Consider the following 114,375-nt stretch of genomic DNA (forward strand, 5'->3'; position numbering starts at 1 on the left):
TGCAGAGGCAGAGGCGAACTACTATCGGCAACTTATCCGTCAGCCTTCCGCGGTGGAGGTCTGACTTAACCCAGCGGGCCTCCGCAAAACCCGGGGCGATTCACTGGCACGGGTTCGTCTTCACTGCCGGACAGGCAGCTCAGAAAGCCAGCGCGGCATTGACGGCGGTGGAGAGGGTCTTCACTGCCGGACAGGCAGCTCAGAAATTGTCGCCCGGGTATTCGGCGAGCTGGTCCTCCTTCACTGCCGGACAGGCAGCTCAGAAAATCCAAAGCGATCTGTGGGCGCTGCTCGGCGGCTTCACTGCCGGACAGGCAGCTCAGAAACTGCCGCACCAGCAGGTCGAGGATGTTGCGCAGCTTCACTGCCGGACAGGCAGCTCAGAAACTCCGCAGCAATGCTTCATGCGATTTCGAGGTCTTCACTGCCGGACAGGCAGCTCAGAAAGTGTCGATGACGTCGGGCAGCACGAGCGACAGCTTCACTGCCGGACAGGCAGCTCAGAAAACCTGCGCGCATAGGGCTCACGCTCAAGCGTGCTTCACTGCCGGACAGGCAGCTCAGAAAAGCCCTCGACAGCGCGTGGCCATTTGCTCGTGCTTCACTGCCGGACAGGCAGCTCAGAAACTGCTGATCAATGCGATGAGCGAGGCCGCCTGCTTCACTGCCGGACAGGCAGCTCAGAAATCGACGGCATCGACCACGCCGGTGTCGTCGCGCTTCACTGCCGGACAGGCAGCTCAGAAATTCCATGCCCTGGCACAGCGTCTTGACGTGCGCTTCACTGCCGGACAGGCAGCTCAGAAACTACAGCCCGGGCAGCTTCACCGAGGCGGCGTCTTCACTGCCGGACAGGCAGCTCAGAAAAAGATCGTGTTGGAGCGCGGCCGGCAGGGCATCTTCACTGCCGGACAGGCAGCTCAGAAAGACATCGTGACGGGGTCTGCGCCGCCTTGAAACTTCACTGCCGGACAGGCAGCTCAGAAATGCAGCTGCACCAGCGTGTTGAAGATCTCGCTCTTCACTGCCGGACAGGCAGCTCAGAAAGAAGCGGCGGCGCGCTTGTTCCGTAACCACGCGCTTCACTGCCGGACAGGCAGCTCAGAAAATCGACTCAAGGCGGCCTATCGGCGCGAACGGCTTCACTGCCGGACAGGCAGCTCAGAAATGATCGTGCAGCGGCTGCTGCCGATCTGGCACCTTCACTGCCGGACAGGCAGCTCAGAAATTGAGCGCTGACCAGATTAGTCGCATGACAAACTTCACTGCCGGACAGGCAGCTCAGAAAGCAGGGCAGAGTCGGCGGTGGTGACTGCGGTCCTTCACTGCCGGACAGGCAGCTCAGAAAACATCTCGAATTCATCGCGGCGCACGGTATCCCTTCACTGCCGGACAGGCAGCTCAGAAACTAAAGAAACGTCAAAGGTGGAGCCCGGTCATCTTCACTGCCGGACAGGCAGCTCAGAAAAGATATCGGAGTCTGAAGCGCAAGCGAATAGACTTCACTGCCGGACAGGCAGCTCAGAAAAATCTGCCGCACATACTCTTGCTGGTCCCACGCTTCACTGCCGGACAGGCAGCTCAGAAAATTCGGTCGACTCGGTGTCGAGGTCGGTATCGCTTCACTGCCGGACAGGCAGCTCAGAAATGGCTGGGTGATGTGGCTGGCGCTCGGTGCGCCTTCACTGCCGAACAGGCAGCTCAGAAATGAGCGCGTGGGAAGGGCCGGACCTGATCGGCCTTCACTGCCGGACAGGCAGCTCAGAAATACTCGTGGTCGAGCGGTGAAGCCACAGTGATCTTCACTGCCGGACAGGCAGCTCAGAAAGCCTTCGATCAGATCGGCCTCGGTGAAGCCTTCTTCACTGCCGGACAGGCAGCTCAGAAAAGGTTACGCACCGAGGCGCTGACCCCGTCGTACTTCACTGCCGGACAGGCAGCTCAGAAACTGGGCCGCGAGCAGATCCAGCTCGCGGGCGTCTTCACTGCCGGACAGGCAGCTCAGAAAGACCAGGTGCGCGAGCAGTGTGCCGACCTACACTTCACTGCCGGACAGGCAGCTCAGAAATGCCGCATCTATGCCGAGTGGACGCACACCGTCTTCACTGCCGGACAGGCAGCTCAGAAATGCAACGGCACCGTCGACACGGGCTCAACGCCCTTCACTGCCGGACAGGCAGCTCAGAAAGATCATGAATAGCGGCGACAGGGCGCATTACTCTTCACTGCCGGACAGGCAGCTCAGAAAATCGAGAGCTGCCCGGGGTTACGCCTGCAGGCCTTCACTGCCGGACAGGCAGCTCAGAAAATCGTGCCGTCGTAGAGAATCACGCCGGAAGACTTCACTGCCGGACAGGCAGCTCAGAAATGGTCGCGACGGCCGCGCAGACGGTGATCCTGCTTCACTGCCGGACAGGCAGCTCAGAAAGACAACCGTGCGGCCGGTGCAGTAAAGATGATCTTCACTGCCGGACAGGCAGCTCAGAAAGTTGCCCACACGCTCCACGATTACCGCGTCGTCTTCACTGCCGGACAGGCAGCTCAGAAATGCCACGGAGCAGTGCCGTTGCACATACTGATCTTCACTGCCGGACAGGCAGCTCAGAAAACTCCGGCATGCGGTACAGCACGTCGTGCGGCCTTCACTGCCGGACAGGCAGCTCAGAAAAACCCTTCTCCTGCGGTGTGAAGGTAACTGATCTTCACTGCCGGACAGGCAGCTCAGAAAAACCGCGCTCCCTGACGCCCGGGGCCGGGCAACTTCACTGCCGGACAGGCAGCTCAGAAATCTCCGCCGCCAGACAGCGCGTGCTTCTCCACCTTCACTGCCGGACAGGCAGCTCAGAAAACCGCGCACGGGCGTTGTGAAAGCATCTGCAGCTTCACTGCCGGACAGGCAGCTCAGAAATTCGGGCTGTGGTTGAGCGTGCGTCCGAAGTCCTTCACTGCCGGACAGGCAGCTCAGAAAAGAAATGGCACACGCCACCCCGGTCATCTGGACTTCACTGCCGGACAGGCAGCTCAGAAAACCGCGCCTCGGGATCAGGGGCAGGAGATTGACTTCACTGCCGGACAGGCAGCTCAGAAACCGGTGATCGCGACCAGCCCGTCACAGTCACCCTTCACTGCCGGACAGGCAGCTCAGAAAAAGCGCCAGCCACATGACCCAGCCGGGCAGCGCTTCACTGCCGGACAGGCAGCTCAGAAAAATAGTCACACGATTGCTGTTCTTTTTTCATTCTTCACTGCCGGACAGGCAGCTCAGAAAGAAGAGCTCGACCGCGTCACGGCAGTGGTCGACTTCACTGCCGGACAGGCAGCTCAGAAAAGTGCCGACATCAACGCGATCGCCGAAGAGATCTTCACTGCCGGACAGGCAGCTCAGAAAACGACGGTCGATTCGGACACGCCCACGCAGGGCTTCACTGCCGGACAGGCAGCTCAGAAAACCAGCGTAACGATGGCCGGAAGAAATTCGAACTTCACTGCCGGACAGGCAGCTCAGAAAAGATCGCAGGCGGCATCCGTGGCCGTGACATGCTTCACTGCCGGACAGGCAGCTCAGAAAAAAGACCTCATCGGCCAGCCCTGGCGTCTCGCCTTCACTGCCGGACAGGCAGCTCAGAAATGCGCGAATCGCGTATCCAGCGCCGTCGTGTACTTCACTGCCGGACAGGCAGCTCAGAAAATGCCGATGTGCAGCGTCTCACCCGGCTTGTGCTTCACTGCCGGACAGGCAGCTCAGAAAGTCGAGCAGGCGGCCGGCGGCTTTCTTGCCGACTTCACTGCCGGACAGGCAGCTCAGAAAAGTTCGCGGACGCCGAACGCACCTACGGTTACCTTCACTGCCGGACAGGCAGCTCAGAAATGAAGAGATCGAGCGGGCAGCGTGTTGATCAGGCCGAAGTCGATGGACAGCATGTCCGGCGTGCTGAAACTCGTGTCTACGGTGTTGCCGTTGGCTTCGACGACGTCGAGTGTGTAGGCTTGGGCGGCCGGGGCAAGTGCGAAGGCGCACAGCGCGGCGGCGAGGGTCTGGCGGATGTTCATGTGATGGCTCCCGGATCGATGCTCAAAGATTGCCCTTGGCCCACGGGCCGGTGATGGCCACGGTGATGCCCGGCGTCTGCATGTTCACGAACAGCACGCGGCCGGTCGGATCGAAGCAGGCGCCGCAGAATTCGAAGCCGCGATAGTCCGCGGCGGCGAACTTGCCTGCGCTCGCGATCTGGTCGGCGGACAGCGTCACGTTGTTCTTGCAGAAGATGCAGGGCTCGCCGGCCGGGTTCAGGCCGAGCGGGTGGTTGCCGCTGCCGCGGGGCGTCGGTCACATCGCCGCCGTCCTCGCACAGCAGCACACCGCCGCGCATGCTGACGGCGACGTTGTCGGGGTTGTTGCCGACAGTCTGGTTGCCACTGACGAAGGTGGCGCGTCGCGCACACCGCCGCCACCGAGGTTGTCGACTTTTCTTACAGCAGATCCAATTTACAGTCGATAACATTCTCAACCATATGAATAAAAAACGTTTTCATTGTTTTTCTTGCATGGGCTCCAAATTTTCTTTCGTGCTCCGGGCCAAACGATTCCGGAGGAACCCATCATGAAAAACGCTTTGCTGCTCATGGTCTTGCTGGCCGGCACCACCGGTTCGGCCCAGGCCGAAAACTACGACTTCCGGACGTTTGTCGAGTCGAGCTGGGATTACGTCACCCCCCAGGCGCCCGGCGCCCTCTGGGCCGCCCATTACGGCGACCAGGATGGCTCCTTGCTGCCGCCGATGTCCGCCGCAACGTACGGTTACCCCTGCGGTACGTGTACGCAAACCGGCCAGCTGGTGAATATCGGCGATGCCGCATTTGGCGGGGCAGCGGGCCTGCCGACTTTCGACGGCGTGTTCCTGCATCCCGGGCCTTCGGATGCCAGCAGCGTCGCCATCGTGTTCACCGTACCCGAAGACATCACGCTGAACGGCGTGACCGTGCACGCGGAAATGGTGATCAACGGCCTGAGCGGCAACGGCGTCGATGTAACGGTCAGTCATACCCGCGGTGGCGTGACGACCTCGGTCGGCAGCTTCGTGGTCAGTGGCGCCGATTACACGCCGCAGGCTTTCAGCTTCGGGTCTGCACCGCTGCAGTTCCTGTCCGGCGACCGCATCACCGTGGATGTCGGCCCCAACGGCAGCTATCTCTACGACCATCTGAACATCAACGTGGTGACCATGGCCGCCGCCGTACCCGAACCCGGAACGTATGCGCTGATGCTGGCCGGTCTGGGTCTGGTCGGCTTTGCCGCACGCCGGCGGTCGAGCTGATCGTCCGGTTTGAGCAGAGAACGTTTTCGACGCTGTCCTTCACCGGAAATATTCATGAAACATGCCCTTTCCCTGATCTCGCTGGCCCTGCTGGCGCCGTTCGCCCAGGTTCACGCCGCGACCGTGGTCGCCGATTTCAACGAAATCCCGATGACCGCCAGCGCGACGACGAGCCTGGGACCGAACGGCTGGGCGGTTGAGCTGATTCCTTGCTGCACCTATGTGGAAGACGGGTTCCAGTTCAACACCGCGTGGTCCCCCACCAAGTACGCCATGCAGATCGGCGCGATTACCGATACCAACCCCTATTACTGGACAGGCTCCCAGGGGCTGTTTCATTCCTATGGTGGCTCCGCGCAGTACACGAACAGTTTCGAGGTCACACGGGTGGAGGGTGGTGTTTTTGACCTGGTCAGCCTGGACGTCGCTGCCTTCAACAATTCCCAGCGCTTCTTCGCGGTCTACGGTTACCAGGCGGGCGGGGGGTTCGTTCAGAAGTCCTTCCCCCTGCTCGACGACTCCTACAACACGCTGGAAACCCTGACATTCGGCGATGACTTCAAGAACCTCACCAGCGTCTCTTTCAGTGCCTACGGCCAGCAGATCGACAACATCACCTTCGGCATCGCCGCCGTGCCCGAACCCGAAGCCTGGGCACTGATGCTGACCGGCCTCACGCTTGTGGGCATTGCGGGCCGCACGCGCAAGGTCTGATCAAGAAACCGCAGCAGGCCAGTGCCACCTGCTGCCGGTGCCTGACTGCGCGCCGGCCCTCTCTGCGCCCGGCGAGCTTTCGAACGAACGCGTACCGACGCCTTGAACCTCAGGCCACGAACCGCCCGCAGGACCGCACGCATGCCTGGAGATGAACGGATTTGCTGACGCAGGATCCGGAATCGCTGTCCGACGCCTGCCGGGTGTGCCGCTCGGCCCGGCTCCACCGCAGCGGTGGAGCCGGGCACGATGGCCTGCGATCAGGCCGATCGTCGTTCAGGCGAACTTGAAGCCGCTGTAGCCGCTGGCTGCGACGTCTGCACACTTCTGACGGTAGGTTCCGACGCCGCCGATGTAGGACAGCAGGCGACGCGGCTTGCCGCTCACGTTGGAGCCCATGTACCAGGAGTCGGTCTTCACCACGAGCGTCTTGTTGGCGATCTCGTCGTGATGGGCAACCCACTGATCCTGACTCTCCCTTGACGCTTCGATGACCTTCAAACCCTTTTCCCGCATGTCGCGGATACAGTCGGATATCCAGCCGACCTGCTGCTGCAGGCAGGTTGTCATGTTGCACAGCGCAGCCGATGGCGCAAGCGGAGCACCGGTCGTGAAGAGGTTCGGGTAGCCATGCACCTGCAGACCCATCGCGGTGCGGATTTCCTGGCCCCACTCTTCCTTCAACGAGCGGCCGTCGCGGCCCCGGATGTCGATTCGGGTCAGCGCGCCGGAGCCGGCATTGAAGCCGGTGGCGAGTACCAGGATGTCGAGTTCGTGCACCGTGCCATCGGCGGTCATCACGCCTTCGGGCACGATGCGCACGATGGGTGATGCCTTGACGTCGACGATTTCGACGTTGGGCTGGTGGAACACCTCCAGATAGTTGCTTTCCAGCGGTACGCGATGCGTGCCGAAGCCGTAGCTGGTCGGAATGAGCTTCGCGCACAGGTCCGGGTCCTTGATGCGCGCGCGCATCTTCTCGCGCACGAATTCGGACACCACGTCATTCACCTTTTCGTCGAAGAACATTTCGGCGAAAGAGGAGAGCCACAGCGCCAGCGAACCGTCCGCCCACAGGCGTTCCAGCACTTCGGTGCGCTGCGCCGGCGTGAGGTCGGCCCAGACGCCGTTGTCGAAGTCGTATTCGAAGCCCGAGAAGGTACCCTGCACGCGGTCACGGATTTCGCTGAATCGCTTGCCCTGCTGCGCCCAGTCCGCCGGGGTGTACTTCGGGTTGCGCATCGGGATGATGTACTGCGGCGTTCGGAGGAACACCTTCATATGCCCGACCTGCGGCGCGATCGTCTGGATGACCTGGATGCCGGTGGCGCCCGTACCCACGACGCCCACGCGCTTGCCGACGAATTCGACCCGTTCCTTCGGCCAGCGTGCCGTGTGGAAAATCTGGCCCTTGAAGCTGTCCTGGCCCTCGAAAATGTTGCTGAGCGGCGCCGACAGCATGCCGGTGCAGCAGATCAGGAAGCGCGCGGTGACCGTGTCGCCGCGATCGGTTTCAACCCGCCACTGCTGTCCCGCTTCGTCATAGTGCGCAGCGGTCACGCGCGTGTCGAAACTGTAGTACTTGCGCAGATCAGTGCGGTCAGCCACGTAATTCAGCCAGCGCTCGGTTTCCGGCTGGGCCGGAAAGCGTTCCGTCGGTTGCCAGTTCTTGAACATGGCCTCGTCGAACCAGTACTGGTAGATCTCCGCTTCCGAATCGAAGCGCGCACCGGGGTAGCGGTTCCAGTACCAGGTGCCGCCCACGCCGGAGCCGGCTTCGATGCCAAGGACCGACATTCCCATCTCGCGCAGGCGATAAACCTGATAGAGCCCCGCCACGCCCGCCCCGATCACGACTGCGTCATACGTCGTTGCGCTACCGGTCGCCCCCGCCGGCTTCGCAGCCACAGATGCTTCGCTCATTTTCTTCCTCCGTTGTCTTGCCTGAATGGATCCACCAGCGTCCCCGTCTCGCAGCAGCACACATGGCATGGCGACCGACGGCAGCACACGGGCGAGACTCTAGGGAAGCGGGGAAACGGAGGCTTGAAAGAACAGGGCGATCTTTTGTACGAACCGGGCGCGTGAAAGCCGTATCCGGCGAGCACGCGACAATCCTGCAGCAGGATGCCGACTGTTCAACCCTGCCTGTGTCAACAGCTAGTGAAGACGCTCTGAAATGATGAAGACTTTCGACATCAACGGCGTCCGGAGCAACCCGGATACCCTGCGGGCTTTGGCGTTACAGCGTGCTCGGAGCGCACCGCGCCAGTCCTGCACACATCAATGCACCGACCGGTCCCCCGCGCCGCAGCACTTCTTGAACTTCTTCCCGCTGCCGCACGGGCAGGCGTCGTTGCGGCCGACCTTGGGCTCGGGGCGGACAAAGGTTGCGCCGGGCGCATCGTCGTCGAAAGCGCCTTCGTAGCCGCTGTCGAGCGGCAGGGTGCGCGCCTGCAGCCAGATTTCATGGATGGCGACCAGCATCGGCTGCACCAGCTTCATCCACACCTCGGTTTCGCCGGCCTCGCGGACCATCGCGCGCCCTTCGTCGGTGCCGAGGCGCATCAGGGGTGCGGCCAGAGCGGGCTCCTCTTCCCAGAGCGCGGCCCATTCCGCGTCGCAGAAGGCGGTGCCGGCCAGGAAGCCTTCACACCATTCCGGGACCCCTCGCCGCTCGGGCTGCCAGAAGATGGGCTGGAAGGCGCCCGGATCGTTGAGGAAGGTGTCTGCGATGCCATTCATGAAACGCATCAACAGCGTGGTGATGCGCGCGGCCTGTCCGGCATCGACGAAGGCGGGTGCCACGACTGCGTCGTAGCGGTCCCATACCCGGGGCAGCCATTCGCCTGGCATGACCATGCGCGGTCCGATGACGAGGGCGGTCAGGAAGCCTTCGAGCATCGGCAGTTCCATCGCCCGGTATTCGAACTGCGGCGACGCGAGAAAATCTTCAAGCGTATCGAGTTCCGATTGCGACAGCGGCTGGGTCAGTGCGTCCATGGCAGCCCGCAATTCCGTGTCATCAGACCCTAGCTGCGGTAGTCCGCGTTGATCTTCACGTAGTCGTAGCTGAAGTCGCAGGTCCAGCAGGTGGCGCGGGCGGTGCCGCGGCCCAGTGCCACGCGGATGGTGATTTTGGCCGGCGCCATGGCCGAGGCGCCCTGTTCTTCGCGGTAGGCGGGGTTGCGGCCGCCGTCTTTCGCGACCAGGAAATCGCCGATCCACAGGCTCACCTTCGAGGTGTCGAGGTCTTCCAGCGGCGGATGGTTCTGCGCGGCGTTGCCGACGGCGGCGAGGATGCGGCCGAGGTTGGGGTCGGACGCGAAAAAGGCGGTTTTCACCAGCGGCGAGTGGGCGATGGCGTAGCCGACCGCCTTGCATTCGGCAACGTCGCGGCCGCCTTCGATATCGATGGTGATGAATTTGGTCGCACCTTCGCCATCGCGCACGATGGCCTGGGCCAGTTCGGCGGCGAGCGAGGTCACGGCATCGGCAAGCGCGGCGCCGGCTTCGCTGTCGAGCGCGGTGATTTCGGCGTTGCCGGCGGTGCCGGACGCGATCAGCATGAAGGAATCATTGGTCGAGGTGTCGCCATCGACCGTGATGCAGTTGAACGAGCGGTCGGCGGCGTGCTTCACCATCGCGTCCAGCGCGGCCTGTGACACGGCGGCGTCGGTGGCCATGAAACCCAGCATGGTGGCCATATTGGGTTTGATCATGCCGGCGCCCTTGCTGATGCCGCTGAGCGTGACGGTGCGGCCGTCTATCTGCACGGTGCGCGACGCCACCTTGGCGACCGTGTCGGTGGTCATGATGGCGTGTGCGGCGGCGTGCCAGTTGCCTTCGTCGAGATCGGCCATGCAGGCAGGCAGGCCGCGCTCGATGCGGTCGACGGGCAGCGGCTCCATGATGACGCCGGTGGAAAACGGCAGCACCTGCTCGGGGGCCAGGCCGAGCACGCGCGCCACGGCGATGCAGGTGGCGTGCGCGGCGACCAGGCCAGGCTCGCCGGTGCCGGCGTTGGCGATGCCGGTATTGATGACGAGCGCGCGGATATCGCTGCGCGACAGGTGGTCGCGGCACACCTGCACCGGCGCAGCGCAGAAGCGATTCACAGTGAACACGCCAGCCACGCGGGCGCCGGGCACCAGCGAAATCAGGCACAGGTCGCGCCGGTTGGCCTTGCGGATGCCGGCCTGGGCGATGCCCAGTCGCACACCGGCAACCGGAAGAATGGATTCGGCGGGCGGCGTCTGGTAGTTCACGGGCATGGCAGGGTCTCGCAGGGAGTAAAGGCGCGAGTTTACATGCAGGTCGGTGCCGGCCGCCGATTCGTGTGGCACACCGCCGCACTGCACGCCCGTCACGGGAATTCACCTTCCTTGTAACCTGCGCGCAATCCTGACCCTGCAGGGATTGCCGGCAGACGGCCCTCCGCCCCCGACCGGCGGTCCGGCCGCCTGCGTGCAAAGCCATTCTGCGTGCGGCCGGCGACGCACCATGATCCGAACGGACCAGTTCGCCTTCACGGCACTGCAAAGCGCCCTCCCCAGCCTTCCGCGTGTTTCCGGTATCGGCCGGACCGACCACACAGGGGAGATGAACCATGAACGCTGATTTCGCACGTCTGAGCCTCGCGCTCGCGTTGACCGCCGCCTTCGCCGCACCGACCGCGCACGCCGCACAGAACACGCTGGCCGGGTGGGCCGTGATGCCGGCCAATACCTTCTCCGACGGCCCGACCTCGGGCCAGTTTGCCGGCGCCGGCGCCGGTGGCAATCCGCTGCCGCTGATCGACATGCAGCCGGTGCAGGGCTTCTCCGGCGTGCTGGCCGGTGCCAACGGCAGTTTCCGCGTCATTTCCGACAACGGCTTCGGCGCGCAGGGCAATTCGGGCGACACCTTGCTGCGCAGCTACGCGGTGAATGTCGACTTCCGCACCGCACAGGGCGGCAGTGGCAGCGTGTCCGCCGCCGACTGGAACTCCGGCGCGTCGCTGCCCGCCTTCAACGCGGCCAGCCGCATCACGCTGAGCGACCCGAAAAACCTGCTGAGCATCAAGATACAGGCCGACTACACGAACTACTACAACAACGCCGCCAACCCGATGGTGGATGCGTCGATCAAGTCCGGCCGCCTGCTGACCGGCGCCGACCTGGACATCGAATCGGTGCGTCAGGACAAGAACGGCAACCTGTGGTTCGGCGACGAATTTGGCCCCTACCTGGTCAAGACCGATGCCAGCGGCGTGGTGCAGCGTCGCGAAATCGCGATGCCCGGCGTATTCGCGCCGCAGAACGAGGCCGTGCTGAATGGTTCGGCGACCAGCAATCTGGGCGGCTCGGGCGGCTTCGAGGGCATGGCCATCAATGCCAGCGGCGACAAGCTCTACACGCTGCTCGAAAAGACGGTTGCCGGCGACCCGGCCAGGAGCCTGCGCATCAACGAATTCAGCATCGACAGCGAAAGCTACACCGGCCTCGACTTCCTGTATCAGCTCGAAGCCCAGGGCACGGCCATCGGCGACATGACGGCCATCGATGACCACCGCTTCCTGGTGATCGAGCGCAACGGCGGCACCGCCACCAGCGGCACGCCGTTCAAGAAGATCTTCATCGCCGACACCACCGGTGTCGCCGACGGCGGCTTCGTCACCAAGACCGAACTGGTCGACCTGATGAACATCGCCGACCCGGACGACCTGAATGGCGACGGCCTCACCACCTTCACTTTCCCCTACGTGACCATCGAGGACGTGCTCATCCTCGACGCCAACACGCTGCTGGTGATCAACGACAACAACTACCCCGGCACCGGCGGTCGCGACCTCGGCTCCGACCACACCGAGTTCCTGAAGATCAGCCTCGCCAACCCGGTACCGGAGCCGGAAACCTACGCAATGCTGCTGGCCGGTCTCGGCCTGATCGGCGCAGCCGCCCGCCGTCGCACGCGCTGAGCGCCACGCGGTCCGCGGGCAATCCGCTCGCGGACTGACGCGGCCCCTTCCGAGGGCCGCGTCCGCCGACAAATGAATACATCGTCGATGGCGAAGCCCGAACGCTCCGCCATTGCCGCGCCGCACAACGCGACACAGGCAGATTTGCATGGTCCGCACATCAAATTGGAATGGCTGAAACCACCTCCTTTCAGGCGAAGGGCTCGATAGTCCATTCGGCGCAGCCACCCTTCACGTGCTTGTCACTGCCTCGGCCTAGCCTGCGCAACATCAAATCCCGTGGGGTCCAGACCTTCGTCCGTCGCCCACAATAATTCAGAGAGATCACATGAAACGCTCACATGACCGTCGTCCGTTCGCGCTTGCCTTTGCTTTGGCTCTGGCGAGCTTCGGCGCGCAGGCGGCAGCACCTTTTGAGTTTTCCTACATCGGTCAGCAGATCGTGCCGACCGGCACGCAGTTCGCGGGCACCACGGTAGGCGGCCTGTCATCGATCGATTACGTGGCCGGCAGCGGCCGCTACATCGCAATCAGCGATGACCGCTCGGCGCTCAACCCGGCGCGCTTCTACGAACTGTCGCTCGACCTGAACGCCTTCACGCGCTCGGCCACGCCGGGCATGGCCGGCGTGGGCTTCACTGCTGTGACCACGCTGCTCGACACGACCGGCCTGCCCTTCGCCACCAATCAGGTAGACCCGGAAGGCATGCGTTACGACGCGACGCGCAACCAGCTTTACTGGAGCAATGAAGGCCAGCGCTCGGGCGCGGGTTTCCAGAACCCCACGGTGCGCAGCGCCGGCCTCGACGGCAGCTACGGTCGTGACTTCGCGGTGCCGGCACGTTACAACCCGTCCGGCAGCAACACGGGCCTCACCCCGGGTGACAGGGGCGTCTACAACAACCTCGCGTTCGAAAACCTCGCGATCTCGACCGACGGCAACACGCTGTACGCCGCCACCGAAAACGCACTCGCGCAGGACAGCCTGCCGGCGACCGCCTTCAACGGTTCGCGCAGCCGCATCGTGTCGTTCGACATCGACAGCGGCGCCGCCGGTGCGGAATACATCTACGACGTGAGCCCGGTGGTGTTCGCGCCGAACCCGGCAAACGGTTTCGCGACCAATGGCCTGACCGACTTCATCGCTGTCGGCGACCGCCAGTTCATCACCATCGAGCGCTCGTTCTCGCTCGGCACGCCGGCAAACGGCATTCCGGCAACCGGCAACACGATCCGGCTGTTCTACGCCGACGCGCGCAACGCGACCGACGTGTCGTCCTTCGATTCGATCGCCGGGCAGACGATCACCGCCGTCAGCAAGACGCTGCTGCTCGACCTGTCGGACCTGAAGAATGACGACGGCTCGACGCTGTCGCTCGACAACATCGAAGGCCTCACCTTCGGACCGGCGCTCAATGGCAAGCAGACGCTGATTCTTGCGTCGGACAACAACTTCGGCGCCACGCAATTCACTCAGTTCATCGCGCTGGAAGTCACTGCCGTACCCGAACCCGAAACGTACGCGATGCTGCTGGCCGGCCTTGGCCTGATCGGCGTCGCGGCACGCCGTCGCTTGAACTGAGTACTGCCCGGTCCGTGGGCAACTCTGCCCATGGACCTGCCCCCGCTCCGCTCGAAGATCAACATGGAGGACCCCGCCATGAAGCACACTGTCCTGTTTGCCGCACTCGCCGCTGCGCTTGGCGCCGCCCCGCTGCTGGCGCCGTCCGACGCGCTGGCCGCTACGCCCTACAACACGCTCAGCGGGAATGCACCGCTGGTGATCGGTCACCGTGGCGCGTCCGGCTACCGCCCGGAACACACGATCGAGGCCTACACGCTCGCCATTGAGCAGGGCGCCAACTACATCGAGCCGGATCTGGTCATGACCAGGGACGGTGTGCTGGTTGCCCGTCACGAACCGATGCTGGCCCGCGTCGACCTGAATGGCGACGGCACCATCAAGATGGTCAATGGCGCGCCAGTGCTGAACCGCACCGACACCAGCACCAACGTGTGGGAACTGCCGCAATATGCCGGCCGCCTCACCGTCAAGACGCTGGACGGCCAGAAGGTCGGTGGTTGGTGGGCGGAAGACTTCACCGCGGCCGAGTTGCGCGCCGACATCCGCACCCAGGAACGTCTGCGCGACCTGCGCACCGGCAACAACGCGTTCAATAACCAGTACGTCATTCCGACGCTGCAGGAGGTGATCGATCTGGCCAAGGCCAAGAGCATCGAAACCGGCCGCACCATCGGCATCTACCCGGAAACGAAGCACCCGACCTACTTCAAGAACTACGCCGACGCCAACGGCCTGCAACGCATGGAAGACACGCTGGTCGCGACGCTGCACGCCAACTACGGCAACACCGCCAGCGCGCCGGTGTATATCCAGTCGTTCGAAGTGTCGAACCTGCAGTACGTCAATACGCAAACCGACATCCGGATTGCACAGTTGCTCAATGGTGGCGGCCGGCCGTATGACTTCACGGTGGCCGGCGACCTGCGTACCTACGCGCAGCTGGCCGAGCTCGACGCCGAAGGCCTGTTGTTCATCGAAGGCTACGCAGACGGCATCGGCGCCAACACCAATCTGCTGATTCCGCTGGTGGGCGGCGTGCTCGGCACACCGACCAGCCTGATCGCCGATGCGCACAGCCTCGGCCTCGAAGTGCACGCCTGGACCTTCCGCGCCGAAAACATCTTCCTGCCGAACGAATTCGATTCCAGCGGCGACCCGGCCGCCTTCGGCGACATGAAGGGCCAGATCCTCGCCTTCACTGCGCTCGGGCTGGATGGCTTTTTCACCGATCACCCGGATCTGGGAGTCGCCGCGGTGGCGTCGATTCCGGAGCCGGAAACCTACGCCATGCTGCTGGCCGGCCTCGCGCTGACCGGCTTCATGGCACGCCGCCGCAAGGCGGGCTGAGCCACGGGGCGCGCTGCACCCGGCGCGCCCCTCAGGAAGACCACTGCATCCCCCGGAGAGACACTCATGAAAAATCTGGTCACGCTTCGTCCCGCCCTGCTGTGCGTCGCACTGCTGTCCGCGTTCAACGCACCGGCGGCCTTCGCCTGGAACACCCTCGATGGCGCCGCCCCGATCGTCATCGGCCACCGTGGCGCATCCGGCTACCTGCCGGAGCACACGCTGGCGTCGTACGCGCTCGCCATCGAACAGGGTGCGCACTTCATCGAACCCGATCTGGTGCTGACGAAGGATGGCCACCTGATCGCTCGCCACGAGCCGATTCTGGACGGCACAACCAATGTTTCCAGCGTGTTCGACACCAGCCGCAAGTCCACGCGACTGCTCGACGGCGTATCCACGACCGCTTACTTCGCCGACACCTTCACGCTGGCCGAAATCAAGATGCTGCGCGCCATCCAGCCGCGCGCCGACCGTGACCAGAGCTTCAACGGCCTGTACGAAATTCCGACGCTGGACGAAGTGATCACGCTGGCGCAGTCGAAGGGCGTGGGCATCTATCCGGAACTGAAGCACTCGGTCTACATGAATGCGCAGGCCGCGAACAACGGCTTTGCTGCGAATTACTTCGAGGACAAGCTGGTCAGCACGCTGCATGCCGCCTACGGCAACTCGGCCGCCGCGCCGGTGTTCATCCAGTCCTTCGAAGTATCGAACCTGCAGTATCTGAATGGGAAGACCGACATCCGTCTGGTGCAGTTGATGGATGCCTGGGACGTGAATGCCGACGGCAGCATGGACCTGACGGTTCCGCCGTATGACCGCCCGTTCGATTTCGCCGAAGCAGGTGACCCGCGCACCTTCGGCGACCTGCTGACCGCAGCAGGCCTCGACTTCATCGCCGGCTACGCCGACGGCATCGGTCCGTGGAAGCCCTATCTGCTGAAGACGGTGGCCGATGGCGTCGAGCGCACCGGCGACGGCGTGATCGACGCGCGCGACCGGCTGGTCGAGGGCAGCACCGGCATCGTCGAAGCCGCCCACGAGCGCGGTCTGCTGGTTCACACCTGGACTTTCCGCGACGACTCGATCGGCTACCAGCTCGGCTATGGCACGCCGGAAGAGGAATACGCCGCGTTCTACGCCCTGGGCGTGGATGGCGTGTTTTCGGATCACCCGGACACCGCGCTGGCTGCACTGGCCGCCGTGCCCGAGCCCGAAACCTGGGCGATGCTGCTGGCCGGTCTCGGCCTGATCGGCGCAGCCGCCCGCCGTCGCGCCTGATCAACCGGAGACGACGAAATGAAAAAGACCTTGCTGGTGGCCCTGCTCGCCACCTTTGCCGGGCATGCGCTGGCGGCCGATTTCTCGCTGCGCGTCATCGGCGAGCAGCGCATCGCGACCGGCACGCTGTTCGAAGGCGTCGAGTTCGGTGGCATTTCCGGGCTCGACCGCGCCGCCGACGGCCGCTACTGGGCGATTTCGGATGACCGCGGCGGCGAGCGCGGCACGCCGCGCTTCTACAACCTGTCGCTGGACTACGACGCCGCCGGCTTCAACGGCGTCACCATCAACAGCCAGACCTTCATGCAGCGGCCGGACGGCTCGACCTTCCCGTCGAACGCGCGCACGGTCGATCCGGAAGGCATACGTATTGCGCCCAACGGCAATATGTACTGGTCGTCGGAGGGCAACTGGAGTGGCAACCCGGCCAGCCGCTACCAGCCCTTCGTGCGGGAAATGACGACCTCGGGCGCCTTCGTGCGCGAGTTCGCGACGCCGGCGATGTTCAACTACGTCGACAACGCCACCACGGGCGGGCGCAGCAACAAGCTGTTCGAAGCACTCACTGTGGCGCCGAATGGCACGATCTGGACCGCGAATGAAGACGCGCTGGTACAGGACGGCCCGCTCACATCGATCAGCAACGGCAGCGTGGTACGCGTGACCGCGCTCGATCCGGTCAGCGGCGCGGCCGGTGCGCAATATGTATACGCACTGCCGCCGATTCCGGTCGATGCCGTGCCCGGCGCGCCGTTCGGCCCGGACAACGGCCTGCCGGAACTGCTGGCGATTTCCGACACGCAGTTCATCGCGGTGGAACGTGCCTTCGCCTTCGGCGTGGGCAACACCATCCGCCTCACGCTGGCCGAAATCATGCCGGACACGACCGACGTGAGCAGTTTCGACAGTCTCGTCGGCGCGACCTACACGCCGATGCGCCGCGAGTTGCTGCTCGAAATGCCGATCACCTTTGACGGCATCACGCTCGACAACATCGAGGCGATCAGCTGGGGCCACACGCTGGCCAATGGCAACCGCACGCTGGTGCTGGCGGCCGACAACAACTTCAGCGGCACGCAGGTCACGCAGTTCATCGCACTCGAAGTATCCGCCGTACCCGAACCCACCCGCTATGCGCAGTTCATCGCCGGCCTCGGCCTGATGACGCTGACGCTGCGCCTGCGCCGCCGCTGACGCGCGGCCCACAAAGGAGCTTCCAACATGAAATTCGCCCTCACCCCGATCGCCCTTGCACTGCTGGCCACGGCTGGCGCCGCGCAGGCGGAAACCGTCCGTTTCGCCACCTTCAATGCCTCGCTGAACCGCGACGCCGCCGGCCAGCTGCTGTCCGACCTCGCCAACCCGCTGGCGACCGGCGGCGTCACGCAGACTGTTGCCAACCGCATCCAGCAGGCGCACAACGTGGCCGAAATCGCGCAGCGCGTGAATGCCGACGTGCTGCTGGTGAATGAATTCGACTTCGACCTGAATGGCACGCCGACCGCCAGTAGCGTCGCCACCGGCCTGGGCTATTCGAGCAACGGGGCGAAGCTGTTCCAGGACAACTTCCTGTCCGCCGGCCACGGCAACGCGGTGCGCGGCCTGACCAGCGGCATTGACTACGCGTATCGCTACACGCCGAACACCAATACCGGTCTGGCATCGGGCTTCGACCTGAACAACAACGGCGCGATTTCCGGCGGCGACGACGCCTTCGGATTCGGCAACTTCGGCGGCCAGTTCGGCTTCACGATCTATTCGAAGTACGAAATCGTCAGCGTGCGCAGCTTCCAGACCTTCCTGTGGAAGGACATGCCGGGCAACCTGCTGACCAACGACCCGACCGCCAGCAATCTCGCCGATTTCTACTCGCCGGCCGAGATCGACGCGCTGCGCCTGTCGTCGAAGAACCATGTCGACGTGACGGTGCGCATCAACGGTCAGGACGTGCATTTCCTGACGGCCCACCCGACGCCGCCGACCTTCGACGGCCCGGAAGACCGCAACGGCAAGCGCAATCACGACGAAATCCGCTTCTGGGCCGACTACGTTGCCGGTGCGGGCTACATCTACGACGACCAGGGCAACACCGGCGGTCTGGAAGCCGGCGCAAAATTCGTCATCGCCGGCGACTACAACGCCGACCCGCTGGATGGCGACAGCTTCAAGGGCACGGTCAATGGTCAGCAGTACAACGCCATCGGCCAGTTGCTGGACAACCCGCTGATCAATACCTCGGTCACCCCGACGGCCCCCGGCGGTGCAGACGCCGCCACGCATCCGTCGAACAACGGCAACGCCAACCAGAGCCATGTCGGCGACCCGACCCGGGACACCGCGGACTTCAGCGACTCGGCACCGGGCAATCTGCGTGTGGATTACGTATTGCCCTCAGCCAACCTGCAGATCGAGGGCGCCGGCATCTTCTGGCCGGCTGACCCTGACCGCAACGCGCCGAACACGACTGGCGACGAATACGACCTGGTCGGCAATTTCCGCGACCGGAACCTGTACGCGAACTACCCGAGCTCGGATCACAAGGCGGTGTGGGTGGATGTGACGGTCGTGCCCGAACCGGAAACCTACGCGATGCTGCTGGCCGGTCTGGGCCTGATCGCTGCGGCGTCGCGGCGCCGGAGTTAAGGGAAGCTGACCGGGCGTTGCCCGGTCAGGCCTTGCGCGACGACGCTTCCAGGACGATTCCTGCGAGCTCGGCAAGGGTTGCGAGCGCTTCCGCCGTGCCGGGCTGCATCGGCGGGCGCGTTGCGAAATAAACAGGGGTCCGCGAAACCGACAGCCTGTTCAAGCGCACCGCCCCGAACAACGCACGCGCGCAGGCCCTGGCAGCAGATGTCCTGTCCGACTTGCTGGTGACGCTGGCGCGGGTCGAGAGCAACAGCGGCGTCGCTGCAACCTATGCCGGCTACAAGAACACCTATGCCGGCCCCACGCTGAGCATCGAGGTGACTGCGGTACCGGAAGCCGACCACTGGCTCATGGTTCTCGCGGGTCTTTCGGTCATCTCGCTGTCCCTGCGCCGTAACGTGCGCTGTTCAGACTGCGCAAGGTTTGCAAAATCAACAGGAGAACATGATGCGCATGAAGTTCCTCGCGCTGGCGGTCGCCGGCGCACTGAGCCAGGCGGCTTTCGCCTGCACACCCGGCACTTACACCGAGAACGTGCTTTTCGGCAGCACCGACACCAGGGTGCCGAACCGCGTTCTGGACGCGAGCTGCGCCACCGTGGACAGCCAGATCAAGGATGAGGACGCATGGGGCAATCAGGCCGCCTTCATCGCCCACGTGTCGACCGTGACCATGTCGCTGCAGAAGTCGGGCAGGATCAGCGCCCTCGAGCGCGCGCGCCTGCTCACGGCAGCGCGCGCCTCGCAGATCGGCACCACGCTCAAGGTGAAGCTGATCGCCTTCAATGACTTCCACGGCTACATCAAGCCCTTCGAAGGTTCGAGCAGCAACCCGGGCGTCACCCGCTTTTCGACCCGCATCAAGGAGTTGAAGGCGCAGAATCCGCTGCACGCAGTGGTGTCGGCCGGCGACATGATAGGCGCCAGCCCGCTGACCTCGGCGCTGTTCAAGGACGAACCGACGATCGAAGCGATGAACCGCATCGGCATCGACTTCAATGCGGTCGGCAATCACGAGTTCGACGAAGGCAAGGACGAACTGCTGCGCATGCAGCACGGCGGCAACCATCCGACCGACGCCTATTCGGGCCTGGGCATGAACGAGGATCTGGAAGGCGGCGAATTCGCCGGTGCGAAGTTCCGCTTCCTGGCCGCCAACGTGCATGACAGCGCCACCGGCACCACGGTGTTCCCCGGCTACGGCGTGAAGGACTTCCTCGGCAACAAGGTGGCCTTCATCGGCATGACGCTGGAAGGCACTCCGACCATCGTGTCGCCGTCCGGCGTGGCCGGTCTGCAGTTCGGCGACGAGGCCGATACGGTGAATGCGCTGATCCCGCAACTGAAGGCGCAGGGCATCGAGTCCGTGGTCGTGCTGATCCATGAAGGTGGCGCGGCTTCCGGCGGCATCAATGGCTGCACCGGCGTGTCGGGCCCGATCGTGAATATCGTCAATCGCCTCGATCCGGAAGTCGATCTGGTGATTTCGGGCCATACGCACCAGGCCTACAACTGCCTGATCAACAACGCCGCCGGCCTGCCGGTGCGCGTGACTTCGGGTGGTCAGTACGCACGCAACCTGACCGACATCGACCTGACCATCGACACGCGCAGCCGTGACGTGATTGCGGTGGCGGCCAACAACCTGACCACCGGCACCGCGACTGCGGAAGATGCCGCGCTGACCGATCTGGTCGCTCACTACGACAATCTGTCGGCCGAGCCCAAGGCGCGTGTGATCGGCAAGATCACGGCGGCGATCAGCCGTTCGCAGAACGCCGCCGGCGAATCCGCACTGGGCGACGTGATCGCCGATGCCCAGCTCGACGCCACCCACGACGTCGGCACCGGTGAAGCCGTGGCGGCCTTCATGAATCCGGGCGGCATCCGTGCCGATCTGCCGTTCAATGCACCGGACGGCAACGTGACCTACGGCGACGCCTTCACCGTGCAGCCCTTCGGCAATTCGCTGGTCACCATGACGCTCAACGGCGCGCAGATCAAGACCTTGCTGGAGACCCAGTTCGCGGGCTGCAACGGCCAGTCGTCGCAGCGCATCCTGCAGGTATCGGTCGGCTTCAACTACGCCTACACCGCGGCCAATGCCTGCAACGAGCGCGTCACCTCGATGACCATCAATGGCGTCGCGGTGGATCCCGCGGCCAGCTACCGGGTGACGGTCAACAGCTTCCTCGCCGACGGCGGCGACGGCTTCGCGGTGCTCAAGGACGGCAGCGAGCGCCTCGGCGGCGCGGTCGATACCGATGCTTTCGAAACCTATCTGCAAGCCAATCCGTCCGGCGTGGCGCCGGGCCCGCGCGACCGCATCACGCGCAACTGACGCCTGACCAAGGAGAATCGGAATGAACATGATCAAGACCTCGCTGGCCCTCGCGCTGGCATCTCTGGGCCTGAGCGCCCAGGCGGCACACTTCAGCCTGCTGTCCGGCAGCGTTTCGGGTTCATCGGATACGTCCGTGAGCGTGCTTTCGACCAGCACGGGCTTCGGCGGGTCGCTTGACGACCTGTCGGGCGCCGGCACGGTGCTGGGCTTTGGCGGCGGAGAAAGCACGGCCGGCGCACTGTCCCATGTGTGGAGCCAGTCCCTGCTGCTGGATGCGGCATCGGACCCGTCGAACGTGACGATACAGGCAAGCCGCAGCGTTTCGCTCGACGCGGACGCGCCGCTGTCCATCGATTCCGGCAGCGACACCGCCTCTGCAACGATGCTGGCGCACCTGCGCATCGAAAGCGATGGCGAAGCGCTCGGCAGTGCCGTGCGCGTGACCTTCGCCGGTACGGCGGACACGCTGTTCTCGTCCGCCATGACCGGCATGTCGACGCCGACCTATCTGTCGATGACGGTGCGCGGCGATGGCAATGTCACGATTGCCGAGTATCTGGTCCCGACCTTCTCCAGCGATGTGTTCAGCTTCAGCTTCGACAGCACGGTCGGTTCCGTGCTGCAACTGGATGTCGGTTTCGGCGCCTACACCAGTCTGGGCAGCAACCTGTTGGGCCCGATCGGACCGGGCAACCTGCTCGAATCGTCGGCGCTGATTGACGGTGTGCTGGGTGTGAGTGCCGTGCCCGAACCCGAACAGTACGCGCTGCTGCTGGCCGGTCTGGGCCTGATTGCTGCGGCGTCGCGGCGCCGGAGTTAAGGGAAGCAGACCGGGGGCCGCCCGGTCTGCGCCGTCAGGCCTTGCGCGAGGACGCTTCCAGGGCGATGCCTGCGAGCTGGGCAAAGGTTGCGAGCGCCTCCGGCGTGCCGGGTCGCAATGGCGGGCGCGCCGGGTCGCGATCGACGTACAGCACGCCTACGACGTGGCTGTGGGCACTGATCGGCACCAGCACCTGGTGCCGCTGACCCAGTGCCGAACGCAGGCGCGTGATCGACGGCAACCCGGGGGCAGGCACATGTGAGGCCTCGACGTCGATGACGCGTCCGTGATCGACCAGTTCGGTCAGCGCATCCCGCTCGGCCCCGGACAGCAGGAAGTTGAAGTGGCGCATGAGTTGCTGCGAACCACGGCCGTGCGTGGCGCGGGCCGTGAGTTGCGAGCGGTTGGCGGTGACCAGCGCGAGCACGGCACGGTCGGCGCCGAGCGAGCGCCCCGCGCCTTCGAGTGCCATATCCAGCACCGCGCCGGACGCCGAGTGCGCGGCAATCAGCCCCACCATGCGACGCGAAATGTCGAACTGCAGCGCCGGATCGGGATCGGCCAGAACGGCCGGTGCCCCGGTTTCGTCTTCGTCGTCCTGGCGTGTCGGCACCGGAATCCTTGCCGCGGCGTCCTCGCAACCATAGAAGCCGGCCAGGCAGGCGGCTTCGCGCGCGTGCGCGGCAACCACCGGGGCCACCGTGGCCACGTCCTGCCGCAGCAGCTTCGCGTAGTCACGCACCGATTCACGCGCCCTTTCGCTTTGCCATCCGCCTTCGGCGGCACTGGCCAGGCGGTAGCTGGCGATCACCAGTGCCTCGCGACTGTCAGCCCGCGCGGTGTCTGCGCAGGCGTTCGCCACCAGCCCGGGCAGCGTCCATTCGCGCGCCAGCAACTGGGTGAGCGAGCGCAGCCGGAAGCCGAGCACTTCGGCTTCGACCTTTTCCGGCACGACACCGGGCTTGCGCAGGGCGCGATCCAGCTGCTGACCCGCTTCGCCCGAAAAGCACCAGAAGGCCAGCTCACCGATGCGCGACAGCAAGGTCGCGATGAACACTTCTTCGGGCGAGGCATCGCCGCGCACCGTGGCGGCGTGCCGCGCATGCACGGCGGCGTGGAAGCAGCGCGCCATTTCGGCGCTGACCCGGTCGCGCACGCCACCGGCCAGAAAGGCGTCGATCAGCGCAACCGACAGGGCAATGTTGCGCACGGTGTCGAAGCCGAGCAGCACGATGGCGCGCGAGATGGTGTTGATGCGACCGCCCTTTCCGTGGAAGAACACGGAATTGGCCATGCGGAGCACGCGCGCGGTCATGCCGGCATCGCGCAGGATGATGCGCCCGAGCGCCGACGTCGGGCTGGCCTCGTTCTCCGCGACCTCGCCGATGGCGGCCAGCGTCGCGCTGAAGATGGGCATGTCCTGATTGCGCAGCTTGTCCACCCAGGCTTCGAGTGGATCGGTGGCAACGGGTGTGGCGCTCATGTGCGTGTCCATAGCGGAAAAGGGGTAACTCTTCCGGCTAACGGCGCGCCGCTGTGATTTCTTGAGCGAGGGTGAGGCCCGGCGCGAGCCCCCGGGCAGGGCGCAGCCGGGCTACAGGACCAACAGCACCGGCCGCTTCGAATGGTGCAGCACGCCGCTGGCGACCGAGCCCAGCGCGAAGCTGGCCAGTGCACCATGACCGCGGCGCCCCATCACGATCATTTCGCAGTCGTGCTGTTCGGCATAGCGGGCGATGGTTTCCGCCGGCGGACCGACGTGCAGGTGCAGGATGGGTTCGACCTTGGCATTGCGCAGTGTTTCCAGCGCAATGCGGGTCGCGTCCTCACCTTCTTCGCGGTAGTAGTCGTTCAGCGCTTCGCGGCTCACGTGTTGCTGCAACAGGCCGCTGGGCACCGGCGCGTGAACGAACAGCAAGTGAATTTCGGGCACGCTGGTGAAATGGGCGGACAGGCGCAGCACTTCGGTGGTGGCGCGTACGCCGTGTTCGGAACCATCGACGGCAAGCAGGATACGCATGATGAAATCAGTCTGGTTGCAGGGACACTCAAGTATGGCAGATGAGCCCGTTCCACAGCCCGTCGCCGAGGGTGGACGCGCGCGCCAGCCCGACCAGACCGAAGCCCAGCACCATCAGGCCGGCCACCCGGCGCAGCGCCGGATTGCGGGTCAGTGCGCGCAACCGGGTCAGCAGCATGCCGGCCAGCAGCAGGTTGGGCAGCGTGCCCAGCCCGAAAGCCAGCATGATCAGCGCTCCGCTGGTCGGCGAGCCGGACAGCAGGGCCAGCCCGAGCATGCTGTAGACCATGCCGCACGGCAGGAAACCCCACAGCAGGCCGACACCCAGCGCCTGCGCCGGCGAGCGCGCCGGCAGGAAACGGCCGGCGACAGGCTGGATGCGCGCCCACAACGGGCGGCCGAGCGCCTCGATGGGCGCGAGCACCCGTGTGTAGCCGGTGAGGTACAGACCGAGCGCGATCATCATCAGATTGGCCAGCACATACAGCACCGTCTGCAGCGGCAGCGCGCTGCCGGCCAGCAGGCCTACGCCCCCGATGCCGCCAGCGACGGCACCGGCAAAGGCATAACTCGCGATGCGGCCGGTGCTGTAGGCAAGGTGCAGCGAGAAAGCAGGCAACTGCGCGCGCCAGCCCGGCTGGTGGACGTGCGGCACGCCGGCGGATATCGCCGACACGATGCCGCCGCACATGCCGGCGCAGTGCACGCCACCGAGCAGGCCGACCAGAAATACCGCGGCAAGACCGAGACTCATGGGTAATCAATCACTTTTGAACGGGTACGTGGCGCGATCGTGCGCCGCGCGCCGCGCGCATGCAAGGCGCCGCAGCGCGCGCATCCGCCGGGGCCAGGCTGCTCACCACACGCGCAGGGCAAGCAATTCAGGGAACACAGACGCTAGACGACCTTCGAGTACCGGACTGTTTCCGAATCGAGGCGCAGATAACGGTCGAACACCATGCAGACGGCGCGCACCAGCAGGCGGCCGCGCGGCGTGATGCCGATCCAGTCCGGCTCGATGGTCAGCAGGCCGGCATCGGCCAGTTCCTGCAGTTCAGCCAGCTCCGGAGCGAAATACTTCTTGAAATCGATTGCGTAACTGCTTTCTATCGCTTCGATCGACAATTCGAAGTGGCACATCAGGGCGCCGATCACGGCGCTGCGCACACTGTCGTCGGCCGTCATGTCCAGACCGCGCATGACCGGCAGCTCACCGTCGTCGATCGACTTGGCCCAGCTTTCGAGCGTGCGGTGGTTTTGCGCAAAGCTTGCGCCGACGCGGGAAATGGCCGACACGCCGAGCCCGATCAGGTCACAGCCGGCATGCGTCGAATAGCCCTGGAAATTGCGCTGCAGCCGGCCATGGCGTTGCGCCTGCGCCAGTTCGTCGTCGGGGCGGGCAAAGTGGTCCATGCCCACATGTACGTAGCCGGCTTCGTGCATGCGGTCGATCGCCAGCTTCAGCAGCTGCGGGCGCACGCTGACGTCGGGCAGCATGCTTTCGTCGATGCGCCGCTGCGGCATGAACTGCTTCGGCAGGTGAGCATAGTGATAGATGGCGACGCGATCCGGAGCCAGCCGGATCAAGGTAGCCAACGTGGCGTCGAAACTGTCGAGCGTCTGGCCAGGGAGGCCATAGATCAGGTCGACGCCGGATGACACGAAGCCATTGGCGCGCGCCGCGCGCAGCACGACTTCGGTCTCTTCCACGCTCTGCACGCGGTTCACCGCGCGCTGCACCACGGGGTCGAAGTCCTGTACGCCGATGCTGATGCGGTTGAAGCCGAGCGAGCCCAGATGCGCGATGCGGGCAGCACTGACGCCGCGCGGATCCATTTCGATCGAGCACTGCGCGGAGTCGGCGATGCGGAAGTGGCTGCGCAGGCCTTCGAACAGCCGGGTCATCTGCGCGTCGTTCAGGAAGGTGGGCGTGCCGCCGCCCAGATGCAGCTGCGCCACTTCACGGCTGCCCTTGACCAGTGTGGCCTTCATTGCGAGTTCGCGCAGCAGCATATCGACGTAACTGTCGGCGCGCGCGTGGTCCTTGGTGATGATCTTGTTACAGGCGCAGTAGTAGCAGATCGTGTCGCAGAACGGGATGTGGATGTAGATCGACAGCGGCCCGGCCGCTGCATTGCGCGCCTCTAGCCGCGCCCCGTGCGCCCGTGCGTCGTGTGAGAAGTTGAAGCGATCCGCCGTCGGATACGAGGTGTAGCGCGGGCCGGGCACGTCAAAACGCCGCATCAGTTGCGGGTCGAACACGAGTTCTTTTGCGACATTCATGATTTATTGGCACACTTTGCAGTGCGTCCATCATGCAAGCGCGCCTCCCACCGCGCATTGATCAACGTCAATAATGAGCAGCGTCCAGATACCCATCACGTCACACGGTCTTCAAGTGGCCTGTTCGGCCTGCAATCTGCGCGAGCTGTGCATGCCGGTCGGCCTGTCGGAACAGGAAATCGAACGTGTCGATGAACTGGTCGGCACGCGCCGCAAAGTGGCGCGCGGCATGCCGCTCTACCTGTCTGGCGAACCCTTCCAGTCGCTGTTTGCCATCCGCACCGGATTCTTCAAGACCGAAGTCGTGTCGGAAGACGGCCGCGAGCAGGTGACCGGCTTCCAGATGGCGGGCGAGCTGATGGGGCTCGATGGCATCGGTACGGGTCAGCACAACTGCGACGCCCGTGCGCTGGAAGACAGCGAGGTGTGCGTCATCCCGTTCAACCGCCTGTCGGAACTGTCTCGCGAGATCGACACCTTGCAGCACCACTTCCACAAGGTGATGAGCCGCGAAATCGTGCGCGACCAGAGCGTGATGATGCTGCTCGGCACGATGCGCGCCGAAGAACGTCTGGCAGCCTTCCTGGTAAATCTGTCGCAGCGCTTCCTGTCGCGCGGCTATTCGGCAACCGAATTCAACCTGCGCATGACGCGCGAGGAGATCGGCTCCTATCTGGGTCTCAAGCTCGAAACCGTCAGCCGCGGCCTGTCACGCCTGCAGGATGAAGGACTGCTGTCGGTCAGCAACAAGAACATCCGCATCCACAAGCTGGACGAGCTGAAAAAGGCGATGAGCCCGCGCTGCTGAAGGCACGGTGGTGACGGCGGTGTGTTGGGCATCGCTGCGCTCACCCCAACCTACGGGCTGGCGCGGCGCCGGTGCGCTTTCTCCACGTGGATCGATTCGGCGACGCTGGGGTGTTGGGCATCGCTGCGCTCACCCCAACCTACGGGCTGGCGCGGCGCCGGTGCGCTTTTTCCACGTGGATTGATTCGGCGACGCTGGGGTATTGGGCATCGCTGCGCTCAACCCGACCTGCCTGCGGCAATACCGGTGCCGGATCGAACCGTAGGTTGGGGTGAGCGCAGCGATGCCCAACATCCACACTCCACCATCCGTCACCCCGCCCGCGCAGCAAAAGCATCCATGACCAGCCCGACTGCGTCGGCGCGGCAGCAATCGATGCGCTGATCGATCGGCATCGAGCGCAGCCAGGTGATCTGGCGCTTGGCGAGCTGGCGGGTGGCGTAGATGCCGGTGTCGCGCATTTCGGCGGCGTCGATGTCGCCTTCGAGGTAGTTCCAGACCTGCCGGTAGCCGACGCAGCGCATCGACGGCATGCCGGCGTCGAGCACGTAGTTTTCGCGCAGCCGTCGCACTTCGTCCACCAGACCCTGCGTCAGCATCGCGTCGAAGCGCTGTTCGATGCGCCGGTGCAGCCAGGCGCGATCCGAAGGTTCGAGCGACAGCACGGTCATCGGCGGCAGCGGCGCATCGATCTCGCGTCGCGCGTAGCTCTCGGCCAGCGGCCGGCCGGTCAGCATGACGATTTCCAGCGCGCGCTGGATGCGCTGCGCGTCGTTGGGCTTGAGACGGAAGGCTGCGTCCGGGTCGCGCGCGGCCAACTCGGCGTGCAGTGCCGGCCAGCCCTGTTCGGCGGCACGGCGATCGATATCAGCCCGCAGGGCGGCGTCGGCCTCCGGCAGATCGGACAGGCCGTCACGCAGCGCCTTGATGTACAGCATGGTGCCGCCGGCCAGCAGCGGAATGTTGCCGCGCGCCTGGATAGCGGCGATCAGCGTGCGTGCGGCGGCGGCAAAGCGCGCGGCCGAATACGCCTCCTGCGGCGACACGATGTCGATCAGGTGGTGCGGGCACAGTGCCCGCTCTTCCGGCGTCGGCTTGGCGGTGCCGATATCCATGTCGCGGAACACCAGTGCCGAATCGACGCTGACCAGTTCGACCGGCAGGGCGCGCGCAATGCGGGCGACCGCAGCGGTCTTGCCGCTGGCGGTCGGACCGAGCAGCACCAGCACCGGCGAAGCAGACACGGGCGGCACGATCAGCGGCCGCGCATGAACAGGCGGTCCAGTTCGCCCATGGTGAGCTGCACCCAGGTCGGGCGGCCGTGATTGCACTGGTCGGCGCGCTCGCAGGCTTCCATGTCGCGCAGCAGCGCGTTCATTTCCGGCAGCGCCAGCAGACGGTTGGCGCGCACCGCGCCATGGCAGGCCATCGTCGCGAGCAGTTCGTTGCGCCGGCGCTCGACCACCTGGCTGGCCGGCGCCTCGCGCAGCTCTTCCAGCAGCGCGCGCAACAGCGCGGCGGTATCGGCGCGCGCCAGAAGCGCCGGTACGGCACGCACCATCAATTCGTTCGGCCCGGCCTGGCCGATGTCGAAGCCGAGCTTGTCGAGCACGTCGGCGTACTCGAAGGCGGTCGCCACCTCGCGCGCACTCATCGACAGCACGGCCGGAATCAGCAGCCGCTGCACCGCCGGCGCGCCCTCGAGCACCTTCTTCAACTGTTCGTACAGGATGCGTTCGTGCGCTGCATGCATGTCCACCAGCACGAGCCCGGCGCTGTTCTGGGCCAGCACATAAACGCCCTGCAACTGGGCGAGGGCAAAGCCGAGCGGCGGACCGGACTCGGTCGGCAGGTCCGCCAGGCCCGCAGCCACCGCATTCGGCGCATGGGCCAGACCGTCGGATCGAACGAAATCGAAGTAGCGCGCCAGCGGTTGCTCGACGCCCCGGCCCTGCTGCATCGGCCAGCCGGATTGCGAGGGCGGCGGCGAGAAGGCGTCCGGAACACCGGCCTGCACAGTGACCGGTTCGGCAGTCTGTGTTGACAGCGCCAGCGCGCGCTCGACCGCATGGAATACGAACTGGTGAATCCCGCGCGCCTCGCGAAAGCGCACTTCGGTCTTGGCCGGATGCACGTTCACATCGACCGCGCGCGGGTCGAGTTCGATGAACACGACGTACGCCGGGTGGCGCGCACCGTGCAGCACGTCGGCGTAGGCCTCGCGCAGCGCGTGCGCGAGCAGGCGGTCGCGCACGAAACGGCCATTGACGAAGCAGTACTGGGCGTCGCGCCCGGCACGTGAAAACGCCGGCTGGGCGACGAAGCCCGATATCCGGAGCGTGCCGGCATCGGCCTCGACCGGGCGCGCATGCTGCATGAACTCGTCGCCGAGCAGCGCACGCACGCGGCTTGCCATGTCGGCCACCGGCAAGCGCTGCGTGACGCGACCGTTGTGCTGCAACTGGAAGGCGACCTGCGGCACGGACAGCGCGATGCGCCGGAACACGTCGTCACAGTGGCCGTACTCGGTCTGTTCGGTGCGCAGGAATTTGCGCCGGGCCGGGGTGTTGTAATAGAGGTCGGCGACGTCGACCACGGTGCCGGCATCAAGTGCGGCAGGCTCCGGCGCGCTGCCGGCATCGATCCGCCAGGCGTGCGGCGAACCGGTGTGCCGGCTGGTGATGACCACCCGCGCCACACTGGCGATCGACGCCAGTGCCTCGCCGCGGAAACCCATGGTAGCGACCGCTTCGAGATCGTCGAGCGAGGCGATCTTGGACGTGGCGTGCCGGGCCAGCGCCAGCGGCAGGTCTTCCGGCGGCATGCCGCAGCCGTCGTCAGCCACCCGCAGGCGCTTCACCCCACCGGCTTCAAGCTGCACGCGGATGTCGCGGCTGCCGGCGTCGAGACTGTTTTCCAGCAATTCCTTCAGCACAGACGCGGGGCGCTCGACCACCTCGCCAGCGGCAATCTGGCTGATCAGGAGGTCGGGCAGCAGCTGGATCGAAGGCATGCGCAGGCACAGAACAGGGGCGGGCACCGATTTTACGGGCCGTCACACGCATCCGCTATCATCCGGGCTCGAATTCAGCGCAACGCACCATGGAACTGCTCACCACCTTCATCGACATCATGCTGCACCTGGACAAGCATCTGGCCATGCTGGTCGCACAGTACGGTACCTGGGTCTACGCCATCCTTTTCCTGATCGTGTTCTGCGAAACCGGTCTGGTGGTGACGCCCTTCCTGCCCGGCGATTCGCTGCTGTTCGTCGCCGGCGCGATCGCAGCGGCCGGCGGCATGCACATCGGCCTGCTGATCGTGCTACTGATCATCGCAGCCGTGCTGGGCGACGCGGTGAATTACGCGGTGGGCGCCTGGTGCGGCCCGCGGGTGTTCAAGTGGGAGAATTCGCGTTTCTTCAACCGCACGGCGTTCGATCGCACACATGCGTTCTATGAGAAGCACGGCGGCAAGACCATCATCATCGCGCGCTTCATGCCGCTGATCCGCACCTTTGCGCCCTTCGTGGCCGGTGTGGCGCAGATGAGCTACCCGCGCTTCGCGATGTTCAACATCACGGGCGCCATCATCTGGGTGGTGTCGCTGGCGCTGGCCGGTTACTGGTTCGGCAATCTGCCCTGGGTGAAGGAAAACCTGACGCTGGTGATTCTGGCGATCATCGCGATATCGCTCGCACCCCTGGCAGTCGCATGGGTGCGCGCAAAGTTCGGGCCGGCTTCGGGAAATCCAGTCTGATGCGCGGCCAGCACGCTTCGAGCGCGAAACTGTAGCGTTCGGCACCGGCGACGATGACGACCACACCGGCGCGCTGCACATCGGCCAGCAGACGCTCGGCGCGCAGGCTGGCCACCCCGCCGCCGACCCGGCCGAACGCGCCCTCGGCTCCATCGCCCAGATGAAGATAGAGCAGCGCCGCCTGCCGGCGCGCCTGCTGCAGCGACGGCCGCCACTGCTCTGCGCTGATCGGCTCGTCGTTGGCGGCCTCGAGTTCGACACGCATCAACGGCTGATCGCGCAACCGGGCGAGCGCCATTGCCAGCGCATCGCACTGGACGTCGCGCCCGCCGCACAGCAGTACGCCGCCGTGGTCGGCCCGCATCAGGGTGCGCAGCAGCTGGCCGAAGCGACGGCTGCCTGCCTTGACGCCCGGAGCGCGCACACGCTCGAGTTGTTCCATTTTCATGGTTGATGTACGGAGGTTCTGGGACTTGCTGGTCCGCGCGCCGCGGCTGCGTCGCGCGCCCAAACCGGGCCCGGGTTGTCGTACGCTGTCGGTCATGAGTGCTATGACAGCCTGTAAAACGATTGTGCGCGTGCTGTGTTGCGCCGCGATAGCCAACTGGATCACGGGCTGCGGCAGCACCGGCCAGAAACCCGCGCCAGTGGCTGATTCCATGCATCCTAAACAGATTGTTAAAAGTGATATCGACCGCGTACTCGAAGCGCATCACAGGGAGATATTCGCCAGTCTGGAACGGCTGGCCGACAAGCTGTACCGGCGCAACCCGCGCGAATGGCGGCGCGCCGGACTGAACAGTCGTGAAGAAGCGCTGGCCCGCCTTTTCAACGCCGACCGTGGCTGGCAGCTGGCGGAATTCGACGGCAAGCGCGACATCGAAGTGATGCGGATGGCCTTTTCCGCTGAGTTTGCCGGAGACCGGGTGGCGGCGCTGATCGTCGGCATGGGCGGCATGATCCAGACTGCATGGGCGGACCGGACCGAGCTGTTCATCATGGATGAACTCGATCCTCAGGCGCTGTCGAACTGCGCGCGCAATGTCGAGATTTCGGCGTGGAAGCTGGCGCAGTCGCGCGACGCCGCGGGCGAATTGCTGCTGCTGTCGAACGAGATCGGCACCGACGGCGTGCGCAACCTCAGCTTCGAGCGCGAAATGGGCAAAATGATCGGCTGGCTCGACATGAGTTCGCAGATCGTGGCCGACAAGAACCGGCGCGTGGTGACACGCATCCTGCAATCGCTGGCGACCGCTGTGTTCCTGCCGGTCAGATAGGCAGGCAGCGGGCCGGGCGGCGATAATCCGCCTCTGACCCCCTCCTCCGACAGCCCCGAATGACATCCGTCGTCATCCTCATTTCCGGACGCGGCAGCAATATGCGGTCCATCGTCGACGCCGGCCTGCCGGCGGACATCCGAGCCGTGATCAGCAACCGGCCCGACGCTGCCGGCCTCGCGTACGCGCGCGATCGCGGCATCGCGACCGAAGTGGTCGATCACACCGCCTATGCCGACCGCGCCGCCTTCGACGCTGCGCTCGCCGCCTGCATCGATCGCCATGCCCCGGCTCTGGTCGTGCTCGCCGGCTTCATGCGCATCCTGACGCCCGGCTTCGTCGAGCACTATCGCGGCCGCATGATCAACATCCACCCATCGCTGCTGCCGGCCTTCACCGGGCTGCACACGCACCGACGCGCCATCGAGGCGGGTTGCCGGGTGGCCGGCGTCACGGTGCATTTCGTGACTGGCGAACTCGACGGCGGCCCGATCATCGCGCAGGCAGCGGTGCCGGTGCTGGCCGGCGATACTGAAACCACGCTGGCCGCCCGCGTGCTGGTGCAGGAACATCTGCTGTACCCGCAGGTGGTGCGCTGGTTCGTCGATGGCCGGCTCGCACTGCGTGACGGCCGTGCCGTGCTGCGCGGCGATGCCGCGCCGGACAGTGCAGCGCTGTGCGTTCCGAGTGCGGATGTCTGAACCGCTGAACCGATCCCGGCTGCTTTTCGCACTGGCCGTTTCGGTGCTGCTGCACCTTCTGCTGGCCGGCGGGCTGCGCAGCTTCGATCACGAGCGCCTGCCGGACGAGCGCAGCACGATACATGCGGCGCTGATTGCGCCGCCCGCCCCGCCGCCACCGAGAGCCGAGCCGACGCCCCCACGGGTCGTCGAAGCGACGCCGGTACCGGTGCAAACGCCCAAGCGCCCGCCCAGGCCGCGCAGACCTAAGCCGGAGCCGGAACCAGTGCCCGAGTCCGAGCCTGAGGCGCCACCGCAGCCCGCGCCCAACGACGATCCGGTGACGGATGACGGCGAAAGCCAGGAGGCCATCGGCGATCGCGAACTGCTGGAGCGGGCGATCGCCGAAGGTGCATTGCCCGATCGTGACGATACGGCCATCCTGACACCGCAGCGTGCCGTGGTCAGCGAGGCGAAACTGGAGTTCGAGGTGTTCCGCGGCGAGCTGGCGATCGGGGAAACCCGCTATCACTGGGTGCACGACGGCACCGACTACCAGATGGATCAAGTCACTGAAACGACCGGTCTGGCCGGCCTGCTCAAGCCGCTGCGCGTCGAGCAGCGCAGCACCGGCGAAGTGACGGCGAAAGGTCTGAAGCCGCTGCGCTATGTGTCGCGGGCAACGCAGGGCAAGGCGACCGATGAAGAGGTGGTGTTCGACTGGAACGGCAATCGGGTTATGCTGCGCGCCGGCACCAAGCAGTCGGAGCACGCGCTGTCGGCCGGCGCGCAGGACATGCTGAGCCTGTGGCTTGAAATCATCTGGCGCGCACAATACGGTGGCGACTTCGATTTCACGCTGGCCACCGGCAAGCGCTACACACCGCGCTGGTTCGTGGCCGATCCGGAACTGGGCAGCCTCGATACCGCCGTCGGACGGCAGCTGGTCAAGCGGCTGCAGGCGCGCGCCCGGGCCGGCGATAACCAGATCGAAGTCTGGCTGGCACCGAATCTGCGCTGGCTGCCGGTATTGATCCGCTTCACCGATCGCAAGGGCGATGTGTACGACCAGCGCGTGCGCCTGATCGAGTACGAGAACCTGAGCCTGCGCGCCGGCACTGCCGCCGCCGGAACGACCGCGCCTTTCGGCGACCCGGTCGATCCGCCACCCCGATACGAGCCGGCGGAAGAACCCGCCAACCCCTACCTGCGATGAAACCGACCGAAAAACTGATAGACAGCACCGCCGACGTCCTGAGCCGTATGCTGCGTTTCGAACATACCGCCGACAGCGTGCTGTCGGCGCATTTCCGCGACCAGCGCGCGTTGCAGTCGCGCGAGCGCGCCTTCGTCGCCGAGCACGCCTACCTGGTGCTGCGCCGTCTGCGCTGGCTGCGCGCCGTGGCGGGCGAAAATGCCGGTGCGCGCAAGCTGCTGATCACCGCGCTGGCGCGCATCGAAGGTCTCGGACACAAGTTTCTCGCACCGCTGATTTCGCGCAACGAAGCGCAATGGCTGGAAACGCTGGCACCGACCGCCGACACCGAGCTGTCGCTGGGCGAACGCACCGACCTGCCGGACTGGGTGATCGAGCGCCTGCTGACGCAGATGGACGAAGCGTCGCTGCTGTCGCTGGCGCGCGCGCTGAACACGCAGGCGCCGCTGGACCTGCGCGTCAACCTGATGAAAAGCGATATCGACGCGGTCACCGCGACGCTCACCAACAACGGCCTGACTGTGACACCCGGGCGCTTTTCGCCGTGGGCGCTGCGCCTGGGCGAGCGTCCGTCGCTGACGAAGAATCCGCTGTACGAGAAGGGCATCATCGAGGTGCAGGACGAGGGCAGCCAGCTGCTGGCGCTGCTGCTCGCACCCAAACGCGGCGAAATGGTGGTCGATTTCTGTGCCGGCGCCGGTGGCAAGACGCTGGCCCTGGGCGCGATGATGCGCTCGACCGGGCGGCTGTACGCTTTTGACGTATCGGAGAAGCGGCTGATCAAGATGCGTCCGCGGGTCGCACGTTCGGGGCTGTCCAATATCCATCCGGTGCTGATCGACAGCGAGAACGACATCAAGGTGAAACGGCTCGCCGGCAAGATCGACCGCGTGCTGGTCGATGCGCCCTGCTCCGGTCTGGGCACGCTGCGCCGCAATCCGGACCTGAAGTGGCGGCAGACGCCGACCGCTGTCGAGGAACTGGTGGTCAAGCAGGGCGCCATTCTGGCCGGCGCCGCGCGGCTGGTGAAGCCGGGCGGACGTCTGGTCTATGCGACGTGCAGCCTGCTCGACGCGGAAAACCGCGGCGTGATCGATGCCTTCCTGGCCAGCCACCCGGACTTCGAGCGTCTGCCGGCAAACGAAATCCTCGCGGCCGGCCGGATCGACCTGGATACCGGCATCGATCTCGAACTGCGCCCCGACGTCCACGGCACCGACGGCTTCTACGCCGCGGTGATGGAGCGGCGCGCTCCGAACACCGCAGCCGACACCCCGGAGACGGTCGATGAAGCGTGAACTGCGCGCCCCCATCCTGGCTGCCGCCCTGCTGATCGCTGGCCACCTGGCAGGCGGCTCCGTGCAGGCGGGCCCGGCGCTGCCGGCCGAAGGCAAGGTCGAAGTCGGTTTCGCGCCGTGGGACGACGTCGAGCGCCTGGTCATGGACCAGATCGACGGTGCCAGGCAGGCGGTGTATGTGCAGGCCTACATGCTGACCAGCCGGCGGATCGCCAAGACGCTGATCGCGGCGCACGAGCGCGGCCTCAAGGTCGAAGTGATCGCCGACCGCGAAAAGGTGCTGAAGGACGAATACAGCGCGCTGCCTCGGGTCGCCGGTCACGGCGTGCCACTGTGGCTGGATGGTGCCTACAGCGCGGCACACAGCAAGGTGATGATCATCGACCCGGACGGCAAGGATCCGGTGGTGGTGACCGGCTCCTACAATTTCAGCGTGGCGGGCAAATCGAAGAATGCCGAGAACGTGCTGGTGCTGAGCGGCCAGCGTGCGCTCGCCGCTCAATATATGCAGAACTGGAAGCGCCACCGCGCCCAGTCGGTCAGTTTTGCAGATGCGGTGCAGGAAACCCTGCGCGGTGAATCCGTAACCCACTGATCCGGATGAACAACCTGCCTTTCGACGCATTGATGGCGGTGCTGGCGCTCGACAGCACGCGACTGGAGCTGGGCGTCATCGCAGCCTGTCTCGTACTGGCTGGTCTGTTTGCGCGTCACATGATCCGGCGCCAGCGTGCCGAGGTGCTGGCCAATGGCAACGAAGTATTGAGCAACGCGGCACGGCTGGGCCGGGACGGCCTGCAGCGGCTGATGTTCCCGCTGGCCGGCATCCTGCTGCTCGCGCTGGCGCGAGGCGCATTCGCCCTGCTGCACCAGACGCCGGTACTGATGCATCTGGTGATCGCCATGCTGGTGGCGATGGGCGTCATCCGGCTCATCGTGTATGCGCTGCGCCAGGTATTTGCACCGGCCGGCTGGCTGAGCACCTTCGAGGTATTGATCGTGCTGGCCATCTGGACCGCCTGGGCGATGCACGCGCTGGACATCCTGCCCGAAGTGATCGACTGGCTGGACAGCCAGCAGATCACGCTGGGCAAGCAGAAGCTGACGATGTGGACGCTGCTGCAGGGCGGCGCCTGGGTGCTGATGACGCTGATCGCGTCGGTCTGGCTGTCCGGATCGGTCGAGCGCAAGCTGATGCGGGCACCGATCGACAGCAATCTGCGCATCGTGCTGGCGCGGGTCGTGAAGGTCGCGCTGGTGCTGCTCGGGCTGATCATAACGCTGCCACTGGTCGGCATCGACCTGACCGCGCTGTCGGTGTTCGGCGGTGCGCTGGGCGTGGGTCTGGGCTTCGGTCTGCAGAAGATCATGGCCAACTATGTGTCGGGCTTCATCCTGCTGCTCGACCGCTCGATCCGCATCGGCGACCTGATTTCGGTCGGCGCCGACCGGGGCCAGGTCACCCAGATCACCACGCGCTACACCGTGGTGCGCAGCCTGTCGGGTGTCGAATCCATCATCCCGAACGAGCTGCTGATCAGTTCGGTGGTGCAGAACGAAGGCCTGTCGGACCGGCAGGTGCGCATCGGCATCGCGGTGCAGGTCAGTTACAGCGACGACGTACCGGCCGCGCTGACCATCCTGCAGGACGCCGCACTGACCCAGGAGCGGGTGTTGAAATCGCCCGCTCCGGCGGCCTTTCTCCACTCCTTCGGCGACTCGGGCATCAACCTCGAGCTGGGCATCTGGATCGCCGACCCGGAAGGGGGTGCGCTCGGACTGCGCTCGGCCATCCAGCTCGAAATACTCGAACGTTTCCGTGCTGCGGGTATTGAAATACCGTTCCCGCAACGCGAACTGAGGATCATGCGCGACCGGAACCCTTCGGCCCCGCCGGGTGATGTCACGAACACTTGACGCGGCGCAAATTGACCGCGGGCCCGGCTCGCGTAGAATCCAAGGCTTGACCTTTGCTTTACCGAGAAAGACCTGAATGTTAAATGGCTTGATTGATCTGCCCTGGTGGGGTTACATCGTTGTAGCGCTGGCGTTTACCCACCTCACGATCGCGGGCGTCACGATCTACCTGCATCGCCACCAGGCGCACCGCGCGCTCGAAATGCACCCGTTGCCCAGCCACATCTTCCGTTTCTGGCTGTGGATGACCACCGGCATGGTGACGAAGGAGTGGGCGGCCATCCACCGCAAGCACCACGCCAAGTGCGAGACGCCCGAAGATCCGCACAGCCCTGTGGTTCTGGGCATCAAGAAGGTGCTGACCGAAGGTGCCGAGCTGTACCGCCTCGAAGCGAAGAACAAGGAAACCATGGCGCGCTACGGCCAGGGTACGCCAGACGACTGGATCGAGCGCAACCTGTACAGCAAGCACTCCGGGCTGGGCATCCGCCTGATGCTCATCACCAACGTGATCCTGTTCGGCCCGCTCGGCCTGACGATCTGGGCCGTGCAGATGGCGTGGATCCCGATCTGGGCGGCTGGCGTCGTGAATGGTCTCGGCCACTACTGGGGTTACCGCAATTACGACTGCACCGACGCGGCGACCAACATTTCGCCGTGGGGCATCCTGATCGGCGGTGAAGAGCTGCACAACAATCACCACGCCTTCGCCACGTCGGCCAAGCTGTCGTCGAAGTGGTACGAGTTCGATATCGGCTGGATGTACATCCGCATCCTCGAAATCATGGGGCTGGCCAAGGCCAAGAAAACCATTCCGCAGCCGCGCTTCCAGGCCCGCGAAGTGGTGGATACGCAGACGCTCGAAGCGATCATCACGCATCGCTACGACGTGATGACCCGCTACATGAAGTCGCTGCGTTCGATCTACGCTGAAGAGGTTGAAAAGCTGCGTACGTCGCATGTGGCGCTTGCCGACGGCGACCGCTATCAGCGCTTCAAGCGCTGGCTCAGCCGTAGCGAGAACGCGCAGCCGGCAAGCGACGACGCAGAAATGGCATCGGTTCTGGCACACAGCAGCCGACTGGAAACGGTGCACACGATGCGTCAGGAGTTGATTGCGCTGTGGGCGCGTTCCACCGCGTCGAGCGAACAGCTGTTGAAGCAGTTGCAGGACTGGTGTGCACGCGCTGAGTCCAGCGGCATCAAGCAGTTGCAGGACTTTTCGAGGTGCCTGAAGACCTACGCGGTCTGACGCACTTCCCGTGTGGGCGAAAGCCGGAGGTGCTTGACTGCACGTCCGGCTTTTTCTTTGTGGTACCGCGTTCCGGTACCCGATCAGCACGTGCGACGGAACGCAACGGCCCGCAGAGGCCGTGCGTTCGAACCGGCCGGATGCCAGGGCGGCAGCCGGTCAATCAATACTGAGGAGTCATAAAGGATGTTTCGCCACATACTCGTGCCGGTCGATGGTTCAGACCTTTCAAAGGCTACGGTGACGCACGCCATCTGCTTTGCCAGAGATGTGTCGGGTCACGTCACCTTCCTGTACGTGATGAAGGATTACCCGGTATCGCTGCTGCACAGCGAGGCGGATGAGGAAAGCATCGATCCGATCGCGCCGAACGACTTCACCGACGCGATGCGCACGCACGCCGACCGCATCCTGCAATCGGCGCGCGCCGAGGCGGAAACTGCCGGTGTCGCAGTCGACAGCATTGCGGTGACGCAGGACGAGCCGCACAAGGCGATCATCGAGGTCGGTCTGTCACGCAAGGCCGACGTGATCTTCATGGGTTCGCACAGCAGGCGCGGGCTGGCCAGCCTGCTGCTGGGCAGCGTCACTCAGAAGGTGCTGTCGAATTCGAAGATACCGGTGCTTGTCTACCGCTGAGCGCAGCAGTGGCGGGCGGCAACGCCTGCCCCATGCAGCACGCGGTCAGCGTGCAGGCAGCTTTTCCGCCAGCCAGGCCGTCAGCAGGCTGGATGCGCCGGCGACCGCCCAGAATCCGAAGAATCCGATCGAATAGGTCGCAACCGGCGAAAAGCCGACCGGCTCGCCGAGCAGGTAAAGTTCCTGCGGATTGATGACGCTGAAGAACACCAGTTCGGCGACTGCAGCGACCAGAAAAGAGGGCCAGGACACGAGTGCGAACAATCGCGCTGCGCCTCCCGGCGTACGGTGGGTGTCGTGCGGATCTTCGTCGTTGAACGCTTCAGCCACGGCTCTTCCCCGCGTCGAGCAGAAGCGAATCCTGACGCCGCCAGTCGCGCACATCGTCTTCGATCACCAGCTTCCAGTGGGTCGGCGCAAGATCCTGCACCACACCTGAGTAGAGGCCACCAACGCCATCGAGCAAAAGTTCGCGATCGAGGTCGCTGCGCGTGGGGTGAGCGAAAAAGATCCGCAAGCGACCGGGCAGCTTCGCCGGATCGGTCATCGACAAGCGGATGTCGAGCCGCATCGTTCCGTCACCGCCACCCTCGGCCTGCGGCAGTGCGGTGATCGCCACCTTGACGCCGAGTTCGTCGGCGCGCCGTTCGCGTTCCAGCGTGCGGTTGATTGTCAGGCCCTGCTTGTAATAGTCATCCGCAACCAGCGCGGTATTGCCGGTTGCCGCCAGCCAGGTCGTGATGACGCCGGCCACGATGACGGTGACCGGACCGAGCATCAGCAGCCAGGGCCAGCGGTGGCGATACCAGGGCAGCTGCAGTATCGAATTGTCTGACATGGTCACCTCGGTTGCAGGAAGGACGACTTTTCGTGCACCCGGACGTCGGGTGCATCGACCGCCTGCAGATTGAAATACACGGTATGCGAACCCGGTGCCAGCGACTCGGCATCGACCTGCACACGCAGGCCCACATCGCGCGATCCGGCCGCCTCGACTTCGATCTCGCGCAGTCCGGGGATGGTAGCGCCCGGCAGGCCTTCGACCTCAAGCACGAAGCGACGCACCGATTCCGACGTGTTCATCACCCGCAACTGGTACACATTCTCGATCTTGCCGCCTTCGACTTCACGCGCCAGCGAGGCACGGTCGCGCATCACGTTCATCTTGACCGGTGTGCGGGTCAGCAGCGCCCACGCAAAGCCCGACACGATGAACAGCAGCAGGCTGGTATACAGAATGACGCGCGGCCGAAGGATGTGCGCAAGCACTTCCTTCCAGCCTTCATGCGCCGGCTTGCCCTCCAGCTGGGCGCGCTCGGTCGAGTAGGCGATGAGGCCGCGCGGGCGTCCGACCTTGTCCATCACCTGATCACAGGCGTCGATGCACAGCGCACAGCCGATGCACTCGTACTGCAGGCCATTGCGGATGTCGATGCCGGTCGGACAGACCTGCACGCACCAGTCGCAGTCGACGCAGTCGCCGACCGGCTGGCCCTCCTTCGCCTTCTTCTTGTTGCCGCGCGGCTCCCCACGGTTGGCGTCATAGCTGACGATCAACGTGTCCGGGTCGAACATGACGCCCTGAAAGCGCGCGTACGGACACATGTACTTGCAGACCTGTTCGCGCATGTGACCGGCGAACAGGTATGTGAAGGCGGCGTAGAACAGCATCCAGAAGCCTTCCCACGGGCCCAGTCCGAAGCGGCCGACTTCGGCAGCCAATTCCTGGATCGGCGAAAAGAAGCCGACGAAGGTAAAGCCGGTCCACAAGGCCAGCGCGGCCCAGATGCCGTGCTTGGCGAACCGGCGGCCGAACTTCGACAGGCTCATCGACGCGGCATCCAGCTTCATCCGCGCCGACCGGTCGCCTTCCACGTGACGCTCTATCCACATGAAGATTTCGGTATAGACCGACTGCGGACAGGCGTAGCCGCACCACACGCGACCCGCCACGGCGGTGACGAGGAACAGCCCGAGCGCACTGATGATCAGCAGCAGCGTGAGGTACACCACGTCCTGCGGCCACAGCACCAGCCCGAAGATGTAGAACTTGCGTTCCACCAGATCGAACAGCACCGCTTGGCGTCCGTTCCACGGCAGCCAGGGCAGACCGTAGAACACCAGCTGGGTGATCCACACCATGGCCCAGCGCAGCGAATTGAAGCGCCCCTTGATGCTGCGCGGCTGAATCTTCTTCCGCGCCGCATACAGATCGGATTCGTCAGCCGGCACTTCGGTGATCGGAATCACCCGTGCCGGCCGACCCGCGGAGGCAGGTCGCGGTTCCATCACTGTGTGCTGCTGTCGGCCGCCGCGGCCTTGGTGGTGCTGTTGGACAAGCCCCACACGTAGGCGGTCAGCAGGTGGATCTTGTGGTCGCCGAGCAATTCGCCGTGCGCCGGCATATGACCATTGCGGCCGCGTGCGACGCTTTGCGCGACGATGGCTTCGGTGCTGCCGTACAGCCAGACTCCGTCGGTCAGGTTGGGCGCACCCATGACCGGATTGCCGCGCCCTTCGACACCGTGGCAGGCCGCACAGGTGGTGGCAAATACCGGTTTGCCGCGCTGCACACGCAGATTGTCGGCGGTCAGGCCCGACAACGAACGCACGTAATGCACCACGTCTCGCTGCGCTTCCGAATCGAGCACGGCCGAGAAAGCCGGCATCATCGCATTGCGGCCATTGACCAGCGTCGCCTTGATGGTTTCCGGATCACCGCCATACAGCCAGTCGCTGTCGACCAGATTCGGGAAGCCGCGCGAACCGCGCGCGTCGGTGCCGTGACACTGCGCACAGTTGTTCAGGTACAGGCGCTCGCCCATGGCGCGCGCTTCCGGGTCAGCCGCCACCTGCTTGGCGTCCATCTTCGAATAGCGCTCGAACAGCGGCGCGACTTTCGCATCGGCCACGCTGACTTCGCGCTGGTAGGCATTGACCGAGGTCCATTCCAGCTTGCCGCCGAAACGGCCCAGGCCCGGATAGGCGATCAGATAGACGATGGCGAAGACGATGGTGATCCAGAACAGCCACACCCACCAGCGCGGCAGCGGGTTGTTCCACTCGGCCAGTGTTTCGTCCCACTGGTGACCGTGCAGCTCGACCGTGCCGGTCGGTCGCGCGCCGCGATTGGACAGGATGATGAAGGCACAGAACAGCAGACTGGCGATGACGAGCACCACCACATAGACGTTCCAGAAATCGCTGATGAAGTCGCTCACTTTGTTTCTCCGCTATCCAGGTGCACGCGATCGTCGTCGGCGAAGGGCAGCATCGCCGCCTCCTGATGGGCACGCTGAGCGCCCGGCCGCCAGGCCATGATGACGATGACGATGAAGCAGGCGAATCCGGCAACCGTCACGGCCGCCCGCAGGGTGTTGATGTCGTAGTCCATGATGGAATCCTTCAGTTGACGCGCTTGATCGCGGTACCCAGACCCTGCAGGTAGGCGATCAACGCCTCCATTTCGGTCTTGCCCTTCAGCGATTCGGCGGCTCCCGCCATCTGTTCCTCGGTGTAAGGCACACCGACGCGGGTGAGTGCGCGCATGTGCTGCTCAATGGTCGATGCCTTGACCGGGCGCTCCAGGAAAGCAAAGGCCGGCATGTTCGACTCGGGCACCACGTCGCGTGGGTTGATCAGATGCACGCGGTGCCACTCGTCCGAATAGCGGCCGCCGACGCGGGCCAGATCCGGACCGGTTCGCTTGGAGCCCCACTGGAACGGGCGGTCATAGACGAATTCGCCGGCTACCGAATAGTGGCCATAGCGTTCGGTCTCGGCGCGGAACGGGCGGATCATCTGCGAGTGGCAGTTGTAGCAACCTTCCCGCACGTAAATGTCGCGGCCGGCCAGTTGCAGCGGCTCATAAGGCTTCACGCCCTCGACCGGTTCGGTCGTCGAGTGCTGGAAGAACAGCGGCACGATTTCGACCAGACCGCCGACGGCGATCACCAGCACGGTGAGTATCGCCATCAGGCCAACATTGCGTTCAATCAGTTCGTGTTTGGATGCAGCCATGATGATTCTCCGGTAATCAGGCGTGCGCGGCGGCAGGCGCTATGACGGGGGCGTTATAGGCCTTCTGGCCGGCGATGGTTTTCCACACGTTCCAGGCCATGACGAACATGCCTGCCAGGAAGAGCGCGCCGCCAAGGAAGCGGATGAACCAGAACGGATAGGTCGCCTTCACGCTTTCGACGAAGGTATAGGTCAGCGTGCCGTCGTCGTTGATGGCCCGCCACATCAGACCCTGCATGACACCGGCGATCCACATTGCGGCGATGTAGAGGACCACGCCCAGGGTCGACATCCAGAAATGGATACTGATGGCCGGCACCGAGTACATCTTTTCCTGGCCGAAGAGGCGCGGAATCAGGTAGTAGATCGAGCCGATCGAAATCATCGCAACCCAGCCCAGCGCGCCGGAATGCACGTGGCCGATGGTCCAGTCCGTGTAGTGCGACAGCGCATTGACCGTCTTGATCGACATCATCGGACCTTCGAAGGTCGACATGCCGTAGAAGGACAGCGAGGTGATCAGGAACTTCAGGATCGGATCGGTGCGCAGTTTGTGCCAGGCACCCGACAGCGTCATGATGCCGTTGATCATGCCGCCCCAGCTCGGTGCCAGCAGGATGAGCGAAAACACCATGCCGAGCGACTGTGTCCAGTCAGGCAGCGCGGTGTAGTGCAGGTGGTGCGGGCCCGCCCACATGTAGGTGAAGATCAGCGCCCAGAAGTGCACCACCGACAGGCGGTAGGAATACACCGGGCGCTCGGCCTGCTTGGGCACGAAGTAATACATCATGCCGAGGAAACCTGCGGTCAGGAAGAAGCCGACCGCATTGTGACCGTACCACCACTGGATCATCGCGTCCTGCACGCCGGCGTAGGCCGAGTAGGACTTCATGAAGTCGGCAGGGATGGCTGCGCTATTGACCAGGTGCAGCATCGCCACCGCGAGGATGAAGGCGCCGTAGAACCAGTTCGCGACGTAGATGTGCGGTGTCTTGCGCTTCGCGATCGTACCGAAGAACACGATCGCGTAGGACACCCAGACCAGCGTGATCAGGATGTCGATCGGCCATTCGAGCTCGGCGTATTCCTTGCCCTGCGTATAGCCGAGCGGCAAGGTGATGGCCGCCAGCACGATGACCGTCTGCCAACCCCAGAACACGAAACCAGCCAGCCAGGGCGCAAACAACCTTGTGTGGCAGGTACGTTGCACGACGAAGAACGAAGTCGCCATCAGCGCACACCCGCCGAAGGCGAAAATCACCGCGTTCGTGTGCAGGGGCCGCAGACGCCCGAAGTGAAACCACTCGCCGAAGTTAAGTTCGGGCCACACCAATTGGGCGGCGATGATCACGCCGACCAGCATGCCCACGATGCCCCAGACCACGGTCATCAGCGAGAATTGCCTCACTACCCGGTAGTCGTAGGTCTCGCCGACCCCGCCCGTTGCCGCTGTTTTCATTTTTGACTACTCCACATTGAAATTCCGCTTCGCGCCCGCCAGCCCGCACGAGCCCGCATGATCCGGAACGAAGGGTATGTGCAGGGGCTCGCGACGATCTTGACCCACGTCAAGCGGCGCCGCTTTGGCTGCGGTGCAGCAAACCGGCGCAGATCGCCAGCCATGGCGCAACCGGGGTCATCCCTGAGCCCACGAACCTTACCGCATGGGTGTCATGCGCAGCGCGAGATCTGCCGCACGCATCAAGAATCCATTCCGAACCACGATTGAAATCGAGCGAATTGATTTACCTTGAATGTCGAATCGGTCTATCATTCGATTTCATCACTCAATGGAGAAACATCGATGTCCGGTCAAAGTTACGACGAACTGATGGCGAAAATTTCGGATCTTCAACAGCAGGCCGAAGTGGTGCGTCGGGCGGAACTCGAATCAGTCATTGCCGATGTCAAGGCCAAGATCAAGAAATACAATCTTTCGGCTGCCGACGTCGGTTTATCCGGTTCTTCGGCAAAACGTGCAGCGCGCCCGGCTAACGGTGCAAAGGTGAAGATTGCTCCCGGCAAGTACCGCAATCCGGAAAACGGTGAAATCAAGGAAGTCGGCGCAGCCGGCCGCAAGCCGGGCTGGCTCGCCAGCATGACGGCCGACCAGCTGAACGCCGCACGCGTGAATTGAACGTTTGAACGGTTTTCTGCGCGAAAAATGAAAAAGGCACCCCCCGGTGCCTTTTTCATTTGATGCTCCCCGCGTTTTCATGGCGGCGTCTTCGGCGTTTCTTCCTTGAGCGCACGGCGCAATATCTTGCCGACATTCGTTTTCGGCAGTTCGTCGCGAAACTCCACCTGACGGGGAATCTTGTACGCAGTCAATTGCGTCCGGCAATGCGCAATGATCTGTTCCGTAGTGAGCGTGATGTCCTTGCGCACGACGTATGCCTTGACCACTTCGCCCGAATGCTCGTCGGCGACCCCGATCACGCAGCATTCAAGCACCCCCTCGCAATCGACGACGACTTCTTCCACCTCATTCGGATAGACATTGAATCCGGACACTAGAATCATGTCTTTCTTGCGATCGACAATTTTCACGAACCCGGTTTCATCCACCATCGCCACATCGCCGGTACGCAGATATCCATCCGGCGTCATGACTTTCTCGGTTTCTTCCGGCCGCCGGTAATAGCCCTTCATCACCTGCGGGCCACGCACGCACAATTCGCCCGCCTCGCCCATCGACAATTCGACACCATCGTCATTCCTGATCGAAACTTCGGTCGACGGAACAGGCAGCCCGATTGCGCCGCTGAATTCCACCTGATCAGGCGGGTTGATGCAAACCGCCGGCGAAGTTTCGGTCAATCCATAGGCTTCGATCAGCGGCCGTCCGGTCACCTTCTTCCAGCGTTCGGCAACGGCCCGCTGGACGGCCATGCCCCCTCCCAGAGACACCCTGAGCGCCGAAAAATCGACCCGGGCGAAATCTGCGTTGTTGAGCAGCGCATTGAACAGCGTATTGACGCCGGTGATCGCCGTAAAACGGTGCTTCGACAGTTCCTTGACGAAACCCGGAATGTCGCGCGGATTGGTGATCAGCACATTCCTTGCGCCAAGCTTCAGGAACACGAGGCAATTCGCGGTCAGCGCGAAGATGTGATAGAGCGGCAGCGCAGTGATGACGATCTGCGGCCCGGTCAGAAAAGGTTTGATCCATGCATCGGCCTGCAACATGTTGGCAACGATGTTGCGATGCGTGAGCATTGCGCCCTTGGCGACGCCCGTCGTGCCGCCGGTGTATTGCAGGAAGGCGATGTCTTCATGCACCACATTGACCGGATTGAGCGCATGGCCGCGGCCGAGTTTGAGCGCGTCGTTGAAGCGCACCGCATCCGGGAGTTCGAACAGCGGCACCATCTTCTTCACGTGACGCACGACGAAATTCACCAGCCAGCCCTTGGGCGCCGGCAGCATGTCGCCCAGCGCGGTCACCACCACGTGGCGCACAGGCGTGCGAGCCAGTACCTGCTGCAGCGTCGAGGCGAAATTCTCCAGCACGACAATGACTTCGGCGCCGCTGTCGACCAGCTGGTGCTCCAGTTCGCGCGGGGTGTAGAGCGGATTGCAGTTCACCACCGTATAGCCGGCGCGCAGCGCGCCGAACATGGCCACCGGATACTGCAGCACGTTGGGCATCATCAGCGCCACCCGCGAACCGGGCGCAAGACCGAGCACAGACTGCAGATAGGCGGCGAACGCCGCGCTCAGCCTTTCGGTTTCGGTGAAACTGATCGCCTTGCCCATGCAGACATAGGCGTCGCTATCGGCGAATTCGCGGCAGCTGCGCTCGAACACATCGCCGATCGACGCGAATTCCGATGGATCGATGTCGGCCGGCACGCCGGCCGGATAGCTTTTCAGCCATACCTTGTCCATAGCCCTCCCCCGTGTTCGGCCTGCACCACCCTGCGTCTGCGCGCGTCCGGCGGCCGGTCGTCCGTCGTGTGGCCTAGCCCGACGCGTCGTCCATCGGCCAGTCGCGGATATAGCTCTTCAGCATGCGGTTTTCGAAACTCTGCTCTTCCAGCATGGCGCGCGCCACATCATGAAAAGACAGCACACCCATCAGCGTGTCGCCTTCCATGATCGGCAGGTAGCGACAGTGCCGCTCAAGCATCAGACGACGCAATTCGTCGACTTCCATGTCCGGATGGGCGGTGGCCGGATCACGCTGCATCACGTCGGCGACCGTGAGTGTCTGCCAGCCGCCGCCGGCTGTTCGCAAGGCACGCAGCACTTCGCGAAAACTCAGCATGCCGACCATCAGACCGTGTTCCATGACAACCAGCGAACCGACATCCAGATCGGCCATCGTGGCGACTGCGTTATCCAGCGACTGCGACGGGACGACGGTGTACAGCACCGTTCCCTTGATGCGCAGGATTTCATGTACTTGCATGATGGTCACCCCTTCTTGCTGCGCATGTGCGAAACGCACACCTCGGTTGAATATCGCAGATGGTAGTCAAAACCGCCAGCGGCGCAAAGTTTCTGGGCGCGCTCAGAACCGGACGTCGAGCGCGCCGTCCGGCCGGATCAGCGCGGCGTGCACCACCTTGCCGGGCCGGATCGCTGCCACCGCCTCGACGTAGCCGGCAAGCTGCGCCGTGTAGGATTCGGCAAATCGGTCGCCCTGTCCGCTTTTGTAGTCCAGTATCCAGATGTCGTCATCGAATTCGACCAGACGGTCGATCCGCCCCGGTTGGCCATCCGGCAGCACGAATTCGAGTTCGTTGGCCGACCAGCGGTACTGCACCGGATCGAAAAAACGCTGCAGCGAGTCACTTGCCACGAGGCGGCGCGCGATCGCTTCCAGATCGCGCCATTGCGCGACATCGAGACCGGCCGGCCGCGCGGGCGACGGCTCGCCGCCCGCCAGCGCTTCCAGCCAGCTGTGCAGTCCCACACCCCACAGCTGGACGGGGTCGAGCGCGACCTGCGGACGTCGCTCGCCGATGGCGGGCAGTCTGGACGCATCGGCCATCGCAACCGGGACGACCGGGCTGTCGGGTGCGTCGTCCACGCAGTCGGCAAGTACGCCATGTTCGAGCCGCATGCCGCCACCGTCGGTGGGGACTGCATCGACGCAGCCGCCCAGCGCAGCGGTGACCCGGTCGAGCCAGCTGCCGGCGCTGCTGCCCCTGGCAGGGCTGACACCACTGACATACAGCACTTGTCGTGCGCGCGTGAGCGCGACGTACAGCAGGTTCGCGTCCTCGCGTGCCGCAGCGCGCGCTTCTGCCTCGATGAAGGCGGCGCGGGCATGGCCCTGATTGTCCTTCTTCTGCAGCAATGAAAGATGGCCGGGCGCCGCCTCACCGGGAGGCCAGGCCAGCAGTACGCGCGCGCCGCTGTCGGTGCGCTGCCGCGCCACCGCGTCCGCCAGCCAGACGATGGGCGCCTCCAGCCCCTTGGCCGCGTGGATGGTGAGTACGCGCACCCTGCCGCGCGAAGGGTCTTCACCGAGGATGAGGCCTTCGTCCGGCGCCTCGTCGTCTTCGTTGCGCAGGCGTGTCAGCTCGTCGATGAAGCGCGGCAGGCTGGGATAGCGGCCGCTGTCGACCTTGAGTGCCAGTTCGATGAAGGCTTCGAGATTGGCGCGCACGCCCGGCCAGGCCATCGCGTCGACGCTGGCGGCGTAACGCGGCATCAGCGCGCCCTGGTCGAATACGCGATCCAGCAGATCATGCACCGGCAGGCGGGTCGCCGCGTCGAGCCAGCCCTCCAGCAGCGCAGCCGCGCGTGCATGCGCCGGATCGCTGTCGGCGCGTCGCGCGCGCAGCGTCAGCCACAGGCTTTCGGCACCGTCGCCGGTGAGATCGAGCAACTGCGCGTCGTCGAACGCGAACAGCGGGCTGCGCAACAGATGGGCGAGCGACAGCGCATCGGCCGGTGCGGCGAGAAAGCGCAGCAGCGCAAGCAGATCGGACGCTTCGAGCGTATCGAGCAGGCGGCCGCGGCTGGCACCGAAGTAGGGTATGCCGTGGGCGCGCAGGGCCGCCTCGTACACCGCCAGCCCGGTACGCCGGCGCAGCAGGATCATCATGTCGCCATAGCGTGCCACACGCGTCGCTCCGGTGTGCGCATCGCGCACCGCGAGCCGCCCGACCATATCCTTCAGCCTCGTGCACAGTGCATCGGCCTCGCGCTTGCGGCGGCTGTCCTCGATCGCCAGCCTCGGCTGGCGCAGCGGATTGCGCAGACCGCCTGCGACGGTCTGTCTGTCAGCGGCTGCGGGCTCGGCGGCCGCCTCATGCCCGAACGCCGGCAGCACTTCGACCCGGCCGGGCAGATCGGTCCGGGTCGTGCTGTGCGGCGCAAAGCCCTCGAACACGTCCATGTCGCCGAACACGGCGTTGACCACGCTCACCACGGCCGGGCTGCTGCGCCGGGTTTCGTTGCGCTGCAGGCGGAGGGCGCCGAAGCGCTGTTCGAACACCGTGGCCGCATGGGTGAAGATGCGCGGATCGGCGCGCCGGAAGCGGTAGATCGACTGTTTCGGATCGCCTACCACGAACACCACCGGCTGCACCTGACCCGGCGCGTAGGCGTCGAGCCAGTGCATCAGCACCTGCCACTGCAGCGGATTGGTGTCCTGGAATTCGTCCAGCAGCAGGTGGCGGTAGCGCGCGTCGAGCCGTGCCTGCACGAAGGGGCCGGTCTGCGCGTCGGACAACAAACGGGCGGCGTGCCACTCGAGATCTCCGAAGTCGAGCACGCCCGCGTTCTGCTTGATGCGGTCGTAGGCCTCGAGCAGCGCCGCGGCGACCTGCAGACCCTGTTCGTTGAGCATCCACGCGGCAAGATCGGCCTGCGCGTTCAGGCACTGCACCAGACGCGCCGCAACCTGCTCGTTCAGCGCGAGCGCACTGTCGGCCACACCGAGCTTTTCAAGCGCCTTGCCCGGCTTGAAGCTCGCCGGCTCGCCATCCTGCTTGAGCAGCTGGGCGCGCAGGCCGCCAAAGTAGGCGTGAGCGTCGACCTGCGCACACGCCTGTTCGATCGCCGTCGCCTTGCGCTGCTGCGCCTCCGTGCCCTGACCCAGCAGCCGCGCGAGATCGAGGCAGCGACGACGCAGCAGTTCGTCGCCGGCCAGCACGTCGACCGGTACTTCGGCGTCGGCCCCGAAAAACTGCCGCAGGTGGGCGAGCGCTCCGGCCAGCCCGCCATGCGCCGCCAGCCAGGCTTCCCACTCGGCGCGGCGATCGACCAGCGCACCGGCCAGCGTCTTCGTGCCCGCCACCCCGCACTGGCCCAGCAGGCTGCGCAGCGCGAGCGCCAGTTCGCCCTGCGGCGCGCGCCCGGCGTGGCGCATCAGCGCAGCCCAGGCCTGATCGCGCAACTGCCCCGTGCGCTCCGACAACTGCAGGCCGCGCAGACCGCTGTTCAGCGGTGCGGCGCCAAGCAGTGACGAAAACCAGCCGTGGAAGGTGTTCACCGTCAGCCCGGGTCGCGCGTCGGCAACCTGCTCGAACAGCGCCCGCGCCCGCGCGATCAGCGTCGGGTCGCGCTGCGCATCCAGCCCGCGCTCGGCGAGAAAGGCGCTCACCCGGTCATCGTCGACCACGGCCAGTTCCGCCAGCCAGTGCTGCAGACGCTCCTCGATTTCGCGCGCAGCCTTGCGCGTGTAGGTGATGGCGAGAATGTCGCCCGGCTGCGCACCGGCCAGCAGCAGGCGGATCAGTCGCGACACCAGCGTCCAGGTCTTGCCGCTGCCGGCGCACGCCTCGACCACGACGCTGCGTGCCGGGTCGAGTGCGCGCAGATCGTCGTCGCGGCTCATGACAGCCAGTCCTTGCGGCACAGGCCGCGCATGTCGCAATGCCGGCAGGCCGCCTCGTCGCCGTGTGCCGGCAGGCCGGCGCCGTCGCGCAGCGCCGGAAACAGTTCGGACACGAGCGCCTGCAGCGCCCGCGCGGCAGCCGGCGGATCGTCCTGAAGGAACGCGACCGGCGCCTCCTCTTCCAGCGCCAGATAGGCCGCCTCGCTCACAGCGCCTCCTTCAAGCAGCGTGTAGAACGCCAGTTGCACGTCATCGGCCTGCAGCGTCTTGCGTACGCGTTCGGCGCTGCGCAGCTTGTAGTCGAGCAGCGCAATGTCACCATCGGCCGTGCGGTCGATGCGGTCGATGCGCCCTTCGAGCGACAGCGCAGCACCATCCGGCAGGTCGAGCAGGCGCGCACGCCGGGCTTCGCCGCTGTCGAACAACCAGCCGTCGGCTTCACGCCGCACGGCCCAGGTGACGTAGGCGTCGGCGCGATCGTGCAGGCGATCGGCCCACGCATGCTCCTGGAAGTTGCGCGCAATGGCGCCATCGAAGGCGGCGGCAATCTGCGCGCGCAGGGCATCAACCAGAGCGGGCGGCGCGACATCCCCCAGTCGCGGGTGAGCGACATGAAAATCGTGCAGCACGCGATGTACCAGCTCCCCGACGCTGCCCTTGCCCATGGCATCCTCGACCTCGTCGCCGGCACCCAGGCCAAGTACGTGACGGGCGTAGTAACGATAGGGACAGGCAATCAGGTCGGCCAGACCGCTCGCCGTGAGCCGCGACGGCACGCGCCCCGGGTCGAGCACCGGTTTGCTGGAGACGACAAGAGCCGGCAGCGCCGGCGGGTCGGCAAGCGCTGGCGCAGCACGCACGGCCGACGGCAGCCCGGCGCGCTGCAACACCAGATCGAGGCGCTGCAGATCCACGCCTGGCAGGTTCGCTTCACCGTTGCGCTGCGTCTGCCAGCTGAACACGGTTTCGTCGCTGCAGGCGATCAGGCCGGCCAGATCGTCGCGCAGCTGCCGGGCGGCGACCTGCGAATCCGGCAGCCCTAGCTCGCGTCGCAGCCCTTCGTGGCCGAGCGCGCCGCGCAGGCGCGCCGGCGCGAGGTGCCGACTGTCGGCACCGATCACATACACGGCGTCGAAATGGCGGAGGCGGGTCGCAGCCAGCGGCGTCAGCACCACCGGACTGTCGATGGCGCTATCGCGGAACAGCGCCTGCTCGAACTCGCTGTTGAGCCACTTGCGCCAGTCGGCGAAGGACAGGTCGAGTGCCACGCCGCTGCTGTCGGCACGCAACTGCTCCAGCAGATTGACCACCTGCGAACCCGCCGCGTCCAGCGCCAGCGCAGCGCGTGCGCCCAATGCATCGAGCGCTGCCAGCAGGCGTTCGACCCGGAAACTGGCCGGTGCGTTGTGGGTGGGCATCAGCGCAAAGGCCTGCGACAGCGCGTCGATCAGGCGGCCGGCCGGGCGCCCTGCAAACTCGCGGCCGGCATCGGTGAGCAAGGCGTGCAGGCCATCGACATGGTTGCGCCTGACCACCCAGTCGTCGATGACGGCAATGGCCTGCGCGTGCGCATCGCGATCGAGCGTACCGGCCACATGCGGCGAACGCAGCAGATCGAGCAGATCGCGGTGATAGCCGTCGGACGCAAAGCACTGCAGCAGGGCGTCAACCGTGGCCGCCGCGCGCGTGGTCGACAGCTTCCAGCCGGTTTCATCGGCCAGCAGAACCTGCCGGCGTTCGAGCAGCGCGCGGGCGCGGCGCGCTGCCTCGCGGTCGAGTGCCACCAGCGCGATGTTGCGGCGGCCTTCAGACAGCCAGCCGGCGATGCAGGACGCGGCACATTGCGCCTCCTGCTCGAGCGACTGCGCACCGATCAGGCGCACGCGGCTGGCCAGTGCGAGCGCGTCATCCCGCGATGGGGCCGGCGTCGAACCGGGAGGCGAGCCGGACGGCCAGGCGGCATGGAGCACGCGGGTCACCGATGTATCGGCCAGCGCGCGCGTTGCCTGTACATGGAGCACCGGCACGCACGCCGCATGCAATTCAAGCCAGGCGGGCGGTGGTTCTTCCACTGCAGACAGATGGATGAGCGGACGGCGCGCCGCGCCCGCGGCGCGCATCAACGCCTGGGTGACGGCACGCGCGTGACCGGGCGTTCCGGTGCAGTCGCTGTGCCATACCGCATGCACCAGACGCGCTTCGAGCGACAGCGCAGCACTGTCGGCCAGCCCGTGGGCGCGTTCGAAACCCTGCTGCAGGGCGTTTTCGTCCGGCGGCGCCGGCAATGCGGCCAGCGCGTCGGCCAGCTCGAGCAGCTCCTGCGCCGCCGACCACGGATCGGCGTCGCCCAGCCAGGCCCGCTGGCGCAGTTGCGCCACCAGACGCAGCAAACGGCGGGGGTGGGGATCAACCGGTGCATCGCCCATCCAGCGCGCCGCCAGCAATGACGGCGTAAGCATGCGCGGCATGAACAGTGCGTGGCCGGCTTCAGCCAGCAGCGCACTACGCAGCGCCGGCGCGTGCGCCATGACCGGAATCAGCAGGTCGCAGTCGGCGAGCGCATCGCCGTGGCGATCGATCAGAAGGCGCGCGAGCCGGGCGAACAGCGCGCCATCGGCCGGCAAGCAGAGGGTTTCGAAGCCCGCCGCGTTCATGCGCGAGGACGCGACATGCGACGGCCGTCGGGCGGCGGCGTGCTCAGCGTTCCAGCATGCCGAGCTTGTCCTTCACCTTGACCCATTCGTCGGCATCGGCAGGCGCTTCCTTGCGCTCGATGATGGCAGGCCATTCGGCGGACAGATCGGCGTTCAGCTTGATGAAATGGAGCTGGTCGGACGGCACGTCGTCCTCGGCGAAAATGGCTTCGGCCGGACATTCGGCCACACACAGCGTGCAGTCGATGCACTCGTCGGGGTCGATCACCAGGAAATTCGGGCCTTCGCGAAAGCAATCGACCGGGCACACGTCGACGCAGTCGGTGTACTTGCACTTGATACAGGATTCGGTGACGACGTAAGTCATGATTTCTCCGTGCGGTGGTCGCTTTGCCCGACAGCAGGCGAACCATGGGGTGGTTTGATCGGAATCTCGGGACGATGACAGTCCGGAAAACGGCGTGGATTTTATCACTGCGGCCCGTGGCAAAGCCGTTCCGTGCGTCGTGCAGCGGAGGCATGCCAACATGAATTTTTGTCGGACGTACCGCCATCACTCTGCGCAACTCGGTGTTTTTTGTATTAGCATCATGGAAACAGCGCGAAAACAGCGAAACAAACGCGATCGCGCAGGTGTGCGGTCAGCGCGCTGCCAGAGTGATTTGCCCCGTGCCTGCCGCGGTGGCCTGCAACCTCCGCACACACCTGCTCAAGAAGTCCCGGCCTGCGCAGTGCGCGTCAGGCATCCAGCCCGGCAAACAACAGCGCCTAGCCCACATCCGGTTTTCGACGGTATATCCGACCGATATACCCCTATCCAAGAAACGATCCGGCATTCCAGGTCTCCCCCCAAGTCAAGCCCCGCGAGGAAACGATGAGCGAACACATCCACCACGTCACCGATGCCAGCTTCGAAGCCGAAGTGGTCAAAGCCGATCTGCCCGTGCTGGTCGACTACTGGGCCGAATGGTGCGGTCCGTGCAAGATGATTGCCCCCATCCTCGACGAGGTGGCACGTGACTACGCCGGCAAACTGCGCGTGGCCAAGGTGAATATCGACGAGAACCAGGACACCCCGGCGCGCTTCGGCATCCGCGGCATTCCGACGCTGATGCTGTTCAAGGACGGCAATGTCGAAGCCACCAAGGTCGGCGCCCTGTCGAAGTCGCAACTCACCGCATTCCTGGACAGCCACCTCTAATCATTCTCCACGGCGACGGGTGCTTCGCGCACCCCGCCCGCCGGAGCCGGTTCCTGGCTCCGCCTCCCCACCCCCGCACGCCGCACAGACCCCGTCACCATGCATCTTTCCGAACTGAAAGCACTTCACGTCAGCCAGTTGCTCGAAATGGCCCAGTCCTTCGAGATCGAAGGCGCGAACCGGCTGCGAAAACAGGAACTGGTCTTCGCCATCCTGCGCAACCGCGCGAAAAAGGGCGAAAGCATTTTCGGTGATGGCGCACTTGAAGTGCTGCCGGACGGCTTCGGCTTCCTGCGCTCGCCGGAAGCAAGCTACCTGGCCGGCACCGACGACATCTACGTATCGCCCAGCCAGATCCGGCGCTTCAACCTGCACACCGGCGACACCATCGAAGGCGAAATCAGGACACCGAAGGACGGCGAACGCTACTTCGCACTGGTCAAGGTCGATCGCGTCAACAGCGAGCCGCCGGAAGCGACCAAGCACAAGATCCTGTTCGAAAACCTGACGCCGCTGCACCCGACCGAAACACTGGTGCTCGAGCGCGACATGCGCGGCGAAGAAAACACGACTTCGCGCGTGATCGACATGATCGCGCCGATCGGCAAGGGCCAGCGCGGCCTGCTGGTCGCGCCGCCGAAGACCGGCAAGACGGTGATGATGCAGCACATCGCGCACGCCATCACCGCCAACCACCCGGAAGCCATGCTCATCGTGCTGCTGATCGACGAGCGGCCGGAAGAAGTGACCGAAATGCAGCGTTCGGTGAAGGGCGAAGTGGTTGCTTCGACCTTCGACGAACCGGCCACCCGCCACGTGCAGGTGGCCGAAATGGTGATCGAGAAGGCCAAGCGCCTGGTCGAGCACAAGAAGGACGTGATCATCCTGCTCGATTCCATCACCCGTCTGGCGCGCGCCTACAACACCGTGCAGCCGGCGTCGGGCAAGGTGCTGACCGGCGGTGTGGACGCCAATGCGCTGCAGAAGCCGAAGCGTTTCTTCGGCGCCGCGCGCAATGTCGAGGAAGGCGGCAGCCTGACCATCATCGCCACCGCGCTGATCGAAACCGGCAGCCGCATGGACGACGTGATCTACGAGGAATTCAAGGGCACCGGCAATATGGAAATCCATCTTGACCGGCGCATGGCGGAAAAGCGCGTCTATCCGGCGATCAACGTGAACCGCTCGGGCACACGCCGCGAAGAACTGCTGCTGAAGCCGGAAATCCTGCAGAAGATCTGGATCCTGCGCAAACTGCTGTACAACATGGACGATCTTGAAGCGATCGAATTCCTGCTCGACAAGATCAAGGCCACGAAGAGCAACGGCGAGTTCTTCGACGCCATGCGCCGGGGCTGACCCGGCGCCGGAACACCGCCACACCTTCCGACCCGCGACGGTACCGTGCCATGAAGATGGTCACGGTACCGTCGCTTGCGTTGGGCATCGCCGTTGGCTCACCCCAACCTACGAAACTCCCCGTAGGTTGGGGTGAGCGCAGCGATGCCCAACACCCCCCCACCGTCCGCAGCACCCCGCGCCACCCGGCAAACATCCGCCGCCCCGTTCATCATCGTGCCGCCGCCACCCATCCACACCGTAGGTTGGGGTGAGCGCAGCGATGCCCAACACCACCCCCACCATCCGCAGCGCCCCGCGCCACCCGGCAAACATCCGCCGTCCCGTTCATCATCGTGCCGCCGCCACCCATCCACACCGTAGGTTGGGGTGAGCGCAGCGATGCCCAACACCACCCCGGAAAAACCGCGGCACGCCCTGCGCCATCTTGATCGCCCGCCATTCCGCTCGCGATCATCCCGTCTTCGCTGATCCATTCCATCACTGCGGTTTCCGCGGGCGCCTGTCCACCGCAACCTGACCGGGAAAGCCCGCCCCTGCCTCCGGCGCCCCCACTCGATTTCTTCGCGGCGCGTCAGTGCAACGCGTCGGCCACTGACATCACGTCGCCCGGCGAATTGAGGGCATAGCCCGGAAGGCCGGCGACCGCCGCAGCGAAGTCGGGCGAACGCAGCGCGTCGAGCATGCGCTGCATCGACGGCAGCTCGAGCGTTTCGACGCGGCAGGCGAGGAAGTACTGCTCCTGCGCCAGCGGCACGAAATCAAGCCTGAACTGGGTGGCGGCCGCTTCAACGCCGAAACCCGTATCCGCCATGCCGCTCGCGATGTGGGCGGCCACCGCGGCATGCGTGAATTCCACCGTTTCGTAACCGCTGATCCGGTCCGGGTCCAGCGACTGCTCGGCCAGCAGCAGGTCGAACAGCAGGCGCGTGCCGGCGCTCGCCTGGCGGTTGATGAAACGCACGTCAGGCCGGACCAGGTCCTGCAGCGACCTGATGTTGAGCGGGTTGCCGGCGGCGACGAACAGCCCCTGAGTGCGCGTGACCAGCCGGATCACACGATGCACGCGCGGCTTCAGATATCGCCCGAGTCGTGCCGCCAGTTCCGGTGTGACCCGGCCGCTCGGCAGGTGAAAGCCGCACAGGTCGCAGCTGCCGCGCGACATTGATGCCAGCGCGTCAACCGACCCGAGGTACTGCAGCTCAAGCCGCACGCCGGCGACGCGCTGGATCAGCTCGGGCATCAGCGCAATGGCGTAGCCGTGGCTGGCGTGCAGGCGCAGCACCGGGTGCGTGTCCATCAGTGCGGCGTTGATTTCGCGGTCGATTTCGACCGACAGATTTTCCAGCTGCGGCGTCAGCCGTGCCTGGATGCGCTGTGCCGCCCAGGTGAGCTTCTCGCCGAGCGGCGTCAGCTCGGCGCCCTTGCCTTGCGACAGCTCGACCAGCGGCGTGCCGAAGAACGCCGACCAGGTCCGGATCAGGTTCCAGCAGTGGCGATAGGAAAACCCGACATCGCGCGCCGCCTCGGTGAGCTTGCCGCTGCGCTGCACGGCGGCCAGCACGCGGAACAGCAGTGGATCGATCTCGCGTCCTTCTGCATTGCGGAAGCGCCACGCCGGTTCGATCCGGATACGCATGTCAGGCACTGGATTTCATATCCGGTGAATCGAGGACCACTGATAAGCTCTGCGCAAAGGTCGTCATTGGACCTTCACACGCCTTCATCTGCAATCATGCAATCCGTTTCCGGTAAGGCTTGTGTCCGGTCAGCGCATTGCCCGGCACCGCGCCTCACCGTCTCCCGAAAGGAATCTCCCGATGACCGCGATCACCACACTGCGTGACCTCACCGGCCTTGGCCATGCACCGGGCTCGTTGCGCCACGCTGCGCTGATCATGATCGATTGCCAGAACACCTATCGCGAAGGCGTCATGCAGCTCGCCGGTGTCGAAGCCGCACTGGTCGAGGCGCGCCGCGCACTTGACCTTGCGCGCGGGCTCGGCCGCCCCATCATCCATATCCAGCACGATGCCGGTCCCGGCACGCCGTACGACGTGAATGCCCCGATCGGCCATATCGCCGACATCGTTGCGCCGCTGGACGGCGAGATCGTCATCACGAAAAATTACCCGAACAGTTTCGTGCAGACCTCGCTTGACGACGAACTCAAGAAGCTCGGCGTGAAGCAACTGGTACTGGCCGGCTTCATGACGCACATGTGCATCAACTCGACCGCGCGCGGCGCGTTCAATCTCGGCTATTCGCCGACCGTGATTGCATCGGCCACCGCCACGCGCGATCTGCCGCTCGCAGAAGGCGGTGAGGTCAGCGCTGCGGTGCTGCAGGCCGCAAGCCTCGCGGCGCTGGGCGACCTGTTCGCTGTCGTGGCCTGCCGCGTGGACGATCTGGTGAACTGAGACTTCGCGCATACAGATCCCTTCGGTTTCCTCGTGGTCTGTTCGTTGAACCGCGCGCAGCCGATGCATGTCCTTGACGGCATCCCGAGCGTTTGACACATTCGGATCGAGCGCAATCATGGCGCACGAAGCAATCTGGCAACCGGCTTGAATGCGGTCGCGATGAGCAAATTGCTGCCCTGACTGCACCCCCAAGGCGACAACAGCGGACCATGACCCGATACCAGAACCTCAGGCTCGACCGGCAGCTCTGCTTTGCGCTCTACGCCGCCACCCACGGCATCACCCGCTCGTACCGGGTGCGGCTGAAGGATGTCGGACTGACCTACCCGCAATACCTCGTCATGCTCGCGCTGTGGGAAGAAGACGGCCGTTCGGTCAGCCAGCTGGCGCAGCGCCTGCACCTCGACTCGGCCGCCATCACCCCGCTGCTCAAGCGCCTCGAGGTCGCCGGCTTTCTCGCACGGCAGCGTGCGCCGACCGAAGAACGCGTGGTGCAGTCCTTCCTGACACCGGCCGGACGCGAGCTGGAGCACGCGGTCGCGCGCATCCAGGGCGAAGTCGCCTGTCAGGCCGGCCTGCCGGAAGAGGCGTTCATGGCGCTGTGTTCGACGCTGCATGAACTGACGCAGCGCATGGCCGACGATCCGAAGGTGAAACGCATCGCGGCTTGATCGCCCGACCAAGGGTTCCGCAACCGCTGCACCTTGCATCTGCGGCATCGCAACGGATGCCGGCGGCACGTTATCGGCGCGTCCCGCGCGCTGGCAGGACGCGCCGTCACCATCAACTCATCCGGCCTGATCATCCACTGCGGCGCTGGCGGCACCGCTCTTCACGGCGGCGATCGCCGCTTCCATCGCGCCGGCGTTGTCGAACATCTTGCTCTGGCCGATCACCTGGCCGTTGCCCGCCTTCAGCACGTAGTAGTCCTTGCCGTTCGTGGCTTTCTTGCGGTCGTAGCGGCCATCGTCGGCCGCGTTCTTCTTCACCGATTCGATGCCGTTCTCGGCGGACGCGCGCGTCTTGTACATTTCGCTCTGCAGCAGGGACTGATCATCCGAGCCCAGCAGCGTGAAGTGAAATTCGCCGTTTGCAGCCTTCTTCAACTGAAACTTCGCCATGCTCCGCTCTCCTGTTTATTGAGTCGTCTGTGGGAACGCGCGGGTGCGCGGCGACAGTATAGCGACGAAGAAAAGAGGGGCGCCGGCCTCGCGGCACGGCGCCCCAACCTTGCCGAAGCGTTGCGGCAAGGAAGACGGACGGTTGGACTCAGTTCATCGACGGGCCCCTGCCAGCACACTGACCGGTTCCGGGGTGCGGCCGGCGCGGCCGAACACGCCCGACACCACCTGCCAGGCCACCGCCAGCGCGCCGACGATGAACACCACATCGCCGAAGGTGCGCACCCAGCGCAGCGTTTCCAGCAGCGGCTGCTGCATGAATGCCTCGCTGCGCGCGTACCACAGCCCCTGACTGACACTGGCATGGAACTGGATCAGACCGATCGGCAGCAGGCTGGTGGCGATCATCAGCACCAGACCGGCGTTGAGCCCCCAGAAGCCGGTCTGCATCAGGCGCTCACCGAACGCGAGCTGCGGGCGCAGATAACGCAGCACGAGCAGCGTGAAGCCCAGCGCGAGAAAGCCATACACCCCGAACAGTGCGGCATGGGCATGCACCGGTGTCGTGTTCAGACCCTGCACGTAGTACAGCGAGATCGGCGGGTTGATCATGAAGCCGAACACGCCAGCGCCGAGCATGTTCCAGAAGGCCACCGCGACGAAGCACATGAGCGGCCACTTCAGCCTGGCCATCCACGCAGCGCGATCCTTGAGGCGCCAGTGCTCCCACGCTTCATGGCCGAGCACGACCAGCGGCACCACTTCGAGCGCGCTGAACGACGCGCCGACCGCCATCACCGGCGTCGTCGTGCCGGCAAAGTACAGGTGGTGGAAGGTGCCGGGCACGCCGCCCAGCATGAACAGCGAAGCCGAGGCCAGACTGGCTGCCGTCGCCATGCGCGCGGACACCAGTCCCAGCGTGGAGAAGATGAAGGCCAGCGCGGTGGTCGCGAACACTTCGAAGAAGCCTTCGACCCACAGATGCACGACCCACCAGCGCCAGTACTCCATCACCGACAGGTGGGTGCGCTCGCCATAGAAGAAGCCGGCGCCGTAGAACAGGCCGATCGCCACCACGGATGCAGTGAGCAGCGCGAGCAGGTTCTTGTCGCCGCCGGGCGTGCGCAGCGCCGGCACGATGCCGCGCAGCATCAGCACCAGCCACAGCGCGACGCCGACGAACTTGCCGATCTGCCACAGGCGGCCGAGGTCGACGTATTCGTAGCCTTGGTGGCCGAGCCAGAAGCTCAGTTCCGGCGGCATGATCTGCGCGATGGCCAGGTAGTTGCCGACGAAGGAGCCGACCACCACCACGACCAGCGCCCAGAACAGCACGTCCACGCCGAGTTTCTGGAATTTCGGGTCGCGTCCGCCGTGGATCAGTGGCGCGAGGAAGAGCCCGGCGGCCAGGAAGCCGGTGGCGATCCAGAACAGCGCGCTCTGGATGTGCCAGGTGCGCACCAGCGAATACGGGAACCACTGCGACACGTCGATCCCGTAGAAGGTCTGGCCCTCGACCGTGTAGTGCGCGGTGAAGCCACCCATCATGACCTGGAACACGAACAGCGCTACGACCAGAAAGAGGTATTTGCCGAGCGCGCGCTGCGACGGCGTCAGTGCGACGCGCGTCAGCGGGTCCTGCGCCGGCGCGGCCGGGTCGCTCTCGTCCTGCTTGCGCAGGAAGGACCAGCCCCAGATCAGGAAGCCGACGCCGGCCATCATGACCACCACGCTGACGACGGACCATACGACGTTCTCCGCCGTCGGCGCATTGCCGATCAGCGGTTCGTGCGGCCAGTTGTTGGTGTAGGTGGCACTGGTGCCCGGCCGCTCGGTCGCGGCCACCCAGGCGGTCCAGAAGAAGAAGCCGGCAAGCTGTGCGCGCCGCTGCGGGTCGGGCAGCGTGTTGTCCTTCATCGCATAGCTTTCGCGCGAACCCTGCAGCGCCGGCGCATCGCCGAACAGCTGGACGTAGTAGTCGGCGGTGCGCTCGATCGCCCGGGCGCGCAAGGTGGATACGGTGGCCGCGCCGGTCGCCTCGTCGAAGGTGTTGCGCCGGTACTCGCGCTTCAGGCGGGCTGCCAGTTGCGCCTGCGCATCGGCATCCAGCTCCGCGTACGGCTTGCCATGTGCGTCCTGCGCGGCGAGATCGAGCCAGGCCAGCAGTTCGCGGTGCAGCCAGTCGGCCGTCCAGTCCGGCGCCTGGTAGGCGCCGTGCCCCCATATCGAGCCCAGCTGCATGCCGCCGACCGACTGCCAGGCGGTCTGGCCGTCGAGGATGCCGTCATGCGTGTACAGCACGCGACCGTCTTCGCTGACGATCTGCTGCGGTATCGGCGGCGCGTTGCGATACACCTCGACGCCGTAGTAACCGAGCAGCGAAAAGGTGACGATGAGCACGCCGATCAGCGTGAACCACAGCTTGCGGTAATTACCCATGAGCGGTCTCCGCCCCGGCCGGTGCCGCGTTCAGCCCTTCGAACAGGATGTTGTTCTCCAGATGGATGTGTTCCATCAGGTCTTCGCGCAGCGCGGCCAGACCGGTGTAGAGCGCGCGCCAGGTGTTGCAGGCACCGCGCGGCAGCGTGATGTCGTCGGTCAGCGCTTGCAGCCGCTGCAGTGCTTCGCCGTGCTGGTCGTGCTCGCTGCGCATCACCGTGACCGGCCCCTGCAGCGCCGCCGCGTGTCCGCGGGCGAGCATCGGGAACAGCACCTGCTCTTCCTTCTGCATATGGCTTTCCAGTTCCTGCTGCATCGTTGCCAGATGATCGGCGAGGCCGTTCGGGCAGTCCGGGCGATCGCCATGCACCTGTTCGACCCGGCGCGCCAGGCGGACCAGTTCCGGCAGCTGTTCGCGATGGCGGTCGTGGAAGCGGAACAGGATGTGTTCGATCAGCACCGCCGCCGGCACCATGCGCCAGTCACGCGCCTCTCGCGTGGCCTGCGACAGCAGCGCACCCAGTCGTTCGACGATGGGCTGTGCGTCGATGCCCCGCTCGGCCGCGGCCTCCTGCAGGCTGTGCTTGCCGCCGCAGCAGAAATCCAGCTTGTGTTCGTGGAACACCCGGGTGGCACCGGGAATGCTGCGCGCCAGCGCGCCGAGGGATTGGTCGATCAGGTTCATGGCGAAGACCTCGTTGGGAAGAAGACGCCTTCACTTCGCAAGGTCCGGGCCATGCATCCGGATCAAATAAAATCAATGGCCTACGAAAACTGAGGTATTTTCAACCCTGTGAAAAAATGGTTACTGGGACCATATGGGGTCATTTTCACCATGATGGAATCGCTGCTGCTTGCCGACCTGGTGTCGGATCTGCCGCCCGCCGTGCGCCTGCAGCGCCTGGTCTCCAGCCTGCGCACCCACTTCGGCTGCGGCGCCGTCGCGCTGCTGAAGCTGGAAGAGGACAGCCTGCGCCCGCTGGCGGTCGACGGTCTGGTGCGAGAAACGCTGGGGCGGCGCTTCGTCGTCGGCCAGCATCCGCGGCTCGCAACCATCCTGTCGCGACGCGACATCACCGCTTTCGACCACGACAGCACGCTGCCCGACCCCTATGACGGCCTGCTCGACACCCGGGTCGGCGAACCGCTGCCGGTGCACGATTGCATGGGAACCAGCCTGCACGTAGAGGGCAAGACCTGGGGCGCGCTGACATTCGACGCGCTGCAGACCGGCACCTTCACCGAGGCGGCGCGCGACGACCTGCGCCGCCTCACCCTGCTGGTCGAAGCCGCGGTGCGCGTGACCCGGCTCGAACAGGACCTGCACGCACTGCGCCTGTCGCGTGGCGGCGAGCGGGCCGACGCACAGGGCGCCAGCGCGGACGAAGCCGAAATCGTCGGCCACAGCGAGGTAATCCAGCGCCTGCTGCACGAAATGCAGGTGGTGGCCGATTCGGAACTGTCGGTGCTGCTGCTCGGCGAAACCGGCGTGGGCAAAGAGTTGTTCGCGCGCCACCTGCACCGCCATTCGCGCCGCGCCGCGCAGCCGCTGGTCCATGTCAATTGCGCCGCGCTGCCCGAATCGCTGGCCGAAAGCGAGCTGTTCGGTCATGTGAAAGGCGCGTTTTCCGGCGCCACCACCGACCGCCCCGGCCGCTTCGAAGCGGCGGATGGCGGCACGCTGTTTCTCGACGAGGTCGGCGAGCTGCCGCTGACCGTGCAGGCCAAGCTGCTGCGCGCACTGCAGAACGGCGAAATCCAGCGCCTCGGCGCCGACCAGCCGCGACGCGTCGATGTACGCGTGATCGCCGCCACCAACCGCACGCTGCGCGACAGCGTGCGCGACGGCGCCTTCCGGGCCGACCTGTACCACCGGCTGTCGGTGTATCCGGTGCCGATACCGCCGTTGCGCGAGCGCGGCAGCGACGTGCTGCTGCTGGCCGGCCGCTTTCTCGAACTGAACCGTGCCCGACTGGGCCTGCGCAGCCTGCGCCTGTCGCCGGAAGCGGAAGATGCCCTGTGCCGCTACCCCTGGCCGGGCAATGTGCGCGAACTCGAGCATGTGATCAGCCGTGCCGCGCTGAAGGCGGTGAGCCGTGGCGCCGCGCGCACCGACATCGTGTCGCTGCCGGCCGACCTGCTCGATCTGGATGGTGTGACCACCCCGGCTGCAACGCCGGAGACCTGCGACACGACGTCCGGCGCCATACTGCCATCCATGCGCGAAGCGATCGATGCCACGCAGCGCCGGCTGATCCGCGCCGCGCTCGATGCCTGTGCCGGCAACTGGGCCGACGCGGCGCGACGGCTGGATGTCGACCCGAGCAATCTGCACAAGCTGGCGCGCCGCCTCGGACTCAAATGACAGGCGACGCCGGCGGCCTGCGGACACGTCATGCACCGCTGCGGTGCGTACGCCCCGCAGCGGGCAAGAGCCACCGACAAGCTGAAACAGAAGCCAATTAAAATCAATGACTTGTCTCGAGCACGCTAATTGCTTGAGTGCATCAACCTCCTTCACTGCCCGCAACCGGAGTATTCCGTGTCCATCCACGTCGCACTGAATCACGTCACCCACTACCGCTACGACCGTCCGGTGCTGCTGAGCCCGCAGGTGGTGCGACTGCGCCCGGCGCCGCACACCCGTACGCCCATCCTGTCGTATTCGCTGCGCGTCACGCCGGCCGAGCACTTCGTCAATTGGCAGCAGGACCCGCAGTCGAATTATCTGGCGCGGCTGGTGTTTCCGGAGCGCACACGCGAGTTGCGCATCGAGGTCGATCTGATCGCCGAAATGTCGGTCATCAATCCGTTCGACTTCTTCCTCGAACCGGCGGCCGAGAAAATCCCCTTCGGCTACAACGAAGAGCAGACGCGCGAGCTGTTTCCGTATCTGGTCACCTTGCCGCTGACCCGCGACAACGCGCCGAAATTCACCCGCTGGGTCGATGACGCACGCACCCTGTTCGGCAGCAACGGCAAGGCCAGCGTCGATTATCTGGTTGCGTTGATCCAGCAGATGCAGGGCGACATCCGCTACCTGATCCGCATGGAGCCGGGCGTGCAGTCGCCGGAGGAAACCTTGCAGAAGGGCAGCGGCTCGTGCCGCGACACGACCTGGCTGCTGGTGCAGGTGCTGCGCCATCTGGGGCTGGCGGCGCGTTTCGTGTCCGGCTATCTGATACAGCTCACCGCCGACGTGAAGTCGCTCGACGGCCCGAGCGGCCCGGAGAAGGATTTCACCGACCTGCACGCCTGGTGCGAGGTGTATCTGCCGGGCGCCGGCTGGGTGGGACTCGATGCGACGTCCGGCCTGTTCGCCGGCGAGGGCCACATTCCGCTCGCCTGCTCGCCCGACCCGTCGTCGGCGGCGCCGATCAGCGGACTGACCGAAAAGTGCGAAACCGAATTCGAGCACCACATGAAGGTCGAGCGCGTGTGGGAAGCGCCGCGCGTGACCAAGCCCTACACCGACGACGCCTGGTCGCGCATCGAAACGCTGGGGCATCGCATCGACATCGATCTGGCGCAGCACGATGTGCGGCTGACCATGGGCGGCGAACCGACCTTCGTGTCGGTGGATGACCGCGATGGCCCGGAGTGGAACACCACCGCCGATTCGCCGCCGGACAAGCCGGTCAAGCGCCTGCTCGGCGCCGAATTGCTGGCGAAGCTGAAGGCACGCTATGCGCCGGGCGGGCTGCTGCATTACGGCCAGGGCAAGTGGTATCCGGGCGAACAGCTGCCACGCTGGTCGCTGTCCTGCTTCTGGCGGCGCGACGGCGAGCCGATGTGGACCGATCCCGGGCTGATCGCCGACGAAGCCATCGATTACGCGCTCAACGCGGAACATTGCGCGACCTTCCTTAAGGCGCTGTCGAAGCGCCTTGAAGTGGACGGCAAATACGTGTTTCCGGCCTTCGAGGACGTCTGGTATTACCTGTGGCGCGAACGCAAGCTGCCGGCGAACGTCGATCCGTTTGATTCACGGCTCGAAGATCCGCTGGAGCGCGAACGCATGCGCCGGCTGTTCCATGACGGGCTGGACAGCGAGGTCGGCCACATCCTGCCGCTGGCGCGCACACCGGCCGGCAACGCCTGGCAGAGCGGTCCGTGGTTCCTGCGCGACGAACGCTGCTTCCTGATTCCGGGTGATTCGCCGATGGGCTACCGGCTGCCGCTCGATTCCCAACCCTGGGTGTCGGCCGCCGAATATCCGTGGGTGCATGCGCCCGACCCGGTGCAGCGGCAGGTGCCGCTGCGGCCGCAGCGCGACATCGCCGTGCGCCTGCAGCAGCCGGAGGACGACGACAGCACCGGGATCGACTTCGCCCCCGCCGGTGCGGCGGCGACCCGCGTGCCGGCCCCCGACCGCAAACCGGAAGCACTCGAATCCGCCGGCTGGATCACCCGCACCGCGCTGTGCGCGCAGGTGCGCCACGGCGTGATGTACCTGTTCATGCCGCCGCTGCCGACGCTGGACGATTATCTCGAACTGGTCACTGCGGTCGAACTGACCGCGGCCGCCTGCGGCCACCCGGTGGTGCTCGAAGGCTACGAGCCGCCGCGCGATGCACGCGTCGAAGTGCTGCGCATCACGCCCGACCCGGGCGTGCTGGAAGTGAACATCCAGCCCTACCACTCATGGGACGACATGGTCGCCGGCACCACCTTCCTGTACGAGGCCGCGCATGAAACCCGCCTCGGTACCGAGAAGTTCATGATCGACGGCCGCCACAGCGGTACCGGCGGCGGCAATCACTTCGTGCTGGGCGGCGCCACGGTGGCCGATTCGCCCTTCCTGCGACGGCCCGATCTGCTGCGCAGCATGATCAGTTACTGGCACAACCATCCGGCGCTGTCGTATCTGTTTTCCGGCCTGTTCATCGGTCCGACCAGCCAGGCGCCGCGCATGGACGAGGCGCGCAACGATTCGGTGTACGAGATGGAAATCGCGTTCGCCGAAATCGAGCGCCGTTCGCGCGACACGGGCTACACGCCGCCCTGGCTGATCGACCGCATCCTGCGCAATCTGCTGGTCGATGCCACCGGCAACACGCACCGCGCAGAGTTCTGCATCGACAAGCTGTATTCGCCCGATGGCGCGACCGGCCGGCTCGGCCTGCTGGAAATGCGCGGCTTCGAAATGCCGCCCCATGCGCGCATGAGCCTGACACAGCAACTGCTGCTGCGTGCGCTGATCGCCCGCTTCTGGCAGCAGCCCTACGCGCCGCCCAAGCTCAAGCGCTGGGGTACCGAACTGCACGACCGCTTCATGCTGCCGCACTTCGTGTGGGAGGACATGGGCGACGTGGTCGATGACCTGCGTGCCTTCGGCTACCCGATGGAACTGGAGTGGTTCGCGCCGCACTTCGAATTCCGCTTTCCGCGAATGGGCCAGTTCTCTGCCCGCAACGTGCTGGTGGAACTGCGCAGCGCACTCGAACCGTGGCATGTGCTGGGTGAGGAAGGCGGGGCCGGCGGCACGGTGCGCTACGTCGATTCATCGGTCGAGCGCCTGCAGGTCAAGGTACAGGGCCTGGTCGACGACCGCCATGTGCTGGCGGTCAATGGCCGGCGCGTGCCGCTGTCGCCGACCGGTCGTGTCGGCGAATACGTTGCCGGTGTGCGCTATCGCGCCTGGCAACCGGCCACCTGCCTGCATCCGACCATCCCGCCACACGCGCCGCTTGTGTTCGATCTGGTGGACGACTGGATGAAGCGTTCGATGGGTGGCTGCCAGTACCACGTCGCGCACGCCGGCGGGCGCAACCACGAAAGCTTCCCGGTCAATTCGTACGAGGCGGAAGGGCGCCGTCTGGCGCGCTTCTTCGCCATGGGACATACCCCGGGCCACCTGTCCGCCCCACCCGAGGACCGCAATCCAAACTTCCCGTTCACCCTCGATCTGCGACGGTAAGATCGGCTCCCCGCGCCGTTCCTGCCGGGATTTACGCAGTCACTGTGGGAGCGGCGGCCTCGCCGCGATCGGCGCGTTGATCAACGATCATCGCGGCATCCATCGCGGCGAGGCCGCCGCTCCCACAGGGCCGCTCCCATGAGAGCGCGCGCCTCAGGGAACCCAACTGAGGGGCCGCTTGCGTTCATCGACCGGCCAACGCGCTGCGGGGTGCGGCACAATGCAGCTTTCGCCCTTGCTCCATCCGCGTTGATCCACTGGACCCGACAATTGCTGTGGCGGCTGCTGGCCGCGGTTTCGGTAGTGCTGGGCGTGATCGGTGCGGTGCTGCCGGTGCTGCCGACCGTGCCTTTCCTGCTGCTGGCGGCCTGGGCGGCCAGCCGGGGCTGGCCGGAACTTGAAGCCAGATTGCTGGCGCACCCGACCTATGGCCCCTACATCACGAACTGGCGCGAACAGGGCGCCATTCCGCGGCGCGCCAAGTGGCTGGCCAGCGCGATGATGCTGTTCAGCGCCACCACGCTGTGGTTCAGCCCCGTGCCGGGGTGGGTGCGCGGCAGCGTATATGTGATGTTGATGGTGGTCGCCGGCTGGATGTGGACGCGCCCCGAACCGGCGGTGCGCCCCCTGCCGCAAGACCTTCCCTGAGCGATCAGGCAGCGTCCAGCGCCGGGTAGTCGGTATAGCCCGCTGCACCCCCGCCGTACATCAGTTCGGCGCGCAGGTCGTTGTACGGCGCGTTGTCGCGCAGGCGGCGCACCAGATCCGGATTCGAAATGAAGGGCCGGCCGAACGCCACCGCGTCGATGCCACCCGATGCGACGGCATCCATCGCCATCTGCCGGTCGTAGCCATTATTCGCGATCCAGCCACCGTTGAACCGTGCGCGCAGCGCCGCGTAGTCGATCGGCGGCTTGACGCTGGCCGGTGCGCGTTCGCCGCCGGTTTCACCCTCGATCATGTGCACGAAGGCGATGCCCAGCGCCGACAGCCGGTCCAGCACATGGCTGTGCAGCGCCTGCGGGTTGCTGTCGAGCGGCGTATCGCAGAAGGTCGTGGCGGGCGAAAGGCGCACGCCGGTGCGACCGGCGCCGACTTCTGCAACCACTGCCTGAATGATCTCCAGCAGCAGCCGGGCGCGATTCTCGATCGGGCCGCCATACGGGCCGCTGCGGTCATTCACGCTGTCGCGCAGGAACTGCTCCAGCAGATAGCTGTTGGCCGAATGCACTTCCACGCCGTCGAAACCGGCGTCGATCGCATTGCGCGCGGCGCGGCGATAGTCGTCGATCAGACCGGGCAGTTCGTCGTCGCGCAGCGCCCGCGGTGCGGACACATCGACGAACCCGTCACGCGTGAAGCACTGCGCATCGGGACGGCGCGACGTGGACGACACCGGAGAAGCGCCGCCGGGCAGCAGCGACGTGTGCGAAATGCGGCCGACGTGCCACAGCTGCAGGATGATGCGACCGCCTGCGGCGTGCACCGCATCGGTCACCTTGCGCCAGCCGGCGACCTGTTCGGCGGAGTGAATGCCCGGCGTGTCGAGATAGCCCTGCCCCATCGGATTGACCTGCGTCGCCTCGGCGATGATCAGGCCGGCGCTCGCGCGCTGCGTGTAGTACTCGACGGTCAGCGGTCCCGGCACCTGACCGGGCAGCGCGCGGTTGCGCGTCAGCGGCGCCATGACGATGCGGTTGTTCAGTGCGATGTCGCCCAGCTTGAGCGGGTCGAAAAGTGTGGTCATGTAGTACTCCCCTAATTGAAACGGCCTCGCCGCGGATGCACACCGGTCCGACCCGAAGCGATCAAGCGTGATCGGGTCTTGCGGCATTCATCCGCGGTATGGAATCAGAATCCTTCCAGCACGATCTTGCCGCGCGCCCGGCCGCTTTCCAGCAGCGCGTGCGCACGGCGCAGATTGGCTGCATTGATGGCGCCGAAATGCTCGCCCAGCGTGCTGCGCAGGCGTCCCGCATCGACCAGGTCGGCGACGGCGTCGAGCAGCGTACCCTGCTCGGCCATGTCGGCGGTCTGGTAGAGCGAGCGCGTGAACATCAGTTCCCAGTGCAGCGACAGGCTCTTGCGCTTCAAGGCGAGCACATCGAGCGGACCGGCCGGATCGTCGATCAGCGCCAGCCGGCCCTGCGGCGCCAGTGCCTCGACCAGCTGCGCGTAGTGCAGATCGGTCTGGGTCAGACTGGCGACGTGCGTCACCGATTCGACGCCCGCCGCGCGCAGCGCCTGCGCCAGCGGCTGCCGGTGATCGACCACGTGATGCGCACCCAGTTCGCGCACCCAGGCTTCGGTTTCCGGTCGCGACGCGGTGGCGATCAGCGTCAGCCGCGTCAATTCGCGCGCCAGCTGCAGCAGGATGGAGCCGACGCCGCCGGCCGCACCCACCACCAGCAGCCGGCCTTCGGCGTCGCGCACCTGCAGCCGGTCGAACAGCAGCTCCCAGGCCGTGATGGCGGTCAGCGGCAGCGCTGCCGCCTGGGCGAATCCGAGCGAGACCGGCATGCGACCGACCAGACGTGCATCCACAGCCTGGAATTGCGCATTGCTGCCCTGCCGCGTCAGGTCGCCGGCGTACCACACGCGGTCACCCGGCCTGAAGCGGGTGACCTGGGCGCCGACGGCTTCGACCACGCCGGCAGCGTCCCAGCCGGGTACGCGCCACTGACCCTCCGGCGGCGGGCTGTTGCGGCGCACCTTGGTATCCACCGGATTGACCGACACCGCTTCGACCCGCACGAGCACATCATGCCCGTGCGCCTCGGGCGGCGTCAGTTCGATATCGACCAGACAATCTGCGCGATCCACCGGCAGGTTTTCGCGGAAGGCGACGGCTTTCATGGCATTGACCCGGACGACTGGTGAAGTGGCCGCCATGCTAACGCCTGCAGAATAGATTGATAATCCGGCAAACCCCCAATTCATCTTCAAACGATTTTTGAAAATGAAACTGCGCGACCTGACCCTTTCCCAACTGGAGCTGTTCATCCGCATCGCCGACGCCGGTTCGCTGAGCACCGCCGCGCGCCAGTTCGATCTGACGCCGGCTGCCGCCAGCGCCGCGCTGAAGCGGCTGGAGGCGGTCTTCGGCGTACGCCTGATCGAGCGGTCGACCCGTTCGATGCGGCTGACGGCCGAGGGCGAACTGCTGCGCGACCACGCACGGCGCGCACTCGGCGATCTCGACGACGCGCGCGCGCTGCTCGGTGCCGGGCGCGAGACCCTGACGGGCGACATCCACCTCGCGGCGCCGTCCGATCTCGGTCGCGGTGCGCTGTCCGCCATGCTGGACCGCTTCATTGCACAGCACCCGGATGTGCGGCTGACGCTGTACGTGTCCGACACCGTGCAGGACCTGGTGCGGGAGCGGGTCGATCTGGCGGTGCGCTACGGCGAGTTGCCGGACTCATCCATGGTGGCGCGCCGGCTGCATGTCACGCGACGGGTCGTCGTGGCCTCGCCGGATTACATCGCGCGGCACGGCGCCCCCGCTCATCCGTCGGAACTGGTGCAGCACAATTGCCTTGCCCTGTACCGCAGCGGCCGGCCGCATCTGGCATGGCGCTTCGAACGCGCCGGCGTCGAAACGACGATCACGGTGCGCGGCAACCGGATGGCATACGATGGCGCCCTGGTGCGGCAGTGGGTGATCGAAGGGCTGGGCATCGCAACCAAGGCGCGGCTGGACGTCATCGACGATCTGACGAGCGGCCGGCTGGTCGAACTGCTGACCGACTGGCGCGGCGAAGATTTTCCGCTGCATGCGATGTTGCCAGCCGGCCGCCACATGCCGCTGCGGGTGCGCCGGCTGCTGGACTTCCTCGGTGAACAGTTCGCTCAGGTGGAGCCGGAACAAGGCCCGGGTGCCTGAGCGATACGGATCGGGCCGCGCCAGTCGCCGTCGGCTTCGCGCTTTTCACCGCCTTGCGTGATGACGACCCGGCCCTCGTGCGCCAGCCGGCGTGCCACCTCGCGCACGCGCGGCATCAGCGCCCGCCAGTCAGCGGCCAGCGCCCGCGCGACTTCAGACGGGCAGATCGAACGCCCGGCGCCCCGCAGGGCAACCTGCGCGAACAGTTCGCGCACGATCTCCGCATCGTCTGTGACGCTGTTCAGCGCGCCACCGGCCGCGACGGATCGCTGCACCATTCGCTCCACGAACCCGGGTACAGGCGCGCACCGGACAGGCCGGCCAGTTCGAGCGCCAGCAGGTTGTGGCAGGCCGTGACGCCACTGCCGCACTGCACGACGAGCGTCGCCGGATCGCGTGCTTTCGCGATGGCGCACCACTCGGCGCGCAGCACATCCGCCGGCTTGAAGCGGCCATCGTCGGTCAGGTTTAGCTTGAAGAAACGATTGACCGCGCCCGGAATGTGGCCGCCGACCGGATCCAGCGTTTCGTTTTCGCCCCGGAAACGGTCCGGCGCACGCGCATCGACCACCAGCAGCGCGCCGCCGTCGAGATTGGCCAGCAGTGCATCGGAATCCACCGTGGTGTCGACCGCGCCCTCCGGATAGAGCGTGGCCGGACGGCTGCGCACGGTCTGATCGAGTGCCCCGCCCGCAGCCCTCCAGGCGGCAAGGCCGCCGTCGAGCACCGCGGCGTCGGCATGGCGGACCCAGCGCAGCATCCACCACAGACGGGCGGCGAACATCCCGCCCGCGTCGTCGTAGGCGACCACCGAGTGCCGGGGCGTGATGCCGCAGCGGCCGAGCAGCGCGGTGAAGGCGGCCGGCGACGGCAGCGGGTGACGGCCGTTGCTGCCGGTTTTCAACGACGAAAGGTCGCGATCGAGGTGCATGAACAGCGCCCCGGGAATATGGCTCCCGGCCCAGGCGGCCTCGCCGGCGTCAGGTCTTGCCAGGTCATGCCGGCAGTCGATCACGACCAGGGCGTCGTCGCCGAGGCGACCGGCAAGTGCATCGGCGCTGATCAGCGGGCCCATTGCGCTCACACCGTCTCGGCGAGCCAGGCGCGCGCGCTGGCCTCGTCGTCGAACACGGTCACGTCGGCATCGACGAACACCTGCGACAGCCAGGCCGTCCAGACCATCCACGGACTGCCTGCGATCACCGCGATACGGCCGAAATCGTGGCTGTGGGCGCGGGCGAAGCGCAGTTCCTCGAGCGCCATGTCGAGCGTGAAATCGGTCATCTGGCGCAGGTCGATCAGCAGATTGACCACGCCTTCGAACTTGATGCGGTAATTCACCAGGTCTTCGAACTCGCGGTAATCCGCCAGCGTGAACTCGCCGAAGGCGGACACCGTCACCAGATTGCCTTCGGACTCGGTTGCGATCATTTGAAATCTCCTTTTTTGAACCAGGACTTCACCGGCGGCGGCCTGAGCAGCGCAAGCAGGCCGCTGGCAACGATGAGCAGCATGCCCAGCCAGACTACTGCAGTCGGGACCTCCTGCCACAGCAGGATGCCGTAAAGCGTCGAAAAGGCGACCGTCGTGTAGGCCAGACTGGCCGACACCAGCGTGCGCCCCCCCTTGTAGGCGGCGGTCATGCACAGCTGAGCCGCCGTGCCGAACACCCCGACGCCGCCGAGCAATGCCCAGGTGCGTGCCGAATGGAAGTGGAATCCGCCGTCGGCCAGTGCCCACAGCGCGCCCAGCACGGCCGAACAGGCAGAGAAGTAGAGCACGATGCGCCACTCGGGTTCACCGAGGCGCCCCAGATCGCGCACGCTCAGGTAGGCGACGGTGGCGATCAACCCGGACCCCAGTCCGAACAGCCCGCCGACCCACTGGTCGCTGCCCAGCGTCGGCTGCAGCACCAGTACGACACCGGCGAAACCGATGGCCAGCGCCAGCATCAGCGGGCGTGACAATTCGCCCGAAGCGGTGAAGCCCAGCCAGGCGGCCATAAAAAGCGGCGAGGTGTAGTTCAGCGTGACCGCAGTCGGCAAGGGCAGCAGCGATATGGCTTCGAAGTACAGGATGAGCGACACCGCGCCCGACACGCCGCGCTTCAGGTGCACACCGGCGTGCGGCGTGGCGAAGTCGGCACCGCGCAGGCGCATCACCCCGGCCACCAGCAGCAGCGCAATGAATCCACGGTAGAAAGCGATCTCCGACGCCGGCAACGCATCGCTCGCCAGCTTCACGCACACGCCCATCGACGCGAACAGCAGGCTGGCCAGCACCATCCACAGCGACTGCATCGTCAGACCCTCAGCTGCACAAGGAAGCGGGGCACCGGGGTGCCCCGTCCCGCCCGAGGCGCCGACCACGGCTCACGGGCATCCGGCCGTCACAGATAGTCGGCCATTTCGCGGCGGTACCACTCGTGGAAGTGCTGCATGCCATCTTCCATCGGCGACTGATAAGGCCCTGTTTCCGAGCGGCCCTGCTTCATCAGCGCACGCCGGCCCGCGTCCATGCGCTCGCCGATTTCGTCGTCCTCGCGTGCCGTTTCCATATAGGCGGCGCGTTCGGCTTCGATGAACTCGCGCTCGAACAGCACGATGTCTTCCGGGTAATAGAACTCGACCACGTTCAGCGTGCTGTCCGGTCCCTGCGGGTACAGCGTGCTGACCACCAGCACGTGCGGATACCACTCGACCATGATGTTCGGGTAGTAGGTCAGCCAGATCGCGCCGTGCGGCGGAAGCGCGCCCTGGTAGTAGTCGAGCACCGCGCGGTGCCAGCGTTCGTAGGTGGGCGTGCCGGGCCGCGCGAGGCGGTTGTTCACGCCGACCCTCTGCACCGAGAAATCGCGTGCAAATTCCCAGCTCAGGTCATCGCACGTGACGAACTTGCCCAGCCCGGGGTGGAAGGGCTCGACGTGATAATCCTCCAGATAGACCTCGATGAAGGTCTTCCAGTTGTAGTTGCACTGATGCATTTCGACGTGATCGAGCCGGTAGCCGGAAAAATCGAAATCCGGCGCCACCTGCATGCCGGCCAGATCGGCTGCGATGTCGCGCTGGCCCGCAAACAACAACCCCTTCCAGTTCTGCAGCGGCTGGCGCTTCAGATTCAGGCAGGGTGTGTCCGGAAAATGCGGCGCGCCCAGCAATTCGCCCCGCGTGTCGTAGGTCCAGCGATGGACCGGGCAGACGATGTTGGACGCGTTGCCGCGCCCCTTCATCATCAGCGCCTGGCGATGGCGGCACACGTTGGACAGCAGTTCGACGCCGGACGCGTTGCGTACCAGCATGAGTGCATCGTCGGCCCAGCCCAGGGTCTGATAGTCACCCGGGTCGGGCACCATCAGTTCATGCCCCACATAGCCCGGCCCGTTGTCGAACAGCACGCGCTTTTCGAGTTCGAACAGCGATGCATCGACGTACCAGGACACCGGAAACTGTGATTGCGCCGGTTCCAGACGGGTAATGGACTGTAGATCGGACATTCCCCAACCCCCGAAGTCAAAGTTGGAAAACCGCGCGCCGGCCTGCGCGGAACACACGGCACAAGAAAGTCTGTGCACGAATGTGCGAGGGCCGGGTGCGCGTGACAAAGCCGGTGAGTATAACCAGATGCAGGTTTGACCGCCCGGGGTGGATCAGCTATTTTTCGCGGTCCAGCCAGCGCCCGTACCCAGAATGACCCGAAAATCGGAAGCGGCGTCAGAACCCGCCAGCTTCGAGACCGCCATCGAAGAACTCGAATCCATCGTGCGTGCGATGGAAGACGGCAAGCTGCCGCTCGACAGCGCGCTGGAGCGTTACCAGAGAGGCGTTGATCTGGTGCGCCACTGCCAATCCGTGCTGAATGCCGCCGAGCAGAAGGTACAGATACTCGAAGACGGGTTGCTGCGCGATTTTCCGGCCGATGCAGGCGCGCGTGACAATGACTGACGTCGGACCAGGTTTCCGCGACTGGGTGAGCGCAGTACAGCAGCGTACCGAAAGCGCACTCGACCGCTTTCTGCCGCCGGACACGATAGCCCCTGCACGACTGCATGAAGCCATGCGCTATGCAGCGCTGGGCGGCGGCAAGCGGGTGCGTCCGCTGCTCTGTCACGCGGCAGGCGCCCTGTCAGGCGCCGCGCCAGAAGCACTCGACGCCACCGCCTGTGCGCTCGAACTCATCCACGTCTATTCCCTCGTGCATGACGACATGCCTTGCATGGACGACGACGTGCTGCGCCGCGGCAAGCCGACGGTGCATGTGAAGTACGACGACGCCACGGCGCTGCTGGTCGGCGACAGCCTGCAGTCGCTTGCTTTCCTTCTTCTTGCGGAACACTGTTCAGTCGCCCCGGCCACGCGGGTCGAACTGATCACGCAACTGGCGATCGCATCCGGGTCACGCGGCATGGCCGGCGGTCAGGCCATCGATCTGGCGTCGGTCGGTCTGGAACTCGACGTCGAAGCGCTCGAATTCATGCATATCCACAAAACCGGTGCGCTGATACGCTGTGCGGTGAAACTGGGTGCAGCCTGCGGGGAACTGGACGCAGCCGGCACGGCGAAGCTGGACCACTACGCGGCACGGGTCGGGCTGCTGTTCCAGGTGGTGGATGACCTGCTCGACTGTGAAGCGAGCACGGCGGCGCTGGGCAAGACTGCGGGCAAGGACGCCGCGGCGAACAAGCCGACCTATGTCACCACGCTGGGCATCGGCCGGGCGCGCGAACGCGCCCGCGAACTGCACGACGAAGCGCTCGACAGCCTCACCGGTTTCGGCAACAAGGCACAACGCCTGCGCGAACTCGCCGATTTCGTGCTGACACGGCAGAACTGAACATGGACAGATCCTTGCAAACGACAAGCGCCTACCCGCTGCTCGACACGATCGGCTCTCCGGCCGACGTGCGGGCGCTCGATGCGCGCGACCTCGCGCCGCTGGCGGCCGAACTGCGCAGATTCCTGCTCGAATCGGTGTCACGCACCGGTGGTCACCTGTCGTCCAACCTCGGCACGGTGGAACTGACGGTCGCGCTGCATCACATCTACAACACGCCGCACGACCGCATCGTGTGGGATGTCGGCCATCAGACCTACGCGCACAAGATCCTGACCGGCCGGCGCGAACGCATGTCGACACTGCGCCAGTATCAGGGCGTGAGCGGCTTCCCGCGCCGCTGCGAAAGCGAGTACGACACCTTCGGCACCGCGCACTCTTCGACCTCCATCTCCGCGGCGCTCGGCATGGCCGTCGCAGCCCGTGCGCAGGGGCTGAAACGGCACAGCATCGCGGTGATCGGCGACGGCGCGATGACCGCCGGCATGGCATTCGAGGCGCTGAACAACGCTGGCGTCGAAGACGCGGACATCCTTGTCATCCTGAACGACAATGACATGTCGATCTCGCCGCCGGTCGGCGCGCTGAACAAGTATCTGACGCGCCTGCTGTCCGGCCAGACCTACAATGCTGCGCGGCGCGCCGGTGCAAAGGTGCTTGAACTGGCACCTTCGCTGAAGGAGTTCGCCAAGCGTGCGGAAGAACACGTGAAGGGCATGATCACACCCGGCACACTGTTCGAGGAATTCGGCTTCCATTACTACGGGCCGATCGACGGACATGATCTCGACGCACTGATTCCCACGCTGGAAAACCTGCGCGAACTGCCCGGACCGAAATTCCTGCACGTGATCACGAAGAAGGGCTACGGTTACAAGCTGGCCGAAGCCGACCCCATCCTGTATCACGGTGTCGGCAAGTTCGACCACCATGCGGGCATCCAGACGGCCAAGGGCGCCGGCAAGCTGACCTACACCCAGGTGTTCGGTGACTGGCTGTGCGACATGGCGGCGCTGAGCGACAAGCTGATGGCGATCACGCCGGCGATGCGCGAAGGCTCGGGCATGGTGCGCTTTGCCCAGGAATACCCGACGCGCTACTTCGATGTGGGGATCGCCGAACAGCACGCACTGACGTTCGCGGCCGGCATCGCATGCGAAGGCATGAAGCCGGTAGTCGCCATCTACTCGACCTTCCTGCAGCGCGCATACGACCAGTTGATCCACGACGTCTGCCTGCAGAACCTGCCGGTCATGATGGCGCTCGACCGCGCCGGCCTGGTGGGTGCCGACGGTGCGACCCATCACGGTGCGTTCGACCTTTCCTACCTGTTGTGCCTGCCGAACATCGTCGTGATGACACCGAGCGACGAAAACGAGTGTCGGCAGATGCTATATACCGCCTACCTGCACGAAGGCCCGAGCGCTGTACGCTATCCGCGCGGCAGTGGCCCCGGCGTACCGTTGCAGAGCGACATGCGCGCCTTGCCGATCGGCAAGGGCGAACTGCGCCGTTCCGGCAACGGCGAAGTCGCCCTGCTTGCCTTTGGCGCCATGCTCACACCGGCGTTGTCAGTCGCTGATGAATTCGACGCCAGCGTGGTGAACATGCGCTTCGCCAAGCCGCTCGACACGGCGCTTGTACTCGAACTGGCGCAGCGCCACGCAGTGCTGGTGACACTGGAAGAAAACGCGCTGATCGGCGGTGCCGGCAGCGAGGTCGAAAGGGTAGTCAACGATGCAAGGCTCGCCTGTCGCGTGGTGCGTATCGGCCTGCCTGACCGCTTCGTCGATCACGGGGATCCGGCGCAACTGATGGCGGAGGTCGGTCTGGACGAAGCCGGCGTGCGCGCTCGGGTGCAGGCCTCACTTCAGCCGCTTGATGCCGTCTGACATCACCGCGCATGACCATACGTGAAAAAGGGACCGCAAGGTCCCTTTTTCAATTATCGCTGCAGGGAGACGCCGAAGCGTCCCGCAGGAGATGCCGGTCAGTCCTGCTTGGCAGCCGGTGCAGCGCGGCGCACAAGCTTTTCCTTGATGCGTGCCGACTTGCCCGAACGCTCGCGCAGGTAGTACAGCTTGGCGCGGCGCACGTCGCCGCGGCGCTTCACCTCGACCGATGCGATCAGCGGCGAATAAGTCTGGAATGTCCGCTCGACGCCTTCGCCGCTGGAAATCTTGCGCACGATGAAATTCGAGTTCAGGCCGCGGTTGCGCTTCGAGATCACGACGCCTTCGTAAGCCTGGACGCGCTTGCGCTCGCCTTCGACCACGTTCACGTTCACGATCACCGTATCGCCGGGCGCGAAGTCAGGGATGTTCTTGCCCAGACGGGCGATTTCTTCCTGTTCGAGTTGCTCAATCAGATTCATTGCAAAAACTCCTGGTCAGTGGCATTGCCTTGCCGCAGAGCACCTGTTCCGTGATGCGCGCATTTATTGAAGTAATCCATACAGCGATCACCCTCTCTACTTCAACTGCATTGACTTCATTTTCCTACAGCAGGTCCGGACGACGCTTGCGCGTCAGCGCCAGAGCCTGCTCGGCGCGCCAGCGCCGGATACGGGCATGATCACCCGACAACAGCACTTCCGGCACCGTTTCGCCTTCCCACGTTTCCGGCCGCGTGTAGTGCGGACAGTCGAGCAGGCCTGCGACAAATGAATCCTCGATCGCCGAATTTGCGTCATTCAGCGCGCCCGGAAGCTGACGGATGATGGCGTCCATCAGCACCATCGCCGGCAATTCACCGCCGGACAACACGAAATCACCCAGCGATACTTCCAGATCGACATGGCGGTCGATCAAGCGCTGATCCACCCCTTCATAACGACCACACAACAAAACCAGTGCCTGCGCGCCCGACAGTTCCATCACCCGACGATGCGTCAATCGCTCGCCCGCCGGTGAAAAGTGCACCACTTTCACCGCGCCGCCATGGCGTGCCTGGCACGCCGCAATCGACTGCGCCAGCGGTTCCGCCATCATCACCATGCCGGGGCCGCCGCCGTACGGACGGTCATCCACGGTACGGTGGGCATCGGTCGCGTAATCGCGCGGATTGACATAATTCGCGCGCCACAGCGATCGCTCCATCGCGCGTCGCGTGATGCCGCTGCGCTCGATGGCCGCAAACATTTCAGGGAACAGCGTGATCACCTCGAAGGCAATGCCCGCCATTCCGATGCCGCCTTCAGCGCTGTCAGCCCCTACCACTGCGCGTCCCATTCGACGCGGACCACACCTGCTTCGCGATCAACATCAGTCACCACCGCCGACACGAACGGGATCAGGCGTTCTACGGGCGTGTCGCCCGCTGACGCGTCGACCACAACCAGTACATCGTCGGCGCCGGTTTCCAGCAGCCGGTCGATGTGACCAAGTGTCACGCCCGCAGTGTTGACGACCGTCAGACCGATCAGGTCGCCCCAGTAATACTCATCTTCGGCGGTATCCGGAAGTTCATGGCGCGGCACTGCGACATACAGGCCGACCAGCTTTTCCGACCCGTTGCGGTCGTCGCAGCCTTCGAACTTCACGACCGGCCCGGTGTTCTGCAGTTTCAACGCAGCCAGCTTCAACGTGCTCCACTGCGCCTCAGGCGCATCGGCATCGGCATGAACATGCCAGTCACGAATCGCATTCCAGGACTGAGGATCATCACCGAAAGGGTGCAACCTCAACCAGCCCTGCACGCCGAACGGCGCCGACAGTCGCCCGAGGACGACCAGGGTGCTCGCCGAACCGGAAATCAGGCGACCTTCTTGACCAGACGGGCGACCGTCGGGCTCAGTTGCGCGCCGACACCAGTCCAGTAGGCCAGTCGTTCAGCGTTGACCGACAGGCCGGTGCCTTCCGGGGCGATCGGGTTGTAGTAACCGACGCGCTCGATGAAACGGCCATCGCGACGATTGCGGGAATCGGTCGCAACGATATTGAAAAACGGGCGCTTCTTGGCACCCCCACGCGCGAGACGGATAACGACCATTGCACTTCCTTCGAAACGAGGAAAACCCGCGATATTAGCGAAGAACCTGCTACGCAGCAAGACATTCACCACGCAACTTCGATCGTCATCAGGCGACCGGGTTCTGTGACTGCGCAAGAACCTGCTGGATCAACGCACGCAACCGCGCCGGACGCACCGGCTTGTGCAACACCGGGTAGCCGCGCGCGGCCGCCATGCGCCTCACTTGCGGATCGGTGTCACCGGTTACCAGTGCAGCGGCGATCTCACCCTTCTGCTCGGCGAGCAGCGTGTCGAGCACGTCGATGCCGCTCGCGACGGCTGCGAGCCGAAAATCGCACAGGATCAGTGCCGGCGCCTTGTCGCGCTGCCTGATGGCGTCGCGCGCTTCGGACAGTGTTCCGGCACAAAGCACCTCGCAGCCCCAGGAGGCAAGCAGTCCGGCGATGCTCGTGCGAGACCCCGGATCGTCGTCGATGACGACGACGAACAGCGACAGCCGGTCGGGCATCACGTCCGGCACGTCTTCAGGCACAGTGCGGTTACCACCTTCGACACGGGGCACTTCGATCGCGAATACCGACCCCACCCCGGTCCGCGAGCGCACGGTCACCTCGTGGCCTAGCAGTCCGACCAGTCGCCGTACGATGGCCAGCCCGAGCCCAAGGCCCTGGCCGCGCGCGCGCGCCGGATTCTGCAATTGGTAGAACTCCTCGAAAATCATCTCGAGCGCCTCGTCGGGGATACCCGGACCCGAGTCACGCACCTCGATGCGCAGGTGATCGCCACGCGCTCGCACGGCAATCAGCACGCCGCCCCGCTGCGTGTAGCGCACCGCATTGGACACCAGATTGATCATGATGCGTTCAAGCAGCAGCGGATCGGTATCCGCCCATGCGTCGGTCGCGCGCAGCTTCAGGCGCAATCCGCGCTGCAGTGCATCGGCCGCGAAGTCATCGACGATGCGCGACAACAGTGGCTGCAATGCGAACTCGGAACGACGTACTGTTACCCCGCCGGCGTCCAGCTTCGACATGTCGAGCAGCGCATCGAGGAGATCTTCCATCGCACCGACCGATTCCTCGATCTGCCTTATCAAGGAACGATGTTCCGAACCGCGCAAGCGTTCGGCCAGTTCGGCGACGAACAGCCCGAGCGCGTGCATCGGCTGGCGAAGGTCATGGCTGGCGGCTGCAAGAAAGCGCGACTTCGCGTAGTTGGCACGTTCGGCGTCATCGGTTCGGCTGCGCAGCTGGCGGGTCGCGTCGGCGATACGTGCTTCAAGCTCGTCGCGCGCACGGGTCAGCCGCTCGGCCATGTTGTTCACGCCTTCGCCCAGGATACGCAGTGACCCGCCTCCCGCCACCGGCACACGCTCGTCGAGATGACCGTCGCCGATCCGCCGGACGACGCGCGATACTTCTCGCACTGGTCGGGTCACCGTATGACTGATGCGGATCGCAAACGCGCTGGCCGCCAGCAGCGCGCAGGCAATCACGAGCGCACTTGTCACGGCGAAATCGGTCTTCAGCGAATCCACCCGCTTGCGCGACACTTCGACAAGTACCCAACCGGTGGGGCGATTGTCGGCCGAGCCTTCGGTCAACCCGTCGAACATGTCCTGATCGCCGATCACCGCACTGCGCACGATGGGCTCGATGAAGAGCGTCGACGATTCAAGCTCGACCAGTGCCAGTCCGGCCGGCCGGGCACCGGGCACATAGGCTTCACGGCTGAGCAAGCCGCCCGACACCACGAGGTCTCCGTCGCGATTCGATACCATGATGCCTGTGACGTCACGTTCCCGCCGCGCAGCCTCGATCAGCGCCACCAGTGCATCGGTATTGCCGGAAAATACGCCGTAGTCGGCGGACGCCGCAACCTGACGCGCAGTGGCGTGACCCCGTTCGACCAGCGCGCTTTCGAGCGCAGCCAGACGATCCAGCACGAGCCACACACCACCGACAAGGCCACACACCAGCAGGGGCGCAAGTGCCACCAGCAGAACGCGGGATCGGATTCCCCAGTGCTTCATGGCGACTTCTCCTGCTGCACCAGCTGGTCGCGCAAGGCTTCGGCATCGGCGATCCGCAGGCCGAGCGAGCGTGCAACATGGGTATTCACCGACACCGTGAAGTGACGGGGAAAGCGCGCAGGCGGCCAGTTGCGTTCGAGTGTCCAGCCGATCATCGCGTCGGTGGCCTGGCGCGCCATCTGTTCAGGCGTCGAGTAAAGCGACATCACTGCGCCGGCACGTACGTAGGCGGCGGAAAATCCGACCACCGGTATGCGGGCACGGAAGGATGTAAGCAGCAGATTGCGCACGGTGCCGGCGTTGTGCACGCGCGGATCCGGCAGTGCGAGAAACAGTTGAGACTGCTCAAGAACCTGTGTGAGCGACGAGAAAAGCGATGCCTCACCGGTAAAGGACGCAAACACCAACTGGAGCGGCGTGCCGGTCATCGCTTCGCGCAGCGGTTGCAGGCGTTGCGGTGTATCGGCATCAGCCACTACGCCGATGCGCCGCACGTCGGGCAGTGCCAGACGGATCAGTGCCACCTGACGCGAAAATGGCTGGTCGATATGGATGGCCGACCACCTGCGCGCATCACCGGCAACCAAGGCTTCGTAGGCCGCCTTCGGCACCAGCGTGGAAAGCACCGGTACCTTGACCTCGCTCTGCACAAGCGTGCGCAGTGCACTCGCACCGACTGCGACCACCAGATCATGAGACTCGAGCGCTTCGGGCGAAAAGTCTGCCCGCGACAGCACGGCGATCGAGTAGCCGCCGCGCGCGCCGCGCTCAGCCTTCAATGAATCGGCAAACTCCGCGTAGGCGCCACCCGGTTCACTGAGCAGGACCAGCACGGACGCAGCGAAAGCGGCTGGCGCAACAAGCAGTAGAAAGGCGCACAGCAGCGCCCTTGCCGCCCGGGAGAACCGGGAACGCATGGACCACCGGGCGGGTGTAGGTGCCGACGCATGCACGTGAACGCGGTACTGCCCCGACGCTGACTGAAGACACGATGAGTATGCTGCAAGGCTCACGCGCAAATCATCATCCGAAGGGCTGATGACGGCGCGGGTTTTCTTTCAGCACACACCCAGCGCCTGTGCGATCTGCTGCTGCATCCGGCGCGCGGCCGCGGCCGGGTCGGACGCATTGCGGATCGGGCGCCCGACCACGAGGTAATCGGCGCCGTTGGTCAACGCCTGCGCTACGTCGACGGTACGCTTCTGGTCGTCAGTCGGCCGGTTTTCGACCGGCCTGATGCCCGGCGTCACGACCAGCACGCGCGAACCGAGTTCGGCGCGGATTGCCGGCGCTTCAAGTCCGGACGACACGACACCATCGCACCCGGCGGCCAGCGCTCGCCGCGCGCGCGACAGAACGAGTGCTTCGACGTCACAGGCAAAGCCGAGATCGTCCAGATCGCCGCGATCGAGGCTGGTCAGCACCGTCACAGCGAGAATCTTCAATGCGCCCTTATCGGCGCCGGCCGCTTCCATGATGGCCTGATTGCCGTGCACCGTCGCAAAAGTCGCACCGCTGCAGGACAGTGCACGGACTGCCGAACGCACGGTTTCCGGCACGTCGAAGAACTTCAGGTCGACGAACACCTTCTTGTCGCGCTTCACCAGCCAGTCGAGCAGCTCGAAGTAGTTGCCGGTCATGAACAGCTCCAGACCGATCTTGTAGAAGCGGACCGCGTCGCCCAGCTGGTCGACGATGGCGCGCGCCTGATCGGCACTCGGTACATCCAGGGCAACAATCAGCCGGTCGGACGGATCGATGATGGGGCGTTCAGCGCTGGCGGGTCGGAAGTCGGTCATGATCCAGAATGAAGTGAGGCGTATGGCCTGCGCACGGAAAGCCCGAGTTTACTAGAATCGTCCCTACCTTCTTCCGCTGCAACGATCACTCACGATGTCTTTTCCCGCTTCCGTATCGCCCGTACTCGAAGGGCTCATCCGTGACGCGCGGACGGGAGACGGCATGAGAACGGTGCTCAACTGGCTCGCACTGCCGGCCGACAGCCAAGTCGCGGTTGAATCGGCCGCGCTGTCCGCCCACCTTGACATGCTCGACCATGCGAACGTGGCACAGACCGTTCGCGTGCGCATTCTCGATATTTTCCACGATCGTGCACGAACCTGCACTGCGGCACTGAAGCCCGAACTTGCGGCAAGTGCCCTGCCGGTCGAACACGGGATGCGCAACACCGCGGAAACGCTCTGCTTGCTGCATATGCGGCTCGCCCGCGCCTATCTCGATGCGCTCGCAGAAGGCGCGGCCCATCGGCCCGCACGTACCGCAGGACACGCCATGGTGTGCGTACTCGACGCCTACGCACTCAATGTGCTCATCGCGGCCGATGACCCGCCGGGCATGTGGGGCACCGCCAATGCGCTGTTGATGCATGCGCGGACCGTGGCTGCGCCGGTTGCCAGCCGTCCCGGTTCCGTTGACGCAGAGCAGTTGTACCGGCAGCTGGTCGCGCTGGCGCTGGCCCAGCCGCCCAACCTTGCACCCTCCGATTTCTTCCGGGTCGCCGAATACGTACGCAGCTACTCGGGGGCGGTGCAGATGCAGGTACAACCCCCCCATCGCGACCTGGACTCATGGTTCTGGCTCGACGACGAGATAGACCAGGGGCCCACCGCGCTGTTGCGCACACCGGCCAACATGGAACGCACCGCGCACATCCTTTACTGTTCATGTCAGCGGCTGGGACAGGTACTTGGCCAGCACCTCGATCTGATCGACGAAGGGGGCAGCGCTGGCGAACTGCACCTGCCAGCCTGTCTCGAACAACTGCCGACACGCCGGCTGATGCGCATGCTCCAGTCGCGCTGGATGTCGATGCCAAGGCGCCAGCAGGCGCGCCGCGAACGCGTCCAGGACGTACGCATGCTGATCGGGTTCGACGCTATATGGACACTGCTCGAACGGCGCGATGCCTCGCCGGACTGGCAGAACTGCAGTTCGCACTGGATCATCCAGAACGACAGTGCGAGCGGCTTCGCGCTCAGCCTGGCGAGTGGCCAGACCGGACTTGTACGTCCGGGCACGCCGGTCATGATCAAAGGCGTCGATTCGCGGAAATGGATGATCTGCGTGGTGCGCTGGGCACGCAGCGGACAGGCGGACCAGATGGAAATCGGTGTCGAACTGCTCAGTCACGGCGCACAGGCGGCCACGGTGATATTCGGCACCGAGCGCGCATCCGGTCGCATGTCCGTCGCAGCACTGCGGCTGCCGCCGCTGACCTCGCGCCGACCGCAGCCGGCACTGATGCTGCAGACGGGCGCCGCAGTCGGGCGCGACATCCTCATCGCGCATGCCGCCGGCGAGCGCCTGCGGCTGGGCGATGCCCGGTTGTCGGACCTCACCCTGCAAACCCACGCCTTCGAACTGTTCGAACTTGAAGAACTGATGACGTCCTAGGGTCTGTTGCCCGACCGCACGCCAGCGTGCAGTTCCGCCGTCAGGCTGGCGCCGAACAGCACGATGTTCCAGAACAGATAGAGCCACAGCAGGAAAACCGGCAAGGTCGCCAGCGCGCCATACACCAGCTCATAGCCCGGCACATGATCGATGTAGACGCTGAGAGCCTTCTGCATCAACGACAGCAGCGCCGTGGCGACCAGCGCACCGGTCACCGCGTAACGCAGCGATACGCGAGCGCGGGGCAGCATGCCGTACAGCAACAGCAGAAAACCGGCGGTGACCAGCGCGGCCGCCGCGCGCAGCGCCGCGAGCTTGAGCCAGGTCGGCTCGTCGATCAGTCCGAGCGACGCGGTGACCAGATACAGGCTCAGCGCAGCACCGGTGCCAAGCGCCAGCGGTGCCAGAAGCGGCAGACCCAGATAGACCAGCACCGTCTGGCGCAGCCTGCGTCGCGGCGCCTGTGACCACATTGCATTGATCGCATGGTCCGCGGTGCGCACCCACACCCAGGCACTGACCAGCAGCACCAGCAGATCGGCCGCTGAAAGCCGGCGCGCCTTTGCGACGAAGCGCATGGCGTGGCGGACCACCGATGCACCCGTTTCATCCGGCAGCAGCGTACCGGTCAGGTAGGCGCGCAGCGGCTTGGCGACGCGCAGCGCATCGGGCAACAGATCGGCGACTTGCTGCGCCAGCACCAGCAGCGGCACCAGCGCGAACAGCAGCGCGAGCGCCAGTGCAGCAGCGGATTGGGCCGCATGGGCGTCCCGGTGCCGACGAGCCGTGGCCGCCAGAGTCCGAAAAATGCGGCTGAGCGAAACCGGGAAACGGGAGGACATGTCGTACGAAAGGAGGAACGGGAAATTCGGTGACCGGGGCCGGGGCCTGTACACTCAGCCACCTCATTGTGCTGGATCACCTGCGTTGAAAGATATCCGGTGAAGGAAATTCTGGTTCTGTACTACAGCCGCAATGGCTCGGTCTTCAATCTGGCGCGCCAGATAGGGCGCGGCATCGATTCGGTCGACGGTGCAGCCGCACGCCTTCGCACCGTACCCGCCGTATCAACAGTGTGCGAGGCGGTCGCCTCGACAGTGCCGGACAGCGGCGCACCTTATGCCGAAGCACGCGATCTGGAAGAATGCGCCGGCGTGGCGCTGGGCAGTCCGACCCGCTTCGGCAACATGGCCGCGCCGCTCAAGTACTTTCTTGATGGCAGCAGTCCGCAATGGCTGTCGGGCGCGCTGTCAGGCAAGCCTGCTGCGGTATTCACCTCGACCACCTCACAGCACGGCGGTCAGGAAAGCACACTGCTGACGATGATGCTGCCGCTGCTCCATCACGGCATGGTCATTGTCGGCCTGCCCTACTCCGAACCCGACCTCAGCACGACACCCGACGGCGGATCGCCCTACGGCGCCAGCCATGTGGCGGGAGCCGATGGCGACAACTGGCTGACCGAGCCGGAGGCACGCCTCGCCTTCGCACTCGGCCGCAGGCTTGCACTCACTGCACTCAAACTGGCCGCCTGACATGACCGCACGTCACTGGAACCTGATGGCCAGCATCAGCCTGGTCGCCCTCATCCTGCTCGGCCTGGCGTGGGAGTTGTGGCTTGCTCCACTGCGTCCGGGTGGGTCCTGGCTGGTGCTGAAGATCGTGCCGCTGCTTGCCGCTCTGTTCGGCATCCTGCGCGGCAAGCGCTACACGCATCAGTGGATGTCGCTGCTCAGCCTGGTCTACCTGACGGAGGGCATCGTGCGTGCGACGTCCGACAGCGGGCTGTCGGCACAGCTGGCGGCCGTCGCAACGGTGCTGACGACGACGCTGTTCTTCGGCTGCATGTTCTATTCGAAACTGACGGCGCCAAGCCGGATGGCTGCAGCGGAGTGACAAAGGACGGCGCCCCTGGCGCCGTCCTTCAGGTCAGATCGGGCTTTCGCCTTGGGGATTCAGCTTTTGACCGCCGCGCAGCTTGTTCAGCGCGTTGATGTAGGCCTTGGCCGAAGCCACAATGATGTCGGTGTCCGCGCCCTGACCATTCACGATGCGCCCGCCCTTCGCCAGACGGACGGTCACCTCGCCCTGCGCATCGGTACCGGTGGTGATCGCGTTGACCGAATAAAGCAACAGTTCCGCGTTGCTCATCGCCACCATTTCGATCGCCCGGAACGCCGCGTCGACCGGGCCGCTGCCCTTCGATTCAACGGTCGCCTCCCGACCTGCATCAATCAGCGTCACTGCGGCATGCGGCGTTTCACCGGTTTCCGAACGCACGCTCATGGCGACCAGCTTGTACAGCTCCTCTTCCGGCGTGACCGACTCGTCGCTCATCAGCGCCTGCAGATCCTCGTCGAAGATTTCGTGCTTCTTGTCGGCCAGCTCCTTGAAGGCGGCGAACGCGACGTTCAACTGTTCTTCCGACTCGACCACGATGCCCAGATCGTTCAGGCGTGCGCGGAACGCGTTTCGTCCCGAATGCTTGCCGAGCACCAGCTTGTTGGTGTTCCAGCCCACATCCTCGGCGCGCATGATTTCGTAGGTTTCGCGGTGCTTGAGTACGCCGTCCTGATGAATGCCGGACTCGTGCGCGAAGGCATTGGCACCGACCACCGCCTTGTTCGGCTGCACCGGATAGCCGGTGATGGTCGACACCAGGCGCGACGCCGGCACGATCTGCGTGGCATCGATACGCGTCTCAAGGCCGAACACATCACGCCGGGTACGCACAGCCATGACGATTTCCTCGAGTGACGCATTGCCTGCCCGCTCGCCCAGGCCATTGATCGTGCACTCGACCTGACGTGCACCGGCCATCACCGCGGCAAGCGAATTGGCGACCGCCATTCCGAGATCGTTATGGCAGTGCGTCGACCAGATGACCTTGTCGGCGCCCGGTACCCGCTCGATGAGCTGCTTCATGCGCTCGGCCCACTGCGCCGGCACCGAATAGCCGACCGTATCGGGCACGTTGATGGTCCGGGCACCCGCCTTGATCACCTCGGTAAAGACACGGACCAGGAAATCGATGTCGCTGCGCACGGCGTCTTCGGCCGAGAACTCCACGTCATCCGTGTACTCGAGCGCCCAGCCGACCGACTTGATCGCCTGCGCCACGACCTGATCGGGCGTCATGCGCAGCTTCTTCTCCATGTGGATCGGGCTGGTCGCGATGAAGGTGTGGATGCGCCCGCTGGCGGCCGGCTTGATCGCCTCGCCAGCCCGGCGGATATCGTTCTCGCTGGCACGGGCGAGCGAGCACACGGTGGATTCACGGATGGTTTCCGCCACCGCCCGTACGGACTCGAAGTCACCGTTCGAAGCGGCGGCGAAGCCGGCTTCGATGACGTCGACACGCATGCGCTCGAGTTGGCGGGCAATGCGCAACTTCTCGTCGCGCGTCATCGATGCGCCGGGGCTTTGTTCGCCGTCGCGCAAGGTGGTGTCAAAAATGATCAATCGTTCAGACATGACTTTCTCCGGTATCAGACTGGAATGTTCGGCGTACGGGATCTCACCGCGGTGGCGTTGGCGCACGGCGGGCAGACTTCAGCAAATTTTGGGGAGGAATTAGTGTGCGCGCGAGCGCAGCAGCGGCCGCGCCAGCAGCAGGCGGCGCAGCGAGAGGGAGGACGACGGAAGGCGGATCGCGTTCATGTACCCGAATATAAATGCAATTCCGCGGCCCGGCAATGTCCGTTGTTCGGTTCAGGCCGGCGGCGGGGCCGATTTCCGGGTGAAGAATTTCGCCAGCAGCATGACGTACCCGGACAGCGCATAGGCGACGAACAGGCCGAACAGCACGATCGGCGGGTTCAACGACACCGCAACGAAGGCAAGCACGAAGCCGAAAATGACGATGAAGGGCACACTTCGGCGCAGATTGATGTCCTTGCCACTCCAGAATTTCACGTTGCTGACCATCGTCAGGCCAGCGAACAGGGTGATTGCGAACGCCGCCCAGCGCATGTCCGGGCCGGTGTAGCCATTGTCAGTCGTGACCCACACGAGGCCGGCCACCAGCGCGGCCGCAGCCGGGCTGGGCAAGCCCTGGAAATAGCGCTTGTCCACCGTGCCGAGATTCGTGTTGAAGCGCGCCAGTCGCAATGCCGCGCCAGCGCAGTAGATGAAGGCGGCAATCCAGCCCCATTTCCCGAGGCCGCGCATGGCCCACTCGTAGGCGATCAGCGCAGGCGCGGCGCCAAAGGACACCATGTCCGAAAGCGAGTCGTACTCGGCGCCGAACGCGGACTGCGTGTGGGTCAGGCGCGCCACCCGACCATCAAGCCCATCAAGCACCATGGCGACAAAAATGGCGACAGCGGCGTACTCGTAGCGGCCGTTCATGGCCTGCACGATCGCGTAGAAGCCCGCAAACAGGGAGGCTGTGGTGAACAGATTGGGCAGGATGTAGATGCCGCGCCGACGTTTCAGCGGGTCGGCCGGTTTCACGTACTGCGGGTCGTACTCTGACATGCGCTCACTCCGGCAAACCCTGCGCAACAGCAGCGCGCAAGGCAGAACAGTGCGTCCAGGGCGATCCGGCGGACGCCATGCGAACAGGTCCGCCATCATGAACGATCCATGCCTCAGGGCACGACCGGCATCATCCAAGCCCGGAAAGGAAAAGCCCGATCAGTCCACGCACATGCGCAGACTGATCGGGCCGCACAGGCACCGAATCAGTTCTTCGACTGGTCGACCAGCTTGTTCTTCGCGATCCAGGGCATCATCGCACGCAGCTCGGCACCGACCTTCTCGATCTCGTGATTCGCGGTCAGGCGACGACGGGCGGTCATTTCCGGGTAGTTGGTGCGGCCTTCGAGAATGAAGCGCTTGGCGTAATTGCCGTTCTGGATGTTGTCCAGGCACTCCTTCATCGCGGCACGGGCTTCGGCGCCGATGATGCGCGGGCCGGTCACGTACTCACCATACTCGGCGTTGTTCGAGATCGAGTAGTTCATGTTGGCAATGCCACCTTCGAAGATCAGATCAACGATCAGCTTCACTTCGTGCAGGCATTCGAAGTAGGCCATTTCCGGTGCGTAGCCTGCATCCGTCAGCGTTTCGTAACCGGCCTTGATCAGTTCGACCAGACCGCCGCACAGCACGGTCTGTTCGCCGAACAGATCCGTTTCGGTCTCTTCGCGGAACGAGGTTTCGATCACGCCGCCCTTGGTGCCGCCGTTGGCCGCAGAGTAAGACAGCGCGAGATCACGCGCCTTGCCCGACTTGTCCTGATACACAGCGATCAGCGACGGCACGCCGCCTCCGCGCAGGTATTCGGAACGAACCGTATGACCGGGGCCCTTCGGCGCAATCATCACGACATCGAGGTCGGCGCGCGGCACGACCTGGTTGTAGTGGATGTTGAAACCATGCGCGAATGCGAGCGTCGCACCCTTCTTGATGTTCGGCTCGATATCGCCGTAGTACACCTGCGGAATGTTCTCGTCCGGCAGCAGGATCATGACCAGATCCGCGCCCTTCACTGCCTCTGCCACTTCCTTCACCTTCAGGCCGGCACCTTCAGCCTTCTTCCAGGATACGCCGCCCTTGCGCAGGCCGACCGTGACCTTGACGCCGGAATCGGACAGGTTCTGTGCGTGGGCATGGCCTTGCGAACCATAACCGACGATGGTGACTTTCTTGCCTTTGATGAGGGACAGGTCAGCGTCCTTGTCGTAGAAGACTTTCATGGGTTTTCCCTTATACGTGTGGGTTTGAGCGGTGATGTGGTACGTGAAGGTGATACGGATTCGGTTGCTGCCTACAGACGCAATATGCGATCGCCGCGGCCGATGCCGCAGACGCCGGTACGCACGGTTTCCAGGATCAGCGACGCATCGATGGCGCCGACGAAGGAATCGAGTTTGGACGTGTTGCCGGTCAGCTCGATGACATAGGTCGAGTCGGTCACGTCGATGATGCGGCCGCGGAAGATGTCGGCGACCCGCTTCAGTTCTTCACGGTCCTTGCCGGTCGCGCGCACCTTGATCAGCATGAGCTCGCGCTCGACGTGTGCGGCTTCGGACAGGTCAACCACCTTGACCACCTCGATCAGCTTGTTCAGCTGCTTGGTGATCTGTTCGATGATGTCATCCGAACCGGTGGAAATGATGGTCATGCGCGACAGCGACACGTCTTCGGTCGGTGCCACGGTCAGCGATTCGATGTTGTAGCCGCGAGCGGAAAACAGCCCGGACACGCGAGACAGTGCGCCTGCCTCGTTTTCGATCAATACGGATATGACGTGCCTCATTGCGAGCGCCTTGGTAGGGATTGCAGAGACCGCTGCCGCGGAAACGGGCTGCCGGAGGCCGGTGCCCGGTGCCTGCCGGGCGGGTAATCCCGGCAGGCGGACTGGTCGGCCTGACCGGCCAGTTCCGCGTACAGCAGCGTTCGAATACGGTTACAGGTCTTCCGAAGACAGGATCATGTCGGTCAGACCCTTGCCGCCCATCACCATCGGATAGACGTTTTCGGTCTGGTCGACCTGGAAGTCGAGGAACACCAGATCATTCTTGCGCTTGAACGCTTCGCGCAGTGCGCCTTCGACATCGCCCGGCTTTTCGATGCGCATGCCGATGTGGCCATAGGCTTCTGCCAGCTTCGGGAAATCCGGCAGCGAATCCATGTACGACTCCGAGTAGCGGTTGCCGTGGATGATTTCCTGCCACTGGCGGACCATGCCCAGATAGCGGTTGTTCAGGCTGCAGATCTTGAGCGGGATACGGTACTGCTTGCAGGTCGACAGTTCCTGGATGTTCATCTGCACCGAACCTTCGCCAGTCACCACCGCAACAGGCGATCCCGGGTGGGCGAGCTGCACGCCGATACCGTAGGGAATGCCCACGCCCATCGTGCCCAGACCACCGGAATTGAGCCAGCGGCGCGGCTTGTCGAACTTGTAGTACTGGGCTGCCCACATCTGGTGCTGACCGACGTCGGACGTCACGAACGCATCGCCCTTGGTCACTTCCCAGAGCTTCTCGATGACGAACTGCGGCTTGATGATTTCGTCGCTCTGCTTGTACTTCAGGCAGTCGCGGCGGCGCCATTCCTCGATCTGCTTCCACCACTCGCCGAGCGCTTCCTGGTCGGGGCGGTCAGCCGAGCCATCGAGCAGACGAAGGATGTCGTCCAGTACGTCCGGCAGGTTGCCGACGATCGGCACATCCACCTTCACGCGTTTGGAGATCGACGACGGATCGATGTCGATGTGAATGATCTTGCGGGCAATGCGCGCGAAGTCGGCCGGATTGCCGATCACGCGGTCGTCGAACCGGGCGCCGACGGCAATCAGCACGTCGCAGTACTGCATCGCCATGTTCGCTTCGTAGTTGCCATGCATGCCAAGCATGCCGACGAACTGCTTGTCGGTCGCCGGGTAGGCGCCGAGGCCCATCAGCGTATTGGTGCACGGCGCGCCGAGCGTGCGCACGAGCTTCGTGAGCTGCTCCGAACAGTCCGACAGGATGACGCCGCCGCCGGCGTAGATCATCGGGCGCTTGGCGTCGAGCAACAGCTGTACCGCCTTCTTGATCTGGCCCTGATGCCCCTTGATGATCGGATTGTACGAACGCATCGTCACCGATTTCGGGTACTCGTACTCTGCCTTCGCGATCGTGATGTCCTTCGGGATATCGACCAGCACCGGGCCAGGGCGGCCGGTCTTCGCAATGTAGAAGGCCTTCTTGATGGTGCTGGCGATGTCCTTCGCGTCCTTGACCAGGAAATTGTGCTTCACGCACGGACGCGTGATGCCGACCGTGTCGCACTCCTGGAAGGCGTCCTGGCCGATGGCGGCCGTCGGCACCTGGCCGGAAATGATCACCATCGGGATGGAGTCCATATACGCCGTGGCAATGCCGGTGATGGCATTGGTGACACCGGGACCGGACGTGACGAGCGCAACCCCTACACGGTCAGTCGAGCGCGAGTAGGCATCGGCCGCATGCAGCGCGGCCTGTTCGTGCCGGACGAGTACATGGCGTACCGCGTCCTGCTTGAAAAGCTCGTCGTACAGGTACAGGACGGCACCGCCCGGATACCCGAACACGTATTCGACCTTTTCTTCCGCAAGGCACCTGACTACAATTTCCGCTCCGGTCAATAGCATTGAACCACCTGTATAAAATTTCCGGAAAAGCGCCAGAGGGTAGCCTGCACCTGTTGTGTGGTCAAGGCATTTGTCCGCCGCCGGCCCGACGATCCGGGCTGATCCGGGCGCCCCGTCCGTCGGGAACCTGGCCCCCATCCGATCGATCCAGAACACACTGACCGTTCGGCGCAGATCACCCCTAGAAGGAATCAATCTGGCTTCCAGAGAAGAATTGTCGAACTTTCTCGCCGCCGTGGAACGTCGTGCCTTCAAACAGGCTGTTTTCGCGCTGCGCAACGACGAATCCGCGCTCGACGCCGTGCAGGACGCAATGCTCAAACTGGCCGAAAAGTACAGTGACCGGCCGGCGGGCGAGTTTCCCATGCTGTTCCAGCGCATCCTGCAGAACGTCATCCGCGACGCATTCCGGCGGCGCAAGGTACGCTCGACCTGGACGACACTGCTGTCGGCCTTTTCGGGCGCGGATGACGATGACGATTACGACCCGCTTGACACCATGGTGGTCGACGACCCGTCATCACTCGGCCGCAGCCCGGAGCAGAACGTCGGGCAGGCGGAGGTGATGGCGCTCATCGAGCGGGAGATTGCCCGGCTCCCGGGCCGTCAACGAGAGGCATTCCTGATGCGTTACTGGGAAGAAATGGATATTTCCGAAACCGCGGCGGTCATGGGCTGCTCCGAGGGCAGCGTGAAGACGCACTGCTCGCGCGCGACGCACTCTTTGGCCGCCGCCCTGAAACTGCGCGGCGTCAAGCTATGAACAATCCCGTCATCAGGCCCGAGCCGACCGGGCTCGAACAGGCAGCGGTCGGCCAGCGCGCACATGCCGCACTGGAAGCCGCGAGCGCCGGACTGGCGCCCGACATCGTGTTCCGTCTGAGCCAGTCGCGCGAGAAAGCGCTTGCGCTGCATGCATCGAAACGCCGGACGCCGATCGCCCTGTTTCAGCTGGCCGGCCTTCCGGGCACCGGCCAGCACTGGCTGCGCGACGTCATCACGCCGGCGCTCGGTATCGTCATGCTGGCTGCGGTCGCCACTTTTGCCGGGCAATATGCCGCGAACGCCAATCACAGCGAAGTCATTGAAATCGACAGTACACTGCTGACCGACGACCTGCCGATCGATGCCTACCTCGACCGGGGCTTTGCCGCTTGGGTCGCGCACCAGGGAGGTGTCTGATGCGCACCCTGCTGTGCGTGGTTTCGGTACTGCTGGCCTTCACCGCAGCCGTCCCTGCACAGGCCGGCGAGCAGCCCGGCTGGCAGCAACTGAGCGCGGCGCAGCGCGATGTGCTCGCGCCGCTGGGGGGTGACTGGAACCACCTTGACGATGACAGGCGCCGGAAATGGCTCGAACTGGCGCAGCGATTTCCGTCGATGACACCCGATGAACAGGCGCGCATGCGCGCTCGCATGAGCTACTGGTCCAGCCTTACACCGGAGGAGCGGGTCGAGGCACGCGAGCGCTACAAGCGCCTGCAGGCCATGCCGCCCGATCAACGCGAAGCACTTGCGCGCAAGTGGGAAGCCTACGAAAGCCTGTCGCGCGAAGAACGCAAACGCTTCAATGACAGTCAACGCCCGGCAGAGAAAGCGCCGGGAGCCGCCGCCGCGACCCCGTTACGCAAGTAAACTGTGCATGTTCTCCACGGTTCGCCGGAGTGCGCTTCGCATTCCAGCCAGCCTTGGGTCGCCATTTCACGCTGCCTGACTGCCCGATGTCCGACCTCATCCGTTTTCCGGCCGCCGGCCTGCGCCGCCGCCTCGCCTCGTTGCTGTACGAATCCCTGTTGTTGCTGGGCGTGCTGGCCGCTGGCTTCATGCTGCCATATCTGTTGATAGGCCTGTTCTTCGAGGTCGCACCACAGGGCTGGTTTGCCTGGCTGCACGCCGGTGCGCTGCTCGGCCTGTATTTCGTGCATTACTGGCATACCGGCGGGCAGACGCTGGCCATGCAGACCTGGGGCATCCGGGTGGTCGACGCGACGCAGGACAACCCACCGCACTGGCGCCGCGCCATGCTGCGCTATCTGCTGAGCTGGCCTTCGGTGCTGTTCTGCGGCGCCGGACTGATCTGGGCACTGTTCGATCGCGAGCGCCAGTTTCTGCATGACCGGCTGGCCGGCACGCGGGTGATCCGCGTCAAGTAACCTGCCAGGAAGGTCTGGTGGAGTAGACGTTCATCGCCGGTCTTCCCACCACAGCATGGCGGCTGCAGCGAACATGAAGAGCAGTCCCGGCGTCAGCGCCGCCGCATAGGGCGGCCACGAATTGATGGCGCCCAGGTTGGAAAACAGCCCGTTCAGCATGTGGAAGAACACGCCGATCATCACGCCGGTAAACACCTTGATGCTGACCGCGGCATTGCGGTTGTGCATGTAGGCAAACGGCAACGCAAGCGCCAGCATCACGATGCAGGCGAGCGGATAGGTAAATTTCTTCCACAACGCAATTTCGTAGCGACCGGTTTCCTGCCGGTTGTCGACCAGGTGCTGGATGTAGTGCCAGAGCTTCCAGGCCGACATGCGTTCGGGCACGACCAGCATGACACTCATCACATCGGGGCTCAGACCCGATTCCCACACCAGGCTGTCCGATCGGCTCACCCGCGCACCCTTGTTGGTGAACTCGGTGCGGGTGACGTCGGTCAGCGTCCAGCCCTCGGGCGGCAGATAGGCGGCCCCGGCGGCTTCGAGCACCGACAGCAGCACACGGCTGTCGTTGAACTCGAAAATGCGAAGCTGCTGCAATTTGCCATCGGGCGTCACGCTGCCCACATTCACGAAGTCGTTCTCGTCCTTGATCCAGAAGCCGCTGCGGAATTCGCTGGTCAGCAACTGCGAGCGGGCGGCGAGCTTCAGTTCCTGCGCCGCCTTCTCGGCGGGCGGTGCAACGAACTCGCCGGTGACGAAGGTCAACACCACAAAGGGCAGCCCGATACGTGCGAGCAGACGCAGGAGTTGCGGCGTGGACACGCCCGACACCCGCAGCACGGTGATTTCGGAATGGCGCGACAGTGTGGTCAGCGAATACAGCCCGCCGATCAACACTGCGATCGGCAGCGTTTCGTACACTCGACCGGGCATGGTCAATACCGTGTACATCACCGCATGTTCGAGCCCGTAATTGCCGCGCCCGAGGTTGTCCAGTTCGTTGATCAGGTCGAAAAAGCCGAACAGTCCGAGAAAGGACGCCAACACCAGCAGGGTGGCCAGCACGACTTCGCGACGCAGGTAGCGTTCGTGTATGAGCATGGTCAGCGGTTCGCCCAGGCCCGTGGAACGTGAGCGTATGCGCGCCACGCAAACAGGAGGGCGAGCAGCAGGAACATGCCACCGTGCAGCGACCACAGTGCGCCGGACAGCGACAGCTTGCCCTGTGCAACCCAGGCCTGTGTGATGCTCAGCAGGTTCGAATACATCAGGTAGATCAGCAGCGCGGTCAGCAGATTGGTGGCGCGGCCGGCGCGCGGATTGACGAACGAAAGCGGAATCGCCAGCAGCGCCAGATTGATCGCAGCGATCGGCAGCCCGATGCGGAACGCCAGTTCGCCATTGTTCGGCGGCGTCGGATCGGCCAGAAGTTCCTCGACGGTGCGCAGATAAGGTCGTGACTCCACGCCCTGCGCTTCACGCGTTTCGATGCGCACCGCGTAGCGCTCGAATTCCATCACGCGATACTCCGGACTGCCCGGCACGCCCTCGTAGCGACGCCCTTCGAGCATCACGACGAAGCGGTCGCCGTTGTCCACCGTCTGCGTGTAGCCGTCGCCGGCCACCATCACCCCCAGCTTGCCCCTGTCGGTCGTGCTGACGAAGATGTTCTTCACCGCACCGTCCTTGCCCTCGCCGCTTTCCACGAAGAATACGCGGTCTGCCTGGGACGACTCGCGGAAGCTGCCGGGCGACATCTGGGCCACGTCATCGCGATTGCTCATGCGGGTGCGGAATTCGGCGCTCTTGTTCAGCGCCCAAGGCGCCAGATAGAGCGACAGCACCGCCACCAGCACGGTCAGCGGCACGGCAAACACCAGCACCGGGCGTATCCAGGCGGTCAGGGACACGCCGGTCGAAAACCACACGACCATTTCCGAATCGCGCCAGCTGCGCGACATCGACAGCAGGATGGCGATGAACAGCGTGAGCGACAGGATGACCGACATGTAGCGCAGCGCGCCGAAGCCGAGCAGCGCCATTACCGCTTCGGATGCCACCTTTCCGCCGGCCGCCTGTCCGAGCAGGCGGACGAGCTGCGTGGACAGCACGATGGCAAACAGGGCCACGAAGACCGTCAAGGCTGTGCTGGCGAATTCGCGCAGGGCGGCGCGCTGGAAGATCAAGCCTGGGGCTCCGTGCGGAACAACTCGGCGCCGGGGCACCGAGCAGCGTTCTTTTTTGACTCGTGTGCGGCTTCACGCCGATAATCAGGCGGTTTGAAGCGGCGCGAATTGACTTGAGGAGAAGCGGGTGGAATTTAGCATAAAGAGCGGCAGCCCCGAGAAACTGCGCACGGGCGCACTGATCGTCGGCGTCTACGAATCCCGCAAGCTCACAGCCGCTGCTGCTGCGCTGGACGCGGCGAGCAAGGGCCGCATCGGCGAAATCACCGGCAGCGGCGACATGGAAGGCAAGGCGGGCAGCACGCTGCTGCTGCACAAGCTGCCCGGCGTTGCCGCCGAGCGCGTACTGTTGGTCGGTCTGGGCAAGGAGAAGGAATTCGGCGCCCGCGAATACCGCGATGCCGTCGCTGCAGCCGTGCGCGCGCTGCGCGACACGGGTGCTTCCGACGCGGTGTGCGCGCTGGCCGACGAGGCGCCGCGCAAGTCCGGCGGCGCACGCGCGCTGCGCCAGGCGGCGAGCACCGTGCTCGACGTGCTGTACCGCTACGACACGCACGCGCGCCACAAGAAGGATGAATCGCGTGCGCTGGCAAAGATGGCCTTCACGCTACCGAAGAAATGCAGCGCCAGTGCAGCCGACGAGGCGCTGGTGCAGGGTGCCGCCATCGGCCACGCCCTCGCCTTCACGAAAACCCTGGGCAATCTGCCGCCCAATGTCTGCACGCCGACCTATCTGGCCGAGCAGGCGCTCGAACTGGGCCGCAAGAGCGGCATCGCGGTGACCGTGCTGGAACGCGCCGACATGCAGAAACTGGGCATGGGTTCGTTGCTGTCGGTGTCAGCGGGCACCCGCCAGCCACCGAAATTCATTGCCATGGAGTATCGCGCCGGCAAGAAGGCCGATGCACCGGTGGTGCTGGTCGGCAAGGGCGTCACGTTTGACTCCGGCGGCATTTCGCTCAAGCCCGGTGAAGGCATGGACGAAATGAAGTACGACATGTGCGGCGCCGCCAGCGTGCTCGGCACGCTGCAGGCCATCGCGGCGATGAAACTGCCGATCAATGTGGTCGGCCTGATCCCGACGGTCGAAAACATGCCGGGCGGCGCGGCAACCCGTCCGGGCGATGTGGTCAAGTCGATGTCCGGCCAGACCATCGAAATCCTCAATACAGACGCCGAAGGCCGGCTCATCCTGTGCGATGCGCTGACCTACGCGGAACGTTTCGAGCCGGCCTGCGTGGTCGACATCGCCACGCTGACCGGCGCCTGCATCATCGCGCTCGGCCACGTCACCAGCGGCCTGATGGCGAACGACGACGCGCTGGCCGACGAATTGCTGGCCGCCGGCCAGAGCGCGCTCGACCGCGCTTGGCGGCTGCCGATCTGGGACGACTACCAGGAGCAGTTGAAGAGCAACTTCGCCGACATGGGCAATATCGGCGGTCGACCGGCCGGCTCCATCACCGCCGCCTGCTTCCTTTCCCGCTTCACGAAGAAGTACAAGTGGGCGCATCTGGACATCGCCGGCACGGCCTGGAAGAGCGGCAAGGACAAGGGCGCGACCGGCCGGCCGGTACCGCTTTTGGTGAATTTCCTGCTCGAACGCGCCGGCAAGCTCTGAGCCCATGCCCCGGGTCGACTTCCACCACGACGCGCCCGACAAGCTGCGCCACGCCTGCGAACTGGTCGCCGGCTGGCACGCTGCCGGGCGCCGGGTGTGGATCCATTGCGCCGACGACCTGCTCGCGGCGCGCATCGACCAGATGTTGTGGACGTTCGAGCACCTCGCCTTCGTGCCGCATGTGCGCGACGGCCACCCGCTGGCCGACACCAGCCCGGTGCGCATCGGTCGCGATCCTGCGCTGGCGCCGGCCGACGCGGTGCTGCTGAACCTGTCGGTCCAGGTACCTGAAGGCTTCGAGCAGCGCGAGCACATCGTCGAAATCGTCGGCCACGACGCCGAGGACCGCGAAGCCGCCCGCGCGCGCTTCGTGCTCTACCGGCAGCACGGCTGTGATCTGCACACCCGACACGCCACGGCGGAGACCGCATGAGTGATGACCTGCTTGGACGAGCAGACAGCCTGATGCGGCGCAGCCGCAGCTTTGTCGCCGGTCACGCCACGCCGGCCCCGGTCGACGACGGCATTCCGCTGCTGACCGAAGCCATCGATCTTGACGCGCTGATCGCCGTACCGGAACCGGAAGACCGGACGGAGGAAATCACCGCACAGGTCACCGCCGAAGTCACTGAACGCGTCACGGCCGAAGTGACTGCAGCCGTGACAGAGCGCGTCACCGCTGAAGTTGCGGCTGCGGTGGCGGCAGACGTAACGCAGCAGGTAACGACGGAAGTCACCGAACAGGTCACGCGCGACGTCACCGAGCGCGTCACGCGGGAAGTCGCCGCGCAGACACGGCTGGATCTGCTGGATGAGGCCCGCCATGCGGTCCGGGCGGAAATCAGAACGGAGCTCCGGGACGCGCTGCAGCAGAACACCTCGCATGCCCTCACGCAGCAGTTCAGTGATCTGGCGCCGCTGATCCAGAGCCTGATCGACGACTGGAGCCGCACCACCTTGCCGGCGCTGGTCGGGCTTGAACTGCGCGCCGCGCTCGAAGCCGCGATGGGTGCCGCCGTCGACAACGCCATGGCGCGCATCCGCGAACAGGCGGTGCTCGACCTGCGCGACACCATCGCCGGTGAAATCGAGGCGCGCAGCGTGGCAGTGGTCACCGCCGCGCTGTCCCGCGACCCGTCGGAAGCACCGGACCAGCCTCTATAATCGACGGTTTGCTTTCACGCGAACCCGTCATGACGCTGGCCAAGAGCTTCGAACCGGCCGACATCGAGCGCCGCTGGTACCCCGAGTGGGAATCGCGCGGCTACTTCGCTGCCGGTCTGGACACAGACACCCCGAACAAGCCCAACTTCTGCATCCTGCTGCCGCCGCCCAACGTCACCGGCACGCTGCACATGGGTCACGGCTTCAACCAGACCCTGATGGACGCGCTGACGCGCTACCACCGCATGCGCGGCGACAACACGCTGTGGCAGCCGGGCACCGACCACGCGGGCATCGCCACGCAGATCGTGGTTGAGCGCCAGCTCGACGCCCAGGGCATCTCCCGCCACGACCTCGGCCGCGAGGCATTCGTGAAGAAGGTGTGGGAGTGGAAGGAATTTTCCGGCTCGACCATCACGCGCCAGATGCGCCGGCTGGGCACCTCGCCCGACTGGACGCGCGAACGCTTCACGATGGACGAAGGCCTGTCGAAAATCGTCACCGAAACCTTCGTCCGCCTGCATGAAGAAGGCCTGATCTACCGCGGCAAGCGCCTCGTGAATTGGGACCCGGTGCTGGGCACGGCGGTGTCCGACCTCGAAGTGGTGCAGGAGGAAGAAGCTGGCTCGCTGTGGCACATCCGCTATCCGCTGGCCGATGGCTCCGGCCATCTGACCGTCGCCACCACTCGTCCGGAAACCATGCTGGGCGACGTCGCCGTGATGGTGCACCCGGAAGACGAACGCTACGCCGCGCTGATCGGCAAAACCGTGAAGCTGCCGCTGACCGACCGCGAAATTCCGGTCATCGCCGACGACTATGTCGATCGCGAATTTGGCACCGGCGTCGTCAAGGTGACCCCGGCGCACGACTTCAACGACTACGCGGTGTGGGAACGCCACAAGGACGACCTCAAGGCACAGCCCGGCGGCGGACTTTTGTCGGTTATCGGGCTCGATGGGCGAATGGTATCTGCGGGCAATAATCCAGCACTGAGTGCTCTAGCGAAGCTTCCCGATAACACCTATGTGCGCAGCAGTCCCGAGGAGGCTGGCGGCGGGTTCATGCCAGAATCGTTCGTCCCTATGGCTTATCAAGGACTTGACCGCTTCGCCGCCCGCAAGGCGATCGTCGCCGACCTCGAAGCTGCCGGCCTGCTGGACAAGACCGACAAGCACACGCTGAAGGTGCCGCGCGGTGACCGTACCAATGCGGTGATCGAGCCCATGCTGACCGACCAGTGGTTCGTCGCGATGAGCAAGCCGGGTGCCGACGGCAAGAGCATCACGCAGAAGGCGCTCGACGTGGTGGCCAGCGGCGAGATCCGCTTCCACCCGGAAAACTGGGTGAACACCTACAACCAGTGGCTGAACAACATCCAGGACTGGTGCATTTCGCGTCAGCTGTGGTGGGGCCACCAGATCCCGGCCTGGTACGACGACAGCGGAAACGTGTTCGTCGCGCACTCGGAAGCCGAGGCCTACCAGAAGTATTTCGAACATCTCGCGCAGGCGAATCCGGACCTGAAGCGCCTCGCCGTCGCCACCGCGATGGCGCGCGAAATGTCCGGCGACACGCTTCCGGACGTTGGCCGCAACTACGCGATCAAGGAAAACCTGCCGCTTCTCAAACGCGACGAAGACGTGCTCGACACCTGGTACTCGTCGGCGCTGTGGCCCTTCTCGACGCTGGACTGGACACCGGACTGGGAGCCGGGCAACCCGGAAAAGAGCAATCCGGCGCTCGACCTCTACCTGCCGTCGTCGGTGCTGGTGACCGGCTTCGACATCATCTTCTTCTGGGTGGCGCGCATGGTCATGATGACCACGCACATCACCGGGAAGATTCCGTTCCGCGATGTCTATGTGCACGGCCTGATCCGCGACGCGGAAGGCCAGAAGATGTCGAAGTCCAAGGGCAATGTGCTGGACCCGATCGACCTGATCGACGGCATCGCGCTTGACGACCTGGTAAAGAAGCGCACCACCGGCCTGATGAATCCGAAGCAGGCGGAACAGATCGAGAAGCGCACGCGCAAGGAGTTTCCGGACGGCATCCCCGCCTTCGGCACCGACGCGCTGCGCTTCACCTTCGCCTCGCTCGCCAGCCCCGGCCGCGACATCAAGTTCGACATGCAGCGCTGCGAGGGCTACCGCAACTTCTGCAACAAGCTGTGGAACGCCACCCGCTTCGTGCTGATGAACTGCGAAGGGCAGGACTGCGGGATGGCGCCGTGCAACGAAGACTGCGGCCCGGACGGCGCATTGCATTTCCAGGCGCCCGACCTGTGGATCGTCAGCGAATTGCAGCGCGTCGAAGCCGAAGTCGAGAAGCAGTTCGGCGACTACCGCTTCGACCTGGTGGCGCAGGCCATCTACCGTTTCGTGTGGGACGAGTACTGCGACTGGTATCTCGAACTGGCCAAGGTGCAGGTCCAGAACGGCACACCGGCGCAGCAGCGCGCCACGCGCCGCACCCTGCTGCGCGTGCTCGAAACCGTGCTGCGCCTGGCCCATCCGCTGATTCCGTTCATCACGGAAGAGCTGTGGCAGACGGTCGCACCGCTGGCGGCACGCAAGGAGGGCGATTCGATCCAGATCGTGCGCTATCCGCAGGCGGTGCCCAGCCGCATCGACGCGACGGCCGATGCCTGGGTGATCGAACTGAAGTCCATGGTCGACGCCTGCCGCAGCCTGCGTGGCGAAATGGGCGTATCGCCGGCGTTGAAGGTACCGCTGCTGGCCGCTGGCAATGTCGAGGCGATCACGGGCTACGCGCCCTACCTCGCGGCGCTCGCCAGGCTGAGCGAAGTACAGGCTGTCGGCGACGCGTTGCCGGCTTCGCCGGCACCGGTGCAGGTGGTCGGGGATTTCCGTCTGCTGCTGAAGATCGAGATCGACGTGGCCGCCGAGCGCGAGCGCATCGGCAAGGAAATCGCGCGAGTCAGCGGCGAGATCGCCAAGTGCGAAGCCAAGCTGGGCAACGAAAGCTTCGTCGGCCGTGCGCCGGCCAATGTGGTCGAACAGGAACGCAAGCGCATGACCGACTTTGGCGATCTGCGGGGCAAGCTGAAGGAACAGCTCGGCCGGCTGGGCTGAGACGCAGCGTCAGGGCGCACGGAGCAAACCTTGGCCCTGGCCGCCTGCAACAGCAGGCCTTTGCCGTGCAGGCGATCCGGTCGTCAGCCCTGCGATATGTCTCGTGCCTTACTTGCGGCGCAGCAGAAAGGCGAATTCCTTGTTCGCGTCGCTGCTTTCGAGCAGCGTGTTGCCGGTCTGGCGTGCAAAGGCTTCGAAGTCGCGCACCGCACCGGGGTCGGTCGCGACCACGCGCAATACCTGGCCGCTGCTCATTTCGGACAGCGCCTTCTTCGTGCGCAGGATGGGCAGCGGACAATTCAGGCCGCGCGCATCGAGTTCCTTGTCGAATTCCATGTCTGCTCCGGTCGCTCGGGTCGCGATGAAAGGAGCGCGAGTTTACACCGGTCCGCCCGGACCGGTGTTCACAGCCCGTCGCGCTTGAGTTCAGCCAGCTTCTCGCGCAGTTCGCGCAACCGCGCGTCGACCACCGACTGTTGATAAAAGTCGCCATCGGCAGCGCGTTGAGCGATCTCGAGCTGTTCGATCGCCGCCTGATACTGGCCGTTGAGCGCGTAGGCTTCGGCCTGCGCGCGGTGCTGCGCCAGCCGCTGGTCGAGCAATGCATGGCTGCGTGCCTGGTAGCGATACAGGCGCGGGTCCTGCGTATAGGCCAACACCTCGTCATTGATCAGTGCGAGTGCCTCGGCTGCTCGCCGGTCGGCGAGCAGCGCCTCGATCAGACCGTAGGTGAGCGCGCGCGAACGCGAACGCTTCAAACCGTCGCGAAAGCGCTCGATGGCGCCTTTGGCATCACCCGATTCGAGAAGGATCAGGCCGGCAAGATTGTCGAGCATCGGTGATTCGAAGCGCTCGGCACGCAGCCCGTCCACCTCTAGCTGTGCGCGGGCAAAATCGCGCTGGCGCAATGCGGCATGTGCCAGACCGAAACGCGCGGCGAGCCGGATGCTGCCCTGCACGTCGCGCAAGCGATTGTCGAATTCGGCCAGCGCCTCCCTTGCATCGCCTTCATAGGCGCGCAGCTTGGCGCGCACCAGCAGAAAATCGAGGCTGTCCGGCACCTGTCTGTAGGCGGTTTCCTCGATACGGGCGCTGGCGTCGGTGATGCGTTCGACCGTCAGGGGGTGGGTGCGCAGATAGGCCGGCGAATTGCTCTCGTAGAAGCGCGCCGAACGCTGCATGCGTTCGAAGAAGGCCGCCATGGCGCGCGTGTCGAACCCTGCGCTGTCAAGCATCTGCAGTCCGATGCGGTCGGCTTCGCGCTCGAAATCGCGCGTGTAGGCAAGTTGCGACGCGACCGTCGCCGCCTGGCCGGCTATGAGGGCGCCCTGCGCGACCTGCGAGTTGCCGCGCGCCGCCAGTACCGCAATGACCAGCGATGCCAGCGCAAGGATGGTCGACTGCCCGCGATTGGAGAACTGACGCGCGATGTGACGCTGCGTCACGTGTGAAATCTCGTGCGCGATGACGGACGCCAGTTCGGATTCGCTCTGCGCGGTGACGATCAGTCCGCTATGCACGCCGATGAAGCCACCCGGCCAGGCAAAGGCGTTCAGGCTCGGATCGCGCAGCGCGAACAGTTCGAAGTCCTGCGTCGATCCGGGCAGCTTATCGGTGAGCCGGTCGGCGAGATGATTGAGGTAACCGTTGATTTCCGGGTCATCGACGTACGCACGCTCGCGCACCCGCATGTCGCGCCACAACGCAAGGCCGATGCGATTCTCCAGCGCGGGTGACAGGTCAGCCTGAGCCGAGTCGCCCAGATCGGGCAGCGGTTGCGCGGGTACGGACAAGGGCAGCAGAAGGACGGCAACGACAGCGGTGCGCAGGCTGCGGCGGGTGAAGAAGTGACTCATGGCGATGCTATGATAACGAAGCGAAGTGAACGATCGTTCGGTTCCGGTACCCCGGCCCGTACCGTCGCTCCGCAGCCCGGACAGCCCGCTGCACGACCGGCGGCAACCGGGCACCCGCAGGGCGTCGCCTGCCATGTTCCACAGGCATTGCCAGACAGCCATCCTCACCCATTCACGCCTACGCACCCGATGTCATCGATTCCGGTTGGTTCGCACGCCCTGCTGCTGATTGAAGACGTGCCCGAGGATGTGAAGCTCATCACCACGGCACTGCGCACCATCGTGCCTGCCGACCAGATCAAGGTCGTACCGTCGGGCGAGGAAGCGCTCGACTACCTGTTCGGTCACGGCAACTACGCCGGACGCGATACGCGGTACCAGCCCGCGCTGATCATGCTGGACCTCACGCTGCCGCGCATCAACGGCATGGAAGTGCTGCGTCTGGTGCGCGCCGACCCGCAGACGCATGTGTTGCCGGTGGTCGTCGTGTCCGCCTCCTCGCAGCAGCGAGACATCCGCACCGCGGCCCAGCTTGGCGCCAACAGCTTCGTCCGCAAGTCGCTCGACTTCGTGAGCTTTTCCGAAACGCTGACGCTGCTGGCCCGCTACTGGCTCGAACTGAACATCCAGCCGCCGCATCCGTCGGCGATGGCGCGCTGAGGCTGCGAACCATGAGTGCCGACAAGCCGCTGAACCCTCAGTTGACCCATTTCGACGCCGAAGGCCAGGCCCACATGGTCGATGTCGGCGACAAGGCGCACACCGCGCGCGTGGCGCGCGCCGCCGGGTCGATCACCATGCTGCCCGCCACCTTCGAGCTGGTGCGCGACGGCACCGCGAAGAAGGGCGACGTTCTGGGCGTGGCGCGCATCGCCGGCATCCAGGCCTCGAAGCGCACGTCCGACCTGATTCCGCTGTGCCATCCGATTGCCCTCACCAAGGTCAGCGTGGATTTCACGCTCGATGCAGCCGGCAGCACGGTGCATTGCGAAGTCACCGCGCGCACCACCGGCCAGACCGGCGTCGAGATGGAAGCGCTCACCGCGGTCAGCGTGGCCCTGCTGACCATCTACGACATGTGCAAGGCGGTGGACCGCGGCATGCAGATCGGTGACATCCGCCTGCTCGAGAAAGCCGGCGGCAAATCGGGGCACTGGCAGGCGGACTGAATCGGGCCGCGCCGCCGCAAGGTGACGAAGCCGGGCCGTTTCGTTCTACCATCGGCGCCTTCCGGGCAATGACGCCCGATGCGACAGGACAGTCATGGGCCGGGAAACGGAACTCAAGCTGGCGCTCGCCGAACACGGATGGCGTGCCTTTTCGCGGCACCCCCTGCTCCGTCAGGCGGTCACCGCGCCGCAGACGCACACCTTGCGCAACCTCTATTTCGACACGCCGGATTTCCGCCTGCGCGAGCAGCGCGTGGCGCTGCGATTGCGCCGCGTCGGACGGCGCTGGCTGCAGACTGTGAAATGCGCAAGCGCTGCCAGCGCCGGCCTGTCCTCCCGCCCCGAGTGGGAACAGCCCTTTACCGGCCAGTTCGATTTTTCGCAGGTCGATGACGCCGCGCTGCGCCGCCTGCTCGAAGGGCTGCGTGACCGCGGCTTGCTGGCGCAGGTGTTCGAGACGAATTTCGAGCGGCGCGAATGGCGTTTCGCGGCGGGTGACGGCGAACTGCTGTTGATGGCCGACCGCGGCATGATCGAAGCGGGCGGGCGGCGCGACAGCATTTCGGAGCTGGAACTGGAACTGGCCGGCGCACCGATCGAAGCGCTGCTCGACCATGCCGACACCCTGGTGCGCACCCTGCCTCTGCGTGCCGAATCGCGCAGCAAGGCGCAGCGCGGATACGCACTGATCGAAGACAAGCCGTATCAGCCGGTGCGTGCCACGCGTTCGCCGGTCGATCCACAGGGCGGTGCGCAGGACGCCTTCCGCGCGGTCGCGCTGGATTGCATCCAGCACTACCAAGCCAACGAAGTCGGTGCGCTGCAGTCCGACGCGCCGGAATTCATTCACCAGATGCGGGTGGCGCTGCGCCGGCTGCGCAGTGCGCTGCGCCTGTTCGCGCCGGCGCTGCCCGAAGGCATGGCGGCCGATCTCGCGTTGCCGCTGCGCGCGCTTGCCGGTGATCTGGGTGAGCTGCGCGATCGGGACGTGCTGCAATCCGAACTGCTCGCGCCCGTGCTGTCCCACGACGCGGCCGCTAATCTGCACGCACTCGATGGCGCGCTTCATGCCACCCGGCAGCAGGTGCGCGACCGCGTGCAGAAAGCGCTGCAGGACGGCCGGCAGGCACGTCTGATGATGGCGCTGCTGCGTGCGCTGCATGAACTGCCGCCGGGCGGTGAAGGCAATCTGCGCACGCTGGCGCACAAGCGTCTGGCCCGTGCCCATGCGCGCATGGTCGATGGCTGCCGGCACGCGGCCGAAGGCGACATCGGGGCACTGCATGCGCTGCGCATCGACATCAAGCGGCTGCGCTACGCGATCGAATTCTTTGCGCCGCTGCTCGGCCCGCGCAAGACCAAACGGGCGATCGGCGCACTGATGCAGGCGCAGGAAGATCTCGGCTTCCTGAACGACCTGAGCCAGGCCGGCCCGCGCCTGCTCGCCGCTGCCGGCGACGACCCCGAACTCGTGGCGGCCGTGGCGTTGATCGCACGTCATCACCTTCCGCGCTACCGCAGGATCGTCGGCGATGCCCCGAAACTGCTGAAACGCCTGTCGCGCATGCCTTTGCCACGCTGACATCGCCGTGCGTTCATTCCACTGTCACGCCCGGCGCCCACACTGCCGCGCGCCCTGAAAATGATGGAGGAAACAGACATGGAATTGATACTGTGGCGCCACGCGGAGGCCGTCGACACCCTGCCCGACGCGACACGCCGCCTGTCCGGCCGCGGCGAGCGCCAGGCCGCACAGATGGCTGCATGGCTCAAGCCCCGGCTGCCGAAGCAGACCCGCATTCTGGCCAGCCCGGCCACCCGCTGCCAGCAGACCGCACAGGCGCTCGGCCTCGAGTTTGAAACGTCCCGCCTGTTGTCGACCGACAGCTCGGTCGCCGACCTGATCGCCGCCTCCGAGTGGCCGACCGGCGGCGGCGCAGCGCTCATCGTCGGCCATCAACCCACGCTCGGCCAGCTCGCCGCGCTGCTGCTGTCCGGTCAGGAAGCGGACTGGACCGTGAAGAAGGGCGCGGTGTGGTGGTTCAGCAACCGGGTGCGGGACGGGGAGACGCAGACGGTGTTGCGGGCATCTTTGACAGCCGAACTGCTGCAGTCGCAGTGAATGAGTGCCTGGGCGCGCTTCGTCGGTGGTCTCGTGATGATGTCGTGCCTGTGGGGTGGCGTTGTCCTTGACGCGGCAGCGCAGGAACTACGATCGACCTGCGCTGAAAATCTTCGAAACAGCGTGCGTGCTGCAGCTCAGTCTAGAGAACTCCCGGGTCTGCAGTTTGCATTGCTGCATCAAAGCGGCGAATTCGTCGAGCTTGCGGTCGGCGAAGCGTCGCCAGGCAAGCCGCTCACCGTCAAGCAGCCCCTGCGCATCGCCAGTCTGTCGAAAGTACTGACGGGGCTCGCGGCGCTCGAAGCCGACCGATCGGGCCTGCTGCCGCTCGACAGCTATCTGATCGACGCGCTCGATCTGTCGCGAAAGTCTGTTGGCGAAGGGGCGGGCTCGATCCGCATACGTGACCTGCTTGCCCACCGAAGCGGACTCGCGCGCACCGACGGACTCGACGAAACGCTGCGCCCCCGGCCACGCTGTCCGGGCCGGTCGGCCGAAGTGCTTGCTGAGCCGCTTGCACGCCGCCCCGGCGAACGGTTTGAATATTCGAACATGGGGTATTGCCTGGTCGGCGAAGCGCTGTCGAAGGCGCACCATGCACCTCTCTCGGAAGTCATCGGCAGCATGGTGGAACGCCACATCGGGGCATCGTCACTCCGCGTTCATGACGGCCGCAGCACGGCCGTGCTGTATCACCCCAGCCCGGACGACAGGGCTGACGATCCGGCACGCTACCGATTCAATTACAGCGCAATGCTGGCCAGCGGCGGCTTCGAATCGACCGCAACGGATCTTGCACGACTGATGCACGCCGCATTCGACAGGACAAGCCTGGATCTTCTGGACATCGCACCTGATGCGTGCCGGCGCCTCACCGGGCGGCGCAACTGCCACGGCCTGATATTCCATGTTGAGCGTCGCTTCGGCGATCCCGCCGTTTTCTGGCGCGATGGCAGCCTCCCGGGCACGACTGCACTTGCGGCAATCACGGCGGATGGCGCATGGACATGGGTTGCGCTTTCGAATCAGCGCCGTACAAATTGGCAGGGATGGAATGAATCGTTACTGCAGGCACTTGATGAAGGCGCCCGCGCGTTCAATCAATGCACAAGCACTCGTGCTCAGACGATGCCCGGGATAAAGCGATAGGGAACACGCTGCATGTATTCGCGATAGCCATTGTCGGTCATCAGCAGATGACGCTCCTCGGTCAGCGCACGTGCGATGTAGATCGTTGTCCAGCCGCACAGGGACAACAGGATGGCGACCACTTCCAGCGGCGACCGCTGCACGGCCAGCCACAGCACGGGCATGGCACCCAGCCACCACGCCAGATTCTTGAATGTGTAGGCGGGATGGCGAATGAAGCGATAGACCCCCGTATCCACAATACCGCGATTGGTGAGGTTGCTGGCCTTGAAGCCAAGACTCAGGCTGGCCGCGCTATAGACAACGAATGTCAGCAACACGGCGAGATTCAATGCGAACTGCACACCCACAGCATCGGCCGCGGGTGAATCCGTGCTGTACCAGCCGATGAATGATTTCAGACCAAGATTGAAAGGTGGGTAACAGATGATGCAGACCAGCCATCCCGACAACGTCGGATCGACCGATACAAAAGTATTCTTCAGTTTCGGGTGATCCACCATGTAACCGATGGTGAAGAAGAACACATCAAAGAAGATCACTAGATGAATGAGCTTCGCATGCAGCACCTTGTTGTAGAGCTCCATCCAGTTCATCGAAGCCGCGGCTGCGCCATTCAGCGTGGCTGACAGATCGAAGAACCCGGAAAGATGCTGCGCGAGCCACGACACCATCAGCGGCGCAAAGAAGAATTTCAAAAGCAGGATGCGCGCCGCGAGCGATTCGGCATTCGAAAACCGCCGTTTTTCAAGCATCAAAGTTCGGCACGCACGTGCCACGACCAGCGCCTTCGACTCACCGTCTGAATGACGGTAATAAAACGGTAGGGCTATCGCGTAGGCGATGACCACCCATGCGTAGATATTGAAGATCGAAAGGTGCAGCTCACTGCCTTCCAACTGGAAGCTGACTGTCTTGTTCAGCAATTCAACGTGCCACGGGCTGATCCGCGTGTAGTACGTCAGACCGAAGCCGAGGAACAGAAGGGTGGCGAGGTAGCTGTAGAGGCGCATGGCGTCAGAATCAAAAAAGTGAAGGCCCCTTCCGGGGCCTTCACTAGTGGCGTCTAAACCTCTATTAGCCACCAGTACTGCTGGTCGAGCTCGTTGAGCTGGTTGAGCTGGTTGAGCTGGTTGAGCTACTCGCCGCAGCCACATTGTTCTTCTCAATGGCCGACTTCGCGGCCGTATTGGTGACAGTTGTCGTATTTGTCCAAGTGATGTTGGCGGATGTCGTACCTGCTGCCGGCGTGGAGGGAGTCATCGTAACCACTAATCCGTCGACATTCGTACCAATTCCTGCAGCCGCAAAGGTAAGTGTTATGACACCGTCAGCTACCGTTGCGGAAGCTACCTCCTTCGTCGGCGTAAAAGCGGCGATGTTGTTTTGGCCAGTATCGCAGTCAGTGCGAACACCACCGTTGTCCTGAATGCAAATTGCAACCGCAGTCTTGAGTCCGGTTACTGAACTCAGCGCACTTCCAACTTTCGCACGGATCGTATAGTCCTGATACTGCGGAATCGCGATCGCCGCGAGAATACCGATGATGGCAACCACGATCATCAGTTCGATCAGCGTAAAGCCTTGTTGAACCTTTTTCATATCACTCTCCTGAAATTTGAACGGAACGGGCGCCTGTGCGCTCAGGGTGATATCGAGCAAGGCGGGTGCCAGCTTTAGCGATTTTTTACAAATGATTGATTTACAGTATTTTTTATTTCCGCTTGTGCTGACACAGTCCGAAACAGATGCCTGCGTGCTGACGCGCACAGGCAGCATGTGACGCAAATTGTCAGTTCAGGGCTGGAAGCCGGGGATGGACGACAGGTCGACGTCGTCGATCTGTTCCGGGTCGAGGAAGGTTTCGGCGTACTTGAGATAGACCTTCTGACGCACGAACACGTCGAACAGGTCGGGATCGATGTGGCCGTTCAGGCGGAACTTGCCGAGGATGTGCAGGGCTTCCGACAGTCGCATCGGGCGTTTGTACGGCCGGTCCTTCGCGGTCAGCGCCTCGAAGATGTCGGCGATGCCCATGACCCGCGCCTGCACGCTCATCTGGTCGCGCGCCAGTCCGCGCGGATAACCCTTGCCGTCCATGCGCTCGTGGTGACCTCCGGCGTACTCCGGCACATTGGTCAGGTGGCGCGGCCAGGGCAGCGCTTCGAGCATGCGTATCGTCGATACGATATGGTAGTTGATGATTTCCCGCTCGGCAGCCGTCAGCGTGCCGGCGCGTATGGTCAGGTTTTCGACCTCTTCCTCGCTCAGGCAGGACCGTTCCGAGCCCTGTGAATCGGTCCAGCGCCAGCGGCGGGCGATCGCATGTACCCGCTCTACGTCGGCATCGCTCATGCGTTCGGAACCGATGTTGGCGTGGTGCAGGAAGGCGCGGTCTTCGTCGATGTCGCGCAGCCGGTCGGCGCCGTGGCGTTCGATCTGGGCCAGCACGGCCGGCGAGGCGTTGGGGCCGGCAGCGAAGCGGCTGTTGAGGGTGGCCAGTTCGATGTCGCGCCGGATCAGTTCGAAGCGGGTATCAATCAGTTCGATGCGGTCGAAAATGGTCTGCAGCTTGGTGGCCTTGTCGACCACGTGCACGGGCGTCGTGACCTTGCCGCAATCGTGCAGCAGACCGGCGATCTTCAGTTCGTAGCGGTCGGCTTCGGTCATCGTGAAGCCGGCGAGCGGGCCATCCTGCGTGTCATTCACGGCTTCGGCCAGCATCATCGTGAGCGTCGGCACGCGCTGGCAGTGGCCACCGGTGTACGGCGACTTTTCGTCGATCGCGTTGTTGATCAGCGTGATGAAGGATTCGAACAGGGCTTCGAGCTGGCTCACCAGCTGGCGGTTGGTCAGTGCGATGGCGGCCTGCGAGGCCAGGGATTCGGCCAGCTGGCGGTCCGAGCCGGAAAAGATGCCGACGGCGCCGGTGACCGGATGCACGGCGTTGATCAACTGCAGCACGCCGATGACCGCGCCCTCGTGGTTCATCATCGGCACGGTCAGGAAACTGGTCGAGCGGTAGCCGGTGCGTGCGTCGAAGGCGCGCGTGCCGGAAAAGTCGAAACCTTCTGCGCGGTAGGCATCGGCAATGTTGACCGTCTGCCTGTTCAGCGCGCTGTAGGCCGCCACCATGGACAGGTTGGGCGAGCCGTCGTCGAGGTGCAGCGACAGCGGCGGAAAGGCGATCGGCTTGCCGGTGCTGCCCCCCATCGCAATACCCAGCGAGTCGGTACGCAGGATTTCGAAGCGCAGGTGCTCGCCCGCTTCGTCGATGCGGTACAGCGTACCGCCGTCGGCATGGGTGATGGTTTTGGCCGCCAGCAGGATCTTTTCGAGCAGCGCATCGATGTTGCGCTCGTTCGACAGCGCGCTGCCGATCTCGTTGAGCTGTTCCAGGCGCCGCAGCAGATCGTCGAGGGTATCCATGGCGTGCGTTCCGGTCGGCGCCCGCGGCCTACTTGATGCAGACCGCGCGAACCTGCTTCATGTCCGTCGC

General features: G+C 64.7%; 103 protein-coding genes and 1 CRISPR repeat array (1 of these 104 only partly in view). Of the genes, 48 read left to right on the forward strand and 55 right to left on the reverse strand.

The annotated features are described in order from the left end of the window. The first annotated feature begins 118 nt into the window (after positions 1-118). Positions 119-3,868: direct repeats of the CRISPR family, unit length 28 nt; unit sequence CTTCACTGCCGGACAGGCAGCTCAGAAA. A gap of 204 nt (positions 3,869-4,072) precedes the next feature. Beyond that, the gene (locus NMQ14_RS08100) at positions 4,073-4,249 is read right to left on the reverse strand and encodes a PhoX family protein (RefSeq protein WP_257095065.1); all 177 of its coding nucleotides are present in this window, start codon (positions 4,247-4,249) and stop codon (positions 4,073-4,075) included. Positions 4,250-4,601: 352 nt separating this feature from the next. Between NMQ14_RS08100 and NMQ14_RS08105 the strand changes: the two genes are divergently transcribed. Together NMQ14_RS08105 and NMQ14_RS08110 are read left to right on the forward strand one after the other, a co-directional pair. Beyond that, positions 4,602-5,315 carry a PEP-CTERM sorting domain-containing protein gene (locus tag NMQ14_RS08105; protein ID WP_257095067.1) on the forward strand — a complete coding sequence of 238 codons (714 nt, stop codon included), beginning with the start codon at positions 4,602-4,604 and terminating at the stop codon, positions 5,313-5,315. A 54-nt stretch (positions 5,316-5,369) separates the two neighbouring features. Then, a complete protein-coding gene (locus NMQ14_RS08110) occupies positions 5,370-6,029 on the forward strand; it encodes a PEP-CTERM sorting domain-containing protein (protein ID WP_257095069.1) in 660 nt (219 codons plus the stop codon). Positions 6,030-6,305: 276 nt separating this feature from the next. Here the strand turns inward: NMQ14_RS08110 and NMQ14_RS08115 are convergent, their stop codons facing one another. From NMQ14_RS08115 to argJ, 3 genes are all read right to left on the reverse strand, one after another. Continuing rightward, on the reverse strand, positions 6,306-7,952 hold the full coding sequence (locus tag NMQ14_RS08115; RefSeq protein WP_257095071.1) for an NAD(P)/FAD-dependent oxidoreductase: 1,647 nt from the start codon (positions 7,950-7,952) through the stop codon (positions 6,306-6,308). 360 nt (positions 7,953-8,312) lie between these two features. Further along, on the reverse strand, positions 8,313-9,032 hold the full coding sequence (locus NMQ14_RS08120) for a UPF0149 family protein (protein WP_257095073.1): 720 nt from the start codon (positions 9,030-9,032) through the stop codon (positions 8,313-8,315). Positions 9,033-9,061: 29 nt separating this feature from the next. Further along, positions 9,062-10,303 carry a bifunctional glutamate N-acetyltransferase/amino-acid acetyltransferase ArgJ gene (argJ, locus tag NMQ14_RS08125; RefSeq protein ID WP_257095074.1) on the reverse strand — a complete coding sequence of 414 codons (1,242 nt, stop codon included), beginning with the start codon at positions 10,301-10,303 and terminating at the stop codon, positions 9,062-9,064. A 335-nt stretch (positions 10,304-10,638) separates the two neighbouring features. Here argJ and NMQ14_RS08130 point away from each other — a divergent pair, with 335 nt between their 5' ends. From NMQ14_RS08130 to NMQ14_RS08170, 8 genes are all read left to right on the forward strand, one after another. Beyond that, complete coding sequence (locus NMQ14_RS08130; RefSeq protein WP_257095075.1) at positions 10,639-11,988, forward strand: esterase-like activity of phytase family protein; 1,350 nt, start codon at positions 10,639-10,641, stop codon at positions 11,986-11,988. 328 nt (positions 11,989-12,316) lie between these two features. Next, positions 12,317-13,570, forward strand: a complete 1,254-nt coding sequence (locus NMQ14_RS08135) for an esterase-like activity of phytase family protein (protein ID WP_257095076.1) — start codon at positions 12,317-12,319, stop codon at positions 13,568-13,570. Positions 13,571-13,648: 78 nt separating this feature from the next. Continuing rightward, a complete protein-coding gene (locus NMQ14_RS08140) occupies positions 13,649-14,920 on the forward strand; it encodes a glycerophosphodiester phosphodiesterase family protein (protein ID WP_257095077.1) in 1,272 nt (423 codons plus the stop codon). A gap of 66 nt (positions 14,921-14,986) precedes the next feature. Then, entirely contained in the window at positions 14,987-16,204 is a 1,218-nt protein-coding gene (locus NMQ14_RS08145; protein WP_306441152.1) for a glycerophosphodiester phosphodiesterase, read from the forward strand. 18 nt (positions 16,205-16,222) lie between these two features. Then, the gene (locus NMQ14_RS08155) at positions 16,223-17,398 is read left to right on the forward strand and encodes an esterase-like activity of phytase family protein (RefSeq protein WP_257095078.1); all 1,176 of its coding nucleotides are present in this window, start codon (positions 16,223-16,225) and stop codon (positions 17,396-17,398) included. A 27-nt stretch (positions 17,399-17,425) separates the two neighbouring features. Beyond that, positions 17,426-18,847 (forward strand): endonuclease/exonuclease/phosphatase family protein, encoded by a 1,422-nt coding sequence (locus NMQ14_RS08160; protein ID WP_257095079.1) that lies wholly within the window; start codon positions 17,426-17,428, stop codon positions 18,845-18,847. Between the two features lie 447 nt (positions 18,848-19,294). Next, the gene (locus NMQ14_RS08165; RefSeq protein WP_257095080.1) at positions 19,295-21,190 is read left to right on the forward strand and encodes a bifunctional UDP-sugar hydrolase/5'-nucleotidase; all 1,896 of its coding nucleotides are present in this window, start codon (positions 19,295-19,297) and stop codon (positions 21,188-21,190) included. 22 nt (positions 21,191-21,212) lie between these two features. Next, complete coding sequence (locus NMQ14_RS08170) at positions 21,213-22,013, forward strand: PEP-CTERM sorting domain-containing protein (protein ID WP_257095083.1); 801 nt, start codon at positions 21,213-21,215, stop codon at positions 22,011-22,013. Between the two features lie 34 nt (positions 22,014-22,047). On the opposite strand, the gene NMQ14_RS08175 is transcribed toward NMQ14_RS08170, so the two are convergent. From NMQ14_RS08175 to hemN, 4 genes are all read right to left on the reverse strand, one after another. Next, a complete protein-coding gene (locus NMQ14_RS08175) occupies positions 22,048-23,496 on the reverse strand; it encodes an HDOD domain-containing protein (RefSeq protein WP_257095085.1) in 1,449 nt (482 codons plus the stop codon). 111 nt (positions 23,497-23,607) lie between these two features. Next, positions 23,608-24,033: a universal stress protein gene (locus NMQ14_RS08180; RefSeq protein WP_257095087.1), complete on the reverse strand. Its 426-nt coding sequence runs from the start codon at positions 24,031-24,033 to the stop codon at positions 23,608-23,610. 28 nt (positions 24,034-24,061) lie between these two features. Further along, positions 24,062-24,787, reverse strand: a complete 726-nt coding sequence (locus NMQ14_RS08185) for a sulfite exporter TauE/SafE family protein (protein WP_257095089.1) — start codon at positions 24,785-24,787, stop codon at positions 24,062-24,064. Between the two features lie 143 nt (positions 24,788-24,930). Then, positions 24,931-26,316 (reverse strand): oxygen-independent coproporphyrinogen III oxidase, encoded by a 1,386-nt coding sequence (gene hemN, locus NMQ14_RS08190; protein WP_257095090.1) that lies wholly within the window; start codon positions 26,314-26,316, stop codon positions 24,931-24,933. Between the two features lie 73 nt (positions 26,317-26,389). On the opposite strand from hemN, the gene fnr reads away from it, so the two are divergent. Beyond that, positions 26,390-27,124, forward strand: coding sequence for a fumarate/nitrate reduction transcriptional regulator Fnr (gene fnr, locus NMQ14_RS08195; RefSeq protein ID WP_257095091.1), 735 nt, complete (start codon positions 26,390-26,392; stop codon positions 27,122-27,124). Between the two features lie 311 nt (positions 27,125-27,435). Here the strand turns inward: fnr and miaA are convergent, their stop codons facing one another. Beyond that, a complete protein-coding gene (gene miaA, locus NMQ14_RS08200; RefSeq protein ID WP_257095092.1) occupies positions 27,436-28,377 on the reverse strand; it encodes a tRNA (adenosine(37)-N6)-dimethylallyltransferase MiaA in 942 nt (313 codons plus the stop codon). 2 nt (positions 28,378-28,379) lie between these two features. Then, positions 28,380-30,137: a DNA mismatch repair endonuclease MutL gene (gene mutL, locus NMQ14_RS08205; RefSeq protein WP_257095093.1), complete on the reverse strand. Its 1,758-nt coding sequence runs from the start codon at positions 30,135-30,137 to the stop codon at positions 28,380-28,382. Positions 30,138-30,226: 89 nt separating this feature from the next. Between mutL and NMQ14_RS08210 the strand changes: the two genes are divergently transcribed. After that, on the forward strand, positions 30,227-30,883 hold the full coding sequence (locus NMQ14_RS08210) for a DedA family protein (RefSeq protein ID WP_257095094.1): 657 nt from the start codon (positions 30,227-30,229) through the stop codon (positions 30,881-30,883). On the opposite strand, the gene NMQ14_RS08215 is transcribed toward NMQ14_RS08210, so the two are convergent. Then, a complete protein-coding gene (locus NMQ14_RS08215) occupies positions 30,804-31,331 on the reverse strand; it encodes a hypothetical protein (RefSeq protein WP_257095095.1) in 528 nt (175 codons plus the stop codon). The genes NMQ14_RS08210 and NMQ14_RS08215 overlap by 80 nt on opposite strands. Positions 31,332-31,542: 211 nt before the next feature. Between NMQ14_RS08215 and NMQ14_RS08220 the strand changes: the two genes are divergently transcribed. The 8 genes from NMQ14_RS08220 to NMQ14_RS08255 all read left to right on the forward strand — a co-directional run bounded on the left by NMQ14_RS08220 (position 31,543) and on the right by NMQ14_RS08255 (position 39,162). Further along, the gene (locus tag NMQ14_RS08220) at positions 31,543-32,160 is read left to right on the forward strand and encodes a hypothetical protein (RefSeq protein ID WP_257095096.1); all 618 of its coding nucleotides are present in this window, start codon (positions 31,543-31,545) and stop codon (positions 32,158-32,160) included. A gap of 59 nt (positions 32,161-32,219) precedes the next feature. Continuing rightward, positions 32,220-32,861 (forward strand): phosphoribosylglycinamide formyltransferase, encoded by a 642-nt coding sequence (gene purN / locus NMQ14_RS08225; protein ID WP_257095097.1) that lies wholly within the window; start codon positions 32,220-32,222, stop codon positions 32,859-32,861. Further along, positions 32,854-34,056, forward strand: a complete 1,203-nt coding sequence (locus NMQ14_RS08230) for a DUF3108 domain-containing protein (protein ID WP_257095099.1) — start codon at positions 32,854-32,856, stop codon at positions 34,054-34,056. The genes purN and NMQ14_RS08230 overlap by 8 nt, the downstream gene beginning before the upstream one ends. Then, complete coding sequence (locus NMQ14_RS08235) at positions 34,053-35,354, forward strand: RsmB/NOP family class I SAM-dependent RNA methyltransferase (RefSeq protein ID WP_257095101.1); 1,302 nt, start codon at positions 34,053-34,055, stop codon at positions 35,352-35,354. The genes NMQ14_RS08230 and NMQ14_RS08235 overlap by 4 nt, the downstream gene beginning before the upstream one ends. Next, positions 35,344-35,949 carry a phospholipase D family protein gene (locus NMQ14_RS08240; protein WP_257095103.1) on the forward strand — a complete coding sequence of 202 codons (606 nt, stop codon included), beginning with the start codon at positions 35,344-35,346 and terminating at the stop codon, positions 35,947-35,949. The genes NMQ14_RS08235 and NMQ14_RS08240 overlap by 11 nt, the downstream gene beginning before the upstream one ends. A gap of 5 nt (positions 35,950-35,954) precedes the next feature. After that, complete coding sequence (locus NMQ14_RS08245; RefSeq protein WP_257095105.1) at positions 35,955-37,271, forward strand: mechanosensitive ion channel family protein; 1,317 nt, start codon at positions 35,955-35,957, stop codon at positions 37,269-37,271. A gap of 76 nt (positions 37,272-37,347) precedes the next feature. Further along, positions 37,348-38,523, forward strand: a complete 1,176-nt coding sequence (locus NMQ14_RS08250) for a fatty acid desaturase (protein ID WP_257095107.1) — start codon at positions 37,348-37,350, stop codon at positions 38,521-38,523. Between the two features lie 186 nt (positions 38,524-38,709). Next, the gene (locus NMQ14_RS08255) at positions 38,710-39,162 is read left to right on the forward strand and encodes a universal stress protein (protein WP_257095110.1); all 453 of its coding nucleotides are present in this window, start codon (positions 38,710-38,712) and stop codon (positions 39,160-39,162) included. 45 nt (positions 39,163-39,207) lie between these two features. Here the strand turns inward: NMQ14_RS08255 and NMQ14_RS08260 are convergent, their stop codons facing one another. Genes NMQ14_RS08260 through ccoN form a run of 7 tightly spaced genes read right to left on the reverse strand, consistent with a single transcriptional unit; the run spans position 39,208 to position 44,641 of the window. After that, positions 39,208-39,492: a hypothetical protein gene (locus tag NMQ14_RS08260; RefSeq protein WP_257095112.1), complete on the reverse strand. Its 285-nt coding sequence runs from the start codon at positions 39,490-39,492 to the stop codon at positions 39,208-39,210. Then, positions 39,485-40,000, reverse strand: a complete 516-nt coding sequence (locus NMQ14_RS08265; RefSeq protein WP_257095114.1) for a FixH family protein — start codon at positions 39,998-40,000, stop codon at positions 39,485-39,487. The genes NMQ14_RS08260 and NMQ14_RS08265 overlap by 8 nt, the downstream gene beginning before the upstream one ends. Before the next feature lie 2 nt (positions 40,001-40,002). Next, the gene (gene ccoG / locus NMQ14_RS08270; RefSeq protein ID WP_257095494.1) at positions 40,003-41,412 is read right to left on the reverse strand and encodes a cytochrome c oxidase accessory protein CcoG; all 1,410 of its coding nucleotides are present in this window, start codon (positions 41,410-41,412) and stop codon (positions 40,003-40,005) included. A gap of 38 nt (positions 41,413-41,450) precedes the next feature. Next, the gene (gene ccoP / locus NMQ14_RS08275) at positions 41,451-42,383 is read right to left on the reverse strand and encodes a cytochrome-c oxidase, cbb3-type subunit III (RefSeq protein WP_257095116.1); all 933 of its coding nucleotides are present in this window, start codon (positions 42,381-42,383) and stop codon (positions 41,451-41,453) included. Then, on the reverse strand, positions 42,380-42,556 hold the full coding sequence (locus tag NMQ14_RS08280) for a CcoQ/FixQ family Cbb3-type cytochrome c oxidase assembly chaperone (RefSeq protein ID WP_257095118.1): 177 nt from the start codon (positions 42,554-42,556) through the stop codon (positions 42,380-42,382). Before NMQ14_RS08280 ends, ccoP begins: the two co-directional genes overlap by 4 nt. A gap of 11 nt (positions 42,557-42,567) precedes the next feature. Further along, the gene (ccoO, locus tag NMQ14_RS08285; RefSeq protein WP_257080415.1) at positions 42,568-43,182 is read right to left on the reverse strand and encodes a cytochrome-c oxidase, cbb3-type subunit II; all 615 of its coding nucleotides are present in this window, start codon (positions 43,180-43,182) and stop codon (positions 42,568-42,570) included. Positions 43,183-43,198: 16 nt separating this feature from the next. Continuing rightward, positions 43,199-44,641, reverse strand: coding sequence for a cytochrome-c oxidase, cbb3-type subunit I (gene ccoN / locus NMQ14_RS08290; protein WP_257095120.1), 1,443 nt, complete (start codon positions 44,639-44,641; stop codon positions 43,199-43,201). A 345-nt stretch (positions 44,642-44,986) separates the two neighbouring features. Here ccoN and NMQ14_RS08295 point away from each other — a divergent pair, with 345 nt between their 5' ends. Continuing rightward, a complete protein-coding gene (locus tag NMQ14_RS08295) occupies positions 44,987-45,319 on the forward strand; it encodes an H-NS histone family protein (protein ID WP_257095122.1) in 333 nt (110 codons plus the stop codon). Between the two features lie 77 nt (positions 45,320-45,396). On the opposite strand, the gene NMQ14_RS08300 is transcribed toward NMQ14_RS08295, so the two are convergent. The 5 genes from NMQ14_RS08300 to fdxA all read right to left on the reverse strand — a co-directional run bounded on the left by NMQ14_RS08300 (position 45,397) and on the right by fdxA (position 54,001). Next, entirely contained in the window at positions 45,397-47,073 is a 1,677-nt protein-coding gene (locus NMQ14_RS08300) for a long-chain-fatty-acid--CoA ligase (RefSeq protein ID WP_257095124.1), read from the reverse strand. 73 nt (positions 47,074-47,146) lie between these two features. Next, the gene (locus tag NMQ14_RS08305; RefSeq protein ID WP_069040668.1) at positions 47,147-47,596 is read right to left on the reverse strand and encodes a CBS domain-containing protein; all 450 of its coding nucleotides are present in this window, start codon (positions 47,594-47,596) and stop codon (positions 47,147-47,149) included. Positions 47,597-47,698: 102 nt separating this feature from the next. Further along, the gene (locus NMQ14_RS08310; protein ID WP_257095125.1) at positions 47,699-50,980 is read right to left on the reverse strand and encodes an exodeoxyribonuclease V subunit beta; all 3,282 of its coding nucleotides are present in this window, start codon (positions 50,978-50,980) and stop codon (positions 47,699-47,701) included. Continuing rightward, entirely contained in the window at positions 50,977-53,634 is a 2,658-nt protein-coding gene (locus tag NMQ14_RS08315; protein WP_257095127.1) for a PD-(D/E)XK nuclease family protein, read from the reverse strand. Before NMQ14_RS08315 ends, NMQ14_RS08310 begins: the two co-directional genes overlap by 4 nt. 43 nt (positions 53,635-53,677) lie before the next feature. Next, on the reverse strand, positions 53,678-54,001 hold the full coding sequence (gene fdxA / locus NMQ14_RS08320; RefSeq protein WP_257095130.1) for a ferredoxin FdxA: 324 nt from the start codon (positions 53,999-54,001) through the stop codon (positions 53,678-53,680). Positions 54,002-54,508: 507 nt separating this feature from the next. Here fdxA and trxA point away from each other — a divergent pair. Next, on the forward strand, positions 54,509-54,835 hold the full coding sequence (gene trxA / locus NMQ14_RS08325; protein WP_069039507.1) for a thioredoxin TrxA: 327 nt from the start codon (positions 54,509-54,511) through the stop codon (positions 54,833-54,835). Positions 54,836-54,934: 99 nt separating this feature from the next. Beyond that, positions 54,935-56,194, forward strand: a complete 1,260-nt coding sequence (gene rho / locus NMQ14_RS08330) for a transcription termination factor Rho (RefSeq protein WP_069039506.1) — start codon at positions 54,935-54,937, stop codon at positions 56,192-56,194. 574 nt (positions 56,195-56,768) lie between these two features. On the opposite strand, the gene NMQ14_RS08335 is transcribed toward rho, so the two are convergent. Continuing rightward, positions 56,769-57,833: a helix-turn-helix transcriptional regulator gene (locus tag NMQ14_RS08335; protein WP_257095496.1), complete on the reverse strand. Its 1,065-nt coding sequence runs from the start codon at positions 57,831-57,833 to the stop codon at positions 56,769-56,771. Between the two features lie 181 nt (positions 57,834-58,014). On the opposite strand from NMQ14_RS08335, the gene NMQ14_RS08340 reads away from it, so the two are divergent. Both NMQ14_RS08340 and NMQ14_RS08345 read left to right on the forward strand, forming a co-directional pair. Next, on the forward strand, positions 58,015-58,614 hold the full coding sequence (locus NMQ14_RS08340) for a cysteine hydrolase family protein (protein WP_257095132.1): 600 nt from the start codon (positions 58,015-58,017) through the stop codon (positions 58,612-58,614). Between the two features lie 212 nt (positions 58,615-58,826). Then, entirely contained in the window at positions 58,827-59,288 is a 462-nt protein-coding gene (locus NMQ14_RS08345; protein ID WP_257095134.1) for a MarR family winged helix-turn-helix transcriptional regulator, read from the forward strand. Positions 59,289-59,405: 117 nt separating this feature from the next. Here NMQ14_RS08345 and NMQ14_RS08350 read toward each other — a convergent pair whose 3' ends face one another. The 3 genes from NMQ14_RS08350 to ytfE all read right to left on the reverse strand — a co-directional run bounded on the left by NMQ14_RS08350 (position 59,406) and on the right by ytfE (position 62,862). Then, positions 59,406-59,738: a YegP family protein gene (locus NMQ14_RS08350; protein ID WP_257080425.1), complete on the reverse strand. Its 333-nt coding sequence runs from the start codon at positions 59,736-59,738 to the stop codon at positions 59,406-59,408. Between the two features lie 153 nt (positions 59,739-59,891). After that, positions 59,892-62,177 carry a nitric-oxide reductase large subunit gene (locus NMQ14_RS08355; protein WP_257095136.1) on the reverse strand — a complete coding sequence of 762 codons (2,286 nt, stop codon included), beginning with the start codon at positions 62,175-62,177 and terminating at the stop codon, positions 59,892-59,894. Next, positions 62,170-62,862: an iron-sulfur cluster repair protein YtfE gene (gene ytfE, locus NMQ14_RS08360; protein WP_257095138.1), complete on the reverse strand. Its 693-nt coding sequence runs from the start codon at positions 62,860-62,862 to the stop codon at positions 62,170-62,172. The genes NMQ14_RS08355 and ytfE overlap by 8 nt, the downstream gene beginning before the upstream one ends. Before the next feature lie 153 nt (positions 62,863-63,015). On the opposite strand from ytfE, the gene norR reads away from it, so the two are divergent. The 3 genes from norR to NMQ14_RS08375 all read left to right on the forward strand — a co-directional run bounded on the left by norR (position 63,016) and on the right by NMQ14_RS08375 (position 68,745). Further along, entirely contained in the window at positions 63,016-64,542 is a 1,527-nt protein-coding gene (gene norR / locus NMQ14_RS08365; protein WP_257095498.1) for a nitric oxide reductase transcriptional regulator NorR, read from the forward strand. Between the two features lie 177 nt (positions 64,543-64,719). Then, entirely contained in the window at positions 64,720-68,097 is a 3,378-nt protein-coding gene (locus NMQ14_RS08370) for a transglutaminase family protein (protein ID WP_257095140.1), read from the forward strand. A gap of 270 nt (positions 68,098-68,367) precedes the next feature. Next, complete coding sequence (locus tag NMQ14_RS08375; protein WP_257095142.1) at positions 68,368-68,745, forward strand: YbaN family protein; 378 nt, start codon at positions 68,368-68,370, stop codon at positions 68,743-68,745. A 4-nt stretch (positions 68,746-68,749) separates the two neighbouring features. Here NMQ14_RS08375 and NMQ14_RS08380 read toward each other — a convergent pair whose 3' ends face one another. Beyond that, on the reverse strand, positions 68,750-69,844 hold the full coding sequence (locus tag NMQ14_RS08380; RefSeq protein WP_257095144.1) for an alkene reductase: 1,095 nt from the start codon (positions 69,842-69,844) through the stop codon (positions 68,750-68,752). 104 nt (positions 69,845-69,948) lie between these two features. After that, a complete protein-coding gene (locus tag NMQ14_RS08385) occupies positions 69,949-70,953 on the reverse strand; it encodes a zinc-binding alcohol dehydrogenase family protein (RefSeq protein ID WP_257095145.1) in 1,005 nt (334 codons plus the stop codon). Positions 70,954-71,056: 103 nt separating this feature from the next. Between NMQ14_RS08385 and NMQ14_RS08390 the strand changes: the two genes are divergently transcribed. Then, complete coding sequence (locus tag NMQ14_RS08390) at positions 71,057-71,983, forward strand: LysR family transcriptional regulator (RefSeq protein WP_257095147.1); 927 nt, start codon at positions 71,057-71,059, stop codon at positions 71,981-71,983. Here the strand turns inward: NMQ14_RS08390 and NMQ14_RS08395 are convergent. The 5 genes from NMQ14_RS08395 to NMQ14_RS08415 all read right to left on the reverse strand — a co-directional run bounded on the left by NMQ14_RS08395 (position 71,950) and on the right by NMQ14_RS08415 (position 75,476). Continuing rightward, on the reverse strand, positions 71,950-72,261 hold the full coding sequence (locus NMQ14_RS08395) for a DUF3253 domain-containing protein (protein ID WP_257095149.1): 312 nt from the start codon (positions 72,259-72,261) through the stop codon (positions 71,950-71,952). The two genes, NMQ14_RS08390 and NMQ14_RS08395, sit on opposite strands and share 34 nt — an antisense overlap. Further along, complete coding sequence (locus tag NMQ14_RS08400; protein WP_257095151.1) at positions 72,225-73,058, reverse strand: sulfurtransferase; 834 nt, start codon at positions 73,056-73,058, stop codon at positions 72,225-72,227. Before NMQ14_RS08400 ends, NMQ14_RS08395 begins: the two co-directional genes overlap by 37 nt. Positions 73,059-73,063: 5 nt before the next feature. Further along, the gene (locus NMQ14_RS08405) at positions 73,064-73,414 is read right to left on the reverse strand and encodes an STAS/SEC14 domain-containing protein (RefSeq protein ID WP_069039493.1); all 351 of its coding nucleotides are present in this window, start codon (positions 73,412-73,414) and stop codon (positions 73,064-73,066) included. Continuing rightward, entirely contained in the window at positions 73,411-74,283 is an 873-nt protein-coding gene (locus tag NMQ14_RS08410; RefSeq protein ID WP_257095153.1) for a DMT family transporter, read from the reverse strand. Before NMQ14_RS08410 ends, NMQ14_RS08405 begins: the two co-directional genes overlap by 4 nt. Before the next feature lie 89 nt (positions 74,284-74,372). Further along, on the reverse strand, positions 74,373-75,476 hold the full coding sequence (locus NMQ14_RS08415) for an aromatic ring-hydroxylating dioxygenase subunit alpha (RefSeq protein ID WP_257095154.1): 1,104 nt from the start codon (positions 75,474-75,476) through the stop codon (positions 74,373-74,375). A 193-nt stretch (positions 75,477-75,669) separates the two neighbouring features. Here NMQ14_RS08415 and xseB point away from each other — a divergent pair, with 193 nt between their 5' ends. Genes xseB through dxs form a run of 3 tightly spaced genes read left to right on the forward strand, consistent with a single transcriptional unit; the run spans position 75,670 to position 78,705 of the window. After that, positions 75,670-75,924, forward strand: coding sequence for an exodeoxyribonuclease VII small subunit (xseB, locus tag NMQ14_RS08420; protein WP_257095156.1), 255 nt, complete (start codon positions 75,670-75,672; stop codon positions 75,922-75,924). Continuing rightward, the gene (locus NMQ14_RS08425; RefSeq protein WP_257095158.1) at positions 75,917-76,813 is read left to right on the forward strand and encodes a polyprenyl synthetase family protein; all 897 of its coding nucleotides are present in this window, start codon (positions 75,917-75,919) and stop codon (positions 76,811-76,813) included. Before xseB ends, NMQ14_RS08425 begins: the two co-directional genes overlap by 8 nt. A 2-nt stretch (positions 76,814-76,815) precedes the next feature. Further along, complete coding sequence (dxs, locus tag NMQ14_RS08430; protein ID WP_257095160.1) at positions 76,816-78,705, forward strand: 1-deoxy-D-xylulose-5-phosphate synthase; 1,890 nt, start codon at positions 76,816-76,818, stop codon at positions 78,703-78,705. Positions 78,706-78,803: 98 nt separating this feature from the next. Here the strand turns inward: dxs and rplS are convergent, their stop codons facing one another. The 7 genes from rplS to pyrF all read right to left on the reverse strand — a co-directional run bounded on the left by rplS (position 78,804) and on the right by pyrF (position 84,616). Then, entirely contained in the window at positions 78,804-79,187 is a 384-nt protein-coding gene (gene rplS / locus NMQ14_RS08435) for a 50S ribosomal protein L19 (RefSeq protein ID WP_069039488.1), read from the reverse strand. 124 nt (positions 79,188-79,311) lie between these two features. Then, a complete protein-coding gene (trmD, locus tag NMQ14_RS08440; RefSeq protein ID WP_257095162.1) occupies positions 79,312-79,995 on the reverse strand; it encodes a tRNA (guanosine(37)-N1)-methyltransferase TrmD in 684 nt (227 codons plus the stop codon). 29 nt (positions 79,996-80,024) lie between these two features. Further along, complete coding sequence (gene rimM, locus NMQ14_RS08445; RefSeq protein WP_306441167.1) at positions 80,025-80,570, reverse strand: ribosome maturation factor RimM; 546 nt, start codon at positions 80,568-80,570, stop codon at positions 80,025-80,027. Continuing rightward, positions 80,567-80,803, reverse strand: coding sequence for a 30S ribosomal protein S16 (rpsP, locus tag NMQ14_RS08450; RefSeq protein ID WP_069039486.1), 237 nt, complete (start codon positions 80,801-80,803; stop codon positions 80,567-80,569). Before rpsP ends, rimM begins: the two co-directional genes overlap by 4 nt. Before the next feature lie 88 nt (positions 80,804-80,891). Then, positions 80,892-82,817 carry an ATP-binding protein gene (locus NMQ14_RS08455; RefSeq protein WP_257095165.1) on the reverse strand — a complete coding sequence of 642 codons (1,926 nt, stop codon included), beginning with the start codon at positions 82,815-82,817 and terminating at the stop codon, positions 80,892-80,894. Then, positions 82,814-83,734: an ABC transporter substrate-binding protein gene (locus tag NMQ14_RS08460; protein WP_257095166.1), complete on the reverse strand. Its 921-nt coding sequence runs from the start codon at positions 83,732-83,734 to the stop codon at positions 82,814-82,816. Before NMQ14_RS08460 ends, NMQ14_RS08455 begins: the two co-directional genes overlap by 4 nt. Positions 83,735-83,875: 141 nt before the next feature. Next, a complete protein-coding gene (gene pyrF, locus NMQ14_RS08465) occupies positions 83,876-84,616 on the reverse strand; it encodes an orotidine-5'-phosphate decarboxylase (RefSeq protein ID WP_257095167.1) in 741 nt (246 codons plus the stop codon). 163 nt (positions 84,617-84,779) lie between these two features. On the opposite strand from pyrF, the gene NMQ14_RS08470 reads away from it, so the two are divergent. After that, positions 84,780-86,231, forward strand: a complete 1,452-nt coding sequence (locus tag NMQ14_RS08470) for a hypothetical protein (RefSeq protein WP_257095168.1) — start codon at positions 84,780-84,782, stop codon at positions 86,229-86,231. On the opposite strand, the gene NMQ14_RS08475 is transcribed toward NMQ14_RS08470, so the two are convergent. Then, positions 86,228-87,073, reverse strand: coding sequence for a YihY/virulence factor BrkB family protein (locus NMQ14_RS08475; RefSeq protein WP_257095169.1), 846 nt, complete (start codon positions 87,071-87,073; stop codon positions 86,228-86,230). The genes NMQ14_RS08470 and NMQ14_RS08475 overlap by 4 nt on opposite strands. 99 nt (positions 87,074-87,172) lie before the next feature. Between NMQ14_RS08475 and wrbA the strand changes: the two genes are divergently transcribed. Both wrbA and NMQ14_RS08485 read left to right on the forward strand, forming a co-directional pair. Beyond that, complete coding sequence (gene wrbA, locus NMQ14_RS08480) at positions 87,173-87,766, forward strand: NAD(P)H:quinone oxidoreductase (protein ID WP_257095170.1); 594 nt, start codon at positions 87,173-87,175, stop codon at positions 87,764-87,766. Between the two features lies 1 nt (position 87,767). Continuing rightward, the gene (locus NMQ14_RS08485) at positions 87,768-88,127 is read left to right on the forward strand and encodes a DUF2069 domain-containing protein (protein ID WP_257080451.1); all 360 of its coding nucleotides are present in this window, start codon (positions 87,768-87,770) and stop codon (positions 88,125-88,127) included. Positions 88,128-88,160: 33 nt separating this feature from the next. On the opposite strand, the gene NMQ14_RS08490 is transcribed toward NMQ14_RS08485, so the two are convergent. The 5 genes from NMQ14_RS08490 to NMQ14_RS08510 form a co-directional block, all read right to left on the reverse strand. After that, positions 88,161-89,705, reverse strand: a complete 1,545-nt coding sequence (locus tag NMQ14_RS08490; RefSeq protein WP_257095171.1) for a 2-isopropylmalate synthase — start codon at positions 89,703-89,705, stop codon at positions 88,161-88,163. A gap of 237 nt (positions 89,706-89,942) precedes the next feature. Continuing rightward, the gene (gene pssA / locus NMQ14_RS08495; RefSeq protein ID WP_257095173.1) at positions 89,943-90,710 is read right to left on the reverse strand and encodes a CDP-diacylglycerol--serine O-phosphatidyltransferase; all 768 of its coding nucleotides are present in this window, start codon (positions 90,708-90,710) and stop codon (positions 89,943-89,945) included. 206 nt (positions 90,711-90,916) lie between these two features. Continuing rightward, positions 90,917-91,933, reverse strand: a complete 1,017-nt coding sequence (gene ilvC / locus NMQ14_RS08500; protein ID WP_069039477.1) for a ketol-acid reductoisomerase — start codon at positions 91,931-91,933, stop codon at positions 90,917-90,919. A gap of 71 nt (positions 91,934-92,004) precedes the next feature. After that, positions 92,005-92,496 carry an acetolactate synthase small subunit gene (gene ilvN, locus NMQ14_RS08505; RefSeq protein ID WP_257080453.1) on the reverse strand — a complete coding sequence of 164 codons (492 nt, stop codon included), beginning with the start codon at positions 92,494-92,496 and terminating at the stop codon, positions 92,005-92,007. A gap of 150 nt (positions 92,497-92,646) precedes the next feature. Continuing rightward, positions 92,647-94,356 carry an acetolactate synthase 3 catalytic subunit gene (locus NMQ14_RS08510; protein WP_257095174.1) on the reverse strand — a complete coding sequence of 570 codons (1,710 nt, stop codon included), beginning with the start codon at positions 94,354-94,356 and terminating at the stop codon, positions 92,647-92,649. A gap of 196 nt (positions 94,357-94,552) precedes the next feature. Here NMQ14_RS08510 and NMQ14_RS08515 point away from each other — a divergent pair, with 196 nt between their 5' ends. The 4 genes from NMQ14_RS08515 (at position 94,553) to NMQ14_RS08530 (ending at position 96,508) form a co-directional block, all read left to right on the forward strand. Beyond that, complete coding sequence (locus tag NMQ14_RS08515) at positions 94,553-95,119, forward strand: RNA polymerase sigma factor (RefSeq protein WP_257095502.1); 567 nt, start codon at positions 94,553-94,555, stop codon at positions 95,117-95,119. Continuing rightward, positions 95,116-95,538, forward strand: coding sequence for a DUF3619 family protein (locus tag NMQ14_RS08520; protein ID WP_257095176.1), 423 nt, complete (start codon positions 95,116-95,118; stop codon positions 95,536-95,538). The genes NMQ14_RS08515 and NMQ14_RS08520 overlap by 4 nt, the downstream gene beginning before the upstream one ends. Continuing rightward, complete coding sequence (locus tag NMQ14_RS08525) at positions 95,538-95,990, forward strand: DUF3106 domain-containing protein (protein WP_257095178.1); 453 nt, start codon at positions 95,538-95,540, stop codon at positions 95,988-95,990. Before NMQ14_RS08520 ends, NMQ14_RS08525 begins: the two co-directional genes overlap by 1 nt. Before the next feature lie 86 nt (positions 95,991-96,076). Then, complete coding sequence (locus NMQ14_RS08530) at positions 96,077-96,508, forward strand: RDD family protein (protein ID WP_257095179.1); 432 nt, start codon at positions 96,077-96,079, stop codon at positions 96,506-96,508. 30 nt (positions 96,509-96,538) lie between these two features. Here NMQ14_RS08530 and lptG read toward each other — a convergent pair whose 3' ends face one another. Next, positions 96,539-97,612 carry an LPS export ABC transporter permease LptG gene (gene lptG, locus NMQ14_RS08535; protein ID WP_257095180.1) on the reverse strand — a complete coding sequence of 358 codons (1,074 nt, stop codon included), beginning with the start codon at positions 97,610-97,612 and terminating at the stop codon, positions 96,539-96,541. A 2-nt stretch (positions 97,613-97,614) separates the two neighbouring features. Then, positions 97,615-98,697 carry an LPS export ABC transporter permease LptF gene (gene lptF, locus NMQ14_RS08540; protein ID WP_257095181.1) on the reverse strand — a complete coding sequence of 361 codons (1,083 nt, stop codon included), beginning with the start codon at positions 98,695-98,697 and terminating at the stop codon, positions 97,615-97,617. A gap of 127 nt (positions 98,698-98,824) precedes the next feature. On the opposite strand from lptF, the gene NMQ14_RS08545 reads away from it, so the two are divergent. Genes NMQ14_RS08545 through NMQ14_RS08560 form a run of 4 tightly spaced genes read left to right on the forward strand, consistent with a single transcriptional unit; the run spans position 98,825 to position 104,580 of the window. Then, positions 98,825-100,318 carry a leucyl aminopeptidase gene (locus tag NMQ14_RS08545; protein ID WP_257095182.1) on the forward strand — a complete coding sequence of 498 codons (1,494 nt, stop codon included), beginning with the start codon at positions 98,825-98,827 and terminating at the stop codon, positions 100,316-100,318. A gap of 4 nt (positions 100,319-100,322) precedes the next feature. Then, positions 100,323-100,751, forward strand: coding sequence for a DNA polymerase III subunit chi (locus NMQ14_RS08550; protein ID WP_257095183.1), 429 nt, complete (start codon positions 100,323-100,325; stop codon positions 100,749-100,751). Beyond that, positions 100,748-101,482 carry a hypothetical protein gene (locus NMQ14_RS08555; RefSeq protein ID WP_257095184.1) on the forward strand — a complete coding sequence of 245 codons (735 nt, stop codon included), beginning with the start codon at positions 100,748-100,750 and terminating at the stop codon, positions 101,480-101,482. The genes NMQ14_RS08550 and NMQ14_RS08555 overlap by 4 nt, the downstream gene beginning before the upstream one ends. A gap of 29 nt (positions 101,483-101,511) precedes the next feature. After that, entirely contained in the window at positions 101,512-104,580 is a 3,069-nt protein-coding gene (locus NMQ14_RS08560; protein WP_257095185.1) for a valine--tRNA ligase, read from the forward strand. A gap of 108 nt (positions 104,581-104,688) precedes the next feature. Here the strand turns inward: NMQ14_RS08560 and NMQ14_RS08565 are convergent, their stop codons facing one another. Together NMQ14_RS08565 and NMQ14_RS08570 are read right to left on the reverse strand one after the other, a co-directional pair. Then, positions 104,689-104,916, reverse strand: a complete 228-nt coding sequence (locus NMQ14_RS08565) for a sulfurtransferase TusA family protein (RefSeq protein ID WP_069039466.1) — start codon at positions 104,914-104,916, stop codon at positions 104,689-104,691. A gap of 68 nt (positions 104,917-104,984) precedes the next feature. Next, a complete protein-coding gene (locus NMQ14_RS08570; RefSeq protein WP_257095186.1) occupies positions 104,985-106,436 on the reverse strand; it encodes a M48 family metalloprotease in 1,452 nt (483 codons plus the stop codon). A gap of 189 nt (positions 106,437-106,625) precedes the next feature. Here NMQ14_RS08570 and NMQ14_RS08575 point away from each other — a divergent pair, with 189 nt between their 5' ends. From NMQ14_RS08575 to NMQ14_RS08595, 5 genes are all read left to right on the forward strand, one after another. Continuing rightward, positions 106,626-107,096 carry a response regulator gene (locus tag NMQ14_RS08575; protein WP_257095188.1) on the forward strand — a complete coding sequence of 157 codons (471 nt, stop codon included), beginning with the start codon at positions 106,626-106,628 and terminating at the stop codon, positions 107,094-107,096. Between the two features lie 11 nt (positions 107,097-107,107). Continuing rightward, entirely contained in the window at positions 107,108-107,605 is a 498-nt protein-coding gene (gene moaC / locus NMQ14_RS08580) for a cyclic pyranopterin monophosphate synthase MoaC (RefSeq protein WP_257095191.1), read from the forward strand. A 94-nt stretch (positions 107,606-107,699) separates the two neighbouring features. Beyond that, complete coding sequence (locus tag NMQ14_RS08585) at positions 107,700-109,187, forward strand: CYTH and CHAD domain-containing protein (protein WP_257095194.1); 1,488 nt, start codon at positions 107,700-107,702, stop codon at positions 109,185-109,187. Between the two features lie 78 nt (positions 109,188-109,265). Next, a complete protein-coding gene (locus NMQ14_RS08590) occupies positions 109,266-109,727 on the forward strand; it encodes a histidine phosphatase family protein (protein ID WP_257095196.1) in 462 nt (153 codons plus the stop codon). Then, positions 109,728-110,876 (forward strand): serine hydrolase, encoded by a 1,149-nt coding sequence (locus NMQ14_RS08595; RefSeq protein WP_257095198.1) that lies wholly within the window; start codon positions 109,728-109,730, stop codon positions 110,874-110,876. Here the strand turns inward: NMQ14_RS08595 and NMQ14_RS08600 are convergent. The 4 genes from NMQ14_RS08600 to NMQ14_RS08615 form a co-directional block, all read right to left on the reverse strand. Further along, entirely contained in the window at positions 110,849-111,889 is a 1,041-nt protein-coding gene (locus NMQ14_RS08600; RefSeq protein ID WP_257095200.1) for an isoprenylcysteine carboxylmethyltransferase family protein, read from the reverse strand. The genes NMQ14_RS08595 and NMQ14_RS08600 overlap by 28 nt on opposite strands. Before the next feature lie 64 nt (positions 111,890-111,953). Further along, positions 111,954-112,655 carry a prepilin-type N-terminal cleavage/methylation domain-containing protein gene (locus NMQ14_RS08605; protein WP_257095202.1) on the reverse strand — a complete coding sequence of 234 codons (702 nt, stop codon included), beginning with the start codon at positions 112,653-112,655 and terminating at the stop codon, positions 111,954-111,956. 18 nt (positions 112,656-112,673) lie between these two features. Next, positions 112,674-114,305: an HD domain-containing phosphohydrolase gene (locus tag NMQ14_RS08610; RefSeq protein ID WP_257095204.1), complete on the reverse strand. Its 1,632-nt coding sequence runs from the start codon at positions 114,303-114,305 to the stop codon at positions 112,674-112,676. Positions 114,306-114,333: 28 nt separating this feature from the next. Beyond that, positions 114,334-114,375 carry the 3' end of a GspE/PulE family protein gene (locus tag NMQ14_RS08615; protein ID WP_257095206.1) on the reverse strand. 2,334 nt of this gene lie beyond the right edge of the window, so 42 of the gene's 2,376 nt are visible here — the last part of the coding sequence; its start codon lies off the right edge, out of view — the gene reads right to left on this strand; its stop codon occupies positions 114,334-114,336.

The organism is Methyloversatilis sp. XJ19-13 (genome assembly GCF_024580155.1).
In the GTDB taxonomy this organism is placed as follows: Bacteria; Pseudomonadota; Gammaproteobacteria; order Burkholderiales; family Rhodocyclaceae; genus Methyloversatilis.

Excerpts from the sequence above, each read along its gene's own strand:
- NMQ14_RS08245 (WP_257095105.1), top strand. The coding sequence starts at position 35,955 with ATGAACAACCTGCCTTTCGACGCATTGATGGCGGTGCTGGCGCTCGAC.
- NMQ14_RS08570 (WP_257095186.1), bottom strand. The coding sequence starts at position 106,436 with ATGAGTCACTTCTTCACCCGCCGCAGCCTGCGCACCGCTGTCGTTGCC.
- NMQ14_RS08425 (WP_257095158.1), top strand. The coding sequence starts at position 75,917 with ATGACTGACGTCGGACCAGGTTTCCGCGACTGGGTGAGCGCAGTACAG.
- NMQ14_RS08210 (WP_257095094.1), top strand. The coding sequence starts at position 30,227 with ATGGAACTGCTCACCACCTTCATCGACATCATGCTGCACCTGGACAAG.
- NMQ14_RS08525 (WP_257095178.1), top strand. The coding sequence starts at position 95,538 with ATGCGCACCCTGCTGTGCGTGGTTTCGGTACTGCTGGCCTTCACCGCA.
- trmD (WP_257095162.1), bottom strand. The coding sequence starts at position 79,995 with ATGGCGGGCATTGCCTTCGAGGTGATCACGCTGTTCCCTGAAATGTTT.
- NMQ14_RS08555 (WP_257095184.1), top strand. The coding sequence starts at position 100,748 with ATGAGTGATGACCTGCTTGGACGAGCAGACAGCCTGATGCGGCGCAGC.
- NMQ14_RS08220 (WP_257095096.1), top strand. The coding sequence starts at position 31,543 with ATGCATCCTAAACAGATTGTTAAAAGTGATATCGACCGCGTACTCGAA.
- argJ (WP_257095074.1), bottom strand. The coding sequence starts at position 10,303 with ATGCCCGTGAACTACCAGACGCCGCCCGCCGAATCCATTCTTCCGGTT.
- NMQ14_RS08230 (WP_257095099.1), top strand. The coding sequence starts at position 32,854 with ATGTCTGAACCGCTGAACCGATCCCGGCTGCTTTTCGCACTGGCCGTT.
- NMQ14_RS08460 (WP_257095166.1), bottom strand. The coding sequence starts at position 83,734 with ATGCGTTCCCGGTTCTCCCGGGCGGCAAGGGCGCTGCTGTGCGCCTTT.
- pyrF (WP_257095167.1), bottom strand. The coding sequence starts at position 84,616 with ATGACCGACTTCCGACCCGCCAGCGCTGAACGCCCCATCATCGATCCG.
- ilvN (WP_257080453.1), bottom strand. The coding sequence starts at position 92,496 with ATGAGGCACGTCATATCCGTATTGATCGAAAACGAGGCAGGCGCACTG.
- rplS (WP_069039488.1), bottom strand. The coding sequence starts at position 79,187 with ATGAATCTGATTGAGCAACTCGAACAGGAAGAAATCGCCCGTCTGGGC.
- purN (WP_257095097.1), top strand. The coding sequence starts at position 32,220 with ATGACATCCGTCGTCATCCTCATTTCCGGACGCGGCAGCAATATGCGG.
- NMQ14_RS08395 (WP_257095149.1), bottom strand. The coding sequence starts at position 72,261 with ATGGTGCAGCGATCCGTCGCGGCCGGTGGCGCGCTGAACAGCGTCACA.
- NMQ14_RS08550 (WP_257095183.1), top strand. The coding sequence starts at position 100,323 with ATGCCCCGGGTCGACTTCCACCACGACGCGCCCGACAAGCTGCGCCAC.
- NMQ14_RS08340 (WP_257095132.1), top strand. The coding sequence starts at position 58,015 with ATGACCGCGATCACCACACTGCGTGACCTCACCGGCCTTGGCCATGCA.
- NMQ14_RS08410 (WP_257095153.1), bottom strand. The coding sequence starts at position 74,283 with ATGCAGTCGCTGTGGATGGTGCTGGCCAGCCTGCTGTTCGCGTCGATG.
- NMQ14_RS08105 (WP_257095067.1), top strand. The coding sequence starts at position 4,602 with ATGAAAAACGCTTTGCTGCTCATGGTCTTGCTGGCCGGCACCACCGGT.
- NMQ14_RS08255 (WP_257095110.1), top strand. The coding sequence starts at position 38,710 with ATGTTTCGCCACATACTCGTGCCGGTCGATGGTTCAGACCTTTCAAAG.
- NMQ14_RS08180 (WP_257095087.1), bottom strand. The coding sequence starts at position 24,033 with ATGCGTATCCTGCTTGCCGTCGATGGTTCCGAACACGGCGTACGCGCC.
- NMQ14_RS08585 (WP_257095194.1), top strand. The coding sequence starts at position 107,700 with ATGGGCCGGGAAACGGAACTCAAGCTGGCGCTCGCCGAACACGGATGG.
- NMQ14_RS08400 (WP_257095151.1), bottom strand. The coding sequence starts at position 73,058 with ATGGGCCCGCTGATCAGCGCCGATGCACTTGCCGGTCGCCTCGGCGAC.
- NMQ14_RS08240 (WP_257095103.1), top strand. The coding sequence starts at position 35,344 with ATGAAGCGTGAACTGCGCGCCCCCATCCTGGCTGCCGCCCTGCTGATC.
- NMQ14_RS08110 (WP_257095069.1), top strand. The coding sequence starts at position 5,370 with ATGAAACATGCCCTTTCCCTGATCTCGCTGGCCCTGCTGGCGCCGTTC.
- NMQ14_RS08140 (WP_257095077.1), top strand. The coding sequence starts at position 13,649 with ATGAAGCACACTGTCCTGTTTGCCGCACTCGCCGCTGCGCTTGGCGCC.
- NMQ14_RS08145 (WP_306441152.1), top strand. The coding sequence starts at position 14,987 with ATGAAAAATCTGGTCACGCTTCGTCCCGCCCTGCTGTGCGTCGCACTG.
- NMQ14_RS08135 (WP_257095076.1), top strand. The coding sequence starts at position 12,317 with ATGAAACGCTCACATGACCGTCGTCCGTTCGCGCTTGCCTTTGCTTTG.
- lptG (WP_257095180.1), bottom strand. The coding sequence starts at position 97,612 with ATGCTCATACACGAACGCTACCTGCGTCGCGAAGTCGTGCTGGCCACC.
- NMQ14_RS08390 (WP_257095147.1), top strand. The coding sequence starts at position 71,057 with ATGAAACTGCGCGACCTGACCCTTTCCCAACTGGAGCTGTTCATCCGC.
- mutL (WP_257095093.1), bottom strand. The coding sequence starts at position 30,137 with ATGCCTTCGATCCAGCTGCTGCCCGACCTCCTGATCAGCCAGATTGCC.
- ccoO (WP_257080415.1), bottom strand. The coding sequence starts at position 43,182 with ATGGCTGCATCCAAACACGAACTGATTGAACGCAATGTTGGCCTGATG.
- pssA (WP_257095173.1), bottom strand. The coding sequence starts at position 90,710 with ATGTCAGAGTACGACCCGCAGTACGTGAAACCGGCCGACCCGCTGAAA.
- NMQ14_RS08265 (WP_257095114.1), bottom strand. The coding sequence starts at position 40,000 with ATGTCAGACAATTCGATACTGCAGCTGCCCTGGTATCGCCACCGCTGG.
- dxs (WP_257095160.1), top strand. The coding sequence starts at position 76,816 with ATGGACAGATCCTTGCAAACGACAAGCGCCTACCCGCTGCTCGACACG.
- hemN (WP_257095090.1), bottom strand. The coding sequence starts at position 26,316 with ATGAATGTCGCAAAAGAACTCGTGTTCGACCCGCAACTGATGCGGCGT.
- ytfE (WP_257095138.1), bottom strand. The coding sequence starts at position 62,862 with ATGAACCTGATCGACCAATCCCTCGGCGCGCTGGCGCGCAGCATTCCC.
- fnr (WP_257095091.1), top strand. The coding sequence starts at position 26,390 with ATGAGCAGCGTCCAGATACCCATCACGTCACACGGTCTTCAAGTGGCC.
- NMQ14_RS08600 (WP_257095200.1), bottom strand. The coding sequence starts at position 111,889 with ATGCGCCTCTACAGCTACCTCGCCACCCTTCTGTTCCTCGGCTTCGGT.
- NMQ14_RS08185 (WP_257095089.1), bottom strand. The coding sequence starts at position 24,787 with ATGAGTCTCGGTCTTGCCGCGGTATTTCTGGTCGGCCTGCTCGGTGGC.
- NMQ14_RS08115 (WP_257095071.1), bottom strand. The coding sequence starts at position 7,952 with ATGAGCGAAGCATCTGTGGCTGCGAAGCCGGCGGGGGCGACCGGTAGC.
- ccoN (WP_257095120.1), bottom strand. The coding sequence starts at position 44,641 with ATGAAAACAGCGGCAACGGGCGGGGTCGGCGAGACCTACGACTACCGG.
- NMQ14_RS08475 (WP_257095169.1), bottom strand. The coding sequence starts at position 87,073 with ATGTCCTCCCGTTTCCCGGTTTCGCTCAGCCGCATTTTTCGGACTCTG.
- NMQ14_RS08590 (WP_257095196.1), top strand. The coding sequence starts at position 109,266 with ATGGAATTGATACTGTGGCGCCACGCGGAGGCCGTCGACACCCTGCCC.
- NMQ14_RS08120 (WP_257095073.1), bottom strand. The coding sequence starts at position 9,032 with ATGGACGCACTGACCCAGCCGCTGTCGCAATCGGAACTCGATACGCTT.
- NMQ14_RS08560 (WP_257095185.1), top strand. The coding sequence starts at position 101,512 with ATGACGCTGGCCAAGAGCTTCGAACCGGCCGACATCGAGCGCCGCTGG.
- NMQ14_RS08610 (WP_257095204.1), bottom strand. The coding sequence starts at position 114,305 with ATGGATACCCTCGACGATCTGCTGCGGCGCCTGGAACAGCTCAACGAG.
- NMQ14_RS08175 (WP_257095085.1), bottom strand. The coding sequence starts at position 23,496 with ATGAGCGCCACACCCGTTGCCACCGATCCACTCGAAGCCTGGGTGGAC.
- NMQ14_RS08520 (WP_257095176.1), top strand. The coding sequence starts at position 95,116 with ATGAACAATCCCGTCATCAGGCCCGAGCCGACCGGGCTCGAACAGGCA.
- ilvC (WP_069039477.1), bottom strand. The coding sequence starts at position 91,933 with ATGAAAGTCTTCTACGACAAGGACGCTGACCTGTCCCTCATCAAAGGC.
- NMQ14_RS08350 (WP_257080425.1), bottom strand. The coding sequence starts at position 59,738 with ATGGCGAAGTTTCAGTTGAAGAAGGCTGCAAACGGCGAATTTCACTTC.
- NMQ14_RS08380 (WP_257095144.1), bottom strand. The coding sequence starts at position 69,844 with ATGACCACACTTTTCGACCCGCTCAAGCTGGGCGACATCGCACTGAAC.
- NMQ14_RS08310 (WP_257095125.1), bottom strand. The coding sequence starts at position 50,980 with ATGAGCCGCGACGACGATCTGCGCGCACTCGACCCGGCACGCAGCGTC.
- moaC (WP_257095191.1), top strand. The coding sequence starts at position 107,108 with ATGAGTGCCGACAAGCCGCTGAACCCTCAGTTGACCCATTTCGACGCC.
- NMQ14_RS08415 (WP_257095154.1), bottom strand. The coding sequence starts at position 75,476 with ATGTCCGATCTACAGTCCATTACCCGTCTGGAACCGGCGCAATCACAG.
- NMQ14_RS08575 (WP_257095188.1), top strand. The coding sequence starts at position 106,626 with ATGTCATCGATTCCGGTTGGTTCGCACGCCCTGCTGCTGATTGAAGAC.
- NMQ14_RS08405 (WP_069039493.1), bottom strand. The coding sequence starts at position 73,414 with ATGATCGCAACCGAGTCCGAAGGCAATCTGGTGACGGTGTCCGCCTTC.
- xseB (WP_257095156.1), top strand. The coding sequence starts at position 75,670 with ATGACCCGAAAATCGGAAGCGGCGTCAGAACCCGCCAGCTTCGAGACC.
- NMQ14_RS08215 (WP_257095095.1), bottom strand. The coding sequence starts at position 31,331 with ATGAAAATGGAACAACTCGAGCGTGTGCGCGCTCCGGGCGTCAAGGCA.
- NMQ14_RS08300 (WP_257095124.1), bottom strand. The coding sequence starts at position 47,073 with ATGGACAAGGTATGGCTGAAAAGCTATCCGGCCGGCGTGCCGGCCGAC.
- NMQ14_RS08235 (WP_257095101.1), top strand. The coding sequence starts at position 34,053 with ATGAAACCGACCGAAAAACTGATAGACAGCACCGCCGACGTCCTGAGC.
- NMQ14_RS08485 (WP_257080451.1), top strand. The coding sequence starts at position 87,768 with ATGACCGCACGTCACTGGAACCTGATGGCCAGCATCAGCCTGGTCGCC.
- NMQ14_RS08315 (WP_257095127.1), bottom strand. The coding sequence starts at position 53,634 with ATGAACGCGGCGGGCTTCGAAACCCTCTGCTTGCCGGCCGATGGCGCG.
- NMQ14_RS08305 (WP_069040668.1), bottom strand. The coding sequence starts at position 47,596 with ATGCAAGTACATGAAATCCTGCGCATCAAGGGAACGGTGCTGTACACC.
- NMQ14_RS08155 (WP_257095078.1), top strand. The coding sequence starts at position 16,223 with ATGAAAAAGACCTTGCTGGTGGCCCTGCTCGCCACCTTTGCCGGGCAT.
- NMQ14_RS08160 (WP_257095079.1), top strand. The coding sequence starts at position 17,426 with ATGAAATTCGCCCTCACCCCGATCGCCCTTGCACTGCTGGCCACGGCT.
- NMQ14_RS08470 (WP_257095168.1), top strand. The coding sequence starts at position 84,780 with ATGAGAACGGTGCTCAACTGGCTCGCACTGCCGGCCGACAGCCAAGTC.
- NMQ14_RS08490 (WP_257095171.1), bottom strand. The coding sequence starts at position 89,705 with ATGTCTGAACGATTGATCATTTTTGACACCACCTTGCGCGACGGCGAA.
- NMQ14_RS08565 (WP_069039466.1), bottom strand. The coding sequence starts at position 104,916 with ATGGAATTCGACAAGGAACTCGATGCGCGCGGCCTGAATTGTCCGCTG.
- norR (WP_257095498.1), top strand. The coding sequence starts at position 63,016 with ATGGAATCGCTGCTGCTTGCCGACCTGGTGTCGGATCTGCCGCCCGCC.
- NMQ14_RS08345 (WP_257095134.1), top strand. The coding sequence starts at position 58,827 with ATGACCCGATACCAGAACCTCAGGCTCGACCGGCAGCTCTGCTTTGCG.
- NMQ14_RS08335 (WP_257095496.1), bottom strand. The coding sequence starts at position 57,833 with ATGCGTATCCGGATCGAACCGGCGTGGCGCTTCCGCAATGCAGAAGGA.
- NMQ14_RS08455 (WP_257095165.1), bottom strand. The coding sequence starts at position 82,817 with ATGAAGCACTGGGGAATCCGATCCCGCGTTCTGCTGGTGGCACTTGCG.
- NMQ14_RS08385 (WP_257095145.1), bottom strand. The coding sequence starts at position 70,953 with ATGAAAGCCGTCGCCTTCCGCGAAAACCTGCCGGTGGATCGCGCAGAT.
- NMQ14_RS08530 (WP_257095179.1), top strand. The coding sequence starts at position 96,077 with ATGTCCGACCTCATCCGTTTTCCGGCCGCCGGCCTGCGCCGCCGCCTC.
- NMQ14_RS08130 (WP_257095075.1), top strand. The coding sequence starts at position 10,639 with ATGAACGCTGATTTCGCACGTCTGAGCCTCGCGCTCGCGTTGACCGCC.
- NMQ14_RS08355 (WP_257095136.1), bottom strand. The coding sequence starts at position 62,177 with ATGGGTAATTACCGCAAGCTGTGGTTCACGCTGATCGGCGTGCTCATC.
- NMQ14_RS08295 (WP_257095122.1), top strand. The coding sequence starts at position 44,987 with ATGTCCGGTCAAAGTTACGACGAACTGATGGCGAAAATTTCGGATCTT.
- rpsP (WP_069039486.1), bottom strand. The coding sequence starts at position 80,803 with ATGGTCGTTATCCGTCTCGCGCGTGGGGGTGCCAAGAAGCGCCCGTTT.
- NMQ14_RS08595 (WP_257095198.1), top strand. The coding sequence starts at position 109,728 with ATGAGTGCCTGGGCGCGCTTCGTCGGTGGTCTCGTGATGATGTCGTGC.
- NMQ14_RS08170 (WP_257095083.1), top strand. The coding sequence starts at position 21,213 with ATGAACATGATCAAGACCTCGCTGGCCCTCGCGCTGGCATCTCTGGGC.
- NMQ14_RS08510 (WP_257095174.1), bottom strand. The coding sequence starts at position 94,356 with ATGCTATTGACCGGAGCGGAAATTGTAGTCAGGTGCCTTGCGGAAGAA.
- NMQ14_RS08605 (WP_257095202.1), bottom strand. The coding sequence starts at position 112,655 with ATGCTGCCTGTGCGCGTCAGCACGCAGGCATCTGTTTCGGACTGTGTC.
- fdxA (WP_257095130.1), bottom strand. The coding sequence starts at position 54,001 with ATGACTTACGTCGTCACCGAATCCTGTATCAAGTGCAAGTACACCGAC.
- trxA (WP_069039507.1), top strand. The coding sequence starts at position 54,509 with ATGAGCGAACACATCCACCACGTCACCGATGCCAGCTTCGAAGCCGAA.
- rho (WP_069039506.1), top strand. The coding sequence starts at position 54,935 with ATGCATCTTTCCGAACTGAAAGCACTTCACGTCAGCCAGTTGCTCGAA.
- NMQ14_RS08165 (WP_257095080.1), top strand. The coding sequence starts at position 19,295 with ATGATGCGCATGAAGTTCCTCGCGCTGGCGGTCGCCGGCGCACTGAGC.
- NMQ14_RS08250 (WP_257095107.1), top strand. The coding sequence starts at position 37,348 with ATGTTAAATGGCTTGATTGATCTGCCCTGGTGGGGTTACATCGTTGTA.
- NMQ14_RS08280 (WP_257095118.1), bottom strand. The coding sequence starts at position 42,556 with ATGGACTACGACATCAACACCCTGCGGGCGGCCGTGACGGTTGCCGGA.